109 protein-coding genes, 10 tRNA genes, 1 other RNA gene and 1 riboswitch (2 of these 121 only partly in view) are annotated in these 114,447 nt (G+C 55.4%); of the genes, 53 read left to right on the forward strand and 67 right to left on the reverse strand.

The features are described from left to right. Both C1N59_RS14120 and C1N59_RS14125 read left to right on the forward strand, forming a co-directional pair. A protein-coding gene (locus C1N59_RS14120; RefSeq protein ID WP_394549778.1) for a glycoside hydrolase family 15 protein crosses the window boundary here: on the forward strand, window positions 1-1,579 show its 3' portion. Its footprint begins 236 nt before the window's first position; 1,579 of the gene's 1,815 nt are visible here — the last part of the coding sequence; its start codon lies off the left edge, out of view; its stop codon occupies window positions 1,577-1,579. Window positions 1,580-1,774: 195 nt separating this feature from the next. Continuing rightward, window positions 1,775-2,914, forward strand: coding sequence for a L,D-transpeptidase family protein (locus C1N59_RS14125; RefSeq protein ID WP_033737717.1), 1,140 nt, complete (start codon window positions 1,775-1,777; stop codon window positions 2,912-2,914). Between the two features lie 115 nt (window positions 2,915-3,029). Here C1N59_RS14125 and C1N59_RS14130 read toward each other — a convergent pair whose 3' ends face one another. Continuing rightward, window positions 3,030-4,052 carry a transporter gene (locus tag C1N59_RS14130; RefSeq protein ID WP_033737718.1) on the reverse strand — a complete coding sequence of 341 codons (1,023 nt, stop codon included), beginning with the start codon at window positions 4,050-4,052 and terminating at the stop codon, window positions 3,030-3,032. Window positions 4,053-4,214: 162 nt separating this feature from the next. On the opposite strand from C1N59_RS14130, the gene C1N59_RS14135 reads away from it, so the two are divergent. Both C1N59_RS14135 and ppk2 read left to right on the forward strand, forming a co-directional pair. Next, window positions 4,215-5,819 (forward strand): inorganic phosphate transporter, encoded by a 1,605-nt coding sequence (locus C1N59_RS14135; protein ID WP_006118524.1) that lies wholly within the window; start codon window positions 4,215-4,217, stop codon window positions 5,817-5,819. 14 nt (window positions 5,820-5,833) lie between these two features. Further along, window positions 5,834-6,751 carry a polyphosphate kinase 2 gene (ppk2, locus tag C1N59_RS14140; RefSeq protein WP_039341492.1) on the forward strand — a complete coding sequence of 306 codons (918 nt, stop codon included), beginning with the start codon at window positions 5,834-5,836 and terminating at the stop codon, window positions 6,749-6,751. 27 nt (window positions 6,752-6,778) lie between these two features. Here ppk2 and dusC read toward each other — a convergent pair whose 3' ends face one another. The 3 genes from dusC to C1N59_RS14155 all read right to left on the reverse strand — a co-directional run bounded on the left by dusC (window position 6,779) and on the right by C1N59_RS14155 (window position 9,737). Next, complete coding sequence (gene dusC / locus C1N59_RS14145; RefSeq protein ID WP_394549780.1) at window positions 6,779-7,768, reverse strand: tRNA dihydrouridine(16) synthase DusC; 990 nt, start codon at window positions 7,766-7,768, stop codon at window positions 6,779-6,781. Window positions 7,769-7,770: 2 nt separating this feature from the next. Beyond that, entirely contained in the window at window positions 7,771-9,120 is a 1,350-nt protein-coding gene (rhlE, locus tag C1N59_RS14150; RefSeq protein WP_006118521.1) for an ATP-dependent RNA helicase RhlE, read from the reverse strand. 224 nt (window positions 9,121-9,344) lie between these two features. Continuing rightward, window positions 9,345-9,737 carry a YbhQ family protein gene (locus tag C1N59_RS14155; RefSeq protein WP_033737724.1) on the reverse strand — a complete coding sequence of 131 codons (393 nt, stop codon included), beginning with the start codon at window positions 9,735-9,737 and terminating at the stop codon, window positions 9,345-9,347. Window positions 9,738-9,914: 177 nt separating this feature from the next. Between C1N59_RS14155 and C1N59_RS14160 the strand changes: the two genes are divergently transcribed. Genes C1N59_RS14160 through C1N59_RS14170 form a run of 3 tightly spaced genes read left to right on the forward strand, consistent with a single transcriptional unit; the run spans window position 9,915 to window position 12,882 of the window. After that, a complete protein-coding gene (locus C1N59_RS14160) occupies window positions 9,915-10,676 on the forward strand; it encodes an endonuclease/exonuclease/phosphatase family protein (protein ID WP_006118519.1) in 762 nt (253 codons plus the stop codon). Further along, a complete protein-coding gene (clsB, locus tag C1N59_RS14165; RefSeq protein ID WP_054687972.1) occupies window positions 10,673-11,917 on the forward strand; it encodes a cardiolipin synthase ClsB in 1,245 nt (414 codons plus the stop codon). The genes C1N59_RS14160 and clsB overlap by 4 nt, the downstream gene beginning before the upstream one ends. Continuing rightward, complete coding sequence (locus tag C1N59_RS14170) at window positions 11,917-12,882, forward strand: lysylphosphatidylglycerol synthase domain-containing protein (RefSeq protein WP_185199721.1); 966 nt, start codon at window positions 11,917-11,919, stop codon at window positions 12,880-12,882. The genes clsB and C1N59_RS14170 overlap by 1 nt, the downstream gene beginning before the upstream one ends. Window positions 12,883-12,919: 37 nt before the next feature. Here C1N59_RS14170 and C1N59_RS14175 read toward each other — a convergent pair whose 3' ends face one another. Both C1N59_RS14175 and C1N59_RS14180 read right to left on the reverse strand, forming a co-directional pair. Then, the gene (locus C1N59_RS14175) at window positions 12,920-13,627 is read right to left on the reverse strand and encodes a Bax inhibitor-1/YccA family protein (protein WP_033737729.1); all 708 of its coding nucleotides are present in this window, start codon (window positions 13,625-13,627) and stop codon (window positions 12,920-12,922) included. Window positions 13,628-13,722: 95 nt separating this feature from the next. After that, complete coding sequence (locus C1N59_RS14180) at window positions 13,723-14,817, reverse strand: DUF1615 domain-containing protein (protein WP_394549783.1); 1,095 nt, start codon at window positions 14,815-14,817, stop codon at window positions 13,723-13,725. A gap of 106 nt (window positions 14,818-14,923) precedes the next feature. On the opposite strand from C1N59_RS14180, the gene C1N59_RS14185 reads away from it, so the two are divergent. Next, complete coding sequence (locus C1N59_RS14185) at window positions 14,924-15,709, forward strand: OBAP family protein (RefSeq protein ID WP_006118514.1); 786 nt, start codon at window positions 14,924-14,926, stop codon at window positions 15,707-15,709. On the opposite strand, the gene moaE is transcribed toward C1N59_RS14185, so the two are convergent. The 5 genes from moaE to moaA form a co-directional block, all read right to left on the reverse strand. Next, window positions 15,706-16,158, reverse strand: a complete 453-nt coding sequence (gene moaE, locus C1N59_RS14190; RefSeq protein WP_205955017.1) for a molybdopterin synthase catalytic subunit MoaE — start codon at window positions 16,156-16,158, stop codon at window positions 15,706-15,708. The two genes, C1N59_RS14185 and moaE, sit on opposite strands and share 4 nt — an antisense overlap. Then, on the reverse strand, window positions 16,159-16,404 hold the full coding sequence (gene moaD, locus C1N59_RS14195; RefSeq protein WP_006118512.1) for a molybdopterin synthase sulfur carrier subunit: 246 nt from the start codon (window positions 16,402-16,404) through the stop codon (window positions 16,159-16,161). After that, window positions 16,397-16,882: a cyclic pyranopterin monophosphate synthase MoaC gene (gene moaC, locus C1N59_RS14200; protein ID WP_033737733.1), complete on the reverse strand. Its 486-nt coding sequence runs from the start codon at window positions 16,880-16,882 to the stop codon at window positions 16,397-16,399. The genes moaD and moaC overlap by 8 nt, the downstream gene beginning before the upstream one ends. Window positions 16,883-16,884: 2 nt before the next feature. Next, on the reverse strand, window positions 16,885-17,400 hold the full coding sequence (gene moaB / locus C1N59_RS14205) for a molybdenum cofactor biosynthesis protein B (RefSeq protein ID WP_006118510.1): 516 nt from the start codon (window positions 17,398-17,400) through the stop codon (window positions 16,885-16,887). Between the two features lie 14 nt (window positions 17,401-17,414). Continuing rightward, window positions 17,415-18,404, reverse strand: a complete 990-nt coding sequence (moaA, locus tag C1N59_RS14210) for a GTP 3',8-cyclase MoaA (RefSeq protein ID WP_172912616.1) — start codon at window positions 18,402-18,404, stop codon at window positions 17,415-17,417. Next, window positions 18,393-18,526: riboswitch (molybdenum cofactor riboswitch) on the reverse strand. It overlaps the preceding gene by 12 nt. 201 nt (window positions 18,527-18,727) lie before the next feature. On the opposite strand from moaA, the gene yvcK reads away from it, so the two are divergent. Beyond that, a complete protein-coding gene (gene yvcK / locus C1N59_RS14215; protein ID WP_006118508.1) occupies window positions 18,728-19,633 on the forward strand; it encodes a gluconeogenesis factor YvcK family protein in 906 nt (301 codons plus the stop codon). A gap of 1 nt (window position 19,634) precedes the next feature. Here yvcK and uvrB read toward each other — a convergent pair whose 3' ends face one another. After that, on the reverse strand, window positions 19,635-21,656 hold the full coding sequence (gene uvrB, locus C1N59_RS14220; RefSeq protein WP_033737734.1) for an excinuclease ABC subunit UvrB: 2,022 nt from the start codon (window positions 21,654-21,656) through the stop codon (window positions 19,635-19,637). An 882-nt stretch (window positions 21,657-22,538) separates the two neighbouring features. On the opposite strand from uvrB, the gene C1N59_RS14225 reads away from it, so the two are divergent. Then, the gene (locus C1N59_RS14225; RefSeq protein ID WP_054634368.1) at window positions 22,539-23,261 is read left to right on the forward strand and encodes an ABC transporter ATP-binding protein; all 723 of its coding nucleotides are present in this window, start codon (window positions 22,539-22,541) and stop codon (window positions 23,259-23,261) included. Here C1N59_RS14225 and bioD read toward each other — a convergent pair whose 3' ends face one another. From bioD to bioB, 4 genes are read right to left on the reverse strand one after another with little or no spacing between them, the layout of a single operon-like run. Then, window positions 23,262-23,933 (reverse strand): dethiobiotin synthase, encoded by a 672-nt coding sequence (bioD, locus tag C1N59_RS14230; RefSeq protein ID WP_394549786.1) that lies wholly within the window; start codon window positions 23,931-23,933, stop codon window positions 23,262-23,264. Next, on the reverse strand, window positions 23,930-24,685 hold the full coding sequence (gene bioC / locus C1N59_RS14235) for a malonyl-ACP O-methyltransferase BioC (RefSeq protein WP_033737736.1): 756 nt from the start codon (window positions 24,683-24,685) through the stop codon (window positions 23,930-23,932). Before bioC ends, bioD begins: the two co-directional genes overlap by 4 nt. Beyond that, entirely contained in the window at window positions 24,669-25,820 is a 1,152-nt protein-coding gene (gene bioF / locus C1N59_RS14240) for an 8-amino-7-oxononanoate synthase (RefSeq protein ID WP_033737737.1), read from the reverse strand. The genes bioC and bioF overlap by 17 nt, the downstream gene beginning before the upstream one ends. Further along, the gene (gene bioB, locus C1N59_RS14245) at window positions 25,820-26,851 is read right to left on the reverse strand and encodes a biotin synthase BioB (protein ID WP_006118502.1); all 1,032 of its coding nucleotides are present in this window, start codon (window positions 26,849-26,851) and stop codon (window positions 25,820-25,822) included. Before bioB ends, bioF begins: the two co-directional genes overlap by 1 nt. A gap of 85 nt (window positions 26,852-26,936) precedes the next feature. On the opposite strand from bioB, the gene bioA reads away from it, so the two are divergent. Together bioA and C1N59_RS14255 are read left to right on the forward strand one after the other, a co-directional pair. Next, complete coding sequence (gene bioA, locus C1N59_RS14250) at window positions 26,937-28,229, forward strand: adenosylmethionine--8-amino-7-oxononanoate transaminase (RefSeq protein ID WP_394549787.1); 1,293 nt, start codon at window positions 26,937-26,939, stop codon at window positions 28,227-28,229. Window positions 28,230-28,302: 73 nt separating this feature from the next. Next, window positions 28,303-28,779, forward strand: coding sequence for a kinase inhibitor (locus tag C1N59_RS14255; RefSeq protein ID WP_205952815.1), 477 nt, complete (start codon window positions 28,303-28,305; stop codon window positions 28,777-28,779). 49 nt (window positions 28,780-28,828) lie between these two features. On the opposite strand, the gene pgl is transcribed toward C1N59_RS14255, so the two are convergent. Next, window positions 28,829-29,827 carry a 6-phosphogluconolactonase gene (gene pgl / locus C1N59_RS14260; protein ID WP_006118499.1) on the reverse strand — a complete coding sequence of 333 codons (999 nt, stop codon included), beginning with the start codon at window positions 29,825-29,827 and terminating at the stop codon, window positions 28,829-28,831. Window positions 29,828-29,982: 155 nt separating this feature from the next. Between pgl and C1N59_RS14265 the strand changes: the two genes are divergently transcribed. Beyond that, entirely contained in the window at window positions 29,983-30,801 is an 819-nt protein-coding gene (locus tag C1N59_RS14265; protein WP_058701081.1) for a pyridoxal phosphatase, read from the forward strand. A gap of 34 nt (window positions 30,802-30,835) precedes the next feature. Here C1N59_RS14265 and modC read toward each other — a convergent pair whose 3' ends face one another. From modC to C1N59_RS14285, 4 genes are all read right to left on the reverse strand, one after another. Continuing rightward, window positions 30,836-31,897: a molybdenum ABC transporter ATP-binding protein ModC gene (gene modC / locus C1N59_RS14270; protein ID WP_006118497.1), complete on the reverse strand. Its 1,062-nt coding sequence runs from the start codon at window positions 31,895-31,897 to the stop codon at window positions 30,836-30,838. After that, the gene (gene modB / locus C1N59_RS14275; protein ID WP_006118496.1) at window positions 31,891-32,586 is read right to left on the reverse strand and encodes a molybdate ABC transporter permease subunit; all 696 of its coding nucleotides are present in this window, start codon (window positions 32,584-32,586) and stop codon (window positions 31,891-31,893) included. The genes modC and modB overlap by 7 nt, the downstream gene beginning before the upstream one ends. Next, window positions 32,583-33,356, reverse strand: coding sequence for a molybdate ABC transporter substrate-binding protein (gene modA / locus C1N59_RS14280; protein ID WP_394549789.1), 774 nt, complete (start codon window positions 33,354-33,356; stop codon window positions 32,583-32,585). Before modA ends, modB begins: the two co-directional genes overlap by 4 nt. A gap of 135 nt (window positions 33,357-33,491) precedes the next feature. Next, window positions 33,492-33,647 carry an AcrZ family multidrug efflux pump-associated protein gene (locus C1N59_RS14285; RefSeq protein ID WP_006118494.1) on the reverse strand — a complete coding sequence of 52 codons (156 nt, stop codon included), beginning with the start codon at window positions 33,645-33,647 and terminating at the stop codon, window positions 33,492-33,494. A gap of 141 nt (window positions 33,648-33,788) precedes the next feature. Between C1N59_RS14285 and modE the strand changes: the two genes are divergently transcribed. The 6 genes from modE to gpmA all read left to right on the forward strand — a co-directional run bounded on the left by modE (window position 33,789) and on the right by gpmA (window position 40,460). Further along, window positions 33,789-34,571, forward strand: a complete 783-nt coding sequence (gene modE, locus C1N59_RS14290; RefSeq protein ID WP_394549790.1) for a molybdenum-dependent transcriptional regulator — start codon at window positions 33,789-33,791, stop codon at window positions 34,569-34,571. A gap of 76 nt (window positions 34,572-34,647) precedes the next feature. Further along, window positions 34,648-36,120 carry a molybdate ABC transporter ATP-binding protein ModF gene (gene modF / locus C1N59_RS14295; RefSeq protein ID WP_394549791.1) on the forward strand — a complete coding sequence of 491 codons (1,473 nt, stop codon included), beginning with the start codon at window positions 34,648-34,650 and terminating at the stop codon, window positions 36,118-36,120. Between the two features lie 219 nt (window positions 36,121-36,339). After that, entirely contained in the window at window positions 36,340-37,386 is a 1,047-nt protein-coding gene (galT, locus tag C1N59_RS14300; protein WP_394549792.1) for a galactose-1-phosphate uridylyltransferase, read from the forward strand. After that, on the forward strand, window positions 37,383-38,531 hold the full coding sequence (gene galK, locus C1N59_RS14305) for a galactokinase (protein WP_054687985.1): 1,149 nt from the start codon (window positions 37,383-37,385) through the stop codon (window positions 38,529-38,531). The genes galT and galK overlap by 4 nt, the downstream gene beginning before the upstream one ends. Continuing rightward, complete coding sequence (gene galM, locus C1N59_RS14310) at window positions 38,525-39,559, forward strand: galactose-1-epimerase (protein ID WP_394549793.1); 1,035 nt, start codon at window positions 38,525-38,527, stop codon at window positions 39,557-39,559. Before galK ends, galM begins: the two co-directional genes overlap by 7 nt. Window positions 39,560-39,707: 148 nt before the next feature. Beyond that, on the forward strand, window positions 39,708-40,460 hold the full coding sequence (gpmA, locus tag C1N59_RS14315) for a 2,3-diphosphoglycerate-dependent phosphoglycerate mutase (protein WP_006118488.1): 753 nt from the start codon (window positions 39,708-39,710) through the stop codon (window positions 40,458-40,460). A gap of 60 nt (window positions 40,461-40,520) precedes the next feature. On the opposite strand, the gene aroG is transcribed toward gpmA, so the two are convergent. Next, complete coding sequence (gene aroG, locus C1N59_RS14320; protein ID WP_006118487.1) at window positions 40,521-41,573, reverse strand: 3-deoxy-7-phosphoheptulonate synthase AroG; 1,053 nt, start codon at window positions 41,571-41,573, stop codon at window positions 40,521-40,523. A 290-nt stretch (window positions 41,574-41,863) separates the two neighbouring features. On the opposite strand from aroG, the gene C1N59_RS14325 reads away from it, so the two are divergent. From C1N59_RS14325 to zitB, 4 genes are all read left to right on the forward strand, one after another. Then, window positions 41,864-42,217: a YbgS-like family protein gene (locus C1N59_RS14325; protein WP_006118479.1), complete on the forward strand. Its 354-nt coding sequence runs from the start codon at window positions 41,864-41,866 to the stop codon at window positions 42,215-42,217. Between the two features lie 101 nt (window positions 42,218-42,318). Then, the gene (locus C1N59_RS14330; RefSeq protein WP_006118477.1) at window positions 42,319-42,903 is read left to right on the forward strand and encodes a LuxR C-terminal-related transcriptional regulator; all 585 of its coding nucleotides are present in this window, start codon (window positions 42,319-42,321) and stop codon (window positions 42,901-42,903) included. Beyond that, window positions 42,885-45,956 (forward strand): hybrid sensor histidine kinase/response regulator, encoded by a 3,072-nt coding sequence (locus C1N59_RS14335; RefSeq protein WP_394549794.1) that lies wholly within the window; start codon window positions 42,885-42,887, stop codon window positions 45,954-45,956. The genes C1N59_RS14330 and C1N59_RS14335 overlap by 19 nt, the downstream gene beginning before the upstream one ends. Continuing rightward, the gene (zitB, locus tag C1N59_RS14340) at window positions 45,934-46,956 is read left to right on the forward strand and encodes a CDF family zinc transporter ZitB (RefSeq protein ID WP_033737748.1); all 1,023 of its coding nucleotides are present in this window, start codon (window positions 45,934-45,936) and stop codon (window positions 46,954-46,956) included. The genes C1N59_RS14335 and zitB overlap by 23 nt, the downstream gene beginning before the upstream one ends. Here the strand turns inward: zitB and pnuC are convergent. From pnuC to C1N59_RS14355, 3 genes are all read right to left on the reverse strand, one after another. Next, on the reverse strand, window positions 46,950-47,672 hold the full coding sequence (gene pnuC, locus C1N59_RS14345) for a nicotinamide riboside transporter PnuC (RefSeq protein WP_205957371.1): 723 nt from the start codon (window positions 47,670-47,672) through the stop codon (window positions 46,950-46,952). The genes zitB and pnuC overlap by 7 nt on opposite strands. A 25-nt stretch (window positions 47,673-47,697) precedes the next feature. Continuing rightward, complete coding sequence (gene nadA, locus C1N59_RS14350) at window positions 47,698-48,759, reverse strand: quinolinate synthase NadA (protein ID WP_006118473.1); 1,062 nt, start codon at window positions 48,757-48,759, stop codon at window positions 47,698-47,700. 130 nt (window positions 48,760-48,889) lie between these two features. Then, complete coding sequence (locus C1N59_RS14355) at window positions 48,890-49,399, reverse strand: methylated-DNA--[protein]-cysteine S-methyltransferase (protein WP_006118472.1); 510 nt, start codon at window positions 49,397-49,399, stop codon at window positions 48,890-48,892. Window positions 49,400-49,557: 158 nt separating this feature from the next. On the opposite strand from C1N59_RS14355, the gene C1N59_RS14360 reads away from it, so the two are divergent. Both C1N59_RS14360 and C1N59_RS14365 read left to right on the forward strand, forming a co-directional pair. Next, window positions 49,558-51,018: an AlkA N-terminal domain-containing protein gene (locus C1N59_RS14360; protein ID WP_394549795.1), complete on the forward strand. Its 1,461-nt coding sequence runs from the start codon at window positions 49,558-49,560 to the stop codon at window positions 51,016-51,018. Between the two features lie 111 nt (window positions 51,019-51,129). Then, window positions 51,130-52,965: a methyl-accepting chemotaxis protein gene (locus C1N59_RS14365; protein ID WP_277281667.1), complete on the forward strand. Its 1,836-nt coding sequence runs from the start codon at window positions 51,130-51,132 to the stop codon at window positions 52,963-52,965. Between the two features lie 310 nt (window positions 52,966-53,275). Here C1N59_RS14365 and C1N59_RS14370 read toward each other — a convergent pair. The 23 genes from C1N59_RS14370 to sdhC all read right to left on the reverse strand — a co-directional run bounded on the left by C1N59_RS14370 (window position 53,276) and on the right by sdhC (window position 73,259). Continuing rightward, window positions 53,276-53,408, reverse strand: a non-coding RNA gene (locus C1N59_RS14370) — RtT sRNA. A gap of 44 nt (window positions 53,409-53,452) precedes the next feature. Then, window positions 53,453-53,528, reverse strand: a tRNA-Lys gene (locus C1N59_RS14375). 54 nt (window positions 53,529-53,582) lie between these two features. After that, window positions 53,583-53,658 (reverse strand) — tRNA-Lys (locus tag C1N59_RS14380). Window positions 53,659-53,718: 60 nt separating this feature from the next. After that, window positions 53,719-53,794, reverse strand: a tRNA-Lys gene (locus C1N59_RS14385). A gap of 166 nt (window positions 53,795-53,960) precedes the next feature. Then, entirely contained in the window at window positions 53,961-54,767 is an 807-nt protein-coding gene (cpoB, locus tag C1N59_RS14390; RefSeq protein ID WP_033739354.1) for a cell division protein CpoB, read from the reverse strand. 9 nt (window positions 54,768-54,776) lie between these two features. Then, window positions 54,777-55,298: a peptidoglycan-associated lipoprotein Pal gene (gene pal, locus C1N59_RS14395; RefSeq protein ID WP_006118469.1), complete on the reverse strand. Its 522-nt coding sequence runs from the start codon at window positions 55,296-55,298 to the stop codon at window positions 54,777-54,779. Window positions 55,299-55,350: 52 nt separating this feature from the next. Next, window positions 55,351-56,646 (reverse strand): Tol-Pal system beta propeller repeat protein TolB, encoded by a 1,296-nt coding sequence (gene tolB, locus C1N59_RS14400; protein WP_033739351.1) that lies wholly within the window; start codon window positions 56,644-56,646, stop codon window positions 55,351-55,353. Between the two features lie 115 nt (window positions 56,647-56,761). After that, the gene (gene tolA / locus C1N59_RS14405) at window positions 56,762-58,051 is read right to left on the reverse strand and encodes a cell envelope integrity protein TolA (protein WP_394549796.1); all 1,290 of its coding nucleotides are present in this window, start codon (window positions 58,049-58,051) and stop codon (window positions 56,762-56,764) included. Between the two features lie 26 nt (window positions 58,052-58,077). Beyond that, window positions 58,078-58,506 carry a colicin uptake protein TolR gene (gene tolR / locus C1N59_RS14410; RefSeq protein WP_006118466.1) on the reverse strand — a complete coding sequence of 143 codons (429 nt, stop codon included), beginning with the start codon at window positions 58,504-58,506 and terminating at the stop codon, window positions 58,078-58,080. 13 nt (window positions 58,507-58,519) lie between these two features. Further along, window positions 58,520-59,206, reverse strand: coding sequence for a Tol-Pal system protein TolQ (tolQ, locus tag C1N59_RS14415; protein WP_033739349.1), 687 nt, complete (start codon window positions 59,204-59,206; stop codon window positions 58,520-58,522). After that, window positions 59,203-59,607 (reverse strand): tol-pal system-associated acyl-CoA thioesterase, encoded by a 405-nt coding sequence (gene ybgC / locus C1N59_RS14420; RefSeq protein WP_006118464.1) that lies wholly within the window; start codon window positions 59,605-59,607, stop codon window positions 59,203-59,205. The genes tolQ and ybgC overlap by 4 nt, the downstream gene beginning before the upstream one ends. 181 nt (window positions 59,608-59,788) lie before the next feature. Next, on the reverse strand, window positions 59,789-60,079 hold the full coding sequence (gene ybgE / locus C1N59_RS14425) for a cyd operon protein YbgE (protein ID WP_394549797.1): 291 nt from the start codon (window positions 60,077-60,079) through the stop codon (window positions 59,789-59,791). Continuing rightward, a complete protein-coding gene (cydX, locus tag C1N59_RS14430) occupies window positions 60,079-60,192 on the reverse strand; it encodes a cytochrome bd-I oxidase subunit CydX (RefSeq protein ID WP_006118462.1) in 114 nt (37 codons plus the stop codon). The genes ybgE and cydX overlap by 1 nt, the downstream gene beginning before the upstream one ends. Window positions 60,193-60,207: 15 nt before the next feature. Further along, entirely contained in the window at window positions 60,208-61,347 is a 1,140-nt protein-coding gene (gene cydB, locus C1N59_RS14435) for a cytochrome d ubiquinol oxidase subunit II (protein WP_394549798.1), read from the reverse strand. An 11-nt stretch (window positions 61,348-61,358) separates the two neighbouring features. Next, complete coding sequence (gene cydA, locus C1N59_RS14440; protein WP_006118460.1) at window positions 61,359-62,930, reverse strand: cytochrome ubiquinol oxidase subunit I; 1,572 nt, start codon at window positions 62,928-62,930, stop codon at window positions 61,359-61,361. A gap of 743 nt (window positions 62,931-63,673) precedes the next feature. Further along, on the reverse strand, window positions 63,674-64,549 hold the full coding sequence (gene sucD, locus C1N59_RS14445; RefSeq protein WP_006118459.1) for a succinate--CoA ligase subunit alpha: 876 nt from the start codon (window positions 64,547-64,549) through the stop codon (window positions 63,674-63,676). Then, window positions 64,549-65,715, reverse strand: coding sequence for an ADP-forming succinate--CoA ligase subunit beta (gene sucC / locus C1N59_RS14450; RefSeq protein WP_006118458.1), 1,167 nt, complete (start codon window positions 65,713-65,715; stop codon window positions 64,549-64,551). Before sucC ends, sucD begins: the two co-directional genes overlap by 1 nt. A 68-nt stretch (window positions 65,716-65,783) precedes the next feature. Beyond that, the gene (gene odhB / locus C1N59_RS14455; RefSeq protein ID WP_006118457.1) at window positions 65,784-67,007 is read right to left on the reverse strand and encodes a 2-oxoglutarate dehydrogenase complex dihydrolipoyllysine-residue succinyltransferase; all 1,224 of its coding nucleotides are present in this window, start codon (window positions 67,005-67,007) and stop codon (window positions 65,784-65,786) included. 15 nt (window positions 67,008-67,022) lie between these two features. Then, window positions 67,023-69,830 (reverse strand): 2-oxoglutarate dehydrogenase E1 component, encoded by a 2,808-nt coding sequence (gene sucA / locus C1N59_RS14460; protein WP_006118456.1) that lies wholly within the window; start codon window positions 69,828-69,830, stop codon window positions 67,023-67,025. A 200-nt stretch (window positions 69,831-70,030) separates the two neighbouring features. Continuing rightward, the gene (locus C1N59_RS14465) at window positions 70,031-70,747 is read right to left on the reverse strand and encodes a succinate dehydrogenase iron-sulfur subunit (RefSeq protein ID WP_006118455.1); all 717 of its coding nucleotides are present in this window, start codon (window positions 70,745-70,747) and stop codon (window positions 70,031-70,033) included. 14 nt (window positions 70,748-70,761) lie between these two features. Next, window positions 70,762-72,528, reverse strand: coding sequence for a succinate dehydrogenase flavoprotein subunit (gene sdhA, locus C1N59_RS14470; protein WP_006118454.1), 1,767 nt, complete (start codon window positions 72,526-72,528; stop codon window positions 70,762-70,764). Beyond that, window positions 72,529-72,876, reverse strand: a complete 348-nt coding sequence (sdhD, locus tag C1N59_RS14475) for a succinate dehydrogenase membrane anchor subunit (protein WP_006118453.1) — start codon at window positions 72,874-72,876, stop codon at window positions 72,529-72,531. It lies immediately after the preceding gene. Then, window positions 72,870-73,259, reverse strand: coding sequence for a succinate dehydrogenase cytochrome b556 subunit (gene sdhC, locus C1N59_RS14480; protein WP_033739345.1), 390 nt, complete (start codon window positions 73,257-73,259; stop codon window positions 72,870-72,872). The genes sdhD and sdhC overlap by 7 nt, the downstream gene beginning before the upstream one ends. 624 nt (window positions 73,260-73,883) lie before the next feature. Between sdhC and C1N59_RS14485 the strand changes: the two genes are divergently transcribed. Further along, window positions 73,884-75,167, forward strand: a complete 1,284-nt coding sequence (locus C1N59_RS14485; protein ID WP_006118451.1) for a citrate synthase — start codon at window positions 73,884-73,886, stop codon at window positions 75,165-75,167. Between the two features lie 79 nt (window positions 75,168-75,246). Here C1N59_RS14485 and C1N59_RS14490 read toward each other — a convergent pair whose 3' ends face one another. From C1N59_RS14490 to C1N59_RS14545, 12 genes are all read right to left on the reverse strand, one after another. Further along, window positions 75,247-75,834 carry a GNAT family N-acetyltransferase gene (locus C1N59_RS14490; RefSeq protein WP_033739342.1) on the reverse strand — a complete coding sequence of 196 codons (588 nt, stop codon included), beginning with the start codon at window positions 75,832-75,834 and terminating at the stop codon, window positions 75,247-75,249. Window positions 75,835-75,928: 94 nt separating this feature from the next. Further along, window positions 75,929-76,717, reverse strand: coding sequence for an endonuclease VIII (gene nei / locus C1N59_RS14495; RefSeq protein ID WP_039337980.1), 789 nt, complete (start codon window positions 76,715-76,717; stop codon window positions 75,929-75,931). Between the two features lie 11 nt (window positions 76,718-76,728). Next, a complete protein-coding gene (gene pcp, locus C1N59_RS14500; protein ID WP_394549799.1) occupies window positions 76,729-77,376 on the reverse strand; it encodes a pyroglutamyl-peptidase I in 648 nt (215 codons plus the stop codon). 6 nt (window positions 77,377-77,382) lie between these two features. Beyond that, a complete protein-coding gene (locus tag C1N59_RS14505; RefSeq protein ID WP_394549800.1) occupies window positions 77,383-78,399 on the reverse strand; it encodes a DUF979 domain-containing protein in 1,017 nt (338 codons plus the stop codon). After that, window positions 78,396-79,127: a DUF969 domain-containing protein gene (locus tag C1N59_RS14510; RefSeq protein WP_394549801.1), complete on the reverse strand. Its 732-nt coding sequence runs from the start codon at window positions 79,125-79,127 to the stop codon at window positions 78,396-78,398. The genes C1N59_RS14505 and C1N59_RS14510 overlap by 4 nt, the downstream gene beginning before the upstream one ends. A 57-nt stretch (window positions 79,128-79,184) precedes the next feature. Next, complete coding sequence (gene pxpA, locus C1N59_RS14515; RefSeq protein ID WP_054634312.1) at window positions 79,185-79,922, reverse strand: 5-oxoprolinase subunit PxpA; 738 nt, start codon at window positions 79,920-79,922, stop codon at window positions 79,185-79,187. Further along, a complete protein-coding gene (gene pxpC, locus C1N59_RS14520; RefSeq protein WP_394549802.1) occupies window positions 79,912-80,844 on the reverse strand; it encodes a 5-oxoprolinase subunit PxpC in 933 nt (310 codons plus the stop codon). Before pxpC ends, pxpA begins: the two co-directional genes overlap by 11 nt. After that, on the reverse strand, window positions 80,838-81,494 hold the full coding sequence (gene pxpB, locus C1N59_RS14525; protein ID WP_394550866.1) for a 5-oxoprolinase subunit PxpB: 657 nt from the start codon (window positions 81,492-81,494) through the stop codon (window positions 80,838-80,840). Before pxpB ends, pxpC begins: the two co-directional genes overlap by 7 nt. 155 nt (window positions 81,495-81,649) lie before the next feature. After that, window positions 81,650-82,393 (reverse strand): type 2 GTP cyclohydrolase I, encoded by a 744-nt coding sequence (locus C1N59_RS14530; protein ID WP_033739329.1) that lies wholly within the window; start codon window positions 82,391-82,393, stop codon window positions 81,650-81,652. A gap of 17 nt (window positions 82,394-82,410) precedes the next feature. Then, on the reverse strand, window positions 82,411-83,838 hold the full coding sequence (phrB, locus tag C1N59_RS14535; protein WP_394550868.1) for a deoxyribodipyrimidine photo-lyase: 1,428 nt from the start codon (window positions 83,836-83,838) through the stop codon (window positions 82,411-82,413). 12 nt (window positions 83,839-83,850) lie between these two features. Then, window positions 83,851-84,810, reverse strand: coding sequence for a YbgA family protein (locus C1N59_RS14540; protein WP_006118440.1), 960 nt, complete (start codon window positions 84,808-84,810; stop codon window positions 83,851-83,853). A gap of 133 nt (window positions 84,811-84,943) precedes the next feature. Beyond that, window positions 84,944-85,414 carry a MarR family winged helix-turn-helix transcriptional regulator gene (locus C1N59_RS14545; RefSeq protein WP_394549803.1) on the reverse strand — a complete coding sequence of 157 codons (471 nt, stop codon included), beginning with the start codon at window positions 85,412-85,414 and terminating at the stop codon, window positions 84,944-84,946. Between the two features lie 57 nt (window positions 85,415-85,471). Here C1N59_RS14545 and C1N59_RS14550 point away from each other — a divergent pair, with 57 nt between their 5' ends. After that, window positions 85,472-85,942, forward strand: coding sequence for a carboxymuconolactone decarboxylase family protein (locus tag C1N59_RS14550; RefSeq protein ID WP_394549804.1), 471 nt, complete (start codon window positions 85,472-85,474; stop codon window positions 85,940-85,942). Between the two features lie 331 nt (window positions 85,943-86,273). On the opposite strand, the gene C1N59_RS14555 is transcribed toward C1N59_RS14550, so the two are convergent. Next, entirely contained in the window at window positions 86,274-86,474 is a 201-nt protein-coding gene (locus C1N59_RS14555; RefSeq protein ID WP_054634317.1) for a YbfA family protein, read from the reverse strand. A 256-nt stretch (window positions 86,475-86,730) separates the two neighbouring features. On the opposite strand from C1N59_RS14555, the gene kdpE reads away from it, so the two are divergent. Beyond that, complete coding sequence (gene kdpE / locus C1N59_RS14560; RefSeq protein ID WP_006118436.1) at window positions 86,731-87,405, forward strand: two-component system response regulator KdpE; 675 nt, start codon at window positions 86,731-86,733, stop codon at window positions 87,403-87,405. Window positions 87,406-87,444: 39 nt separating this feature from the next. On the opposite strand, the gene pgm is transcribed toward kdpE, so the two are convergent. Together pgm and seqA are read right to left on the reverse strand one after the other, a co-directional pair. Then, window positions 87,445-89,085 carry a phosphoglucomutase (alpha-D-glucose-1,6-bisphosphate-dependent) gene (gene pgm / locus C1N59_RS14565; protein ID WP_033739321.1) on the reverse strand — a complete coding sequence of 547 codons (1,641 nt, stop codon included), beginning with the start codon at window positions 89,083-89,085 and terminating at the stop codon, window positions 87,445-87,447. A gap of 25 nt (window positions 89,086-89,110) precedes the next feature. Beyond that, entirely contained in the window at window positions 89,111-89,662 is a 552-nt protein-coding gene (gene seqA / locus C1N59_RS14570; RefSeq protein ID WP_006118434.1) for a replication initiation negative regulator SeqA, read from the reverse strand. A gap of 250 nt (window positions 89,663-89,912) precedes the next feature. Here seqA and ybfF point away from each other — a divergent pair, with 250 nt between their 5' ends. From ybfF to fur, 4 genes are all read left to right on the forward strand, one after another. Continuing rightward, complete coding sequence (ybfF, locus tag C1N59_RS14575; protein WP_054634318.1) at window positions 89,913-90,677, forward strand: esterase; 765 nt, start codon at window positions 89,913-89,915, stop codon at window positions 90,675-90,677. 163 nt (window positions 90,678-90,840) lie between these two features. Then, complete coding sequence (gene ybfE, locus C1N59_RS14580) at window positions 90,841-91,116, forward strand: LexA regulated protein (protein WP_006118432.1); 276 nt, start codon at window positions 90,841-90,843, stop codon at window positions 91,114-91,116. 131 nt (window positions 91,117-91,247) lie between these two features. Next, entirely contained in the window at window positions 91,248-91,778 is a 531-nt protein-coding gene (fldA, locus tag C1N59_RS14585; protein ID WP_006118431.1) for a flavodoxin FldA, read from the forward strand. Window positions 91,779-92,115: 337 nt separating this feature from the next. After that, complete coding sequence (gene fur / locus C1N59_RS14590) at window positions 92,116-92,559, forward strand: ferric iron uptake transcriptional regulator (protein ID WP_033739317.1); 444 nt, start codon at window positions 92,116-92,118, stop codon at window positions 92,557-92,559. A gap of 59 nt (window positions 92,560-92,618) precedes the next feature. On the opposite strand, the gene C1N59_RS14595 is transcribed toward fur, so the two are convergent. The 3 genes from C1N59_RS14595 to nagE form a co-directional block, all read right to left on the reverse strand. Continuing rightward, on the reverse strand, window positions 92,619-93,014 hold the full coding sequence (locus tag C1N59_RS14595) for a hypothetical protein (protein WP_033739315.1): 396 nt from the start codon (window positions 93,012-93,014) through the stop codon (window positions 92,619-92,621). Window positions 93,015-93,246: 232 nt separating this feature from the next. Further along, window positions 93,247-94,914 (reverse strand): glutamine--tRNA ligase, encoded by a 1,668-nt coding sequence (glnS, locus tag C1N59_RS14600; RefSeq protein ID WP_006118428.1) that lies wholly within the window; start codon window positions 94,912-94,914, stop codon window positions 93,247-93,249. A gap of 151 nt (window positions 94,915-95,065) precedes the next feature. Next, window positions 95,066-97,099 carry an N-acetylglucosamine-specific PTS transporter subunit IIBC gene (gene nagE, locus C1N59_RS14605; RefSeq protein WP_039337948.1) on the reverse strand — a complete coding sequence of 678 codons (2,034 nt, stop codon included), beginning with the start codon at window positions 97,097-97,099 and terminating at the stop codon, window positions 95,066-95,068. A gap of 318 nt (window positions 97,100-97,417) precedes the next feature. Here nagE and nagB point away from each other — a divergent pair, with 318 nt between their 5' ends. The 12 genes from nagB to C1N59_RS14665 all read left to right on the forward strand — a co-directional run bounded on the left by nagB (window position 97,418) and on the right by C1N59_RS14665 (window position 104,296). Continuing rightward, a complete protein-coding gene (gene nagB, locus C1N59_RS14610; protein ID WP_394549805.1) occupies window positions 97,418-98,218 on the forward strand; it encodes a glucosamine-6-phosphate deaminase in 801 nt (266 codons plus the stop codon). A gap of 60 nt (window positions 98,219-98,278) precedes the next feature. After that, on the forward strand, window positions 98,279-99,427 hold the full coding sequence (gene nagA / locus C1N59_RS14615) for an N-acetylglucosamine-6-phosphate deacetylase (RefSeq protein WP_033739310.1): 1,149 nt from the start codon (window positions 98,279-98,281) through the stop codon (window positions 99,425-99,427). Window positions 99,428-99,434: 7 nt separating this feature from the next. Next, the gene (locus tag C1N59_RS14620; RefSeq protein WP_283787539.1) at window positions 99,435-100,655 is read left to right on the forward strand and encodes a DNA-binding transcriptional regulator NagC; all 1,221 of its coding nucleotides are present in this window, start codon (window positions 99,435-99,437) and stop codon (window positions 100,653-100,655) included. A 40-nt stretch (window positions 100,656-100,695) separates the two neighbouring features. Then, the gene (locus C1N59_RS14625; protein ID WP_033739305.1) at window positions 100,696-101,448 is read left to right on the forward strand and encodes an HAD-IIA family hydrolase; all 753 of its coding nucleotides are present in this window, start codon (window positions 100,696-100,698) and stop codon (window positions 101,446-101,448) included. A 304-nt stretch (window positions 101,449-101,752) separates the two neighbouring features. Then, window positions 101,753-103,420 (forward strand): asparagine synthase B, encoded by a 1,668-nt coding sequence (gene asnB / locus C1N59_RS14630; RefSeq protein ID WP_006118422.1) that lies wholly within the window; start codon window positions 101,753-101,755, stop codon window positions 103,418-103,420. Between the two features lie 217 nt (window positions 103,421-103,637). Continuing rightward, window positions 103,638-103,714: transfer RNA gene (locus C1N59_RS14635), tRNA-Met, on the forward strand. A gap of 10 nt (window positions 103,715-103,724) precedes the next feature. Further along, window positions 103,725-103,809: transfer RNA gene (locus C1N59_RS14640), tRNA-Leu, on the forward strand. Between the two features lie 22 nt (window positions 103,810-103,831). Beyond that, window positions 103,832-103,906, forward strand: a tRNA-Gln gene (locus C1N59_RS14645). Between the two features lie 34 nt (window positions 103,907-103,940). Then, window positions 103,941-104,015, forward strand: a tRNA-Gln gene (locus C1N59_RS14650). Window positions 104,016-104,037: 22 nt separating this feature from the next. After that, window positions 104,038-104,114: transfer RNA gene (locus tag C1N59_RS14655), tRNA-Met, on the forward strand. Window positions 104,115-104,120: 6 nt separating this feature from the next. Further along, a tRNA-Gln gene (locus tag C1N59_RS14660) sits at window positions 104,121-104,195 on the forward strand. 26 nt (window positions 104,196-104,221) lie between these two features. Next, a tRNA-Gln gene (locus C1N59_RS14665) sits at window positions 104,222-104,296 on the forward strand. A 93-nt stretch (window positions 104,297-104,389) separates the two neighbouring features. On the opposite strand, the gene ubiF is transcribed toward C1N59_RS14665, so the two are convergent. Next, window positions 104,390-105,562, reverse strand: coding sequence for a 3-demethoxyubiquinol 3-hydroxylase (gene ubiF, locus C1N59_RS14670; RefSeq protein ID WP_058701106.1), 1,173 nt, complete (start codon window positions 105,560-105,562; stop codon window positions 104,390-104,392). Between the two features lie 168 nt (window positions 105,563-105,730). On the opposite strand from ubiF, the gene miaB reads away from it, so the two are divergent. The 9 genes from miaB to C1N59_RS14715 all read left to right on the forward strand — a co-directional run. Then, window positions 105,731-107,155 (forward strand): tRNA (N6-isopentenyl adenosine(37)-C2)-methylthiotransferase MiaB, encoded by a 1,425-nt coding sequence (gene miaB, locus C1N59_RS14675; protein ID WP_033739300.1) that lies wholly within the window; start codon window positions 105,731-105,733, stop codon window positions 107,153-107,155. A gap of 207 nt (window positions 107,156-107,362) precedes the next feature. After that, entirely contained in the window at window positions 107,363-108,424 is a 1,062-nt protein-coding gene (locus C1N59_RS14680) for a PhoH family protein (protein WP_394549806.1), read from the forward strand. Beyond that, on the forward strand, window positions 108,421-108,894 hold the full coding sequence (ybeY, locus tag C1N59_RS14685) for an rRNA maturation RNase YbeY (protein WP_033739295.1): 474 nt from the start codon (window positions 108,421-108,423) through the stop codon (window positions 108,892-108,894). Before C1N59_RS14680 ends, ybeY begins: the two co-directional genes overlap by 4 nt. 81 nt (window positions 108,895-108,975) lie before the next feature. Then, window positions 108,976-109,857 carry a CNNM family magnesium/cobalt transport protein CorC gene (gene corC, locus C1N59_RS14690; protein ID WP_033739293.1) on the forward strand — a complete coding sequence of 294 codons (882 nt, stop codon included), beginning with the start codon at window positions 108,976-108,978 and terminating at the stop codon, window positions 109,855-109,857. A gap of 4 nt (window positions 109,858-109,861) precedes the next feature. Further along, window positions 109,862-111,385, forward strand: a complete 1,524-nt coding sequence (gene lnt, locus C1N59_RS14695; protein ID WP_205952790.1) for an apolipoprotein N-acyltransferase — start codon at window positions 109,862-109,864, stop codon at window positions 111,383-111,385. A gap of 468 nt (window positions 111,386-111,853) precedes the next feature. Beyond that, window positions 111,854-112,750, forward strand: coding sequence for an amino acid ABC transporter substrate-binding protein (locus tag C1N59_RS14700; protein WP_033739290.1), 897 nt, complete (start codon window positions 111,854-111,856; stop codon window positions 112,748-112,750). A 153-nt stretch (window positions 112,751-112,903) separates the two neighbouring features. Next, window positions 112,904-113,644, forward strand: coding sequence for an amino acid ABC transporter permease (locus C1N59_RS14705; protein WP_006118418.1), 741 nt, complete (start codon window positions 112,904-112,906; stop codon window positions 113,642-113,644). Continuing rightward, window positions 113,644-114,321, forward strand: coding sequence for a glutamate/aspartate ABC transporter permease GltK (gene gltK / locus C1N59_RS14710; protein ID WP_006118417.1), 678 nt, complete (start codon window positions 113,644-113,646; stop codon window positions 114,319-114,321). Before C1N59_RS14705 ends, gltK begins: the two co-directional genes overlap by 1 nt. Next, on the forward strand, window positions 114,322-114,447 hold the start of the coding sequence (locus tag C1N59_RS14715) for an amino acid ABC transporter ATP-binding protein (protein ID WP_039342886.1). Its footprint extends 600 nt past the window's final position; the window shows 126 of its 726 coding nt (coding positions 1-126); its start codon is at window positions 114,322-114,324; the stop codon falls past the right edge of the window.

Below are 114,447 nucleotides of genomic sequence, written 5' to 3' on the forward strand. Positions count from 1 at the left end.
GCGCTGGCTGGCCGAAGAAGGCGTGGCCGAAATTACTGACTACATGCCCATCTGCGACCGTCAGGACAAACTGCCACGCATTATCCGCCGGGTGAAAATGGTGCGGGGTCAGGCCCGGTTTAACATGGTCTGTTCGCCTCGCCATGATTACGCCCGAGCGGAAACCCGCGCCGAGATTCAGCGCGGTTGTATCGATTTTCATGCGACGGATCAGCCCTCGCTTCGGCTGGCCGCCACGGTCGTGATGACCCTGGAAGGTAATAGCGCCACCGCCAGTTTCGAGTTAAAAGCGGGCGAACACGCCGCATTTGAATTCGGCAGCGTAAATGACGCACACGTTGAAAAACTGGCGACCGCGAACTGTTTCGAAGAGACGCTGAGCTACTGGCGTGAGTGGAGTTGCCACAGCACCTATCGTGGCCGCTGGCAGGAAATGGTTCAGCGCTCAGCGTTGGTGCTGAAGCTGCTGACCTCCTGGCAGCACGGCTCCATTGCCGCCGCCGCAACCTTTGGCCTGCCGGAGGAGCTGGGGGGCGAACGTAACTGGGATTACCGTGCCTCCTGGATACGCGATGCGTCCTTCAGCATGTACGCGCTGATGCGCCTGGGCTACGTGGATGAGGCCAAGCACTTCACCGAATGGGTCGGTCGCTGTGTGGAGAACAGCCATCATGACGAGATGCGTTTACAGGTGATGTATCGCCTGGACAGCAGCACGGAACTGCAGGAAATGTCGCTGCTCAACCTGTCCGGCTATGCCGATTCCTGCCCGGTCAGGATAGGCAACGATGCCTGGCAACAGAAACAACTGGATATCTATGGCGAACTGATGGACGCCATTTACCTTGCCAATAAATATGGTGAAGCCATCTCTCAACGGGGCTGGAACCATGTCTCAGAGATGCTGGACTGGCTCTGTGATAACTGGCATCAGCCGGATGCGGGCATCTGGGAAATGCGCGGTGAACCGGAACACTTCCTGCACTCCCGTTTGATGTGCTGGGTGGCCATGGATCGCGGGCTGCGTCTTGGCATGAAACGTTCCCTGCCGATGCCTTATGAGCGGTGGGACCGTACCCGCCGCGAGATTCGCGACGATATCTGGAAAAACTTCTGGAACAGCGAACGCGGCCATTTTGTTTCGACCCGCCATGGTGACTACCTGGATGCCTCCATGCTGCTGATGCCGCTGGTGCGTTTTGTCGGCGCAACCGATCCTGACTGGATTGCCACGCTGGATGCCATCAAGGCGAATCTGGTCAGCGATGGGATGGTGCGACGCTATAACATCCATGAAACCCCGGCGGACGGGCTCACCGGCGGAGAAGGTTCATTTGGTGCCTGCTCGTTCTGGTACGTCGAATGTCTGGCGCGTGCCGGGCGCGTACGCGAAGCCCATTTTGAGTTCGAGAAATTACTGAGCTACGCTAATCCGTTGGGGTTATATGCCGAAGAGTTCGACAGCCACGGCCAGGCACTAGGCAATATGCCGCAGGCGCTGACGCATCTCGCCCTGATTAGCGCCGCTTTTTTCCTGAACCGCAAGCTAAACGGAGATGTCACGTTATGGCAGCCGTAGAGGGCGGTTTTCGCCCAAAATGTTAATGAACAAAGGCGGATAACGCAGGTAAGTCAGGTAAAGTATTTCGATGCGGTAAAAATCCTGATTCACAACATCAGTTTAATGAACATATAATGCGCAGCAGGTCATAGTGACCAGCATGGGTTCGATACATTGACAAGCCTGAAACATGGCGATAAAGACTTGTAAAATATGAAAAAAAGCATTCGCGCGTTCGCTTCACTTGCATTGGCTTTGGCAGCATTCAGTCAGTCAGCCCTTGCGGTTGTTTATCCCTTACCGCCGGCGAACAGCCGTCTGACCGGGCAAAACATTGAGATTACGATTCCTCAGGACAGTAAACTGCCTCTGGAAGCTTTTGCAGCACAGTTCCAGATGGGCCTCAGCAATATGCTGGAAGCCAATCCGGGTGTTGACGTTTATCTGCCTAAGCCTGGCAGCAAACTGATTATCCCTCAGCAGTTACTCCTGCCTGACGCCCCGCGTGAAGGCATCGTGATTAACAGTGCTGAAATGCGTCTTTATTACTACCCGAAAGGCACGAAAACCGTAGTCGTTCTGCCTATCGGTATTGGTGAGCTGGGTAAAGATACGCCGCTGAACTGGACCACAACCGTCCAACGTAAAAAAGATGGCCCGACCTGGACGCCCACCAAAGCGATGCACGCTGAATATGCATCACGTGGCGAAAATCTGCCGGCTGTGTTCCCGGCAGGCCCGGATAACCCAATGGGGCTGTATGCGCTCTACATTGGGCGTCTGTACGCCATTCACGGCACCAACGCCAACTTTGGTATCGGCCTGCGCGTCAGCCACGGCTGTGTCCGCCTGCGTGCCGATGATATCAAATGGCTGTTCGATCACGTGCCCGTTGGCACGCGCGTGCAGTTTATCAACCAGCCGGTGAAAGCCTCTGTTGAGCCAGACGGTTCACGCTGGATGGAAGTGCATAATCCGCTGTCAACCACGGAAGAGCAGTTTAACTCTCGTGAACTGGTGCCGATTACGCTGACTCAGGCGGTTGGCAAAGTACTGGTAGACGGTAGCGTGAATCAGTCTCAGGTTGATAAGGCCATCCAGAACCGCTCTGGTATGCCTGTACAGGTTAATGCGCCAGAAAACAGCGTGGCCCCTGCGCCTGTTCCCTTCAATGAAGGTGAAGATGCTGAGCCGAAAGAAGAGCCCATGACGCCAGTGATGTCGCAGCCTGCTAACCCGGTCGCGGTCCAGTCAGAGCCCGCGCCGCAACAGGCTCAACCTGTGCAGCCTTCGCAGCCGCAGCCAGAGCAACCACAGCAGTCGCAACCTGCCCAGCCACAGCCGGCGCAGTAACATTCGCCTGTTACGGGCCAGCCATTCAGGCCCGGTCGTCAGGTCAGTGAAAAGCCAGCGTTGGCGATAGCCACGCTGGCTTTTTTATTGGTCACGGGCTCCACTGTCAACACCACTATCTGGATGGACGGCGAAAACTCAGCCAGCCGGCCAGCAGCGTGAAGGCCAGGACGATCAGAACCAGCAGTAAAAACCCGTGCGGGTTCGACGCCAGCGGAATGCCGCCCACGTTCATACCAAAAAATCCCGCCACAATGTTAATCGGTAGTGCAAGCACCGTAATCACGGTCAGCAGATAAAGTGTCCGGTTACTCTGCTCCATCAACCGTGCTGCAATTTCCTCCTGCAGCAGACGGATGCGCTCCATCAGGCTGGCCAGGTCGTTCAGCACCACGCTAAATTCTTCCGTGAACGCCCGCAGCTCGCGGAGCGTGTCGCGGTTGAGCCAGGCGGGTGGGCGGTTAAGCAACCGGAACAGCGCCGCCGGTTCGGGTGCCAGCAGGCGCTGAATGCGCAGCAGCATGCGCCGGTAATGCCCCAGCTCACTGCGGTTGGCCTTGATTGCCGGACTTAATAAACGCTCTTCAATGTTATCGACTACCTGGCTGATGCGACGCACCACCAGTTCCAGCTGCAACTCCTGTTCACCGAGCAGGTAAAGTAACAGGGCCTCCGCACTGGGAAAATTATGCTTCGCCAGCCCCTGCTGCATCTTTTCGATCATCACTGACGAGCGATAACGTGCGCTCACGACCAGATTATGACGGCACCAGATCCACAGGGTCGCATTTTGCGTACTGCGATTTTCCTGGCTCAGCGTGACGTCGTTCAGTACCGCCAGCAGGGCATTGCTTTGTTCCGCTAACCGGGTGCGCGGCGAGGCGGAATGGATCTCGTCAAAAAAATCATCATCAACCTGAAAGTGGCCCTGCACCCAGTGCTGTGCCCGCGCGTGATTCAGATTGATATGTAACCAGAGAAAGCCTTCTTCAGGAGGGTGTTCACCGAGTTTTACCGCTTCACGGGCATTCAGGCGTTGAGGGAGGGCATCAGGAGAAAAGCGATAACCATGGATGAGTCCGGCCACATCATCATCAAAATCACGTTTTTGTGGGGTGAGAACAACGTCTGTCGCCATGGCAATCCTGTCAGCATCATCAATTAAGATCCACAGCCTGCTGAAGTTTTGTTACAGCAAAATGACCTGTGCCGCCTGGATCATTTTTTTGTCATAAAAAGCGGGTATCACACAGCGTTAACCAGATGTAACTCCGCATCTGCATCCGCTAAGAGGTACGGCATGAGCGAAAACAGTTTATCCTCTTCAGGCACGACGCAGGGACGTCCCGATTTCAACGGCAAAGGCAGCCGCGCAACCAAAACGGCTTTTTATGTCCTGTTAATAGCCGGTCTGGCCTTTGCCGGATTTAATCTGTTTCACGATGTGGAAAAAACTAACACGCCCGTCACCAGTTATGTGCCTTTCTTTCTGCTCGGCCTGGCGCTGCTGATTGCGCTGGGCTTTGAATTCGTTAACGGGTTTCACGATACCGCCAACGCGGTCGCTACGGTGATCTACACGCATTCGCTGACGCCCGGTGCGGCCGTCGTCTGGTCAGGGCTGTGCAACTTTCTTGGCGTGATGCTTTCCAGCGGCGTGGTCGCGTTTGGCATTATTTCGCTTCTGCCCGTCGAACTCATCCTGCAGGCCAGCAGCGGCAACGGCTTTGCCATGATTTACGCCCTGCTGTTCTCGGCGATTATCTGGAATCTGGGCACCTGGTACTTTGGCCTGCCCTCGTCGTCGTCACATACTTTAATTGGCTCGATTATTGGCGTGGGTGTGGCGAATGCGATGTTGCATGGTCGCAGTGGTCTGAGTGGCGTTGACTGGGATCAGGCGCTGAAGGTCGGCTATGCCTTACTGCTCTCGCCCGTCGTGGGCTTCGTCTGCGCCGCCCTGCTGCTGTGGGCCATGAAGCTGTTGATTCGTAACCGCCAGTTGTACGAAGCCCCGCACAGCAACGAGCCGCCGCCGGTCTGGATTCGTGGCCTGCTGATTCTGACCTGCACCGGCGTCTCCTTTGCTCACGGGTCGAATGACGGGCAGAAAGGGATGGGACTCATCATGCTGATCCTGGTTGGCACCATGCCCATCGCCTATGCACTGAACCGTTCACTTCCGCCCGAGCAAATCCCGCGCGTTGCCGCACTGAGTGACGTGACGGCGCGCCAGTTACTGCATATTCAACCGGCCGCCACGCCCGCCCCGGATTCACGCAATGTGTTGACGGCCTTTGTCAGCACTGACACGGTCAATCCGAACGTCTTGCCCGCGCTTGGCATGACGTTACGGGATATCAGCGACCAGATTCGCCGCTACGGCTCGATGGACAATATTCCGGCCCAGTCCGTGACCAATACCCGCAATCAAATGTACCTGGCCGCAGAATCGATCAAGCACCTGCAAACCGCCCATGTCTCGCTCCCCGATGAGACGGCACGTAACCTGAAGGCGGTGAAAACAGAGCTGGACAGCGCCACACGCTTTATTCCGATGTGGGTGAAGGTGGTGGTGGCAATCGCGTTGGGGCTGGGCACCATGGTGGGCTGGCGACGTATTGTGGTCACCGTGGGTGAGCGCATCGGCAAAACCCATCTGACCTATGCGCAAGGGGCCAGCGCCGAACTGGTGGCAATGGCGACCATCGGCGCGGCCGATGCCTTTGGTCTGCCGGTCTCCACGACGCATGTGCTCTCATCCGGCGTGGCGGGCACCATGGCGGCGAACCGCTCTGGCCTGCAGATGTCCACCCTGCGCAATCTTGCCGTCGCCTGGATATTGACGCTGCCGGTCTCGATTTTACTTTCTGCCCTGCTCTACGGGCTGTTCATTCATATCTGACCAGGTGAACTGTCATGGCAACACACGACAACAGTTTCAATCGCGACGCTTTTAATCAGCGTTTAATGCAGGAGTTCTATGACAGCTACGACGAAGAGCTGGAGCTGGAGCTCGACGATCTGCGCTTTAGCGAGGCCGCGCCCACGGGCAGCGATGAAAAAGCCTGGCGCCGTCGTTATTTTCGCGAGCTGCTGCAGTTGCAGGGCGAGCTGGTGAAGCTACAGGACTGGGTAATGCGCACCGGCCATCGGCTGGTCATTCTGTTTGAGGGCCGCGATGCGGCCGGTAAAGGAGGCGTGATTAAGCGCATTACGCAACGCCTTAATCCGCGCACCTGCCGGGTGGCTGCGCTGCCCGCGCCCAACGATCGTGAAAAAACCCAGTGGTACTTTCAGCGTTATATCGCGCATTTGCCCGCCGCGGGCGAGATGGTGCTGTTCGACCGCAGCTGGTACAACCGGGCAGGCGTGGAGCGCGTCATGGGATTTTGCAGTGATGCCGACGTGGCGGAGTTTTATCGCAGCGTGCCCGAGTTTGAAAAAATGCTGACCCGCAGCGGGATTCAAATCATTAAGTACTGGTTTTCAATCACGGACGAGGAGCAGGAACTGCGCTTCATGAGCCGTATCCACGATCCCCTCAAGCAGTGGAAGCTCAGCCCAATGGATCTGGAAAGCCGCCGCCGTTGGGAAGATTACACGGAAGCAAAAGAAGAGATGCTGAGCCGCACCCATATTCAGGAAGCCCCCTGGTGGGTTGTTCAGGGCGTAGACAAGAAACGGGCGCGCCTTAACTGCATCAGCCACCTTTTGCAGCAGGTGCCTTATGAAGCCGCCCCACACGACGAAATCATTCTGCCGCCGCGTGAACGCTCACAGGACTACCACCGCAACGAGGTGCCGGAAAATATGATCGTGCCAGAAAAGTATTGATCGCGTGCGCGGCTAAGCGCCGCGCTGTCACGCTCTCACTTCCGGTGAGGCTGAAGAGAACTGACAGGTCTGCCGCTGTAATGCCGCATAGCGGTCAATCGCCGTAGCAATATCGGCTGAGGTTTTTAAGGCGCGAATCTCAGCGAACAGCTCACCCGCTTCGACGTAGGCTTTACGCAAATAGCCCAGCCACTGTTTGATACGTGCGACATGGTACATGCCCGTATCACCCTGTTTTTCAAGCCGGGTATATTTTTGCAGGAGCACCACCACCTCCGGCCAGGCCATGGGCGCATCATTGTATTTGACGACCCGGCTCAGGTTAGGCACGTTAAGCGCACCACGCCCAATCATCACCGCATCACAGCCTGTGATTCGCAGACAATCCTGGGCGCTTTGCCAGTCCCAGATTTCGCCATTCGCGATAACCGGAATAGACAGTCGCCGACGAATCTCGCCAATCGCCTGCCAGTTAATAGCCTCAGCACGGTAGCCGTCTTCTTTGGTACGGCCGTGCACGACCAGTTCGCTGGCACCGGCCTGCGCTACCGCATCCGCAATTTCCATGCTGCGGGCGCTGGAATCCCAGCCCAGGCGCACCTTAACCGTAACGGGCAAGGAGGCAGGTACGGCTGCCCGCATGGCTTTGGCCGCGCGGTAGATTAAGTCGGGATCTTTTAACAGCGTCGCCCCACCGCCGCTGCCGTTGACCAGCTTCGACGGGCAACCGCAGTTCAGATCCACGCCCCACGAGCCCAGCTCAACCGCGCGGGCCGCGTTTTCCGCCAGCCACTCGGGATGCTGCCCCAGCAGTTGCAGACGAACCAGCGTACCCGACGGCGTCCGGCTGGCATGATGCAGTTCGGGACAAAGGCGATAAAAGGATTTTACCGGCAGCAGTTGGTCGACGACGCGCAAAAATTCCGTGATGCACAAATCGTAGTCGTTGACGTCCGTCAACAGCTGGCGCACCAGAGAATCCAGTACGCCCTCCATGGGTGCCAGTAAAACCCGCATGATCAGACGTTTCCGCTGCGTTTAGGCGCGGGCCGACGTGGACGAGACGCAGGCTTGTCAGACTGGCCCGCTGCGGGTCCCTGACGACGCGGCTGCGCACGCTTGTCCCCTTGAGGACGCGCCGCGCCGGCACCTTGTCCGCCCTGCCCCCGACCACGGCCGCGTGAAGACGGTGACTGGCGGCCGTTCACAATCGGTTCCGCTTTGATGCTGGGATCCGGCTCATAGCCCGGCACAGCCAGTCGTGGAATTTCACGCTTCAGCAAGCGCTCAATATCACGCAACAGTTTGTGTTCGTCGACGCAAACCAGCGACAGCGCCGCACCCGTTGCGGCGGCACGACCGGTACGCCCAATGCGGTGTACGTAGTCTTCAGGCACGTTTGGCAATTCATAGTTCACGACGTGCGGCAGTTCTTCAATATCCAGACCGCGGGCCGCGATATCCGTCGCAACCAGCACACGAATCGCGCCGGATTTGAAGTCGGCCAGTGCACGGGTACGTGCGCCCTGACTCTTGTTACCGTGGATGGCGGCGGCCGTAATGCCGTCTTTGCCCAGTTGTTCGGCAAGGTGATTGGCACCGTGCTTGGTGCGGGTAAAGACCAGCACCTGCTGCCAGTTACCTTCGCCAATCAGCTGAGACAGCAGTTCCCGCTTGCGCTTTTTGTCAACAAAATGCACCTGCTGAGAAACCTGCTCAGACGCGGTATTGCGGCGCGCGACTTCAACCTGCTCCGGGTTGTGCAGCAGTTTTTCTGCCAGGGTTTTGATCTCATCTGAGAACGTCGCCGAGAACAGCAGGTTCTGACGTTTAGCTGGCAGTTTGGCCAGTACGCGGCGGATATCGTGGATAAAGCCCATATCAAGCATGCGATCCGCTTCATCCAGTACCAGCACTTCAACCTGAGACAGGTCAACGGCGTTTTGATGAGCCAGATCCAGTAGACGGCCCGGCGTGGCCACCAGAATATCGACGCCGCCGCGCAGCTTCATCATCTGTGGGTTGATGCTGACGCCGCCAAACACCACCAGCGAACGCAGCGGAAGATATTTGCTGTAGTCGCTGACGTTTTCACCGACCTGAGCGGCCAGTTCACGGGTCGGTGTCAGAATCAGCGCGCGCACCGGACGACGGCCGCGCACTGTTCCGGTATTCGCGGACAGTTTCTGTAATAAAGGTAAGGTAAACCCGGCGGTTTTGCCGGTGCCGGTCTGGGCGCTTGCCAGCAGATCGCGGCCGGACAGCACAACAGGAATCGCCTGGCGCTGAACAGGCGTCGGTTCGCTGTAGCCCTGCTCAGCTACCGCACGCAGAATATCGGCACTCAGGCCGAGAGAGTCAAAAGACATGACGAGTATTACTCCGGTCCACTCTGACCGCGTTTGGCGGTGTAGTTTTCAGAGGGATAGTGACGCCAGCTGAGGCTGACGCGTGAAAAGGGTGCAAACTACGATGCATAAGCGGCGGAGTGTAACAGTTTTACTGCCCCTGTGCGAGATAGCTCACAATTGATTACATATCTCCCAACGACAAAAGCCACCTTGCGGTGGCTTTTTTAGCGCGACAGCCTGATTCAGCTGCGTTTTTTCTCAATGCGTCCTGCCGGCTCTTTCGCCAGCAACGACACCAGCGCGGGCCCCAACAACATCACCACGCCAAGGCTGGCTAACAGTAAGTTGTTGTGGAAAATGCGCGACACCAGGAACAGCGTCATCATCGCGGCACCGAAATAGTACGTGGTGGTCGCTTCTTCCAGGTAATCACCCAGGGTACGTAAACGGGCACTACGCTGCGTGATCAGCATGGCGATAAACACCGCTGCATAGGCCACCACCAGGGTACTGCACACTTCGACCAGTGCTTTATGTTTCCAGCCCCAGACCAGTGCGGCAATCACCAGCAGGTGCATCGCGATGTGGGCCCAGGTTTGACCGGTAATAATTTGAAAGCGATTCGACAATTTCATTTCTCTCTCCTGCAGACCTGGCACGTTGCACATATGCAACCGTAACCGGCCAGGGACGGTTTCTCAATGTAAAGCAAATTTCAGATAACGCCCTAATTATTCCTCTTCTTCACCCTCCATTTGTGACAAAGACTACACTTTGTTGTTGATGAAGATGAAAAGGAGCGCGTCGCGAGTATGCCACAAATCAAGCAAGGATTTTCATTTAAAGTCCTGACGATTAATACCCATAAAGGTTTTGCCCCGTTTAACCGACGCTTCATCTTGCCCGAATTGCGTGAAGCGGTGCGCGCAACGTCAGCAGATATCGTTTTTTTGCAGGAGGTGATGGGAACCCATGACATTCACCCTCTGCAACATGAAAACTGGCCTGATACCTCCCACTACGAGTTTCTGGCCGACACGATGTGGAACGATTTTGCCTATGGGCGCAATGCGGTTTACCCGGAAGGACATCATGGCAACGCCGTGCTGTCGCGTTTTCCCATTGCTGAGTACGACAATCGCGATGTTTCAATTGCCGGGAGCGAAAATCGCGGCATGTTGCATTGCCAGCTTACCCTGCCCGATGGCCGGGGCACGCTGCATGTCATCTGTGTGCACCTGGGGCTGAAAGAGGCGCACCGTCGTGCCCAGTTGGCGATGTTAAACGACATGGTGATGGCGTTACCCGCTGACGCACCTGTCGTCGTCGCCGGTGACTTTAACGACTGGCAGGGGCGAGCCAACAACATACTGCAAAAAGGGGCGGGACTAAAAGAGGTCTTTAGCCTGAAAAGCGGACGACCTGCGCGGACGTTTCCGGCACGCTTTCCCCTTCTGCGACTGGATCGTATTTACGTGCGCAATGCGACGATCAGTCAACCCTGGGCATTGCCGCGTAAACCCTGGTCACACCTTTCCGATCACGCGCCGCTGGCGGTGGAGATCCATCTATGAATTTTGAGTGGCAAGACGGCAACAAACTGCGCCTGCTGGAAAACGGGGACGCATTTTTCCCCCGGGTATTTGGCGCGATTGCACGTGCCGAACACAGCGTACTGCTGGAAACCTTTATCCTGTTCGAAGACGATGTGGGCAACGCCCTGCACAAGGTGTTGCTGGCGGCGGCGCAGCGCGGCGTCAAGGTCGAAATGATGGTCGATGGCTACGGCTCCTCCGAGCTGTCCCAGAGTTATGTCAACAGTCTGACGCAGGCGGGCGTGCGCTTTATCTATTACGATCCGCGTCCGCTGATCATGGGCATGCGGACTAACGTCTTTCGCCGTCTGCACCGTAAAACTGTGGTCGTGGACGGCGTTATCGCCTTTGTCGGCGGCATCAACTTTTCCGCCGAGCACTACACGGATTTTGGCCCGGAAGCCAAACAGGATTATACCGTGGAGGTCAAAGGTCCGGTGGTCGCCGACATTACCCGCTTCCTGCAAGAGGCGATTGGCAGTCAGGCCACCACTCGCCGCTGGTGGGGACAGCGTTCACATCGTCCGGCCAAAAACACCCTGCCCGGCGATGCGCAGGTCCTGTTTGTCTATCGCGACAACGATCAGCACCGGGATGATATTGAGCAGCATTATCTGGACATGCTGCGCACCGCCAAACAGGACGTCATTATCGCCAACGCCTACTTTTTCCCTGGCTACCGTTTGCTTAAGGAGATGCGCAATGCGGCACAGCGCGGCGTGCGCGTGCGACTGATTGTGCAGGGTGAACCGGATATGCCGATTGTGAAAGTGGGCGCTGAGCTGCTTTATAACTATCTGGTGGATGCGGGCGTGGAAGTCTACGAATATTGCCGCCGACCGCTGCATGGCAAAGTGGCGGTGAAAGATCAGCAGTGGGCTACCGTTGGCTCAAGCAACCTCGATCCCTTGAGTTTGTCCCTCAATCTCGAAGCCAACCTGATCATTCACGATCGCAACTTTAACCAGACATTACGCGATAATCTTGAGCATTTACTGGCTGAAGACTGTCAGCGCGTGGAAGAGGATAAGTTGCCACCACGCACCTGGTGGCAGCTGACGAAAGGCGTTGTCGTGTTCCACTTTCTGCGTCACTTCCCGGCTATCGCCGGCTGGTTACCGGCGCATACGCCAAAGCTGGCTCAGGTGGATCCGCCGGTTCAGCCCGAAATGGAGACGCAAGATCGCGTCGAAGCCAACAATGAAGGAGCCAATTCCTGATGGCAAACACGCACCCACGCTGGAAACTGGCAAAAAAAATCCTGACCGGGCTCTTCTTCGTCGCCGTCATTGTGCTGCTGGTGATTTATGCACGCAAAGTGAACTGGGATGACGTCTATAAGGTCATTGTTAACTACAACCGCTTTGTGGTGCTGACCGCGGCGGCACTGGTCATCGTCAGTTATCTGGTTTACGGCTGCTACGACCTGATTGGTCGGGCCTACTGTGGTCATAAGCTGGCCAAACGTCAGGTGATGCTGGTGTCATTTATCTGCTACGCCTTTAATCTGACGCTCAGTACCTGGGTTGGCGGTGTCGCTATGCGCTACCGGCTCTATTCGCGGCTCGGCCTGGACAGTGCGACGATTACGCGCATTTTCTCCCTCAGCATCGCCACTAACTGGCTGGGCTACATCCTGCTGGCGGGCGTGATCTTCAGTGCAGGCCTGGTTCCCATTCCCGGCGGCTGGTTTATCGGCGAAACCACACTACGGCTTATTGGTGCCGCGCTGCTGGTGCTCGTCGCGTTTTATCTCTGGGCGTGCGCGTTTTCTAAACGTCGTCGCTGGAAAGTGAAAGGGCAAACCCTGCAGTTGCCTTCCCTGCGCATGGCGCTGTTTCAGTTTGCCGTCTCCTGCGCCAACTGGCTGGTTATGGGCACGATTATCTGGCTGCTGCTGGGCCGGGATGCCGGTTATCCCATGGTGCTGGGCGTACTGTTAATCAGTAGTATCGCAGGCGTAATTATTCATATTCCGGCGGGGATTGGGGTGCTAGAAGCGGTATTCGTGGCGCTGCTGAGCGGCGAGAACCTTTCACACGGGACCATCATCGCCGCGCTGCTGGCTTACCGCGTGCTGTACTTCATTTTGCCGTTGCTCCTGGCACTGGTGCTGTATCTGGGGCTGGAGAGCCGCGCGAAACATATGCGCCATAAGAACGAGCAGAAGCTACAAAAATCGTAGTAAACGGCTGCTCTGGTTCACCAGAGCAGCCTGTTTTTTAACGGCGGTTGCCAAAAATACGCAGCAGCATCAGGAACAGGTTGATGAAATCAAGATAGAGCGTCAGCGCGCCCATGATTGAGTAGCGGCGCAGGTTTTCCGTGTCACGCGCATCAATCTGCTCACCGATATTTTTCAGTTTCTGCGTGTCATACGCGGTCAGACCGACAAACACCACCACACCGATGTAGGTAATGGCCCACATCAATGCCGGGCTTTTCAGCCAGAAGTTCACCAGCGAGGCCAGCAGAATACCAATCAGCGCCATAAACAGCAGACTGCCCAGGCGGCTTAAATCACGTTTTGTGGTGTAGCCGTAGAACGTCATGGCACCAAACATCCCGGCCGTGACGAAGAACGTGCTGGCAATGGACGAATAAGTGTACACCAGAAAGATACTGGCCATGGTCAGCCCGGTCAGGGCCGAATAGAGCATGAATAACCCCGTCGCCACGGCCCCGCTCAGGCGATGCACCATACCTGAGAGGAAGAACACCAGCGCCAGTTGCACAATGATCAGGCCGAAGAAGGTGATGCGATTTGCAAACACCAGCTCCATCACCGCCGGTGTGCGCGCGGCAAACCAGGAGACGAAGGCAGTGAGTAACAAACCACAGGTCATCCAGCCATAAACCTGTGCCATATAAGCCTGCAACCCACGAGATGCAGGCTGAACTATTGAATCATTCTGTGGATATCGGTCCATGATGCACCTCTTGTTAAACAAATATGTTGTGCCCCAAAACGGGCTGTCTGAGTAAGTGTGGCACAGCTCTGTTCAACTGTGCCACAACGCCGTACTTATCGACGTGACAGGCACTGCTGATAACGACTGTCGACGCGTTGAGCAAACCACGCCGTGGTTAAATTGCGGGTAATTTTAGGACTTTCAAGTCTGATGCCCGGCAACATTTCCCGTGGCAAAGGCTTTCCGGCCATCTTGTCTGCCAGCGTAAAAACCTGCTTCCACAGATCGCTGTCGCTGAAGTCCGCCTTTTCGCCCTGCTCCAGATCGTGGCGGATTTCGCGGTTGCTCATATCAATGCGTTTCGCCAGCGTCCGCACCGCCAGCTCCGTCGATCCTGGCGTGTCCGAACCATACTGAATCAGATCGCCATCCAGCGCCAGCTTCATCCCTGTCGCGCGGGCTACCGCCGCCTGGAACGCCGCATTGCGGCTGGCGTACCAGCCCGCATTGTAGTCCGCGAACCGGTAAAGCGGCTTGCTGTAGTCAGCCGGATAGCCCAGCAGGTGCATTGTGCCGAAATAGACGCCGCCATGACGCGTGAAAACTTCACGGCGAATGGAACCGTCAACCGGCCATGGATAGCCTTTGGCATGGGCTTCTGCAAACGCAATACTCACCTGCATCGGTCCGCCGGTATGAACAGGATTGAGGTTGCCAAACAGCTTCTGCCCCATGGGCACCATCTCAATAAAGTCGTCGAAAATGGCGCTCAGATCTTTTTCACTTCTCGCCTTATCCAGCCGCGCAGCGTAGCTTTCGCCATTACTGGACTTGATTAACAGCGCGGTGCGCACTAAAAACGCCGGAACATGCACCTTCGCCGCCCGGCGGTCGATCTCCTCCCAGGCGATTTTTGCCATACCGGGTACGGTGCCGTTGGCGTCAAATCCTGACTCCTGGCCCGCCACCGCAATAACTGCGCACAAATTACTGTCGCTGGCGGTCAGGCCCTGGGTACGGAACGACGTATAGATATCGTCAGCCCAGCCTGATTTATCGCTGACACCGGCGGGCAGCAGGCGCTGAATCTGCGCTTTGACATCCTCAGGTTGCCTGGCGGGCGCTTCTGGTGTTTTTTTGCTGCTACAGCCCGCCAGTATCAGGATAGCGAGCAACGTCAGGCGTTTGGGGAATGAAATGAATGACATACCTGTCCTCTGAGGCAAAAAGAGTAGCTTAACACTGCGCCGCTTCGCAGGGCAGATGCGATTATATGAACTAAGGTTATCTCTTTTCACGAAAAAGGGATGTTTTATGTCAAAACGCTGGACACTTATCGCACTGAGCCTGCTGCTGGCCGGCTGCGGCGGCAATAACACACCGGCTCAGGTCAGTTCGCCGGGCGCTCCCACTTCACCGACGCTAAAAGCGCTGGACAGCGGCGCGGCCGTGCTGCAGTCCCGCCCGCCCATTGATGCGATCAATGCCTATCTGGATGGTTTTCATTTCTATAACGGCGACAAGAATGGCCAGATGGAAGCCCATCACTATGTGACGGTCCTGAATGATGATGTGATGCAGGCGGTGATTTATGATGGTAATACGCGCGATGCGCGCCTGATGGGCGTGGAATATATTATCAGTGAGCGCCTGTACCGCACCCTGCCCGCCGAAGAGAAAAAACTGTGGCACAGTCATCAGTACGAGGTGAAATCCGGTTCACTGGTCGCGCCCGGCCTGCCGGCCGTCGCAGAAAAAGCGCTGATGACGCGCATCGTCAACACGTACGGGAAAACCTGGCATACCTGGCACACCGACCGCGACAAGCAACTGCCCATTGGCATTCCGGCGCTGATGATGGGCTTTACCGCCGACGGGCAAATGGATGCGCGCTTGCTGGCCGATCGCGACCGCCGTTTTGACATCGACAGTCAAAAAATTCGTGCTGAACGGGCGGATATCGTCGCACATCCCGTGGTGCCCGGCGCCAATGCCTGGCAGGACGGTGACGTTATTCAGCTTCGGCGAGGACAAGGCGGCGGTGAACACGCGCACGGCAACACGCAGTTTGCTCCCGCCGAACAGCGTGGTACGCCTTAATCCCAGCGCTGCGCAGCCTCGTGATCGCTGCTGCGTGCATCGACCCAGCGATCGCCCTGCCCGGTGGTTTCCCGTTTCCAGAACGGGGCGCGGGTTTTCAGGTAATCCATGATGAATTCCGCAGCGGCAAAGGCGCTGCTGCGGTGCGCACTGGTGACGCCGACAAAGACAATCTCATCGCCGGGAAACAGTTCACCAATGCGGTGGATGACAGAGACGCGCTGAAGCGGCCAGCGCTGGCGCGCCTCGTCAGTAATTTCCTGCAGCGCCTTCTCGGTCATACCGGGATAATGTTCCAGCGTCAGGGCCGCAACATCATCGCCCAGGTTGTGATTGCGCACTTTGCCCGTGAACGTGACAACCGCGCCGTCTTCGTTGCACCCTGCCAGCCACTGGTATTCCTGCGCCATCGCAAAGGGCGCGGGACCGACCCGAATTTGCGTGTCCATTTATCCTCCGGTAACGGGTGGGAAAAAGGCGACTTCATCGCCGTCCTGTAAAGGGTGCGTCATGGGGCGTAGTGTCTGGTTAACCGCCGCCAGTAATCGTTCGCTGTCGAGCGCCAGCGCCCAGCGTTCGCCCTGCTGAGACAACGCTGTCCGCAGCGCCGCGACGTCGGGATAGTCGGCGGCCAGCGTCAGCGAGTCCGTGCCCACCAGCTCCCGCACCTGCGCAAAAAACAGTACCTTAATCATGGGCTGCCGCCTGAAAATCGCCGCTTTTGCCGCCGCTTTTATGCAGCAGGCGCAGCCGATCAATCACGATATCTTTCTGGACGGCTTTGCACATGTCATAGATGGTCAGCGCCGCCACGGAAGCCGCCGTCAGGGCTTCCATTTCTACCCCGGTTTTCCCCGTCAGCCGACACAGTGAGGTGATGCGAACCCGGTTCAATTCGGGTTCCGCAACCAGGTTGATCTCCACTTTGCTCAGCATAAGCGGATGACAGAGTGGGATCAGTTCCCAGGTGCGTTTTGCCGCCTGAATACCGGCAATGCGCGCTGTGGCGAACACATCACCCTTATGGTGACGGCCTTCCATGATCATCTGTAACGTTTCTGGCTTCATCAGTACCAGCACGTCGGCCTGCGCTTCGCGTACCGTGTCGTCTTTGGTGGAAACATCCACCATGTGGGCTTCGCCCGCGGCGTTGATGTGGGTAAGTTGTGACATGCTTAAAGCTTCTTTAAATGAGTGACAAAATTGCAGGGACGCGTACGCGCATCCAGTTGGTCAGCGATGATGCGTTCCCACGCGGTGGTACAGGCTGACGTTGAGCCCGGGACCGCAAAGATCAACGTCTGGTTAGCGAGACCGGCCACCGCACGGGACTGCAATGTCGAGCCGCCAATGTCTTCGTAAGACACCATGCGGAACAGCTCGCCAAAGCCGTCAATCTCCCGATCGAACAACGGCAGCAGCGCCTCAGGCGTGCTGTTTTTCGCATTGAAGCCGGTGCCGCCATTAATAATGACCACCTGGACATCTTCACTGGCGATCCAGCGCGACACAATCGCGCGAATACGGTAAACATTGTCGGGAACAATGGCGTGATCGATCACGCTGTGGCCCGCCTCGGCTGCCGCTTCACGCAGATAATCGCCGGAGGTATCGCTGCTGGCATCACGGCTGTCAGAGACCGTCAGCATAGCGAGCTGTAACGGTTGAAACGTGCTGGCTGATTTGCCCATGTCTGCTCCTGCAGTTAACCGCCAATATAAGAAAGATTTTGTGTAATACCGGTATTTCCCTGTAACAGGAAATGCGTCTGCTTCTTCTGGCCCAGGCTGCTGGCAATGCGTGCCTGAAGTTCATCTTGCTGGTCGTCAGAGGCCAGCAGATCGCGTAAAGGAATCCCGCCATCGCCAAACAGGCAGAGATGCAAATTTCCCTGTGCGGAAACCCGCAGACGGTTGCAGCTGGCGCAGAAATCTTTGGAATACGGCATGATCAGCCCGATTTCACCGACGTAATCCGGATGATAAAACACCTGGGCCGGGCCATCACTGCGGCCGCTGATACGACGCTGCCAGCCCTGAGCAATCAGCTGATCGCGGATAACTTCGCCCGAGACATGCTGCTGGCGAAACAGCGCACCGCCCTCGCCGGTTTCCATCAGTTCGATAAAACGCAGCTGGATGGGACGCGTACGGATCCAGTCAAGAAAGGTCGCCAGATGGTGGCTGTTGACATCGCGCATCAGCACGCTGTTGACTTTGACCTGGCTAAAACCCGCCTCAAAAGCCGCGTCAATCCCGGCCATCACCTGGTGGAACTTGTCCTGACCGGTAATCGCATGAAACTGACGTGCATCAAGGCTGTCCACGCTGACGTTCAGCGCGGTCAGTCCCGCGTCGCGCCACTGCTTAACATCGCGCGCCAGTCGGTAGCCGTTGGTGGTGACCGCAATCTGGCGAATCGCAGCATTTTCGTTAACCGCGGCGATAATGTCGGTGAAATCACGACGTAAAGAGGGCTCACCGCCGGTCAGACGCACTTTTTCAGTGCCCGCCGCCGCAAAGGCGCGCGTGACACGGCGAATTTCATCCAGTGAGAGAAAGCTTTTATTGCGGATACCGTTTGGCTGATAACCCTCCGGCAGGCAATAGGTACAACGGAAATTACAGACATCCGTGACCGAGAGGCGCAAGTAATAAAACTTACGCGCAAATGCATCAGTAAATTGTGACACCAGAGAACACCTTTCCAGTTCGGGAGATGCAGTCATTTCTTCCTGCACCCTGGCAGCGCGGAGGCTACGGCCTGAATCCCCTATCCGCAGACGTAGGCATTCAGGCTTGAGTGTACGTTAACCGGCTGATTAACGCGGTATACAGATGGTAGCGCGATTAGGGTAAATGCGCCATCCACGGCTTTTACTCTGTGTGCGCAGTAACGTTAACTTTCACCGTATTTCGCGCCCGGGATACGGTAAACTGCCGGTCATAAACTGACACACATCATCCTCGTCTGCACCCTGCGCGTTTCACGCCTCTGCAGACGCGAAAAAGGAGAAATATGAATCGAACACTGGCGGACCTGGATCGCGTCGTGGCACTGGGCGGCGGACATGGATTAGGTCGCGTGATGTCGGCCTTGTCACCACTGGGTTCGCGCCTGACCGGCATCGTCACCACCACTGATAACGGTGGCTCCACCGGTCGCATCCGTCGGGCTGAAGGCGGTATCGCCTGGGGCGATCTGCGCAACTGCATTAACCAGTTGATTACCGAGCCCAGCGTCGCGTCCGCGATGTTCGAATACCGCTTTACCGGCAATGGCGAACTGGCCGGGCACAATCTGGGCAATTTAATACTGAAAGCGCTGGATCATCTGAGCGTGCGTCCGCTGGAAGTGGTCAATATCATCCGAAATCTGCTAAAAGTTGACGCGTTTTTAATCCCGATGTCTGAACATCCGGTGGATTTGATGGCAACGGATGACGAAGGCAATGCCGTTTATGGTGAAACCGCCATTGATGAGATGCGCGCACCACCACAGGCGTTAATGCTGCATCCTGTGGTGCAACCGACGCGCGAAGCGCTCGATGCCGTTGCAGAAGCCGATTTGATTCTGATTGGGCCAGGCAGCTTCTACACCAGCCTGATGCCCATTCTGTTAATGAAAGAGATGGCGCAGGCGCTGCGCCGCACGCCCGCGAACATGGTGTTTATCGGCAACCTGGGCCGTGAACTCAGTCCGGCGGCGGCGGCGCTGACCGTGGCGGATAAGCTGAGAATAATGGAAGAGGCGATTGGTAAACGGGTCATCGACGCCGTGGTTGTCGGACCGGCCACGGACGTCAGTCTGATCGACAACCGCCTGATCATCCAGGAGCCGCTGGAGGCCGCAGATATTAAATATCGTCACGACCGCCAGCTGCTGCGCGGCGCGCTGGAGCACGCCATTCAGCGGTTTAACTGACTCAGGACACCGCGATAAACAGCGTGCGCAGTTCCTGGAGCTGATCGCGCAGGCCAGCAGCCTGTTCGAACTCCAGGTTTTGCGCATGCTGCTGCATCTGCCCTTCCAGTTCGTGGATCTTTTTCTGCAACGCCTGCGGTGACAACGCCAGGTAATCCGTCTCTGTCTCGGCGGCGTTGCGCTTGCCGGGTTTGGCTTTACCCCGCGTTTTCACCACGTTATTGCCCAGTTCCAGAATATCGGTGATTTTCTTATTCAGGCCCTGCGGTACGATGCCATTCTCTTCGTTGTAGCGCTGCTGCTTCTCACGACGGCGCTCAGTTTCTTCAATGGCGCGCGCCATGGAAGGCGTGATCTTATCGCCGTAGAGGATCGCTTTACCATTGATGTTACGTGCAGCGCGCCCGATGGTCTGGATCAGGGAGCGCTCGGAACGCAGGAACCCCTCTTTATCGGCATCCAGAATGGCCACCAGCGAGACTTCCGGCATATCCAGCCCTTCTCGCAGCAGGTTGATGCCCACCAGCACATCAAATTTGCCCAGGCGCAGGTCGCGAATAATTTCCATGCGCTCGACGGTATCGATGTCAGAGTGCAGATAGCGCACCTTTTCACCGTGTTCTTCCAGGTACTCCGTCAGGTCTTCGGCCATGCGTTTGGTGAGCACCGTGACCAGTACGCGTTCATTGACGTTAACGCGCTGGCGGATCTCTGACAGCAAATCGTCCACCTGAGTCGCCACGGGCCGCACCTCAAGGATCGGATCCAGCAGCCCCGTCGGACGCACCACCTGATCGATCACCTCATCGCCCGATTTTTCCAGCTCGTATTTGCCTGGCGTGGCGGAGACATAAATGGTCTGAGGGGCCAACGCCTCGAACTCTTCAAATTTCATGGGGCGGTTGTCCAGCGCCGAAGGCAGGCGGAAGCCATATTCGACTAACGTCTCTTTACGCGCCCTGTCCCCGCGGTACATGCCGCCAATCTGCGGAATGGTTACGTGCGACTCATCGACAACCAGCAGGCCATCCGCCGGCAGATAGTCAAATAAGGTCGGCGGCGCTTCCCCCGGTCCGCGGCCAGACAGATAGCGGGAGTAGTTTTCGATACCTGAGCAGTATCCCAGCTCCCCCATCATTTCAAGGTCAAACTGCGTCCGTTGGGTAATACGCTGCTCTTCCAGCAGTTTGTTGTTTTCCAGCAGGATCTTGCGCCGTTCGGCCAGTTCAACCTTGATGTCTTCCATGGCCTGCAGGATACGCTCACGCGGCGTAACGTAGTGCGTTTTAGGGTAAATGGTAAAGCGCGGCACCACCGATTCGACCTGACCGGTAAGCGGGTCAAACAGGGACAGCCGCTCCACCTCTTCATCGAATAATTCAACCCGCAGGGCCATATCGTCAGATTCGGCCGGGAAGATATCAATGACTTCGCCCCGGACCCGGAACGTCCCGCGCTGAAACGCCTGATCGTTACGCGTGTACTGTAACTCCGACAGGCGACGCAGGATGCTGCGCTGATCGATTATCATGCCGCGCGTTAAGTGCAGCATCATTTTCAGATACAGATCGGGATCGCCCAGGCCGTAGATGGCAGACACAGAGGCCACGACAATCACGTCGCGCCTTTCCAGCAACGCTTTCGTCGCGGAGAGGCGCATTTGCTCGATATGTTCGTTAACCGACGCATCCTTTTCGATAAAGGTATCCGAACTGGGCACGTAAGCTTCGGGCTGGTAGTAGTCATAGTACGAGACAAAAAACTCTACGGCGTTTTCGGGAAAGAACTCCTTCATCTCGCCATACAGTTGCGCCGCCAGCGTCTTATTAGGAGCCAGCACCATGGTAGGACGATTCAGGTCGGCAATAACGTTAGCAACGGTAAAGGTTTTACCCGATCCGGTTACGCCTAACAGCGTCTGATGCGCCAGGCCGTCTTCCAGTCCGGCTTCCAGACGGCGGATCGCTTCCGGCTGATCGCCAGAAGGCTTGAAAGCGGAGTTCAGTTTAAAATCTTTACTCATGAATGCGGTTCCTGCAGAAGAAAGACGGCGGGCAGCCCATTATTTTACTCTGCTATGGCAATTTTGCCAGAAAAAAATACTGGATATAATACCAGTGATGATGCACAGTATTGTCGTCAGGTTTTACTTGACTCTGGCACTTTTGCCCAGGCAAACACCCGTTTTTGTTGCGCAAGGTTATCCCCAAGCCACGTATTGATTTAACATTTGTCAAGCCTGTGTCATAAAATTGCAGTTTGATGAATCGCGTCCAATCCGGCAGGCTTGTTTTTTACTAACACACTGATTTTTAATAGTAAGTAAAAAAAGCCCAGATTGTCATCATTACGTGACCAGGCCGCGTATTTCCTCGCTTCTAACCTGTTTTCATTATCTAATGCACAAGGTTATCCACAGGAATAGTGGATAACTGATGAGAGGCCTTGGAATATCGGCTGTGCATAATTTTTTCTGCCGCCGCGTTTTGATGAAAAAAAATTTTTTTTAGCGAAATTTTTAACGCCAATAGCGTTGTTTTAGCGCAATGCATGGCGCGCATTCAACGTTGATCGTCTGGCTTTTCAGGTTGCTGTTTTTTACAGCAGACTGCCTGCGCCATTTATGGGCAACTGCACCTGACGCTCATTTTTCCTGCACCCTCATCGCGCTACGCAGTCGTCCCGCCCGTCAATTGTTCACTTTTGCTTATATTTAAACCGTCAAAATTCCGCATGTTAAGCGCGCAAACTTCGTTCACTCCGACTCTGGCCCGGTAATTGCATGCTCTGTGATCAGGATGTCATGCGCCACAGCAGCAGTCATAGCCCTGCTATTCTGGTAGTGCGATTTACCCGTTATGAGCAGCAAAACATTCAGGTTAATTATCTGGAAGGAGCGCGTCAGATGCTAAGTTTACGGTCGGTGAATCAGTTTTACGGAAAAAATCATATTCTCTGGAATGTGGACCTTGACCTGCCCCCCGGCACCTGTACCGGCATACTGGGACGTCCCGGCATGGGAAAAACCACGCTGGTGAACTGCATCATGGGTAAGCTTCCCATCAACAGCGGCACGATTAGCTGGCAGCAGGATGGCTCGCCGCCAGAGGATTTGCTGTCGCAGCCTGCCGATCAACGTGCACGCCAGGGCATTGGTTACGTGCCACAGGGACGACATATTTTCACGCAGATGAGCGTAGAAGATAACTTACTGATTGCCCTGCTGGCAGGCGCTGAATCGCGCGAAAATCACCGGCCTATTCCGGAAATGATTTTTGATCTTCTGCCGGCTCTCTATTCGCTGCGTCAACAGCGCAGCGGGGATTTGCCGGTTTACCAGCAGCAGCAACTGGCCCTTGCCCGCGCGCTGGTATTACAGCCACGCCTGCTGATTCTGGATGAGCCCGCCGATGGCATGGCGCCCTGGCTGGAAGAAGAGATGGGTAACCTGATTCGGCGTCTTAACCGGGAGTACGGCCTGACGATTCTGCTGCTGGAGCAGCGGGTTTCCCTGATTCGGCGCGTCGCTGACAGCTTTTTGCTGTTGCATCGCGGGCGTAATGTGGCGCAGGGTAACGTCACCCTGCTGGATGACGGTACGCTCGATAAATGGCTGACGATGGCGTGATTAATCCGGTAGCGTCAGATAGTGACCACAGTCCGCCTGCTGGCTGTCATCCGCTAACCAGGGAATGACACCTAGACAAGGCGCGGGCAGGCGCTCCTTCAGGGCCGTAAGGTATGCCTGATAACGCTGGCCGGGCGGCTGAACCGTGTTGGCAATCCAGCCAGCCAGTCGCAGTCCACGCGCCCTTACCGCCTCGGCGGTCAGCATGGCATGATTAAGACAGCCCAGTTTTACACCCACCACCAAAATCACCGGTAGCCGTTCAGTCTCAACCCAGTCGGCATAGGTTTGCGTTTCAGACAGCGGCGTATACCAGCCGCCCGCGCCTTCAATCAGAATCCAGTCAGCCAGCGGCTCCAGCTCGCGAAGCCCTGCCGATAGCGTTGAAAAGGTAATTGGCCTGCCTTCCTCTGCGCTGACGATATGCGGCGATGTCGGCTCCATAAAGGCCAGCGGATTCACCTGCTCATAGCAGAGCGGCACACTGCTGTAACGTTGCAGCGCCAGCGCATCGCTGTTACGGATGCCTTCTGCGGTTAACGTACAGCCCGAGGCCACCGGTTTGTAGCCCGCACAGCGGTAGCCTGCTGCGCTCGCCGCCTGCAGCAGGGCGCTACTGGCAACGGTTTTACCGACTTCAGTATCGGTACCGGTGATAAACCAGCGTGTCATGATTCACTTACTCCATACATCAAATGATAACTGAGGCGGAAACCCTGTTCGTCCCGTGGCCAGTGGGCTTCAAGCTGTGCCAGACGGCGACGCGTCAGCACATAATCGGCCCGTCCGGCATGCAGATGCGTTGCGCCAATGCCCTTCAGAGAGCGCATGGCGCTGAGCGCATCGGGAAAATGCAGGGTGACGGTTTGCGCGTGACAGCGCAGCCGTTGTGTAGCACAGGCCGCGGCGATCGCCTGCGCCGGCAGAAAGCGGTTGGCGTGCACATGCGCGTCAAGATGCGACCAGGCCTCGTGAACCTCATGCAGCGATCCCGCGCTCAGCGTTGAAAACAGCATACAGCCGCCGGGTTTCAGCACCCGCGTAAACTGCCTGAGCGCGGCCGGTAAATCATCGCTCCATTGCACCACCAGATTGCTCCATAACAGGTCAATGCTCTGATCGGCCAACGGCAGTGCGTCGATGTCGCCCGCCAGATAATGATGCGCCACCGCGTTTTGCCGGGCCTGATGCAACATCTGCGGCGACAGATCCAGCGCCATGACCTGTTTCCCACGGTCGCGCCATAGCCGGCTGTACCAGCCGGTGCCACAGCCCGCATCCAGCACCTGTGGACCGGTTTGGGCTGGCACCCATGCCAGCAGCGCATCCCCGCTCATCCGTTGCAGTTCGGCATGCCTGTCGTAACACGACGCCGCGCGCCCAAAGGCTCTGGCTACGGCACGTTTATCAATGTGCAGCGTCATGAAGTGCCTCCAGCAGGACATCAATATCGTCTGGCTGATGCGCGGCGGTCAGCGTGATGCGCAAACGTGCCGTGCCCGGCGGTACGGTAGGCGGACGAATCGCGCTGACCCAGCAACCGGCTTCGGCTAAACGGGCCGACAAGGCCATCGCCTGGGCGTTATCGCCAACAAGTAACGGTTGGATGGCGCTGGATGACGGCATAAGCGACCAGGGCAAGGAGGAGGCGCCCCGGCGGAAATGGGCAATGTTGCGGCTCAGGCGCTGGCGCAGTCCATCGCCTGCCTGCACCTGTTTCAGGGCGGCCAGTAACGCGCTGGCCTGTGCTGGCGGCATGGCGGTTGAGTAGATGAGGTGGCGCGAAAACTGCACAAAATAGTCGGCCGTCGCGTCATCACACAGCAATGCCGCGCCGCTGACGCCAAAGGCTTTACCGAAGGTGACCACCAGCAGTTCGGGCTTAATGCCCTGTTGCCAACAGCTGCCGCGCCCCTGCTCACCTGTGACGCCAATGCCGTGCGCATCGTCAACCAGTAACCAGGCCCCTGCCTCACGCGACTGCGCCGCCAGCGTCTGTAACGGCGCGCTGTCACCATCCATGCTGAAGATCCCTTCCGTGACCACCAGCGTTTGCCCTTCACAGGGCGCACTCAGCCGCACAGCCAGACTGTCCGGATCGTTATGGGCGAAACGACGCAGTTGCGCAGGGCTGTGACTTGCAGCATCCAGCAACGAGGCATGGCTCAGCTTGTCAGCAAGAATGCGATCGTTTTTCCCGGCGAGCAGGTGAATGACCGCCTGGTTGGCGGCAAAGCCGGAAATAAACAGTAATGCCCGGGGATAACCCAGCCACCCGGCCAGTTGCGCTTCCAGGGTGGCATGAAGAGCCTGGAAACCGGTGACATGGCTGGATGCGCCTGCCCCCGCCCCGGCCAGTGCCGCGCCCTGTTGCCATCCGGCAATCACCGCCGGATGCTGGCTTAACCCAAGATAATCATTACTGGAAAAGTGACGATAATCCCGGCCTGCATAGCGGATCAGGCGCGTCTGACTGGCGTCAACCACGCGCCGTTCGCGCCAGCCCTCTTCAGCACGGCGTTGCGCGAGCGCCTGCTGTATGCGTTGCGGCCAGCCCATTACAGCGCCGCGTTATAGAATTTTTCTGTGTCGGCATTGAGCAGTTGCTCACTGAGCTGCTGCTGTTGCGCATTATCGCCATGGGCGGTCTGAGTATGTTCCGGATTCAGTCCGAGCTTGCGGAACAGCAGCATATCTTTGTCTTCTTCCGGGTTTGGCGTGGTCAGCAGCTTGCAACCGTAAAAAATCGAGTTAGCCCCGGCCATAAAGCACATCGCCTGGGTTTGTTCATTCATCTGTTCGCGGCCCGCCGACAGACGTACGTGGGAGGCAGGCATCATGATGCGGGCGACGGCGATCGTGCGGATAAAATCGAAAGGTTCGACATCGTCATTGTCTGCCAGCGGGGTGCCTTTCACCTTGACCAGCATGTTGATCGGCACGCTTTCCGGCGGCGTCGGTAAGTTGGCCAGCTGCACCAGCAACCCGGCGCGATCATTAACCGTTTCGCCCAGGCCAACAATCCCGCCCGAGCAGACCTTGATACCAGCCTCGCGCACCTTGCCCAGCGTATCCAGTCGTTCCTGATAGCTGCGCGTGGTAATGATGTTGCCGTAAAACTCGGGCGAGGTATCCAGATTGTGGTTATAAAAGTCCAGCCCGGCGCGACCTAAACGCTGGGCCTGGCTGTCGCTCAGCGTTCCCAGCGTCATGCAGGTTTCCATGCCCATTGCTTTCACGCCTTCGACCATTTTTTCCAGATAAGGCATATCGCGATCGCTGGGGTTTTTCCACGCCGCGCCCATGCAGAAGCGGCTGGATCCGGCCGCTTTCGCTTTTTGCGCCGAACGCAGGACCTCATCCACCTCCATCAGGCGCTCTGATTCCAGCCCGGTCTTGTAGCGGGCACTTTGCGGACAGTATTTGCAGTCTTCCGGGCAGGCACCCGTTTTAATCGACAGCAGTGTGCTGACCTGAACCTGGCGCGGATCGAAGTGCTGGCGATGTACCTGCTGTGCTTCAAACATCAGTTCAAGAAACGGGCGTTCAAACAGGGCCTGTGCCTGGGCTAGCGTCCAACGTTGTGACATTACGTACTCCAAAAAAGGTGTCATCCCGACAGTTAACGTGGTTATACTTGTAAACTAAATCTTTTTATTTTGGTTTACAACTACGATGTTTACGCTTCAGGACGCCGAATTCGATCGCCAGCATATCTGGCATCCTTACACCTCCATGCAGCAACCGTTGCCCTGTTACCCGGTCGTGGCGGCACAGGGTTACACGCTGCAGCTGGCGGATGGGCGCACACTGGTAGACGGGATGTCCTCCTGGTGGGCGGCGATTCATGGTTACAACCATCCACGCCTGAACCAGGCCCTGCAGCAGCAGATGGCCCAGATGTCCCACGTGATGTTCGGCGGGATTACGCATCCCGCCGCGGTGGCGCTGTGTCGTCAGTTAGTGGCGATGACACCTGACGCGCTGGCGTGCGTATTCCTTGCAGACTCCGGCTCCGTTGCCGTCGAAGTGGCAATGAAGATGGCGTTGCAGTACTGGCTGGGTCGGGGAGAAACGCGTCAGCAGTTCTTAACCCTCAAGCGTGGCTATCACGGTGATACATTTGCGGCGATGTCGGTGTGCGATCCGGATAATTCCATGCACAGCCTGTGGCGCGGCTACCTGCCCAAGCACCACTTTGCCGAGGCGCCGCAATGTGGTTTTGACGCGGCCTGGAATGAAGAAGATTTTCAGGATTTCGCCCGGCTGATCGAACAGCATCAGCATCAGTTGGCCGCGGTGATTCTGGAGCCCATCGTACAGGGCGCGGGCGGCATGCGTTTTTACCATCCCCGCTACCTGCAGAAGGTGCGCGAGTGGTGTGATCGTTACGGCATCCTGCTGATCGCTGATGAAATCGCCACGGGCTTTGGCCGCACCGGCACGCTGTTTGCCTGCGAACATGCGGCGATCACACCGGACATCCTGTGCGTCGGCAAAGCCCTGACCGGCGGCACGATGAGCCTGGCCGCCACGCTGACCACACGTGATGTCGCCGATACCATCAGCCGCAGTCCGGCGGGCTGCTTTATGCATGGCCCAACCTTTATGGGCAATCCGCTGGCGTGCGCCGTGGCGGCGGAGAGCCTGAAAATGGTACAGGAAGGCCACTGGCGCGGGCAGGTCAGCGCTATCAAGCGTCAGCTTCAGGCGGGACTGACGCCACTGCGCCAGTCGCCAGCGGTAGCCGATGTTCGTGTGCTGGGCGCGATTGGCGTGGTAGAAACTCACCGTCCAGTGAATATGGCCGCCCTGCAGCAGTTTTTCGTCAGTCAGGGCGTCTGGATTCGGCCCTTTGGTCGTCTGATCTACCTGATGCCGCCCTATATCATCGCGCCTGAAGCACTGGATACGCTGATCCAGGCCATGGCCGCAGCCCTGGCGCACCCCGGTCATTTTCTGCGTTGACCCCTGAAGGCTGGACGTCCAGGCGGTTTTGGTTAAGATGAAGACGCAGTCACCATAAACCCAAGGAGATGTGATGCGAGTTTATAGTCAGGATTTACACGACGGCGACAAAATGCCGGAAAAGCATGTTTTCAACGGGATGGGCTATCAGGGCGAAAATGTGTCACCGCATCTTGCCTGGGAAGACGTGCCGGAAGGCACAAAAAGTTTTGTCGTGACCTGTTTCGATCCTGATGCCCCGACCGGCTCAGGCTGGTGGCACTGGGTGGTCGCCAATCTTCCGGCCGATACCACATCGCTGCCGCAGGGTGCGGGTTCCGGTAAAGCCGCCTTACCTGCAGGTGCCGTGCAAACCCGCACAGATTTCGGCCAGGCCGGGTACGGCGGGGCCGCGCCACCGGCGGGTGAAACGCACCGCTACATTTTTAGCGTCCATGCGCTGGATGTGGAGAGCATTGAGGTCGATGCAGGCGCCAGCGGCGCGATGGTGGGCTTCAACGTGCATTTTCACGTGTTAGCCAGCGCGTCATTGACCGTTCATTACGTCTGATTGCGCGTGCTCTTCTGCCGCTCCCGCCCGGGAGCGGCAACGCTGAACGTTAAGCCAGCTGATGTACCACAACCCACATTGGGCCCTGTCCAACGGCATAACGGCCGACAGGTTCAAGTTGCCCCTGCGGTTGAGTAATGCGGTATACCTCAATGTGATGCGACTTCTGTCCTGCCGCCACCAGATACTGGCCCGTGTGGTCGATATTGAAGCCCCGCGGCTGCGTTTCGGTCGGCTGGAAGCCCTCCACCGTCAGTAGCGCGCCATCTTCACTCACGCTGAACACCGTAATGGTGCTGCTGGTGCGATCGCAGGCGTACAGGAAACGTCCGTCCGGCGTCAGGTGAATATCGGCGGCCCAGCGCGTGCCGGTAAAATCAGGCGGCATCATATCGAGCGTTTGCACCGATTCCATTTTGCCGTGTGCATTCTTCAGTGACCAGACTTCGACCGTGCTGTTAAGTTCATTAACGCTGTAGGCGTACTGGCCGTTGGCATGAAACGCCATATGACGCGGGCCCGCGCCCTCTGCCGTAGTGACCTGTTGCTGGGAATGCGGCGTTAACTGACCGTCCGCCCCGAGGTTAAACAGGCAGATGCGATCCTGTTTGAGCGCGGGCACATATAACGTGCTGTCGGCATTATCGATGTTCGCAGAGTGGCAACCTGCCAGACCGTCGATCACCTGGCTCGGAGCCTGGGGCACACCGTCAGCGCCGATGGGGCTGATGCTGACGCAGGCATCATTGTAGGAGCCACAAAACAGGAAACGGCCAGCGTGATCGGTGGAGATGTGGGTGGGGCTGCCCGGCAACGGCGCCTGACCCGCTTCCGTTAAGGTGCCATCCTGCGCAATACGAAAGGCCAGCACGCGGAAATCCGGACGCACGCCCACATACAAGAAATCTTTTTTCGGACTGACCACCATAGGCTGAACCTGACCGGCGATATCCGTTACCTGCAGTAGCGTCAAGGTGCCCTCATCGTTCAACTGCCAGACATGGATTTGTTGACTCTCGGGACTGGCGGTGTAGACAACCTGCTTCATGTATTCTCCTTTTTCGCTGACTCATGTTGTTCTGCAGGTCACTGTAGCGCGTTTTTTTCTGTCTCGCTGGAATGATTTGTGCCCTGATTTTTGTTTCCGGGCCACAGTCAGGTGTAGACTTGCTGTTTCGCTAACCTATCCAGATGAGAGGATTAATGAGCTATCGTGTAATCGCCCTCGACCTTGACGGCACGCTGTTGACCCCGACGAAAACCATTCTGCCCCAATCCACAGAAGCGATTACCCAGGCGCGCAAAGCGGGCATCAAGGTGATTATCGTGACCGGACGCCATCACTGTGCCATTCATCCTTTCTACCAGACGCTCAATCTGGATACGCCCGCCATCTGTTGTAACGGGACCTACCTGTACGATTATCCGGCGAAAAAAGTCCTGGCTGCCGATCCGCTGGATACCGACGTTGCGGTACGTGTGATCGAGATGCTGGATGAACATCATATTCACGGTCTGCTGTATGTGGACGATGCGATGCTCTATCAAACGCCGACCGGCCATGTGATTCGTACGCTGAAATGGAGTGAGTCATTACCTCCACATCAGCGTCCGGTGTTCAGACAGGTGGACAGCCTGGCGCAGGCCGCCAGAGAGGCGCAGTCGATCTGGAAGTTTGCCCTGTCTCACGACAACACAGCAGCGTTGCAGCAGTTTGCGCAGCGTGCGCAAGACGAGCTGGGTCTGGCCTGCGAATGGTCCTGGCACGATCAGGTCGACGTTGCCCGCGGCGGTAACAGCAAAGGCAAGCGCCTGGCGCAGTGGGTAGAATCTATCGGGCTGACAATGCAGGACGTCATTGCCTTCGGCGACAACTACAACGATCTGAGCATGCTGGAAACGGTGGGGCTGGGCGTGGCCATGGGCAATGCGGATGACGCCATTAAAGCCCGCGCGAAGAGGGTCATCGGTACGAATCTGGAAACCGGCATTGCCGAGACGCTTTATCAGCTCGTTCTGTAAGTTTCACTGACCCGGTGAGCACGGTTTCAGCGGGTCATTCCGGTGTGACAGAGACGCTTTTAATCTGTGCGTACAGCCACTGCTCCGGGCGAATATTAAGTTCGTCCCGGGCCCAGGGAGAAATGCGCGCCCAGAGTTCGCTGATACCGATGCGCAGCTTAACCTCCACCTGATCGCCCACCTCAATTAACTCCACCACCTGTGCCGGCAGCACATTGCGAACAGAGCTGTGTTTTGCCGGTTGCAGCGTCAGCGAAACATCGGCCGACGCTATCCTTATCCGTAACGGCGTTTTGACCGGCTGATTTACCCGGCTGACCCAGATATGCTGATCGCCCAACGATAACGCCGTCATCGGGTAATCTGGATGATGCTCTAGCACCTGAACGCGCAGTACGCTGGTCAGGTCGCTGACCGGCAGCCAGGGGCGCATCGCACTGCTGCTCCAGACCCGCTCCAGCGGGCCAAAGGCCTTCACCTTACCGTGATCCAGAACCAGCACCGTCTCGGCCAGTTGCAGAATTTCGTCGAGGCTGTGAGAAACGTACAGCACCGGGATATCCACCTGCTTTGCCAGTTTTTGCAGATAAGGCATCAGCTCACGCTTGCGCGGCAAATCCAGCGAGGCCAGGGGTTCATCCATTAACAGGATATCAGGGGCGCTGAGCAACGCCCGCCCGATGGCCACCCGCTGCTTTTCGCCGCCCGAGAGTGAAAGCGGAAAGCGGTCCAGTAAGGGTTCGAGTCCCAGTAAGTCCACCAGCGTGTCAAACTGCCCTTTCATACTGGCTGCCAGGCCATAGCGTAAGTTACCCCGGACACGATAGTGCGGAAACAGTCGCGCCTCCTGGAAAACGTAACCCACGTTGCGCTTTTCAGGCGGCAAGGCAATCTGCTGTTCGGCGTCAAACAACACACGGTCATGCAGCTGAATGCGCCCGCGCTGCGGCCGGGTCAGCCCGCCAATCGCGTTGATTAACGAGGTTTTACCCGCACCCGACACGCCAAATATTGCCGTGATGCCGTTGGCGGGAACCGTCACGTTGATTTCCAGCTCGTGTTCGCCCAGCCGTTGTGTGAAATCGAGCGTCAGCATCCGGCCCCCATCCGTTTCCGGCCCCATTGCGCCAGCCATTCAGACACCAGCAAGGAGGCCAGTGCCAGCACCACCGCGATAACGCACAGACGCGCAGCGGCCCCTTCTGCCCCGGGCGTTTCAATCAGCGTATACATCGCCAGCGGCAGCGTGCGCGTTTCGCCAGGAATATTGGAAACAAATGTAATAGTGGCACCGAATTCCCCCAGCGAGCGGGCAAAGGCCAGCACCGTACCGACGATAATACCGGGCAGCGTTAACGGCAGCGTAATGGTAAAAAAGACCCGCCAGCGGCCCGCGCCCAGCGTCCGGGCCGCCTGTTCCAGCCGGATATCCACGGCGTCCAGCGCCAGGCGAATAGCCCGCACCATGAGCGGAAAGGCAATCACCGCCGATGCCAGTGCCGCACCGCGCCAGCTAAACGCGAAGCTAAAGCCGAACCATTCATACAGCTTTTCACCAATAAAGCCGCGTCGGCCCAAGCCAATCAGTAACAGATAACCGACCACCACCGGCGGCAGCACCAGCGGCAGGTGAATCACACCGTCCAGAAGCGCTTTACCCGGAAACTGGCAGCGGACCAGAACCCATGCCATAAGGATGCCGAAGGGCAGACTGCACAGGACGGCAATGCCGGAGACCTGCAGGCTGAGCATCACGGCCTGCCATTCAACATCACTGAGTATCATTTTTTAGGCGTGAATCCGTATTGGGTAAACACTGCGGCCGCTTCCGGCCCTTTCAGGTAGTTATAAAAAGCCTTAACGGCCGCGTTGTCGTGATCTTTAACAATCGCGACAGGATATTCGACCGGTTTATGGCTGTCTTCCGGAAAGGTGCCGACCACCTGGACTTTTTGGCTGGCGACCGCATCAGAGCCGTACACAATGCCGTAAGGCGTTTCATTACGTTCCACCAGCGCCAGGGCGGCACGCACATTGTTGGCGCGCGCCAGCACAGGTGACAGTGAAGACCAGGCACCCAGCTTCTCAAGTGCCTCTTTGGCATAGATGCCCGCCGGCACATGATCGGGATCGCCGACCGCCAGACGTTCGCCTTTCAACAGACGTTTCCAGTCGGTTTTATCGTTAATCGTTACCGGCCTGGCGTTCTCACTGCGTGGCGCTATCAGAACCAGATCGTTGCCCAACAAGGTATAGCGGGTTGTGTCGATCATGCTTTTTTTTGCGACCGCATCATCCATCCACTGCTGATCGGCTGAGATGAACAGATCGGCGGGCGCGCCCTGCTCAATCTGACGGGCCAGGACTGACGACGAGGCAAATGACGACACCACCTCTGTCCCATGTGTTTTCTTATAGTGTGCCGCAATATCGTTAAGCGCATTGGTCAGTGAGGCCGCCGCAAAGACGGTGATTTTATCGGCTGCCAGCGCCGGAACGGCCAGTGACAGGGCAATTACGACGGCAGTTGCGGAACGTAGTAAGGTTAAACGCATGATTTTTCTCCAGTGATCGTTATATATAAAATAATACAGCGAACGGCCTGACAGCCAGACAAAATGATTAAAAGAGGAAGAAAAGCGTGGACGTAAAACAGCAACGTCCGTGCTGAGACGGACGTTGCAGGCGGATTAATGCTGAGAGCGGGCGTTAGTGTTGTCGCGGCGACCCGTTTTAGAGATGAGGTTAAACACTTCACCCAGACCGTAAATCAGGCCTAACATAATCGCCATAACCACAGGTACCATAATCACTGCCACGGCGAGGCTTTTAATGAGTTCCAGCATGGAAAGTCCCACTTTGCGGATAAAAAAGAGATTGTAACGGCTCAGTAAAAATTTGCGCAGACCTTTTCGTGCTTTTACTTTGAGGCGCAAAGCTCGTTATCATCAGCCCGATCACGCGACTTACCTTTTGCAGGAGCCACCATGCAAGCCGACCTCACCCTTCATATTCGCCTGCAGCAGAAACTGTTTGCCGATCCCCGCCGCATTGCCTTGCTGCAACGCGTGCAGCAAACCGGCTCCATCAGTCAGGGCGCTAAACTGGCGGGCATCAGTTACAAAAGCGCCTGGGATGCCATCAGCGACATGAACCACCTGGCCGCGCAGGAAGTCGTGGCACGCGCGACCGGGGGCAAAGGCGGTGGCGGCGCGCAGTTAACCCGCTACGGTGAACGACTGGTACAGCTGTTTGGCCTGATGGAAAAGATTCAGCAACATGCCTTCGATGCGCTGCAACAGGATACCCTGCCGCTCGACAGCTTACTCGCGGCTATCGCCCGTTCCTCCCTGCAAACCAGTGCACGTAATCAACTGTTTGGTACCGTCGTGCACAATGATGCTCAGCAGGTGATACAGCATCTGACGATTCTGCTTGCCGATGGCGTGACGCGGCTCAACATTGCCCTGACCGAGCGCAGCGCAGAACGGTTGAATTTGCACGCCGGAAAAGAGGTACTGGTATTAATCAAGGCCCCGTGGGTCAGTGTGCATACCGCGCCCACTGATGCCGAGAATCAGCTTGCCGCAACGCTGACCGCTATCGAAAAAGGCCAGCAGGTGAGTGAAGTGCTGATGACCTTACCCAGTGGCGAAACGTTGTGTGCCACGCTGGATAACCGTGAAACGGAACAGCGTCAGCTTCACATCGGCATGAATGTTATCGCCAGCTTCAGCGCCAGTCATGCGATTGTTGCCTCACTGCGGTGATTTTCACCGGCCGGTTTGACATCCCTGTTTGTAGTCGCTAAAACGTCAGTTAACGCTGCATAAAATGGAACAAATCATGGCTTCATTGCAAATTTCGCAAGGCATATTTCACCTTAATGATACCCGGGTGCTGTCCCTGGCCGATGTGCATCTTCGCCGGGGTGAGCGCTGGGCGTTTGTTGGCGCAAACGGCAGCGGCAAGTCCTCGCTGGCACGCGCGCTTTCAGGCGAGCTTCACCCGTTATCGGGTAAGGTGACGCACGATTTTCAGCGCCCGTGGCGCCTGTCGCTGGAGCAGCTACAGAAGCTGGTCGCCGAGGAATGGCAACGTAACAATACCGATTTACTCAGCGAAGGTGAGGACGACAGCGGCCGCACAACGGCGGAAATTATTCAGGATGCGGTGAAAGATGCCGCACGCTGTGAACGTCTGGCGGCGCAGTTTGGCATCAGTAGTCTGCTCAGTCGCCGCTTTAAATACCTGTCCACAGGCGAGACGCGAAAAACGCTGCTGTGCCAGGCGCTGATGGCACAGCCTGATCTGCTGATTCTGGATGAACCTTTTGACGGCCTGGATGTGGATTCCCGCGCGAATCTGACGGCCACCTTAGCAACGCTGCATGAGGCTGACGTCACGCTGGTGCTGGTGCTGAACCGCTTTGACGATATTCCGGATTATGTCGATCAGGTGGGCGTTCTGGCCGAATGCAGCCTGACGCAGGTCGGGCCACGCGAGACCATTCTGGCCCAGACGCTGGTCGCGCAGTTGGCTCGCAGTGAACAGCTGGACGGTATGGCGTTGCCGGAGGCCGATGTGCCCGATCAGTTGCCCGCGTTGGCGGATGATGCGCCGCGCGTGATCCTGCGCAACGCGGTGGTGTCCTATAACGATCAGCCCGTGATCAACGGCCTGAACTGGCAGGTGAATCCCGGTGAGCACTGGCACATCATTGGCCCCAATGGCGCGGGTAAATCCACCTTACTGAGCCTGGTGACGGGCGATCATCCGCAGGGTTACAGCAATGATTTAACCCTGTTCGGCATTCGCCGCGGCAGCGGCGAGACCATCTGGGACATCAAGCAGCATATCGGCTATGTCAGCAGCAGCCTGCATCTGGACTACCGGGTCAGCGTGAATGTGCGCACCGTGATTTTATCGGGCTTTTTCGATTCGATTGGTCTCTATCAGGCTGTATCTGACCGCCAGATGGCGCTGGCGCAACAGTGGCTGGCGCTGACAGGGATGGATAATGCGATGGCGAATGCGCCGTTCCACAGTTTGTCCTGGGGGCAACAACGGCTGGTCTTAATCGCCCGCGCGCTGGTTAAGCATCCCACGTTATTGATCCTTGACGAGCCCTTGCAGGGGCTGGATCCGCTTAACCGGCAACTGGTGCGCCGCTTTGTGGATATTCTGATTGGGGAAGGCCGGACCCAGCTGCTGTTCGTTTCGCATCATGCCGAAGATGCCCCGCACTGTATTACGCATCGCCTGCATTTTCTCCCTGATGGCACAGGCGGCTACCGTTATCAGCAAGATGTGATCTGACACAACCCTGCCGTGCAAACGGCGGGGATATTATCCGCAATGTAAACGTTACCATTTAAAACCCCATTCCATGACCATAACGTGCCTTTTCGCCTTTAAATAAGAATAGTCATCTTGTGTAAACGATACCATTTATTCAGACTTGATCACGCTTTCATGCCGTTTGATGTGCTATTTTTTAGCGATGATTTTTTATTTTGACGCTGACCAGGATGCGACATGCAAAAATTTAACCCGGCCGATCATCCCCATCGCCGTTACAATCCCCTGACCGACCAATGGATTCTGGTTTCACCTCACCGGGCCAAACGTCCCTGGCAGGGTGCGCAGGAAACGCCCGCGGTAAATGCCCTGCCGTCACACGATCCAGACTGTTTTCTGTGTGCAGGAAATACGCGCATTACCGGCGATGTGAACCCGGATTACAAAGGTACGTACGTTTTCACCAATGACTTTGCTGCGCTGATGACGGATACGCCGGATGCGTCCGAAAGCGATGATCTCCTGATGCGTTGCGAAAGCGCGCGCGGCACCAGCCGCGTGATTTGCTTTTCGCCCGATCACAGTAAAACGTTGCCTGAAATGTCCCTGAGCGCGCTGGAAGAGGTCGTGCGCACCTGGCAGGAACAGACCGCAGAGCTGGGTCAGCATTATCCGTGGGTGCAGGTGTTTGAGAACAAAGGCGCTGCCATGGGCTGTTCGAATCCGCATCCGCATGGCCAGGTCTGGGCCAACAGCTTCCTGCCTAACGAGGCCCAGCGCGAAGATGACCATCAACGTCAGTACTTTGCAAAAACCGGCTCGCCGCTGCTGGTGGATTACTGTGCGCGTGAACAACAAGACGGCAGCCGCACCGTAGTGGAAACCGAGCACTGGATCGCCGTGGTGCCGTGGTGGGCCGCCTGGCCCTTTGAAACCCTGCTACTGCCCAAAGCGCACGTGAAACGCATGACCGATTTGAGCGAGGCGCAACGCAACGATCTGGCGAAAGCCCTTAAGCTGCTGACCAGCCGCTATGACAACCTGTTCCAGTGCGCCTTCCCTTACTCCATGGGCTGGCACGGTGCGCCGTTTAACGGCGAGGAAAACGCCCACTGGCAACTTCATGCCCATTTTTATCCGCCGCTGCTGCGTTCAGCCACGGTGCGCAAATTTATGGTCGGCTACGAGATGCTGGCTGAAACCCAACGCGATTTAACCGCGGAGCAGGCAGCAGAACGTCTGCGCGCCGTGAGTGACATTCATTTCCGTGAGGCACAACAATGAGCTTAAAAACCATCACGCAGCAGGTCTTTACCGACACCTTTGGCTATGCGCCCACTCACACGATTCAGGCACCCGGCCGCGTCAACCTGATTGGCGAGCATACGGATTATAACGATGGTTTCGTTTTGCCTTGTGCCATTGACTACCAAACCGTTATCGCCTGTGCCAGACGCGACGATCGTCAGGTACGCGTTGTGGCCGTGGATTACGATCAGGCTCAGGACAGCTTCTCACTGGACGATCCCATTACCAGCGTGAGCGAGCCGATGTGGGCAAACTATGTGCGCGGCGTGGTGAAGCATTTACAGAAGCGCGCGCCTGATTTTAACGGCGTGGATATGGTGATTAGCGGTAACGTGCCTCAGGGCGCGGGCCTCAGCTCCTCTGCCTCGCTCGAAGTGGCCGTCGGGACCGTTTTTCAGCAGTTGTTCAACCTGCCGTTGGATGGCGCCGCCATTGCGGTAAACGGTCAGGAGGCGGAGAACCAGTTCGTGGGCTGTAACTGCGGCATTATGGATCAGCTGATTTCCGCGCTGGGGCAAAAAGATCATGCCATGCTGTTGGATTGCCGCTCACTCGGCACCAAACCGGTTTCCCTGCCGGAAGACGTGGCCGTGGTGATCATTAACTCTAACTTCCGCCGAAGCCTGGTGGGCAGCGAATACAATACCCGCCGCCAGCAGTGTGAAACCGGTGCGCGCTTCTTTAATAAGAAAGCACTACGCGATGTCGGCCTGGCGGAATTTGAGGCGGCGGTCGCGCAGTTAGATCCTGACGTCGCGAAGCGCGTGCGCCATGTCATTACCGAAAATGCCCGTACGCTGGAAGCCGCAGAGGCGCTTTCGCGTGGCGATTTAACGCGCATGGGGGAACTGATGGCGGAATCGCATGCCTCAATGCGTGATGACTTTGAAATCACCGTGCCGCCTGTCGACACGCTGGTTGAAATTGTTAAAGCCGAGATCGGCAATCGTGGTGGTGTCCGTATGACCGGTGGCGGCTTCGGGGGCTGTATCGTTGCGCTGATGCCGCTTGAGCTGGTTGAGCAGGTGCAGGCCGCCGTCGCCAGCCAGTACGAAGCTAAAACGGGCATCAAGGAGACCTTCTACGTGTGTAAAGCTTCAGAAGGAGCAGGTCAATGTTAAGCGATGTCAATTCCCATGCGCCGGATGGTCAACCATGGCGCATCACCGTGCTGCGTAATGCGCACGGAATGGTAGCCACCTTTATGGACTGGGGAGCAACCTGGCTGTCGGCGCGCGTGCCACTTCAGGACGGCAGCGTGCGCGAGGCCCTCTTAGGCTGTGCCACGCCGTCCGATTATCTGCATCAGAATGCCTATCTGGGGGCGACCGTTGGCCGTTACGCTAACCGTATCGCCGGGGCAAAACTCAATACCCTCAACCGACAACTGCTCGCCAACCAGGGTGAGCATCAGTTACACGGTGGTCCGGACGGGTTCGATAAACGCCGCTGGCAGATTATCAGCCAGTCAGAAAGCGAAGTGCATTATCGTCTGGATTCGCCTGACGGCGATCAGGGCTATCCGGGAAATCTGATCGCGGATTTGCGCTATGTGCTGGATGACGATAACTGCCTGTCCATCCACTATGAAGTCCGGTGCGATCAACCCTGTCCGGTGAATCTCACTAACCATGCTTACTTTAATCTTGATGCGCATCATGGCGATGCGCGCCAGCATCGCTTACAACTGCACGCCGATCGTTATCTGCCCGTCGATAGCGAGGGTATTCCCAACGGCCCGCTGAAAGCCGTGGACGGCACCAGCTTTGACTTCCGTCAGGCCAAAAGCCTGGCGCAGGATTTCCTTGCCGATGCCGATCAACAGGCGGTTAAAGGCTACGATCATGCCTTTCTACTTAACAGCGCGGGCGATGCAAGCCAGCCCGCAGCAGCGTTATGGTCGCAGGACGGCAAGCTACAGTTAAGTGTAACGACGTCGGCCCCTGCCCTGCAGCTGTACAGCGGCAACTATCTGGCTGGCACGCGCGCCCGGGAGCAGGAAAGCTATACTGCTTACCAGGGGATTGCGCTGGAGAGTGAGTTTTTACCGGATTCGCCCAATCATCCCGAGTGGCCACAGGATGATTGCTGGCTGCAGCCGGGGGATCGTTGGGAATCCGTTACGCGCTATCGTTTTACCTCACACTGAGCCGCCGGGTGAAAAACGCGCAGTGCGTCACAGACAGACTTACGCAGTGCGCTGTTTTCCGCTATGGTAGAGCGCAATGGTCGGCCAGCGGGCTGGCGACAACAGGTTTCCATTATCTCAGAAACATCAAGTATTAAGGAGTTAAGCTATGGCTGTAACTAAGCTGGTTCTGGTGCGACACGGCGAAAGCCAGTGGAACAACGAAAACCGCTTCACCGGATGGTATGATGTAGACCTTTCTGACAAAGGCCGTACCGAAGCTAAAGCAGCCGGACAGCTGCTGAAGAAAGAAGGTTTCGTGTTCGATTTCGCCTACACCTCCGTGCTGAAACGCGCCATCCATACCCTGTGGAATATTCTGGATGAGCTGGATCAGGCCTGGCTGCCCGTTGAAAAATCCTGGCGTCTGAACGAGCGTCACTATGGTGCGTTACAGGGGCTGGATAAAGCCGAAACCGCCGCTAAATATGGTGACGAGCAGGTCAAACAGTGGCGTCGTGGCTTCGCCGTGACCCCGCCGGAGCTGGATCGCAGTGATGAGCGTTTCCCGGGACACGATCCGCGCTATGCGTCATTGTCCCCTGAGCAACTGCCCACCACGGAAAGTCTGGCACTGACCATCGATCGCGTTATTCCTTACTGGAACGAAAGCATCCTGCCACGCATTAAAAGTGGTGAGAAAGTGATTATCGCCGCACACGGCAACTCACTGCGCGCGCTGGTGAAATACCTGGATAACATGAGCGAAGACGAAATTCTTGAGCTGAATATCCCAACCGGCGTTCCGCTGGTTTACGAATTCGATGAGAACTTCAAGCCCGTCAAACACTACTACCTGGGTGATGCCGATGAGATCGCAGCGAAAGCGGCGGCCGTGGCAAATCAGGGTAAAGCGAAGTAATGTACTGACCTGTAAAAAGGGCCAGACTGCGATGTCTGGCCCTTTTTTATGGCCTCACGGTTAACCGCGACGCTGTTTGACCGCATCGGCCAGCTGACGTAATACCTTTTCGGTATCTTCCCAGCCGATACAGGCATCGGTCACGCTCTTACCGTAAACCAGCGGTTCACCGCTTTCCAGGCTCTGATTGCCTTCCACCAGATGGCTTTCAATCATCACGCCAATGATGCCGCGCTCGCCATTGATCATCTGCTGTGCCACATCATCAGCCACCTGCATCTGCTTCTGGAACTGCTTGCTGCTGTTTGCGTGACTGAAATCGATCATCACCTGCTGCGGTAAGCCAGCCTTCTCCAGTCCGGCCTTCACGGCACTGACGTGGCTGGCGCTGTAGTTAGGTTCTTTTCCGCCGCGCAGGATGATGTGACAGTCGCTGTTGCCGCGCGTTTCCACAATTGCAGAGTGACCATATTTGGTCACGGACAAGAAACAGTGCGGTGAACCGGCTGCGTTGATCGCATCAATCGCTACTTTAATGGTGCCATCGGTCCCGTTTTTAAAACCCACCGGGCAGGAAAGACCGGAAGCCAGTTCACGGTGCACCTGCGACTCTGTCGTCCTGGCACCAATGGCGCCCCAGCTCATCAGGTCAGCGACATACTGCGGCGTAATCATGTCCAGAAACTCACCCGCCGCAGGCAGGCCAGAATCGTTAATCTCCAGCAGCAGCTTACGCGCCAGGCGCAGGCCATCATTTAGCTGGAAGGTGCCATCCATATAGGGATCGTTGATCAGCCCTTTCCAGCCAACGGTGGTACGCGGTTTTTCAAAGTAAACGCGCATTACCACTTCCAGCTCGCCCTTCAGCTGCTCACGCAGGTTTAACAGACGTGCGGCATACTCTTTTGCGGCCTCGGTATCGTGGATAGAGCAGGGTCCAATGACCACCAGCAGCCGATCATCGGCCCCGTTCAGGATCTGGTGAATGGCCTGACGCGCCTGAGAAACGGTTTGCGCGGCACGTTCGGTTGCAGGAAATTTTTCCAGCAGGGCAACGGGGGGCAACAGCTCTTTTATCTCTTTAATGCGTAAATCATCATTCTGGTAATTCATACTGATTCCATATAATTTCTGGCCCGGCGCGCGCCGGGCTCAACCCAGCCAATGTAGCCGGAAGCGCACAGGGTGTAAATTCTGAATCCATGTAAAATGCATGTGTAAAATTTGCATAAATGGGTTATGCGTCTAGACTTTTAAGGGTAACTACTGAGGATCGGTGGCTTACGTTTATTAATACCTGTCTTTAAGCTAACCAGCGAAATTTTATTTCGCTCAGGTCGCTTTTTGTCTGAAACCTGACAGCGGGTTAGAGACAGCAAATATCATTGATTAACGGGAGCATAATGATGAATAAGTTTGCACTAATTTTTCTGACGGCAGCGATGACTCTGGGCAGCGGCGCAGCAATGGCTGCCAACGGAAACTCTAACCAGGCTGCAGCAGCAGGTGCCGTTGCGGGCGGGGCGAATGAGAACCTGCCACCGAATAAAGTCGATAACAGCAAAATTAACAATACCGGTACTGAGATGTCGTCTCCAACCCGAGACAGCACCTCCAGCAGCAAGCATATGACCGCGAACGAAATTGATCAGAACAGCCAGTGTAAAGATGGCAAATGTCCTGATATCAACAAAAAAGTGCACACCAAAAAAGGTGGCGGCCACGTCAATACCAAAACTGACGGCACGACGCAGTAAAGTATACTGTGTGCATTATGAGGAGAGCCGCGGCTCTCCTTTATTTTATCCCGCTGCGACTTCCGCTATGCTGAGCCTGTGAAATTTACAGGGAAATGTTCATGGCCTCACTGCTTCTGATTGACGATCATCCACTGGTTGAAGTGGCGCTGGACGCGGCACTCTCGCAATCGCCTGTCCCCATTCAGCTTATTTCGGCCAGCAGCGAGCACGCCGCTCGCCCTTATCTCCAGCTTCCTCCGGATATCATTGTGCTGGATATCGGCCTGCCCGATGGCGACGGACTGGAGATTCTGCGCCGCCTGAAAGTGCACTTACCCGATTGTCCTGTACTGATCTATTCTGCCCAGCAAAGCAGCCACTACATCCGGCGTGCGCAGGCGCTGGGGGCGGCGGGTTATGTGGTGAAAAGCCAGCGGATGGCGCATTTACTCAGTGCCATTCTTGCCGTACTGGGCGGCCAGTCAGCCTTTCCTGAAGGCCACAGCAGCGAACCCGAATTACCGTTAACCAGTAAAGAGCGCCAGGTGCTGGCGTTGCTGGCCAGCGGCCTGTCCAACCTGCAAATTGCCGAACAGTTGCATATCAGTAATAAAACCGTCAGTACGCATAAAAAGAATATTCTGGAGAAAACCGGCGCGCGTTCTGTTGTCGAGCTGGCCGATCTGTGGAAAGCACAGCAGTGATACGCTGGTTACTTCTCCTGCTCCTGCTGGCGCCGCTGGCCCAGGCCGACGTGCGTCCGGTCAGCAGTATCAATCTGCCTATGATGATGCCGGTAAAAGGCGCAGAGCTGATGCAGGGCAAAGTGGTGCGTGTGGGCCTGCTGGATGAGAATACGGCGCCCTGGGCCATGCATGTGGGCAACGATCTGTACGGGATTGACGCCGATTATCTGGCGGCGCTGCACCAGTTAACCGGGGCGCAGTTCTCCCTTCACCTCTATGCCACCCAGCCGGCTCTGCTGAGCGCCCTGCAGGTGGGGCAGATTGATTTTGCGTTAGGCATGCTGGCCCCGCCCTTTCCTGCGGGCGCCGTTGCCAGCGACAGCTGGTTTAGCAGCCCGTTACGTATTTACCGTAATCAGCAGAACCAGCGTGCCGTCATGTTTAACAGTGATAATGCACAACTGGCGATCAGCGAGCAAACCCTGGCACAGCTTCCGCCTGCGCTGGCTGCCCGCCATCACTGGCGCACCTACGGCAGCGATCTTCAGGCGCTCTATACGCTGCTCAATCAGCAAAACGACTATGTGGTCGCCGATGAAACCAGCGCGGGATTTTTGCTGAGTCAGCTACAGCAGGGACAAATTTACCAAATCGCGTCGGGGATTGATGCCGGGCAACTGACTCTGCGCGCGGTTTCCCGCGATCCCGCGCTGATTGCGTGGCTGAATCAGAGCCTGCGCCAGTTACCCGCAGAGTTGATGAGCACGTTACAGGCGCGCTGGAGCAGCAGCCTGCCGCGGTATCAGGACACACAAACGCTGATGCTGAGCGCCAGCGAGCGGCAATGGATAGCAGCCCATCCCCAGGTTACCTACGCCGCTGAAGCCGATAACTATCCCTGGAGCTATCGCGACAGCAACGGCACGCCCCGCGGTTACGGTATCGATCTGCTCAATGCGGTCGCACAGAGCACCGGTTTACGTTTTACGCCGCACTGGGTCAGTAATCCGCAACAGGCGGCCACGCTGCTGGCACAGCATCAGGTGATGTTACAGCTGATGCAACCGCTCAACGGTGAAACTCAAAGCACCAGCCTGCCCGTCTGGCGGGCACTCTGGGGTATTTACAGCCGCCAGCCCGCAGCCGGCTCTCACTGGAGCGATCTGGCAGGCAAACGTATTGGTATCCTGCAGGATGATCTGGCCCAGCGCCTCGTCCCTGACACCATCCCGGTTCAGCGCTTTGCGGATCGCAACAGCCTGTACGACGCGCTGGCTACCGGTCAGATTGACGCGCTGGTCGATAACGTCCTGTCTGCGCGCTGGCGCATTGCCAGCCGTAACGATCCTCTCATTCATCTGGCTTTCGCGGCCAGCGATATCGCCTGGCCTGTGGCCATCGGAGTGGCACCTGATGAGCCTGTTCTGCGTGGGCTGCTGGATCGCGCGTTACAGCAGATTCCCGTCGATACGCAAAACCAGATGCGCGATCGCTGGTCAATGCCGCCCCAGCCCGGCAGCGTGGGCGCGATGCGCGTGCTGCCCGTCGCGGTGTTGGCGGCGGCAGGTGTTGCCATTGTCGTGTTACTGCTGTTACTGGCCCGGCGTTACTGGCAGCAACGGCGGGATCGCCAACAGCGCGAACAGGCGGAACACGCGAATGCCATGAAGAGCCAGTTTTTAGCGACGGTCAGCCATGAGCTGCGAACGCCGATGCAGGCGATCCTGGGGCTACTGGAGCTGGAAAAACAGCAAAGCAGCCGTGAAAACCTGCAGCTTCTGTACCAGAGCGCGCAGTCCCTGATGACGTTGCTGAATGATTTGCAGGATCACGCGCGCATTGAAAACAACAGTTTCACCCTGTCGCCCCGCCCGCTGGCACTGGCACCCTGGCTGGCGCAGCAGCGCCATTTCTATCATCCGCTGATGCGGCCGGATGGCCCGCATTTACAGGTAGAGGCCCTGACGCCGCTGCCTGACGCGGTGATGCTGGATGCGGACCGCCTGCAGCAGATCGTCAACAACTTAGTGACCAATGCCTTTAAATTCACCCGGCACGGCCTGATCCGCCTGACGCTGTCGGCTACAGACAAATTGCAGTTAACCGTCAGCGACAACGGCAGCGGGATTCCCCCTGAAGAACAGCTCAGACTGTTCGATCCCTGGTACCAGGCCCCGTCGGGCAAAGCGCTTTCCGTTCAGGGCAGTGGCCTGGGGCTGTTTATTTGTCGGGAAATGGTGCAGCGCATGGGCGGTGAGATTCACCTGCATTCTCAGCCCGGCAAAGGTACCGAGGTCACACTTATCCTGCCGCTGATTCCCTGCGATAGCGTCCCTGAGGGCGATCCGGCCACGCTGCCAGGTTTTCCGCAACTGCGCGTGGCCGTAGTGGATGATCATCCGACAAACCTGATCGTGATGCAGCAGCAGCTGGCGCGCTTTGCGATTCAGGCGGACTGTTTTGAGCAGGGCCGCGACCTGTTGCTGGCCGATGCCCGGCGCCCTTACGACCTGCTGTTTATCGATCAGATGATGCCGCGCCCGGACGGTATGCTCCTGCTGCGCGTGTTGCGTCGTCGCCAGCGTCAGCGAGGCGGAAGGCCGTTGCGGGTGCTGTGCTCTGCTGATGCGCAGTTACTGAATGTACAGACTGAGCCGCATGAACGGGTGCTGATTAAACCGGTACAGCTACAGGATATCAGCGACCTGCTGACCGCCTTCCATGACGATCCGCTGGCCGCGCTGGATAACAACCTGTGGACACTGGCGCAGCAAAACGAGAACTATCTTAGCCGACTGGGCAAAACCTTACGTGATACCGTGGAGAAAGACATGGCACAACTGCGCGCGGCCATTGCCAGCGGTGACGAAAGACAGTTAGCCGAGTCCGCGCATCGCCTGAAAGGAAGCTGGCTGCTGATTGGCATTGATGAGGGCGTAGCGCTTTGTCAGAAGTTGACCGATCGCGCCAGACAGCATCACAACATCTCAGCAGAGTGGCAATTGCTGATATCATTGACCGAAAGATTACTACATAAACTGGACACGTATGGCACACACCCACTCTCATAGCGGTCAGGACACTAACCGTACGCGGCTGATGGCCGCGTTTGCCGTGACGGCACTCTTTATGGTGGCAGAAGTGATTGGCGGCTGGCTGTCGGGCTCGCTGGCGCTGCTGGCCGATGCCGGTCACATGCTGACCGATACCGCCGCCCTGTTAATGGCCTTACTGGCGGTTCAGTTTGCCAAACGCAAACCCAATGAACGTCATACCTTTGGCCTGCTACGTCTGACCACGCTGGCCGCGTTTGTAAACGCCCTCGCCTTAATCGGCATCACCATTTTGATTGTCTGGGAAGCGGTGGAACGGTTTACCCATCCGCAACCCGTCACAGGCGGCCTGATGCTCGGCATTGCGATTGCCGGCTTGCTGGCGAATATTCTGTCTTTCTGGTTGCTGCATCACGGCAGTGAAGAAAAGAACCTGAATGTGCGGGCGGCTGCGCTGCACGTCATGGGGGATTTGCTTGGTTCGGTGGGCGCGATTGTCGCCGCGGTGATTATTCTGTTTACCAACTGGACGCCCATTGACCCCATCTTATCCATCGTCGTGTCGATGCTGGTGCTGCGTAGCGCCTGGTCGCTGCTGCGGGAAAGTTTACATGAGTTGCTGGAAGGCGCGCCTGCGTCGCTGGATGTGAAGAAACTGCGGCGCGATCTGAAGCGGAACATTCCCGAGGTGCGCGATGTCCATCATGTACATGTCTGGCAGGTGGGCGAGCAACCGATCTTAACGCTGCACGTCCAGGTCATTCCACCGCGCGATCATGATGGCCTGCTGCGCCGCATCCACACGTACCTGCATGACCATTATCAGATTGAGCATGCTACGGTACAGATGGAGTTTCAGCCCTGCGTGGGCCCTGACTGTGAGCTGAACGGACAGGTCATTGAAGAGGGCCATCATCATGGCGGGCATTCGGATCATGCTGCTGAAACGTCCCATCAGCACAGTGATCATTCACCTCACCACAGTGACCACGTTCATCATCACAGCCATCATCACTGAGCTGAGAGCGCACGCGAACCCTGTTTGCGTGCGCTGATGATCCACATGCGTGAGCCGTTCAGCGCAATTAACGTCAGAATGGCGTACTCCAGCGACATCGCATACACCCCCTGACGGGCAAACACCATCACACTGATCACGTTGATGACCACCCACAAAAGCCAGTTTTCAACATACTTCCGCGTCATCAGCACCATTGCCACAATCGACAGCACCATCAGGCAGGCATCCCAGAAAGGGAAGGCGTCCGGCTGCAACGTCGGCATCGCCACCGTAAAACCCAGTGCATTCATCAGGGCCACCGCGGTACGGGTGAGAAAGGCAAACACCGGATCGATGTAGATCGTCATCAGCCCCACCGCTATAACGCAAACCGCCGCCCAGCCAATGGCCTTGGGCAGCGGAAGCCAGCGAATCGTTAACGCCGCCTGGTTATCAATGGTTTGTCGGCTCCAGGCGTACCAGCCATAAACGTTGGCCGCAAAAAAGAACAGCTGTAACAGCAGGCTGGCATAGAGCTGAATCTGAAAAAATATCACCGCAAACAGCGTCACGTTTATCAGGCCGAACGCGTAGTTAGCGATTTTCTCCAGGCTGGCCAGCCAGATACATAACAGGCCCGCCAGGGTGCCAACGGCTTCAATCCAGGACAGATCGTACCCGGTCGCGCCCAACGGGATGTGAACTAAAATGTTTTGCGTGCTAAAAAAATCCATATCAGGCACCTGTCAACGACGCGGATTACGCGTTTCCTTTCACGTTATGTTTGAGGTCTGCTGCAAAGGATAGCATACGGTTTAGCGGCACCAGCGCGGCCTCGCGCAGCGCCGCGTCTACGTGGATCTCATGAGCCCGCCCACCCGACGTCAGCGCCTCGGCAATGGCCTGCAGTCCGTTCATCGCCATCCAGGGACAGTGCGCACAGCTTCGGCAGGTTGCGCCCTCACCGGCGGTGGGCGCTTCCAGCAATATTTTGTCAGGAACCGCCTGCTGCATCTTGTAAAAGATGCCGCGATCGGTGGCGACGATCATCTGCGGATGTGGCAAGGTTTTTGCCGCCTGAATCAGCTGGCTGGTTGAGCCTACCGCATCGGCCAGATCCACAATCGCCTGCGGCGATTCGGGATGAACCAGCACTGCCGCATCCGGATACAGCGCTTTCATCCGCTGCAGCGCCTGAGTTTTGAATTCGTCGTGGACGATGCAGGCGCCCTGCCAGCATAACACGTCGGCCCCGCTTTTTTGCGTAACATACCGCCCGAGATGCCGATCCGGTGCCCAGATGATTTTTTCCCCCAGGCTGTCCAGATGTTCAATCAGTTCGACGGCAATGCTGGAGGTGACAACCCAGTCGGCGCGCGCTTTTACCGCCGCAGAAGTATTGGCGTATACCACCACCGTCCGGTCAGGATGCGCATCACAGAAGGCCGTAAACGCCTCAATCGGGCAGCCCAGATCCAGCGAGCATTCGGCCTCCAGCGTCGGCATCAACACGGTTTTCTCCGGGCTGAGAATTTTGGCGGTTTCGCCCATAAAGCGCACGCCGGCCACCAGCAGCGTAGTGGCGGGATGCTGGCTGCCAAAACGCGCCATTTCGAGCGAGTCAGAGACGCAACCGCCGGTTTCTTCGGCTAAGGCCTGGATGTCCGGATCCGTGTAATAGTGCGCCACCATCACGGCGTTACGGGCTTTCAGCAGGGCTTTAATTTTTTCCCGGTAAAGCGTTTTTTGCTCGTCACTCAGCCGGGCGGGTTTAGGAGGAAAAGGATACACCGCATGTTCAGGATCAAAGATTGCGCTCATGACACCGCTCTCGTTCTGTAAAATTAACGAAAATAGCCGTTTCTGGCTTAACAGGACGTAAATACCGCCATCGTGTTTTATATGCTAAACACGATAGCGAAAAAGCAGCAGCCTGTCGCGTTTTATTTGGTCATGACGATGCAGAAAGCCCCACCAGACCGGGCTGAGGGGCTTCCAGTTGAAGCAAAAAGGCTTTGACCGTCAGGCCACCGGCAAATCCCGTCAGTTTTCCATTGGCCCCAATGACCCGATGACACGGTGCCACAATGGACAACGGATTTCTGCCGTTAGCAGCACCGACGGCACGTACCGCTGCCGGATGCCCAATCTGCTCGGCGATCTGGCGGTAACTGCGGGTTTCGCCAAACGGAATAGAAAGTAGCGCCTGCCAGACTTTTTTCTGAAATGCTGTGCCGTCCATATCCAGCGGTAAGTCAAAAACGCGCCGAGTGCCGGCAAAGTACTCACGTAACTGCGTTTCGGTTTCGCGTAAAACAGGATGATTATCGTCGCGCTCACGCGGCGACAACCGGGGATGTCTGCGCACTTCGTCCTGCCATAAAATGGCCGCCAGACCGCGATCGCTGGCGATCAGCGTTAGTTCGCCCACCGGCGTTATCACAGGTTTGCAGTAATACATGCTGTTCCCTCCATCACATTGCTGTCTGGCATTATCGCATTTTCGCCACGCGAAACTGGCTGTTTTCGGTCATTACAATAAACTGTTGTGCTGTCCGAAAACAGCCAGTCAATATCCAATGCCCGCGCTACGCTGTCGCTCTTTGCCGGAGAAAAACCATGTTTGATTCAGATACCGCTTACCAGGCACTGACCTCGCGTGATACGCGCTTCGATGGCGTGTTTTTTGTCGGCGTGACCTCAACAGGCATTTACTGTCGCCCGATTTGCCCGGTGAAAGCGCCAATGCAGAAAAACTGTCTGTTCTTCAACAGCGCTGAGGCGGCAGAGAAAGCGCATTTTCGCCCTTGTCTGCGCTGTCGTCCGGAGCTGGCACCCGGCAACGCCCCCGTGGACAACGCCCACCGCGTGGCCGACCGACTGGTGCAGCGCATTGAAGAGGGCTTGCTGGAAACCCACAGCGGCCTGGATGCGATTGCTGCAGAGTTTGGCATCAGCGCCCGTCAGCTGCGGCGCATTGTGCAGCAGGAGCTGGGCGTCACGCCACTGGAGCTTAAACAGACACGTCGTATGCTGCTGGCTAAGCAGCTTCTGACCGAAACCACGCTGCCGGTAACCGAGATCGCTTACGCCAGTGGATTTGGCAGCTTACGGCGCTTCAATGACGTGTTTCAGGCGCGCTATCGCATGACACCGGGCGCACTGCGCAAAAGCGGCAACCTGTCGCCGCAACCTGCAACGGACACAATGCGGTTACGCCTCAGCTATCGTCCGCCTTACGACTGGCAGGCGATGCTGGACTTTTTACGCCTGCGGTTAATGAACGACATTGAAGCCGTTGATGGTGAAACCTACCGCCGGACGGTGGCGCTGGGCGAATACCGGGGTTGGGTCAGCATTTCGCATCTCCCGGCAAAGCAGGCGCTTCAGGTTGAATTCACCCGCTCTCTCACGCCTGTGCTGCCTGCCCTGCTGCGTCGGCTGCGCGACCTGTTTGACCTGAATGCACAGCCGCAGCGCATTGCCGAACACCTGCAACAGGATCCCCTGCTGGCGCAAAGTATTCAGGATTACCCCGGCCTGCGTGTCCCCGGAGCATTTGACAGTGTCGAAATGGGCGTACGCGCCATCCTGGGCCAGCAGGTCACCGTTAAAGCCGCCACGACGCTCAGCAGCCGCTTTGCTCAGGCATTTGGTGAACCCTGCACCACGCCGTTCCCTGATCTGTCGCGCTATTCTGCGCAACCCCAGCGCATTGCTCGGGCCACAGTCGATGAGATTGCCCGCCTGGGCATTGTCAGTGCGCGCGCCAGAGCGATTCTGGCCTTTGCGGCCGCCTGCAACGAGGGCAGCCTGCGTTTCAATGCGACGCTTTCGCCTGACGACATCATGGCGCGCCTGGTGGCCTTACCGGGCATTGGCCCCTGGACCGCCCACTACATTGCCATGCGGGCGCTGCGCTGGCCGGACGCCTTCCCGAAAGAGGATATTGCCGTGCGCAATAATCTGGGGGGATTAACACCCAAAGCGGCAGACGCGCGCTCACAGGTATGGCGTCCCTGGCGCAGCTACGCCGTGATGCATATCTGGAAAAGCCTGTCACCGGCCAGTGCGAAGTAAGCAGCCCGTTGTCCTGAAAAGAAATATCACGCCTCGCCTCTAAACTCCTGGCCTGCTCAACCGATAACCAATTTGGCTTAACATCGTTGACATGGGCAGGAGGCAGAGGTCATGGGGTTGCGGTTAGAAAATACAAAAATTTCGCACAAACTCAGTTTAGGATTTGGACTCGTTTTGCTGTTGGTGGTGGGATCGGGCGCGGTAAGCATCGCGCGTTTTAAAACTATCCATGACGTTTATGAACAGAGCAACCTGATTTATGACATTAATATTGACGTGTTTCAGGCTAAGGTTAACCGGCTGAAACTGCTGTATGGCGATGAGAAAGCGGGGAAAGTGATGGCGGATTATATCGCCCATGCCGCTCAGCTGACGCATGATGCCCAACAGTACCGATGGCTGCCCGAGGAGGAAACACAGCTCCAGGATATCGCCAGCCAGCTCAGCCACTTTCAGGCCAGCATCAGCGCAATGACCCAGGCCATGCAGTCTCTGGCAGAAACGGGTAAGCAGCTCGATCAGCGCAACATGCAGAGCCAGTCAACGCTGTACGAAGCGTTGATTAAAACCCAGATGACCGATGCCAGTGCACTGTTTCAGCAACTGCTTGCAATCAGCCAGTTGCGCGATCAGCTTCAGTTACTCCGTTATGATCCCGCTCATGCCAGCGCGATTCAGTCGCAGCTCACACCGCAGGTCAACGCCATCCAGACCGCCCTCACCACCCTGCTACCGCAATTACCTCCCGATGCTCAGGCGCAGCTCAACGCGCTGTGGAATGCAACCCTTGAGGTTAAGCAACTCAGTGAACGTTACGCAGCAGGCTTTCTGGCCCTCAGTCAGGCGGAGAACGCGGTGAAGGTCGATGGCGATAAGAGCAGTGCTATCCTCAAAACGCTTCTGCAGCAGATGAAGGTAGAAAACAGCGACCTGACCAGGAGTTCTGTTAACCTGACGCTGTTGACGGTTGGCCTTGCTGTGCTGCTGGGCATGTTGATTGCCTGGCTGATTGGCCGACAGATTACTCATCCCGTCAGAAAGAATTTATGGCTGGCGGAGCGCATTGCTAAGGGCGATTTAAGCGCCGATATCAAACCGGCGGGCCGTGATGAGCTGGGCAAACTGGCTGGCGCGATGGGCGCGATGAATCAGCGTCTGCGGACAATGATTCTGGAGGTCCGCGACAGCGTGCTCACGCTGTCGCAGGCGGCGAGCAGTATTAACAGCGACAACCACACGCTCTCGTCCCGCACAGAACAGCAGTCCGCCGCCGTGGTGCAGACGGCTGCCAGCATGGAACAGTTAACCGTTACGGTGAAGCACAACGCAGATAACGCGCGCCACGCCAGCCAGATTGCTGCTGAAGCGTCTAAAACGGCGGAGCAAGGCGGTGCCGCCGTCACGGAAGTCGTGCAAACCATGGGCGATATTTCTGCCAGCTCGAAGAAAATCGCCGAGATCACGGCCGTTATCGACAGTATTGCTTTCCAGACCAATATCCTGGCTCTGAATGCCGCCGTGGAAGCGGCACGCGCTGGCGAGCATGGCCGGGGGTTTGCGGTCGTCGCCAGCGAAGTACGTAACCTTTCGCAGCGCAGTGCGCAGGCAGCGAAGGATATCGATCAGCTGATCAGCGCATCGGTCAGTCAAATCGCGGAAGGCAATAACCGCGTTGCGCGCGCGGGCGAGAGAATGGGACAGGTAGTTCAGGCGATTTCCCGTGTGAATGACATCGTGGGTGAGATCTCTTCCGCCTCGGATGAGCAAAGCCGTGGCATTGAGCAGATTGCGCGTGCGGTCTCAGAACTGGACAGCACCACCCAGCAAAACGCCTCGCTGGTCTCTGCCTCTGCCCTTTCAGCCACCGCGCTGGAAGATCAGGCGCGCCGACTTGAAACGCTGGTCAAACAGTTTAGTTTGGAACCCGGTCAGACAGCCGCACGCTAATCCGGCTGACGTATTACGCCCTATAAGCGCCTGTCGGGCGCTTTTTTTATGGCAGATGATTAGATCCGCCTGCGTGACGCCCGTTCAACGGCACGCTGCCGGACAGGAACAGTGCGGACGCAGGGTGTTGGGCCCTGACGGGAGTACGACAGATTTTGCGGGCCCGTAGGCCTCGCCCTGCGGGTGGTGCTGACGCATCAGCCTGAATCACAACGCGATTCAGTCGAACCTGCTGCAGGTTCTCATCATGCACGCCTGACTGTAATGCCCCATAAACGAAAAGCGCGCCCGTGGGCGCGCTTTTCTGTATTGGTGGGTCGTGCAGGATGGCCTTCGGCCCCGTGGGCCTCGCCCTGCGGGTGATGCTGACGCATCAGCCTGAATCGCACCGCGATTCAGTCGAACCTGCTGCAGGTTCTCATCATGCACGCTTGACTGTACTGCTCCATAAACGAAAAGCGCGCCCGTTGGGCGCGCTTTTCTGTATTGGTGGGTCGTGCAGGATTCGAACCTGCGACCAATTGATTAAAAGTCAACTGCTCTACCAACTGAGCTAACGACCCGCTCGGGGCTTACAACCGCTCAAACACATGCCTGCATGCTGCCTGAGAATAAGATGGTGGGTCGTGCAGGATTCGAACCTGCGACCAATTGATTAAAAGTCAACTGCTCTACCAACTGAGCTAACGACCCATCTTAATGGTTGTGAAGCAATACTGAAGGTTCTCTTGGGGAACAGCGTCCTGCGGGAGATGGTGGGTCGTGCAGGATTCGAACCTGCGACCAATTGATTAAAAGTCAACTGCTCTACCAACTGAGCTAACGACCCATCTTCAGGCTTGCCAGACACATTTGCAATGTGTCCCGGCAACGGCGGCATATATTACTGATTTACCGAGGTAGCGCAACCCTTATTTTCTGTTAAGGGGTTCAATTGCCTACCTTTCATGCGGCAAGACCAGAAATCCATCGATATCCGGTCAAACCTGCACAAATTACATACCAGACAAGCGTTTTTGTGCCTGCTTAGCTGATTCGGTGTTCGGGTAAAGTTTGATCACCTGCTGATAAACGGCTTTGGCTTTTGCCGTGTCGTTTTTCTCTTGCATGATCACGCCAACCTTAAACAACGCTTCAGCCGCCTTGGGGGATTTTGGATACTGCTTCACCACCGTGGCGTAATAATACGCTGCGTCGTCTTTTTTACCTTTGTTATAAAACAGCTGCCCCAGCCAGTAATTGGCATTCGGCTGATACGTCGAGTCCGGGTAACGCTTCACCCACGCCTGCAGCGCAGTGATGGCCTGATCGTACTGTTTTTTCTCCAGAATGAGCGCAACAGCAGCATTGTAATCGCTGTTAGCATCGCCACTCTGAACAGGCGCACTGCTGCCGGCCGCGGCCGCACCTGCATCGTTGCCCGCTGTCGCAGCGCCCGCAGCCGCATTGTCACCGGCACCCGCGGCAGGCTGACTGGCATTGCTGCTGTTATTGCTGCTCAGACTGTCGATCTGTTGATAGATCTGCTTCTGGCGCTCAATAACCTGATTCAGCTGATAGGTATTTTGCTGGATTTCCCCACGCAATGAGTCGATATCCCGCTGGTTATCACTCATCTGCTGCTGCAGTTGCTGCATCAGCTGTGCCTGGGCATTGGAGATTCTTTCGAGACTGGTGACACGGTCTTCGACCGAGCCGGAGCCAACGCTACTGATTGACGCTTGGGCATGAGCGGCCCAGGGGGCCGCTACGCCAATCAGTAACGACAGACTCAACAGGTGATGTCTGAAGTTACTAACCATGTGATTCTCTTAGTAGACCAGTACGGCACGACGGTTTTTAGCGTAAGCCGCTTCGTCGTGGCCCAGAACAGCTGGTTTCTCTTTACCGTAAGATACGATAGACATCTGATCCGCAGACACGCCTTTACCTTGCAGGTACATCTTAACGGCGTTAGCACGACGCTCGCCCAGGGCGATGTTGTACTCTGGCGTACCGCGCTCATCCGCATGACCTTCAATGGTCACTTTGTAAGACGGGTTGCTACGCAGGAAGTTAGCGTGCTGATCCAGCATCTGAGCGTAGTCAGGCTGAACATCGTATTTGTCCAGACCGAAGTAAACGATGTTGTTCTGTTGCAGCTGTTGCATCTGCAGACGCGCCTGCTCATCAGAAGACATGTTGCCGTTGTTCATACCAGAGTTAGCACCGTAAGCGCCGTCAGCACCTGCGCCAGACTGGTCGTTGTTGTTATTTTTGTGTGAGCTACACGCCGCAACTGCCATGATTGGCAGAGCCAGCATTAAACCCTTCAGTACTTTGTTCAGTTGCATTTGAAAATTCCCATTATTGTTTATTTTTTTGTAATGTCAGAAAGCTCAGACATTACAGGTACGGCGACCAGGCAGGAAATTTGACCTGTCCATCAGTTGCCGGAAGACGCGCTTTGAAACGACCGTCGGTTGAAACCAACTGCAACACAGAACCCATGCCCTGAGTCGAGCTGTAGATTACCATGGTGCCGTTTGGAGCCAGGCTCGGCGTTTCATCCAGGAACGTGTCCGTTAACGTTTGAACGGCTCCCGTTACCAGATCCTGTTTGGCGACGTGTTGAGCACCGCCACTGGTGCTAATCATCACCATTGATTTTCCATCACTGGCTACATCCGCATCCTGGTTCTGAGCGCCTTCCCAGGTAATGCGCTGTGATGCACCACCATTGATGCTGATTTTGTAGATCTGCGGCGCACCGGCCTGGTCAGAGGTATACGCCAGCGTCTGGCTGTCCGGGAACCAGGTTGGTTCAGTGCTGTTATAGCGACCATCTGTAATCTGACGAATCTGCCCGGAGGCCAGGTCCATAACATAGAGATTCAGACTACCGGTTTTAGACAGGGCGAAGGCCAGCTTGGTGCCGTCCGGTGAGAAGGCTGGCGCACCATTGTGACGCGGGAATGAAGCGACCTGACGGACAGAGCCGTTAGACAAGGTCTGAATCACCAGCGCTGACTTGCCGCTTTCAAAGGTTACATATGCCAGTTTGCTGCCATCGGGCGACCAGGCAGGCGACATCAGCGGTTGCGGTGAACGGTGCACGACAAACTGGTTGTAACCGTCGTAATCGGCAACGCGCAGTTCATACGGGAACTGACCGCCGTTGGTTTGTACCACATAGGCGATACGGGTGCGGAACGCCCCTTTAATGCCGGTCAGTTTCTGGAACGCCTCATCACTGACGGTGTGCGCCGCATAGCGCAGCCACTGTTTCGTAATTTTATAGGAGTTTTGCGCCAGCACGGTACCTGGCGCACCTGCGGTATCCACCAGCTGGTAGGACACCTGATAGCTGCCATCAGCATTCGGCTGAATCTGTCCAACAACCACGGCATCAATACCCAGTGCGCTCCATGCAGCAGGCTGCACTTCCTGAGCACTGGTCGGCTGCTGCGGCAGACGTGAACGATCAAGCGGGTTAAATTTACCGCTGTTACGCAGGTCAGCTGCGACGATACCACCGATATCTTCCGGTGCCGCGCCTGGGCCAGACCATTTAAACGGAACCACACCGATAGGGCGCGCGCTGTTGACGCCCTGGGTGATTTCAATGCGAACCTCTGCATGCAGCACCGCTGCCCACAGCAGGATAAAAAAGCCTAACGTTACGCGAAGAGCTTGCTTCATTTTATCTCCCTTATCTGAACCTGAGTCCGCGATAATTGGCACTGTTCCTGAAAACCACGAGTACAACTAGAGTACGGCAAGCTAACCATAGATCAACCTGCCGCAGGTTACTGCATTATTGCGGTCTGAAACGCATCGGGGCGTTTTTAAACACTTCGTACACCGCTTGTGAAGGCGGTTTCGGAATATGTGCCTGCTTCGCCGCCGCAATGGCGGCCTGGCACAGCGCTGGATCGCCGCCTTCTGATTTAACATCAATCAGCATGCCATCAGGAGCAAGTTTAATACGTAAGTCACAGCTTTTGCCGCTATACAGGTCCGCATCGTAGAAACGGCTCTGAATTGCGCTGGTGATCTGCCCAAGATACGCATTCACATCTGCGCCAGAAGCACCCGCCTTCTTCTGATTACCCTGCCCTGCTGCTCCACCCGACGCGCCGCTTTTCGGTGCATTCTTACCGGACGCTAAGCCGCCCAGCAGGTCATCGACGTCGCTGTCATTGGTGGCATCAGCGGCCGCTTTCGCCTCGGCTTTTGCCTTCGCATCCGCTTTTGCTTTGGCAGCAGCCTCCGCTTTCGCTTTGGCGGCGGCATCCGCTTTTTCTTTGGCGGCCTTTTCTTTCGCTGCGGCGGCCGCTTTCTCTTTCGCTTCCTGGGCGGCTGCGGCTTTCGCTTCCGCTGCGGCTTTGGCTTCAGCCGCTTTCGCTTCTTTCGCGGCTTCCGCTTTAGCCTGTTTCGCCGCTTCGGCCTTAGCTTGTTTTGCGGCTTCGGCAGCCTCAGCTTTCGCCTGCTGCTCGGCCTGCTTCTTCGCTTCTGCGGCTGCGGCTTTCGCCTCTTGCTCAGCCTGCTTCTTCGCCTCTGCTGCGGCCTTCTTTGCCTCTTCCTGCGCCTTCATCTTTGCGTCTGCCGCGGCTTTCGCCTGTGCATCCGCTTCCGCTTTCGCATCGGCTTTGGCTTTCGCCGCGGCCGCTTCGGCGGCTTTCTGTTGCGCCTCGGCCTGTTTCGCTGCGGCTTCGGCGGCCTTCTGCTGTTCAGCCTGCGCTTTCGCCTGCTGTTTCGCGTCTTCCTGTGCCTGCAGTCGCTCTTTTTCCAGCTCTTTCAGCCGCTGCTGTTCAGCCGCTTGTTTCTGCTGAAGCTCTTCGGCCTGCTGCTGGGCCTGTTTCTGGCGCTGCTGCTCCGCACGCTGACTGTCGCTTTGCTGATTCTGCTGACGGTTATACTGTTCAACCACCGCACCGGGATCGACCATGACCGCTTCTATATCGCTACCGCCACCGCCGCCGCTGGCCTCAATGTGCTCATTAAACGAGCTCCATATCAGCAGGGCGATCAGCACGATATGCAGAATCACCGAAATGATTATCGCGCGCTTTAACTTTTCGTTTTGCTCGGTTGCCTTCGACACACTCGGTTCCCAAAAACGGTTCGACTTTAAATCGGCTGCGTCATCAAACCGACAGATTTAACCCCTGCCTGATGCAGCAGGTTCAGCGCCTTGATGATTTCATCATAAGGTACCTCTTTGGCACCACCGATCAAAAAGACGGTTTTCGGATTGGCTTCCAGACGACGTTGCGCTTCGCTAATCACCTGTTCTGGCGGCAACTGCGGCAAACGATCGTGATCGACGACCATGCTGTATTGTCCCACGCCGGACACTTCAACAATCACGGGTGGGTTATCATCACTGGAAACCGTCTTAGAATCTGTTGCATCGGGCAAATCCACTTCCACGCTTTGCGTGATGATGGGGGCCGTTGCCATAAAGATCAGCAGCAGCACCAGCAAAACGTCCAGCAGTGGAACGATGTTAATTTCCGACTTTAGCTCGCGGCGACCGCGACCACGCACTCGGGCCATCATTTACCTCTGTTTACTTAGCGCTGTCGCTGGAGAAAGCCTGACGATGCAGGATAGCCGTAAACTCTTCCATAAAGTTGTCGTAGCCCTGCTCCAGTTTATTGACGCGCTGGTTCAGTCGGTTGTACGCCATTACGGCAGGAATCGCAGCAAACAGACCGATCGCGGTGGCGATCAATGCTTCTGCAATCCCCGGTGCCACCATCTGCAGGGTGGCCTGTTTGACCGCCCCCAGGGCAATAAACGCATGCATAATCCCCCAGACCGTACCAAACAGACCGATATAAGGACTGATTGAGCCCACCGTGCCCAGGAAAGGAATGTGGGTTTCCAGCGCTTCGAGTTCGCGATTCATGGAAATGCGCATGGCCCTGCTCGCGCCTTCAACAGCCGCTTCAGGCGCATGATTATTCGCGCGATGTAAACGGGCAAACTCTTTGAAGCCGGCGTAGAAGATTTGCTCGGCACCCGCCAGCTCTTCACGACGTCCCTGACTTTCCTGATAGAGGCGAGACAGTTCAACGCCGGACCAGAATTTGTCTTCAAAGGCTTCAGCTTCCCTTCCCGCCGCATTCAGAATTCGCGTGCGCTGGATGATGATTGCCCAGGAGGCAATCGAAAAGCCGATCAAAATCAACATGATAAGTTTGACCAGAAGGCTCGCCTTCAGGAACAAATCAAGAACGTTCATGTCAGTCACTGCTTGAACTCCGCGACAATAGACTTGGGAAGCGCAATCGGCTTCATTAGGTGTGGGTTGATGCAGGCAATCAGGACCTCTGCCTCATTGAGCACTTTGCCTTCTGCGTTCACGATACGCTGGGAGAATGTCATCGTCGCCCGCGTCATTGATGTCACTTCGCTCTGGATCTCCAGAAGGTCATCAAGACGTGCCGCCGAAAGATAGTCCACCGTCATGCGCCGTACCACAAAAGCAACCTGCTGTTCTAACAGCGCCTGCTGATTGAAATGGTGCTGACGCAGCATTTCGGTACGTGCTCGTTCATAAAAAGCGATATAGCTGGCGTGATAAACCACACCACCGGCATCGGTATCTTCATAGTAGACCCGAACCGGCCAGCGAAACAGCGTTGTACTCACTCTACATCCCGGCCTCGTTTTAAACGTTGCTACTATACGCAAGACAATTAGGGTTGGGAATGGGCTGTCAGAGCCAGGAGAAAATAATTATCAGTTGGTTACAACCGGACGTCATTAATGGAGGTTTCTTGACCAGACGCTGAAGTAAACTCACGCGCCTGGGGTGAAGGGTGACAGGTCGTCAGCGATAAAAATGACTCAGCGCCCAGAAGAGTACCAGTAAGGCGGGCAATGGCGCAAAGAACGCACGCCAGCGTAAACGGCGCGGACGGAATCCGCTGCCGTGAATAACCCCCGTGCAGACCGCCCAAATCAGTACGATGCCCTGCCATAGCAGGATGCCTTCCGGGCGGGTTGCATAGCGCGCGGGGTCCCATAACAGGCAGCCGGCCAGCCATAAGGCGAGTATCAGAGAAAGGGCCCGCGGGCCCTTATCCATCAGGCGATAACCTGTCTGAATGCCTGTGCGCATTACGACTGGCGTTCCGCGTCGGCGCTGTCTTCGATATGTTCTATCGCCAGCGCGGTGATGATGCCAAAGGCACAGGCCAGCAGGGTGCCGAGAATCCAGGCAAAATACCACATATGTCGTCTCCTTTATTAATAGAGTGCGTTACTGTTGCGCTCAACATGTTCTTTAGTGATACGACCAAACATCTTCCAGTAACACCAACTGGTATAGAGCAGAATAACCGGCACAAAAATTATCGCCGCGAAGGTCATAATTTCCAGCGTCAGCAAACTGGAGGTGGCATCCCACATGGTCAGGCTGGTGCCGGGAACGGTACTGGACGGCATAATGAACGGAAACATCGCGATGCCGGCGGTCATGATGACGCAGGCCAGCGTCAGCGATGAGCAGAGAAACGCCCAGCCGCCCTTCTCTCCGCGCGAACACATTACGGTCAGTAAGGGTAACACCACGCCCAGAAGCGGGAATAACCACAACACAGGATGCTGCTGGAAATTCACCATCCAGGCCCCCGCTTCGCGCATCACGGTTTTCCCCAGGGGATTAGAAGCAGCGAAGTGATCAAGCGTGCTGGTCACCACATAGCCGTCAATACCGTACCTTACCCAGACGCCAGCCAGCGCGAAACACGCCATCATCACCAGCGCGGCAATCTGCGCCGTGATGCGTGAACGCAGGTGCAGTTCGCCCGTGGTGCGCATTTGCAGATAGGTCGCACCCTGCGTCAGTATCATGGCAACGCTCACCACACCGGCCAGCAGTGCAAAGGGGTTCAGCAGCTGGAAAAAGTTTCCGGTGTAATACAGCCGCATGTACTCGTCGGCATGAAAAGGCACGCCCTGCAGCAGATTGCCAAAGGCGACGCCGATCACCAGCGGCGGGACAAAGCTGCCGATAAAAATGCCCCAGTCCCAGGCACCGCGCCAGCGTGCATCTTCGATTTTTGAGCGATAGTCAAAGCCTACCGGACGGAAGTACAACGAGGCCAGCACCAGAATCATCGCCACGTAGAAGCCGGAAAACGCGGCGGCGTACACCATCGGCCAGGCGGCAAACAGTGCGCCACCGGCGGTGATCAACCAGACCTGATTGCCGTCCCAGTGCGGCGCGATAGAATTGATCATCACACGACGCTCGGTATCGGTCCGGCCTAATACGCGCGTCAGCATCCCGACGCCCATATCGAAACCATCGGTGACGGCAAAGCCCACCAGCAGAATGCCGATTAGCAGCCACCAGACAAAGCGCAGAACTTCATAATCAAACATGGGGCTTCTCCTTATCCACGCACCGGCTGAGCGTTTTTAACGATCTGTTCATGGTGATAGCGCCCTGTTTTCAGGCTGCTGGGCCCCAGACGCGCGAACTTAAACATCAGGTACATCTCGGCCACCAGAAACAGGGTATACAGTCCGCAAATCAGTATCATTGAGAACAGGACATCGCCCACGGTCAGCGTGGAGTTCGCAATCGCGGTGGGCAGGACTTCCCCAATCGCCCAGGGCTGACGACCGTACTCCGCCACAAACCAGCCCGCTTCTACCGCAATCCACGGCAGCGGAATGCCGTACAGTGCGGCTTTGAGTAACCAGCGCTGTTGACCAATGCGATTTCGAATCACACTCCAGAATGACAGTGCAATGACGCCGAGCAGCAGCACGCCGCAAAGCACCATGATACGGAACGCAAAGTAGAGCGGTGCGACGCGAGGAATCGAATCCTGCGTGGCCTGTTTAATCTGCGCTTCACTGGCATCCGACACGTTCGCGGTATAGCGTTTTAACAGCAGGCCATAACCCAGGTCTTTTTTGCTGTGGTTAAAGGCATCGCGGACGGCCGGATCGGTATTGCCCTGTCGCAGTTCATCCAGCAGCGCGTAAGCCTTCATACCGTTACGAATTCGCACTTCGTGTTGCGCCAGCAGTTCTTTTAGTCCGGTCACCGGCGTATCGGTCGACCGCGTGGCAATGAGCCCTAGGAGATAAGGGATCTGGATCGCATACTTGTTGTGCTGTGCTGACTGATCGGGCACGCCAAAGAGCGTAAAGGCGGCCGGTGCCGGTTGGGTTTCCCATTCCGCTTCAATAGCGGCCAGCTTGGTTTTCTGTACGTCGCCCATCTCGTAACCGGATTCGTCACCCAGCACAATCACCGACAGCACCGCCGCCATGCCGAAACTGGCCGCGATGGCAAAAGAGCGTTTTGCAAACGCCATGTCACGGCCTTTCAGTAAATACCAGGCGCTGATGCCTAAAATAAACATGGCTCCTGTGGTATAGCCTGCCGCCACGGTATGCACGAATTTCACCTGCGCAACCGGGTTTAATACCAGCTCAGAGAAGCTCACCATCTCCATGCGCATGGTTTCAAAGTTAAACTCAGAGGCGATGGGGTTTTGCATCCAGCCATTCGCTACCAGAATCCACAGTGCCGACATATTCGAACCGATTGCGACCAGCCAGGTCACCGCCAGATGCTGCACTTTACCCAGGCGATCCCAGCCGAAAAAGAACAGGCCCACAAAGGTGGATTCCAGGAAGAAAGCCATTAAGCCTTCAATCGCGAGCGGCGCACCAAAAATATCGCCAACATAATGAGAATAATAAGACCAGTTGGTGCCGAACTGAAATTCCATTGTCAGTCCGGTGGCCACGCCCAGGGCAAAGTTAATACCAAACAACTTGCCCCAGAACTTGGTCATATCTTTATAGATTTGTTTACCACTCAGGACGTATACCGTTTCCATGATGGCCAGTAAAAACGCCATACCGAGCGTTAATGGCACAAACAGAAAATGGTACATCGCCGTCAAGGCAAACTGTAAACGCGACAGTTCGACGATATCTAGCATAAAAACTCCTTGCTCCTCGCATGAACGCCTGAGCCGTGTGGGCCGAATAAGCGTCAGGAACGACTGATTATTGATTCCAGTTTTATCATCGGCAGGTCATAACGCTGTGCGGCCTGAGATGAGGGAGTAGCGGTTAATCTAACCTGGTTAAACATCAACGCAGCGGCGTGGTTCAAACGCTTAACGGGGGATAAATAAAAATTGATGCTTTCCCGTATTTGAACAAACGTTTGTTTATTTTTTTAAAAGGCTGGATTGATGCAGCGCAATTTAAGCGCTTAACGGTAGGCTTTGCTAGCGGTAAAGTTTGTTATATATAAGGGGAAGTTGATCTGGAATAATGAAGCAAAGATAGAAATATGTTCTTAAGCGTTCTTTGTTAAAAAATTGTCTCTTATTAATTTTTAATTATAAAGAAATTTAACTTTGTTCCCTTTTTAATAACTTAACGATCCGCGACGACGATGCGGTGGGCTGAATTCAGCATAGCAAATAAACGGGGCAATACTTAAATTAATTTAATGGTTATTTCACGTTCTTATTCAATATCTAAAAAACGGGCCTGAGGGCAGCGTATTTTTTAAGTGAGTGACAGGCAATCATCCTGCCTGCAATCCGCCCTGCCCGTCCGGCCAGCGCCCTTTTTTCACTACCCACGTTCGTGACCGGCCTTGTGGCTGTGCGGCAATGTTTTGCCAGCCATAAAAAAAGCCACCCGAAGGTGGCTTTTTCAGTGGATGCGATTACTTCGCTGGCAGAACGGCTTTAACAGCATCACCGATGTCAGCCAGGCTGCGTACGGTTTTCACGCCCGCCGCTTCCAGTGCAGCAAACTTCTCGTCTGCCGTACCTTTACCGCCGGCGATGATGGCGCCTGCATGGCCCATACGTTTGCCTTTCGGCGCGGTCACGCCTGCGATGTAGCCCACAACCGGCTTGGTCACGTGATCTTTGATAAAGGCAGCCGCTTCTTCTTCCGCGCTGCCCCCGATTTCACCGATCATGACGATCGCTTCAGTCTGTGGATCGTCCTGGAACATTTTCAGGATGTCGATGAAGTTAGAACCCGGGATCGGGTCACCACCAATACCAACACAGGTAGACTGGCCGTAACCGATATCGGTAGTCTGCTTAACGGCTTCATACGTCAGCGTACCTGAACGCGATACGATACCGACGCGGCCTGGCTGATGAATGTGGCCCGGCATGATACCGATCTTACATTCGCCTGGGGTGATCACACCCGGGCAGTTTGGCCCGATCATGCGAACGCCCGCTTCATCCAGCTTCATTTTCACGGTCAGCATATCCAGCGTCGGGATGCCTTCGGTGATGGTGATGATCAGCTTGATGCCGGCATCGATCGCTTCCAGGATACCGTCTTTACAGAACGGAGCCGGAACGTAGATGACGGTAGCCGTTGCGCCAGTGGCTTCAACCGCTTCACGCACGGTGTTAAACACCGGCAGGCCCAGATGAGTGGTGCCGCCTTTGCCTGGCGTCACACCGCCGACCAGCTGCGTGCCGTAAGCCAGCGCCTGCTCAGAGTGGAACGTCCCTTGTCCGCCGGTGAAACCCTGGCAAATGACTTTGGTGTTTTTGTCGATCAAAATGGACATTATTTACCCTCCGCAGCAGCAACAACACGCTGTGCCGCGTCTGTCAGACTGGTTGCTGCAATGATGTTCAGACCACTGTCCGCCAGTTTCTTAGCGCCCAGCTCAGCGTTGTTACCTTCCAGACGTACCACAACCGGTACGTTCACACCCACTTCTGCCACTGCACCGATGATGCCGTCTGCGATCAGGTCGCAACGCACGATGCCGCCGAAGATGTTAACGAAAACCGCTTTCACGGCGTCGTCAGACAGGATGATTTTGAAGGCTTCCGTTACGCGCTCTTTGGTCGCGCCGCCGCCGACATCCAGGAAGTTTGCTGGCTGACCGCCGTGGTGCTTAACGATGTCCATGGTGCCCATCGCCAGGCCTGCGCCGTTAACCATACAACCGATGTTGCCTTCCAGCGCAACATAGTTGAGTTCCCACTGCGTTGCGTGTGCTTCACGTGGGTCTTCCTGGCTTGGATCGCGCATTTCACGCAGCTCTGGCTGACGGAACAGGGCATTGCCATCGGCACCCAGTTTGCCATCCAGACAGATCAGATCGCCCTGTTTGGTGATGACCAGCGGGTTGATCTCAACCATCGCCAGGTCACGTTCCAGGAACATGGTCGCCAGACCCATGAAAATTTTGGTGAACTGGCTGACTTGCTTGCCGGTCAGGCCCAGTTTGAACGCCAACTCACGGCCCTGATAAGGCTGAGGACCGGTCAGCGGATCAAGCGCCATTTTGTGGATCAGGTGCGGGGTTTCTTCCGCCACTTTCTCGATTTCCACGCCACCTTCGGTTGACGCCATGAAGATCACGCGACGCGTTGCACGGTCGACCACGGCACCCAGATACAGCTCCTGATCGATGTCGGTCGCCGCTTCAACCAGAATCTGGTTTACCGGCTGGCCATTGGCGTCAGTTTGGTAGGTCACCAGACGTTTACCCAGCCAGTTTTCAGCGAAAGCACGGATATCTTCTTTACTGTTAACTACCTTCACACCGCCCGCTTTACCGCGGCCACCGGCATGAACCTGACATTTAACTACCCACGGGCCTGCGCCGATTTTCGATGCCGCTTCTTCTGCTTCACGTGGTGTAGTACAGGCGTAGCCGGTCGGTGCTGGCATGCCATACCGTGCAAACAGCTGTTTAGCCTGGTATTCGTGTAAGTTCATGATGTTCTATCCATTCAGATCTGAAAAGAGTATTGAGGTTGGGCACGCAACGCGTGCCCAGTGATGAATCAGACATCCAGCAGCAGACGCGCCGGATCTTCCAGCATCTCTTTCACTGCGACCAGATAGCCGACAGATTCACGACCATCGATCAAACGGTGATCATAAGAGAGCGCCAGGTACATCATTGGCAGGATCACAACCTGACCATTCACCGCCATAGGACGATCTTTAATGGCGTGCATGCCTAGGATTGCGCTCTGTGGCGGGTTGATGATTGGCGTTGACATCAGTGAACCAAACACACCACCGTTGGTGATGGTGAAGTTACCGCCCGTCAGATCGTCAACCGTCAGCTTGCCGTCACGGCCTTTTACTGCCAGTTCTTTAATTTTCTTCTCGATGTCAGCCATGCTCAGCGCATCCACATCACGCAGAACAGGGGTCACCAGGCCTCGTGGGGTAGAAACGGCGATGCTGACATCAAAGTAGTTGTGGTAAACCACGTCTTCGCCATCAATTGAGGCGTTGACTTCAGGGTAACGCTTCAGCGCTTCCACCACGGCTTTAATGTAGAACGACATAAAGCCCAGACGCACACCGTGACGCTTCTCGAACGCTTCGCCGTACTGCTTACGCAGATCCATAATCGGCTTCATGTTGATTTCGTTGAAGGTTGTCAACATGGCGGTGCTGTTCTTGGCTTCCAGCAGACGTTCCGCCACGCGCTTACGCAGGCGCGTCATTGGCACACGTTTTTCGCTGCGGTTAGCCACAGGCTGCTGGGCAGGCTGCGCGTCAGATGCCGGTGCCGCGGCTTTGTCTGCCTGCGGTTTGTTCGCCAGATGTTTTTCAACATCTTCGCGCGTTAAACGTCCACCCACGCCGGTGCCTTTGATCTGTGAGGCATCAAGGTTGTGTTCGGCAATCAGACGACGAATCGCCGGGCTCAGCGCATCGTTGCTCTCTTCTTCCAGAGAAGCGGTCTGACGCTGGGCTGGTGTGGATTCGTTGCTGTCGACTTTCGCACTGCTTTCTTTGCCAGCGCTGTTACCTTCTTTCAGGCGGCCGAGAATCTGACGAGAGGTAACGGTTGCCCCTTCCTCTTCCAGTACGGCTTCCAGCACGCCGTCCGCAGACGCCGGCACTTCCAGAACCACTTTGTCGGTTTCAATTTCGACGATGACTTCATCGCGACTGACTGCATCGCCTGGTTTCTTGTGCCAGGTTGCTACTGTGGCATCTGCAACCGATTCAGGCAGGTCGGGAACGAGAATATCTACGCTACTCATTATCTTTCCTTTTAATTAATTGACGTTCAGTGCGTCATTAACCAGGTCTTGCTGCTGTTGTTGATGTACGGACATATAACCCACGGCCGGTGAAGCCGATGCCGGGCGACCTGCATAACGCAGCGTTGCACCAAACGGTACCACATCACGGAAATGGTGCTGGCTACAGTACCAGGCACCCTGGTTCAGTGGCTCTTCCTGACACCAGACAAAATCCTGTACGTGGGAATACGCTTTTAACGCTTCCTGTACCGCCTGATGCGGGAACGGGTAAAGTTGTTCGATACGCACGATAGCGACATCGGTTTTTTCGTCTTTACGGCGCTGTTCCAGCAGATCGTAGTAGACCTTACCGGAGCACAGCACGACGCGCTTGATGCCTTGCGGATCCAGATCGTCAATTTCGCCAATCGCTGGCTGGAAGCTGCCGTTTGCCAGTTCATCCAGCGAGGAAATCGCCAGAGGATGACGCAACAGCGACTTCGGTGACATCACCACCAGCGGACGGCGCATACCGCGCAGCGCCTGACGACGCAGCATGTGGTAAACCTGAGCCGGTGTTGAGGGTACGCAGACCTGCATGTTCTGCTCAGCGCAGAGCTGCAGATAACGTTCCAGACGGGCGGAGGAGTGCTCAGGGCCCTGACCTTCATAGCCGTGTGGCAGCAGCATCACCAGGCCACACATACGGCCCCATTTTTGCTCGCCGGAGCTGATGAACTGGTCAATCACCACCTGCGCACCGTTAGCAAAATCGCCGAACTGCGCTTCCCAAATGGTCAGCACGCGCGGCTCTGCGGTGGCATAACCGTATTCAAAGGCCAGCACGGCTTCTTCAGACAGGACGGAGTCCCAGACTTTGAATTCACCCTGACTGTTATGAATATGGTGTAGTGGCGTGTAGGTTGAACCGTTGGTCTGATTGTGGATCACGGCATGACGGTGGAAGAAGGTGCCACGGCCGGAGTCTTCACCCGACAAACGTACCGGAATGCCTTCATCGACCAGCGTGGCGTACGCCAGGTTTTCAGCCCCGCCCCAGTCAAACGCTTTCTCGCCTTCGGCCATCAGCTTACGATCGTTATAGATCTTGGCGACGCGAGACTGGACTTCAATCTCTTCAGGGATCTGGCTGATACGCAGCGCCAGCTCCTTCAGACGCTTCATGTCCACCTGAGCCGGATAGGGTTCATCCCACTCGTGATTCAGATACGGTGACCACGTGAAGGAGTGCAGGCTCATCGGACGCCATTCTGGCACCACGCATTCGCCGGCATCCAGCGCATCACGGTACAGATTGACCATTTCGGTGGCATCTTCCTGCGACGCGACACCTTCGCTTTCCAGACGATCGGCGTAGATTTTACGCGGTGTGGGATGCTTTTTGATTTTCTGGTACATCAACGGCTGCGTGGCGCTTGGCTCATCCGCTTCGTTGTGACCATGGCGGCGATAGCACACCAAATCGATAAACACATCGCGTTTAAAGGTATTGCGATAGTCCAGCGCCAGTCGGGTCACAAAGGCCACCGCTTCCGGATCGTCCGCATTGACGTGGAAAATCGGTGCCAGCACCATTTTACCAATGTCAGTACAGTACGGTGTAGAACGCGCGTCTTTCGGATTCGAGGTGGTGAAACCCACCTGGTTGTTGATCACGATACGCACGGTGCCACCGACTTCATAGCCGCGGGCCTGAGACATGTTCAGGGTTTCCTGCACCACGCCCTGACCAATGACCGCCGCATCACCGTGAATAGTGATGGGCAGCACTTTATTGCTGACCGGCTCAGCCAGACGATCCAGACGGGCACGCACCGACCCCATGACCACCGGGCTGACAATTTCCAGGTGAGACGGGTTAAAGGCCAGCGCCAGGTGTACCAGACCGCCTTCGGTTTCGATATCCGATGAGAAGCCCATGTGATACTTCACATCACCGGTGCCCAGGTGTTCTTTATGTTTGCCTGAGAACTCGTCGAACAGATCCTGTGGCTTTTTACCCAGCACGTTAATCAGGACGTTGAGACGGCCACGGTGCGCCATCCCCAGCACCACTTCGCGGGTGCCGCTTTTACCTGCATGACGAATCATCTCACGCAGCATAGGCACCAGTGCATCACCGCCTTCCAGCGAGAAGCGTTTGGCACCCGGGAATTTTGCGCCCAGATATTTTTCAAGGCCTTCTGCCGCAGTCAGCTCTTTCAGGAAACCTTTTTTCTCTTCACCGCTGAACGAACAGTGGCCAGCACCGGATTCGAGACGCTGCTGAATCCAGCGTTTCTCTTCGGTGTTGTTGATGTGCATGTACTCTGCACCAATCGAACCACAGTAAGTCTGCTTCAGCGCCTCGAACAGATCGGCCAGCTTCATGGTTTCTTTGCCAATAGCAAAAGAACCTACGTTAAAGCTTTCCTGAAAATCGGCGTCGGTCAGATCGTGAAAAGCAGGGTCGAGATCGGCAACACGGTCCTGTTTCCACAGGCCAAGCGGATCCAGGTTTGCTTCCTGATGGCCGCGAAAACGAAACGCGTTGATCAGTTGCAGCACTTTCACTTGCTTGGAGTTGGTTGCCGGATCGGTGACTGAGGAGGTGTAACGAGATGCGTCTTTCGCCAGGCGACGGAAATATTCGCGGGTCGCGGAGTGGAACTGCTCGGGTTTCACTCCCGTGCCTGGTAACTGTTGGAACATCGAGCGCCACACTGCATCCACAGAGTCAGGATCGGTCAGGAAATCCTCATAGAGTTGCTCTATGTAAGACTGATTCGCGCCGGCCAGCCAGGAGGAGTCCAGCCAGGGCTTCATCGCGCTGTTCTGCATTGTGATCCCTTAAGCAATGTTATGCTTTATTGAGGTTTCATTTGTTGCCGCTTTCGCGGTTTGCCGTAGTGAGTTCAGCGATACGAGCACTGTGCGCAGCGCGCGCCCGGCCCGTAAGGGAACCTTTGTAAACGTGGTCGGGACCGCGTTTAAAGAGGCTTCCGTAAAACACCGGGAACCTGAGGTTCCCGGCTGTATCACTATGCCCCGCGTTGCAGCAGCATCGACTTGATATGGCCGATGGCGCGCGTGGGGTTAAGACCTTTAGGACACACGCTGACACAGTTCATGATGCTGTGGCAGCGGAACACGCTGAATGCATCGCTCAGATTATCCAGACGCGCATCGGTTTCGGTGTCGCGACTGTCAATAATGAAGCGGTATGCCGCCAGCAGACCCGCAGGCCCGATGAACTTATCGGGATTCCACCAGAACGACGGGCATGAGGTTGAGCAACAGGCGCAGAGAATACACTCATACAGGCCGTCCAGATGCTCACGCTCGCCCGGCGTCTGCAGATGCTCACGCGCAGGTGGGTTTTCACCGTTGTTTAACAAGAAAGGCTTAATTTTCTCATACTGAGTATAAAACTGGCTCATGTCTACCACGAGGTCGCGCACCACAGGCAGGCCAGGCAGAGGACGAATCACAATCTTCTGCTTACCGTTGCCTAAAGCGGAAACCGGCGTAATGCAGGCCAGGCCGTTTTTACCGTTCATGTTCAGGCCATCTGATCCGCACACGCCTTCACGGCACGAGCGACGGAAAGCCAGCGTAGGATCCTTTTCTTTTAAACGGATCAGCGCGTCCAGCAGCATCATGTCACGGCCATCTTCCGCTTCCAGGCTGTAATCCTGCATGCGCGGTTTATCATCGACGTCCGGGTTATAACGATAGATCGAAAATTCTAGTCTCATGATGATCTCCGCAATTAATAGGTACGCGCTTTTGGCGGGAAGGCCGCACGCAGTTTCGGTTGCATGTTCACCTCACGGCGCGTCATGCTTTCCGTTTGCGGAACATAGAGGCTATGGCACAGCCAGTTCGCATCATCACGTTCCGGATAGTCGAAGCGGCTGTGTGCACCACGGCTTTCTGTACGGAAGTTAGCCGCAACCGCTGTGGCATAGGCGGTTTCCATCAGGTTATCCAGCTCAAGGCACTCGATACGCTGTGTATTGAAGTCGGGTGAACGGTCATCCAGACGCGCAGACTTCAGGCGCTCACGAATCACTTTCAGCTCTTCAAGACCTTCACGCATGGCATCACCTTCGCGGAAGACCGAGAAGTTGTTCTGCATGCAGCGTTGCAACGCTTTACGGATTTCAACCGGATCTTCACCCGTGGTGTTGTTCTCCCAGCGATTGAAGCGCGCCATGGCAGCATCGATGTTTTCCTGACTGGCTTCGCGCAGTTCGCCCTGCTCTTCCAGACATTCAAGCAGATGAACACCCGCCGCGCGACCAAAGACCACCAGGTCCAGCAGTGAGTTTCCGCCCAGACGGTTCGCGCCGTGAACAGATACGCAGGCGATTTCACCCACAGCGAACAGGCCCGGAATCACTTCATCTTCGCCCTGCGCATTGACGCGCAGCGCCTGGCCGGTCACTTTGGTCGGTACGCCGCCCATCATGTAGTGACAGGTTGGGATAACAGGAATCGGCTCTTTAATCGGGTCAACGTGCGCAAAGGTACGGGACAGTTCCAGGATTCCCGGCAGACGTGACTCCAGCACTTCGGCACCCAGATGGTCAAGTTTCAACTTGATGTGCGGGCCCCATGGACCATCACAGCCCCGGCCTTCACGAATTTCCACCATCATAGAACGGGCCACCACGTCACGACCTGCCAGGTCTTTGGCGTTTGGCGCATAGCGCTCCATGAAGCGCTCACCGTGTTTGTTCAGCAGATAGCCGCCTTCACCGCGGCAGCCCTCGGTGACCAGCACACCCGCACCTGCGATACCGGTTGGGTGGAACTGCCACATTTCCATGTCCTGCACCGGTACACCTGCGCGCAGCGCCATGCCAACACCGTCGCCAGTGTTAATGTGGGCATTGGTCGTCGACTGATAGATACGTCCTGCACCACCGGTCGCCAGAATGGTCGCCTTGGCTTTGAAGTAGACGGTTTCACCGGTTTCCATGCAGATAGCGGTACAACCCACAATCGCATCGTCGTCATTCTTGACCAGATCCAGTGCATACCATTCGGAGAAGATGGTGGTTTTGTTTTTCAGGTTCTGCTGATACAGCGTATGCAGCAGGGCATGGCCAGTACGGTCAGCTGCCGCGGCAGTACGCGCCGCCTGCTCACCACCGAAGTTTTTTGACTGACCACCAAACGGACGCTGATAAACGCGGCCGTCATCAAGACGGGAGAAAGGTAAGCCCATGTGTTCCAGTTCCAGAATCGCTTCCGGACCGACGTGGCACATGTATTCAATCGCGTCCTGGTCGCCGATATAGTCGGAGCCTTTGACGGTGTCATACATATGCCATTCCCAGTTATCGTCATGGGTATTGCCCAGCGCAACGGTAATACCGCCCTGCGCGGATACCGTATGAGAACGGGTTGGGAACACTTTGGACAGCAGGGCGCACGTCTGGCCCGACTGGGAGATTTGCAGTGCCGCGCGCATACCCGCGCCACCTGCGCCGATCACCACGGCATCAAATTCTCTGACTGGTAACTTCATTTACACACCCCACACCACAACAAACCCATAAATTGCATATGACAACAGTGCCACCACGATAACCAGCTGTAACAGCAAACGCGCCGCCAGCGATTTCACGTAGTCCGTTAAGACCTGCCACATACCAATCCAGCCGTGGATCAGGATGGAAAACAGCGTCAGGAGCGTGAACACTTTTGTAAATGCTGAGGCAAAGAAGCCACGCCAGATGTCATACGTCAGCGTGTCTGTCATCACCACGAAACCGAGCATGTAGATGATGTAAAGCGTAATAAGGATTGCCGACGCGCGCAGCAACAGCCAGTCCTGAATGCCATTGCGACCCAACGCGGATGCATTGCTTACCATACGAGGACTCCTGCTAAGATTGAAAGCACGACAGTAATACCAAATGTCACCTGCGCAGAACGCTTACCTGCTTCGAGCGTTTCCGCCAGATAACCAAAATCCATTAACATATGACGTATCCCGCCCACCGTATGATAGGCCAACGCGGTCAGAATGCCCCACATGATAAACTTCACAAAGAAGCCGCTCATGATAGATGCCGCGTGCTGAAAACCTTCAGGAGAGGAGAGAGAAAGACCGAGAAGCCACAACAGGATGCCGAGAGCAACCAGAGTGATGACGCCGGAGACACGGTGGAGAATGGACGATATTGCAGTAACGGGAAACCGGATCGTCGAGAGATCCAAGTTGACAGGTCTTTGTTTTTTCACGGTTTTGCCCACACAGCTCTTTTTATTTTGCTTCCTCCGGAAGACAGGCCCAAACCCGAAAAAAAGGTTCAGTCTTAATCCGTCACCAAAATAGCAACATCCAGTGTTAAATGACGTGGTACAAACGCTGGGTGGCTCCTGGTGTCAGGGTGTTCCGGAGACCTGGCCGGAAGTATAGGACGATCACATTCTGATTACAATTCCCCTACAAACTCTTTGGAGAATTTTCGATGGAACAGTGATCCCACTCACGTTTTTCACAATTCATACAAATTTAATTATCTGATTTGACAATAGTTCAACAATTCAGTTACAAACTAGTCCGATAAAATCCTATGATGCACAAAAGTTATGGGGATACACTTTCTCCTAAGCTGAAGTTATGTAACATTGTCGGTAACCGCTTTAAATACCATCAGGTTATTGGTTACAAAGAAGTTATGTCCTGACCGGATCTTTAACAACCGCGATATGCACATGTCACGGCTTTACATTTCCAGTGGAACGCGCCTCTCACTCTGTACCCTTCACTGCTTATAATGCAGAGTGACACCGTGAAGTACTGCCAAATTGCAACATGCACGCGTTTCAGGTGTCGAAAGATCCTTACCTGCCTAAGGCGCTATGGAGACGAAAATGACAGATAAAAAAGTGACGCTAACCCTATCAGATGAAACGTCCATTGAACTGGGTGTACTGCAAGGCACGCTGGGCCAGGATGTCGTCGATGTCCGTCAGCTGGGTTCCAACGGCCTGTTTACCTTCGATCCTGGTTTCACGTCTACAGCGTCCTGCGAATCAAAAATCACCTTTATCGATGGTGATGAAGGCATTCTGCTTCACCGCGGCTTCCCTATTGACCAACTGGCTACCCACTCTAACTACCTGGAAGTGTGCTACATCCTGTTAAATGGTGAAGCCCCCACGAAAGCCCAGTTTGAAGAGTTTAAACAAACGGTTACGCGCCACACGATGATTCATGAGCAGATTACCCGTCTGTTCCACGGTTTCCGTCGTGATTCACACCCGATGGCGGTGATGTGCGGCGTGACCGGCGCACTGGCTGCGTTTTATCACGATTCGCTGGATGTAAACATCGAGCGCCACCGTGAAATCGCCGCTTTCCGTCTGCTGTCGAAAATGCCTACCATGGCAGCGATGTGTTACAAGTATTCAATCGGTCAGCCGTTCGTCTATCCCCGTAACGACCTCTCCTATGCCGGTAACTTCCTGCACATGATGTTTGCAACACCGTGTGAAGAATACAAGGTTAACCCTGTGCTTGAACGCGCCATGGATCGCATTCTGATTCTGCACGCCGATCATGAACAGAACGCCTCGACCTCTACCGTACGTACCGCTGGCTCGTCAGGCGCTAACCCGTTTGCCTGTATCGCGGCCGGTATTGCCTCCCTGTGGGGACCCGCACACGGCGGCGCGAACGAAGCCTGTCTGCGTATGCTGGAAGAGATCAGCACCGTCGAGCACATTCCTGAGTTTGTGCGCCGTGCTAAAGACAAAAATGACTCTTTCCGCCTGATGGGCTTTGGACACCGTGTTTATAAAAACTATGACCCGCGCGCGACCGTTATGCGTGAAACCTGCCATGAAGTACTGAACGAACTGGGCATGAAAGACGATCTGCTGGAAGTGGCGCTGGAACTGGAACACATTGCGCTGAACGACCCGTACTTCATCGAACGCAAACTCTATCCAAACGTGGATTTCTACTCCGGTATCATCCTGAAAGCCATGGGCATCCCTTCGTCCATGTTTACCGTGATTTTCGCCATGGCGCGTACCGTTGGCTGGATCGCGCACTGGAAAGAAATGCACGACGAAGGCATGAAAATTGCCCGTCCGCGTCAGCTGTATACTGGTTACACCGAACGCGAGTTCAGCTCGAAGCTGGATAAATAAGCTGTCCGGCAACGGGCGGTAAGGCGAAAAGCGGTGGTGTCCTTACGGCACCGCCGCTTTTTTTTACTGACGCCGCCGGTCAGCGTGAGCGAATCTTAGTGAGAGGATGAACGGCGGACGTTTGAGATGCCCGAAAGGCCTGCCATTCTTCTCGCGTCACTTCCCATAATTGCGAGTCATGTGTGCCTGAAACGTACTGTTTTTTCTCTGTGCGGATACAGCGCATACCACTGTTGACCGAAATGTTCACAGATCGCTGATTCAGTGCCGCTTTTGGCGTTCTCAGCAGCGGTTTTTTCAGATCGGTAAACCAGTAGTCCGTCACGGCCAGGCAGGCTTCTGTCATATAGCCCTGCCCCTGCCACTCCGGTACCAACCAGAAGCCCCGGTTATTATCCGGCGTCTCCATCAGGCAAATAACGCCAATCAGTTGCTGTTCCGCCGCTTTAGGCCGCAATGTCCAGTACCAGCCCGTCCCGGCCGCGACCGCCGGTAAGGCGACATTGGCAATATAGTCTCGTGCCCCGCCCTCGGGATAAGGCCAGGGCACCGAATCGATCAGGTAGCGTACAATTTCCCAGCGCGGAAACGCGATCTGCATGGCATCGGCATCCTCCAGCGACAGGGGTTTTAAGCGCAACCTTTCCGTCACAATCTCAGGTGTCATGATGATTCCTTATGCTGTGAAGAAAACCGGGTGACGATATCCTTCGCTGACGAGTGACATTGCCCGCGTGCAACGGCGGGACAGGCCAGCGTTTTTATCTCTGACAGCCAGGGCACCAGTAAAACGGTCGGGCGGACAGGACGCCCTTTTCGATCACTTCACCGCAGCGGCGACATGTCTTGCCCTGACGGTGGAACACTTCAAACCGAAATGCCGCTTCGCTGTGGTATTTTTTCATGGTGCCGCGCATGCGATAGGCATGACGCGGCACAGACAACAGCGCTTCGCAGAAAGCCGTCAGTTGCGCCTCACTCAGCGACTGTGCGTTATGCCGGGGAAGCAACTGGGCCAGCCAGAGGATCTCAGCACGTAAATAGTTGCCCAGTCCGGCCAGAAAAGCCTGATCCAGTAACAGTCCGCTGAACCGGCGGCGACAGAAACGCGGCGAGCACAGCCGTTCCCTGACCGCCTCTACGGTCAACTCCGCATTCAGTACATCCGGCCCAATGCGGTTGAGAAACGGATGACGGGCAAGCGTTTCCGCATTCAGGAGTTCAATATCCGACGCGCTGTAAAGCAATATCGCCTGATTGGCCGTCGCGAGACGCACACGTAACTGCCGTTTTGTCTCGGGCTGCATGTCTGGCGGGACGATGCGCCAGACGCCGTACAGCTGATTGTGCGAATACAGCGTCAGGCCGTTACTGAAATGGGTCAGCAACGCTTTACCGCGCGTCTCTATCGACGCCACCTGTTCTCCCAGCAATGCGGGCTCATAGGTTTTTAATTCGGGAAACGCAAACCAGACGTCGGTCAGGGGCTGGCCGACGATGGCCACTTCAAGCTGATCCGCCACGCGGCGAATCTCCGGTCCTTCAGGCATCACTCGTCCTCTTAATGCGTTGCGCCACCCACTTCCTTCACATCCTGAGCGGTGGTCAGGGTCGTTTGTACGGCAATTTTCAGCGCCTCAATAACGGTTGCGGCGGGCATACTGGGTGCACCCGGGTGATGCACCGCCTGTTCAGGCAGGTAGGGAATATGAATGAAACCGCCCCGTGCCGGGCTGCCGTTGCTTTCAAGCCAGTGCAACAGGCCATACATTGCCCGGTTACAGGTAAAAGTTCCTGCGGTTTGCGACACCGATGCCGGAATGCCCGCTTCCCGCACCGCGGCCACAATGGCTTTGATCGGCAGGCGTGAAAAATATCCGGCCGGGCCATCCTGAACGATGGGTTCGTCCACGGGTTGCCTGCCCGCATTATCCGGAATGCGCGCATCATCCACATTAATACCAATTCGCTCTACCGTGATATCGCTGCGACCGCCTGCCTGCCCGACAGCGATAACGGCATCGGGCCTGATCGTTTCCAGCGCCTGATACAGCACGTCCAGCACCTCGCTGAATACGACGGGCAACTGGCGCGTCACGATGCGTGCGCCGGCAATAGTCTGGCCTTCAAGGGCACTGACCGCCTGCCAGGAGGGATTAATGGATTCGCCGCCAAAGGGCTCAAATGCCGTCATTAATACCGTTTTCATGCTGCCTCACAAAAACATCAGGAAGTAGAGTAAGAAAATGTTAACAATTAACAGTAGCACACCGGTTGGCACCTGAGCTTTGATGACCGCGTTGCGATCCGGTAACTCCAGCAAGGCAGCAGGCACAATGTTGAAGTTTGCTGCCATCGGCGTCATTAACGTACCGCAGTAGCCGGAAAACATCCCGATTGCCGCCATGACCGCCGGGTTACCGCCATGCTGTAACACCAGAATGGGAATGCCGATGCCCGCGGTAATAATCGGGAACGCCGCGAATGCATTCCCCATCACCATGGTGAGCAGTGCCATCCCTGCCGCGTAAACCGTGACCGCAATGAAGCGGTTATCCACGGCAAGATAATGTTCGGTGAGATGGGAGATCGCGCCACCGACGCCCGCGGCCGTAAACAGTAGCCCCAGGGTTGCCAGGATTTGCGGCAGGAGAAACGCCCAGCCGATGCAGTCCAGCAAACGTCGGGTTTCCTGCATCGACTGCACTGGGGTTTCACGCGTCATTTTCATGGCGATCAGCCAGCCCAGCAGACAGCCTGTGGCCATGGAGAACAGCGTAATCAGGGTGGAATGGTTGCCCGCGCCGAACACCCACGTTTGCAGACCGGGAAGGTTATTAAACGCTAACACACCGATCACTGTCACGACGGGGATCGCCAGGGCTGGCAGGAAAAGTTTGTTGCCCAGACGCTGGGCACTGGCCTGTTTTTCCGCCTCACTGCGCTGGTGATAGCGGCCCATTCTTACCCCACCACAACCGGCAAGGATCCCCATGATAACCACCGCTACGCCCACGCTAATTTGCAACATACGTGTGCCGCTTTCGGCAGAGCCCATCAGTTGGGTCATCAGGGCGGTTGTCCAGTCACCCACCAGAAAAATCAGGCCATACAGTCCCCAAAATAAGCCAGTGGTGAAACGGCGCGGATTTGCGCTGTCGCGCCAGGATAAAACCGCGACAACCAGCAGAATCAGGCCAGCCAGCCACATCAGATACTGTTGCTGAATCATGACGGCTCTCCTTTGGCTTTCATGGCCTTGCTGTTGATAACGCGCAGTTCTCGTGCCAGCTGGCGGTCCAGCCTGATCAGGCGGGCGGAATGAATCAGAAAGGCTGAGAGCGCCGTGGGAATGCCCCACAGGGCAATATGCAATGGCTCAGTCTGGATACCGGCGGACTCCTGCATAAAGTTATGCATAAAAATAATGGCGCCAAAGGCGACAAAGATATCCTCACCAAAGAACAGCCCGACGTTGTCGGTGGCAGCGGACATGGCACGCAGGCGATGACGGACCTCGGGCGGTAGTGCCCCGTAGCGGTTTTCGCTGGCCCCCTCGGCCATCGGCGCAAGTAGCGGGCGCACCATTTGCGGATGGCCGCCGAGACTGGTCAGCCCGAGGGCCGCAGTCACCTCACGCACAAACAGATAGACAATGAGCAACCGTCCCGCCGTCGCCGTTTTGATCCGGGCAATCCACGCCTGCGCACGCTGTTTCAGACCATGGCGTTCCAGTAAGCCAATAACCGCCAGCGGCAGCAGCAGGATCAACGGCAGGTTGCGGGTATTCAGAAATCCCTCACCCAGCTTTTGTAAAATATCGCCCAGCGGCATCAGGGCAGCGATCCCGGTGACGAAGCCTGAAACAATGACCACCAGCACCGGATTAAAACGCAAAACGAAGCCAACGACGATGGCAGCAATGCCCAGCAGCGGCCAGAGATTTACTACGCTGTCCATACTTTTCCCCTCGTGAAGTAGTAAGCCTGAGACGTTCAGGCTGGTTATGCCGTTTTTTTATTGACTGGTGACGGTGATAGCATGGCTGGCAAAGCTGGCACGCAGACGTTGCGCAAACGTCAGTGCATGCGCCCCGTCACCATGCAGGCAGACGGTTTCTGCGTTCACCTGAACCGCCTCACCGGTCACACTGATGACCTGCCCCTGTCGCACCATCATCAGGGTTTGCTGAATCGCCTGGTCTTCCTCTTCAATCAATGCGCCGGGCTGGCCACGGGGCACCAGCGCGCCGCTGCTGAGATAGCCGCGATCGGCAAACACCTCCTCCCGGGTTTTCAGGCCGTGATGGGCCGCCGCGCGAATCAACTCACTGTTAGCCAGCCCCACCATGATCAGCCGGGCATCGACGGCTTTGACGGCTCGCGCAATCGCCTCGGCCAGCGTGGCATCCGCCGCCGCCTGGTTATACAACATACCGTGAGGTTTAACGTGAACAAGCGACTGCCCTTCGCTCTCAGCCAGACTTTTGAGCGCACCAACCTGATAGATGATTTGCGCATAGACAGTTTCCGGCGGCAGTTGCATCGCACTGCGGCCAAAGTTTTCACGATCGGGAAAGCTGGGATGCGCGCCAATCGCCACGCCAAATTCGCTGGCCCAGCGAATGGCCTGCAACATCATCTGCGCGTCGCCTGCGTGAAAGCCGCAGGCGATGTTGGCGGAACTCACCAGCTGCAACAGCGCACGATCGCTGCTGCTCCCCTCGCCCAGATCGGCGTTTAAATCAATTTTCATTTGCCAGTCCCCAGGCCATTTGCCCCAATACATGCTGCTGCTGTCGCGTTGCCGCCAGCGCCTCTTCGGGCGTACAGGGCATAAAATGAATCGGCTCGCCCAGACGAATCTGCGCCAGATGATAAAGATCGCATTCAATGACGCAGGCGATACGTGGATAGCCGCCGGTGGTCTGTGCATCCGCCAGCAGAACGATAGGCTGACCGTTTCCAGGCACCTGAATGACGCCGGGCACCAGACCATGCGATAACAACTCGCGCGGCACGTCGCGTTGCAAAGCAGGCCCCTGCAAACGGTAGCCCATGCGATTACTTTGAGGGTTCAGTTTCCAGGCTGCTCGCCAGAACGCCTGTTGTGACGCTTTGCTGAATTCGTGGTATTCCGGTCCGGGTAACGCACGAATACGGTTACCCCAGAGCAACTGGCGCACGCCTTTTTTGCTCGTGAAGTGCTGTTGCGGTTTGCCCAGCGGAATGACGTCGCCGTCCTGCAGCGTTCGCCCCTCAAAGCCGCCAAAACCGGCCTTGATGTCGGTGCTGCATGAGCCCAGCACCGGCGGAATCGCGAAACCACCGTGCACAGCCAGGTAGCTGCGCATGCCGTGAATCGGTTTCTTCAACACCAGGACCTGCCCTTTTTTTACCGGTAAACGCCAGCCTGTCCAGACAGGCTTGCCATCCAGTTCGGCCTGACAACCCGCTCCCGTTAGTGCAAACCATCCATCCCGACGGAATTCCGCTTTGAACTGTCCGAGGACAATTTCCAGCACGGCGCTGCCCGGCGGATTGCCTGCCAGCAGATTGGCTGTGATCATGGCGGGCTGATCCAGGACACCACTGACGCCTATGCCATACTGTCGCCAGTGATAGCGTCCGAAATCCTGAATGCTGGTTGCCAGACCCGCGCGAAGAATGTTTAACATATCCCTTCCTTTTGCGGCACAAACCGGACATTGTCACCCGGACGTAGTAAGGTTGGCGGCTGCTGGCTGGGTGTGAAAAGCGCGACCTGCGTCCTGCCAATCAACTGCCAGCCGCCTGGTGAGACCAGCGGATAAACACCGGTCTGGCTGCCGCCGATGCCGACCGATCCAGCCGGAACCGCAACGCGCGGTTCGGCGCGGCGCGGCATATGCAGGCGCGCATCCAGGCCGGCCAGGTAAGGAAAGCCGGGCTGAAAACCAATAAAGAAAACCGCGTAATCCGTGCTGCTGTGTAACGCGACGAGCTGCTTTTCCGTCATGCCGGCGTGGTCGGCCACCTGACGCAAATCCGGCCCCGCCTCGCCCCCATAGATGACCGGTATGGTCACAAGGCGCGACTCTGTGTCCTGCACCTCACTTTCCTGCCACCACTGTTCAAGTTGCGCCGTCGCCTGTCGGGCATCTCTGGGCGGCTCCCGTAACAGCAGCGTCAGGTTGTTCATGCCGGGAATCACTTCCCGGGTCGCGTCGTGTGACTGCAAACGCTGGCACAGATGCCAGATTCGCTGCTGACTGGCCAGCGAAACGGGCGGAGACAACTCCAGTACCACCGCGCGCTCGCCCAGCATATAGCATCGTGTTTTTTGCAACACGTACCTCCTGGTAAACAGCTTTGCGGCGCTCAGACAGGATTCTGGCGCGCAAAAGCCAAATGTGTTTTACAACCCAGGAAGGTAGTTATGCGAAAGTGACGGTAATGTGTCAACAGGTTTGGGTTCTGCGCAGATGGCAGAACCCAGGGGGATCAGGCGGGATTGGGAATATCAATAAACGTGACATCCAGGCCATGATGCTCCGCCAGCCATTCACCCAACGCCCGAATACCCGCGCGTTCGGTGGCATGGTGGCCTGCGGCGAAAAAGTGCAGGCCTTGTTCACGGGCGCTGTGAATGGTTTGCTCAGAGACCTCGCCCGTAATAAAGGCATCTACGCCAAAGGCGGCCGCATTATCAATAAATCCCTGACCGCCGCCACTGCACCAGGCAACACGACGGATCGCTGCTGGCGCATTATCACCACAATGAAGCGGCTCCCGTCCCAGCACCTCAGTAATACGCTGTGCCAACGCATGGCCGCTCACAGGCTGAGTCAGTTCGCCCCAGGGCACCAGCGGCATAATCTCGCCCATCACGTTAATACCCAGCAGCTTAGCCAACTGCGCGTTATTACCCAGCTCAGGGTGCGCATCCAGCGGCAGGTGCCAGCCGTAGAGGTTAATATCGTTTGCCAGTAGCGTGCGCAGACGCTGGCGTTTCATGCCTTTAATCACCGCCGGTTCACTTTTCCAGAAATAACCGTGATGTACCAGCACCGCATCGGCTTTGCGCGCCACCGCTTCATCCAGCAGCGCCTGGCAGGCGGTCACGCCGGTAACGATCGTTTTCACTTCAGGTCGGCCTTCGACCTGTAGCCCGTTTGGCGCATAATCGCTGAAGGTATGGGTTGCCAGCTGATCGTTAACGATTTTTTCTAACGCATAGTGATTCATTTCTGCTCCTTGCCACCTCAGGCCACATTTTTTGCGCGCTCGAAGGCGTCGAGTGTCTTTTTACGTGCGTCCTTATGTTCCACGATCGGTGTTGGATAATCGAGTGTCTTGTTGTTTTTCCGCGCCCATTCGTGCGGCTGATGAATCGCACTGTCCGGCACGTCTTTCAGTTCGGGAAGGTAGTGACGAATAAAATCACCCTGTTCATCGAAACGCTCACTTTGCGTAGTAGGGTTAAAAATGCGGAAATACGGCGCGGCATCGGTCCCCGTGGACGCCGCCCACTGCCAGCCGCCGTTATTGGCGGCCAGGTCGCCATCGATAAGCTGCTGCATGAAATAGCGCTCGCCTTGGCGCCAGTCGATTAACAGATCCTTTACCAGAAAACTGGCCGTGATCATGCGAAGCCGGTTATGCATCCAGCCGGTCTGCAACATCTGTCGCATGGCCGCATCGACGATGGGATAACCGGTTTTCCCGGCTTTCCAGGCGTCAAAATGCGCCTCGTTTCGTTGCCACGCGACATGACGCGTCCAGTGGACAAAAGGCTGATGCTTACACAGTCGGGGAAACGCAACGATGAGATGGCGATAGAACTCACGCCAGATGAGTTCATTGATCCAGACAGCCGCCGGGCTGCCTTCCAGCGCCCCGGGATGTTCATGCAACACCCGATGCAGACACTGGCGCGGTGAAAGCACGCCGATGGTCAGGTAAGCCGATAACCGGCTGGTGCTGTCGCGCGCAGGCAGGTCACGCTGCTTTGGATAATCCAGCACGGCATGTTGCGCAAACGCACGTAGCCGCTTAATCGCCGCCTGTTCACCGGCCGGAAACAGCGCATCATCAACCTCAGCATGGTCGTAATCAAACGGCGAAATCGCTTTTGGTGTGTTCAGGGGCGCGCCAGCCCGGGCTTTAGGCGCCGGGACACACTCAGGCAACCCCTGCTGCAGGCGACGAATAAAGGCTTTGCTGAACGGGGTAAACACTTTGTACATCTCACCATCGCCGGTCTGGATACTGCCGGGCGACAAAAGTACGCTGTCATCAAACCCCTGACAGATCACGTCCGCTTCATCTAACCGCTTTTCCGCCTGCGCATCGCGCTGACGTTCGTTAAATTCGTACTGGTAGTTATAAAACAGTTGATCAACGTTTTGCTGTTCACAAAACGTGACGAGAAAATCCACGCTGGCAGCGAAATCATCACACTGATGAACATGCAGCGGGATGCCTTTTTCGGCCAGTGATGCCTGCAGGCTGCAGAGATTCTGGTGAATAAACGCGGCCTGGCGGGGGGCCATATCGTGTTGCTGCCACTGTCCCGGCGTGGCAATAAACAGTGCTATGACACGGGCATCTGACTTGCTGCAGGCGGCATGCAGCGCAAGGTTATCATTGATGCGCAGGTCATTACGGAACCAGACAAGATGGGTCGTCATCATGCTCCCGACTCATTGTCCGTAGCGCAGGCGCAGCGCTTCCGGGTAAGGATCGAAGTAGCGCTGCTGCGTCAGCCACGGATGAGGATATTCAGCCATGTAGTGCTTAAGAATCGTAATCGGCGCCAGTAACGGTTGCGTGCCCTGACGGTAACAATCAATCAGTGACGTCAGTTCTCTGCGTTGCGGCGAACTCAGTTGACTGCGGAAATAACCCTGAACATGCATCAACACATTGGTGTGGTTAGTGCGCGAGGCCGGTTGTGACATCAGATCCATAAGGCGGTTGCGGTACTCGAAGGCAAACGCCTCCAGCGACTCCCACTGGTTCATCGAGGCAACAAAGGGGCCCAGTTCACGGTATTTTTTTTGCGAATGCGCCAGCAGTAACAATTTATACTGGCTGTGGAAGGCAATCAGGCCATGACGGGTCAGCCCCTTTTTCCACATTTCATGAAACTCGTGCAGCGCGCAAATCCGGCCGATAAAGTTTTCACGTAATGTCGGATCGTTCAGACGCCCGTCTTCTTCGAGCGGTAACCAGGGCATTTCACGTTGCAGAAAACGGGTAAATATACCGGTTCCCGCTTTACGGTTATTATTGGTGGCGGGCTCGTAGATACGCACGCGCTCCATCCCGCAACTGGGTGATTTTGCACACAGTATGTAGCCGCACAGGTGATGCAGCGATTTCACGCGTTTTTCGGACCAGTCGCGCATCTTATCGGTGATGTCATCGCCGCCCTCTTTGCTGAAGCAAAGGTGCAGTTCATCGTCGTCGCTCTGCTTAACTAAGCGCAGCGCCGGGCGCGGCGTGGGCAGCCCAATCGCCATTTCAGGGCAAACGGGTTCGAAACGAACAAAAGGCGTCAGTTGCTCAGTGGCGAACGCGAGCCGCTTGTGGCCGCCATCAAATCTGACGCTCTCACCAAGCAGGCAAGCGCTGATCCCAACGGGAATTTTTTCGCTCATACTTGTACAACCTCCGAAAACTTGTAGAGGTTTAAGTGTAGCGTAAAACGACCGGGATGGTACAGATTCTGTGTAGCAAAAGTGAACGCCGCGAAGCCTTTCAGATGACCAGCCCGTGGTCTTTTTTAACGGTTTATTCTCCCACTGCCACGCTGACCAGCCAGCGCCGAATCACCTTTTCATCCTCAGGCGTGACACCCGAAAGCAGGCTGGCCTCAACCAACTGAACCGCTACTTTGCACTGCGCGAGAACGTCACGCCCGGCGTCAGCAATCTCAATCACCTGAATTCTGCCGTGCACCGCATGCGGACGACGACAAATCATTCCGGCCCGCTCCAGATTCGCCACAATGACGCTCATCGTCTGTGGCGTCAGCAGCGACAGACGCGCAAGGTCGGCACCCGATGCGCCGGGATAGGCCGCAAGCATGGTCAGCACCGAAAATTGCGGCAACGTGACGCCTTTATCCTTCAGCGCATTTTCCATTCTGATTTTATGAGCCGCATGGGCCTGCCGCAGCAGATAACCAATATGGCCTGACTCACCGCGTTTTCCTTCACCGGGTTCGGGGATGGCGGTGCTCTGCAGATCTGACTTGCGCATAATATAAGAGTTCGTATATTGTTATTCGAACTCTTATATTAGCAGATGAGGTATATCGTGACATCGCTTAATCACCGTCGCAGCGACTGGTCTTCGTTCGAACATACCGCACCCGATGTGGTGGCAGCCTTAGCGATGCTGGGCAAAGCCGTTGACGATTCCGGGCTGGAAAAATCGCTCACTGAGCTGATCAAACTGCGCGCTTCACAGCTGAATGCGTGCGCTTTTTGCCTCCAGTACCATCTCAATCTGGCGCGTAAGACCGATTTGAGCCCGGTAAAAATGGATCTGGTCGCCCTATGGCGCGAAGCCGGTATCTATTCGGAGCGGGAATGTGCGGCGCTGGCCTGGACAGAGGCCCTGACCTTAATGGTGCAGCAGCCGGTTTCTGATGCGGTTTATGCTGAGGTCAGCCGCGTCTTCGATAAACAGGAGATCGCGTTTCTTACCTCGGCTGTTGCCGCGATCAATGCCTGGAACCGTATCGCAGGCGCGCTGCAGTTTGCCCCGCCGGTGCCTAAACGCTAAGAAGCGCGTAAAGTGCGGTGCCCGTCGGGCCGCCATGTCGGGGCTACGGGCCAGATAACAAGGAAGGGCTGCCCGTGAACGGGTACTGGCGAACGGGGCGGCTTGCCCGGACACTGGGAAGGTTTCCTGCGTCACTGGCGCAAAGCTAAGGCGCAACTAAGCTGCGTGACGGAATGAACAGGGAAAAAAGAGGCGCTGTGTCGACCTTAACACCGGGCCACAGCACACTGCAGGTGAAAACAGATAAGCACGTCTGAAAACGCTGGCAATCCCCTCTGTAGGGATGTGTCCCTAGGCCTGTGCGGCGTAAAATCAAGCGCACAGCAGGGACTTACCAGAAAATACCCGCCGCTGCTTCAGACTGCGCCAGCCAGACCGGTTTGGCGCTGGTTTTGCACCACATCCGATGCAGGTAGCTGTAGAAGCGCGCCCGATCCTGGCGAAACAGCATAACTGGCAGAGCGAGCAGACCTGACAGGATGACCAGCGTTCGGCGCAAAATAATTTTGTGAAGTGGATAGGTGCGGTACATAGCAGCCTCCTGAGTAAAAAAACGTCATAAATGTGATCTGTGTCTAATATTACGCCGGGTTGGATGATTTTACTACTCATCTGACCACTAAATTTGCGTCTTTTTTGTTCTGCACGGGTAAGTTTACCTGGCCGTTATACCCAGGTTAATTATGAGTTACAGAGGTGATCCTTCAACGGATTTCATGGCAACACGGACGAACGCCAGAAAAGTTGATACAGTGTGTTTTCCCTTTTCAGGCAATGGCAGGATTGGTGTGACCACGGTTTTAATCATTGAAGATGAGAAAGAAATTCGCCGCTTCGTGCGCCTCGCGCTGGAAAGTGAAGGCCTGAAGGTTTTCGATGCTGAGACGCTGCAACGTGGGCTGATCGAAGCCGCCACGCGAAAGCCCGATTTAGTCATCCTTGATCTGGGTTTACCTGATGGCGACGGCAAGACGTTTATTGGTGAACTCCGCCAGTGGAGCACGCTGCCAGTTATTGTTCTCTCTGCCCGTACTGACGAGCAGGACAAAATTGACGCACTGGATGCTGGTGCCGATGATTACCTGACTAAACCTTTTGGGATTGGTGAACTGCTGGCGCGTGTTCGGGTCGCCCTGCGGCGTCATGCCGGGAAGCACCCGGATCCGAAGGTCAGCTTCGCCGACGTGGTCGTCGATATTGCCGCACGCCGCGTGCTGCGCGCGGGCGAAGAGGTTCACCTTACGCCCATCGAGTTTCGTTTGCTGACCACATTACTGAATAACGCGGGGAAAGTTCTGACGCAGCGTCAGCTGCTGAATCAGGTCTGGGGACCCAATGCTGTCGAACACAGCCATTATCTGCGCATTTATATGGGCCATCTGCGTCAAAAGCTTGAAGCCAATCCGACACAACCCGTTCACCTGCTGACGGAAACCGGTATCGGCTACCGGTTCATGCCATAAAAAAAGCGCCAGCGGCGCTTTTTTTATTTAACAGATTTATCAGGCGTTTTTCAGCACTTCACTGACAATCTCGACGGCTTCTTTCTCGATCTGCGCACGGTGCTCTGCGCCCAGGAAGCTTTCACAGTAGATCTTATACGCGTCTTCGGTGCCCGATGGACGCGCAGCGAACCAGCCGTTTTCCGTCATGACTTTCAGTCCACCGATAGACGCGCCGTTACCGGGAGCGGCCGTTAAGCGCGCGGTAATCGGATCGCCCGCCAGCGTATCTGCACTGACCATTTCAGGTGACAGCTTCGACAATGCGGCTTTCTGCGCTGATGTTGCTGGTGCCTGCAGACGGTTGTAGCTTGGCGCACCGAAGCGTGCAGCCAGTTCATCATAGTGTTGCTGCGGGTTCTTGCCCGTTACGGCCGTAATTTCTGCCGCCAGCAGACACAGGATGATCCCGTCTTTGTCGGTTGACCAGGGTGTGCCGTCGAAGCGCAGGAATGACGCGCCCGCACTTTCTTCGCCGCCAAAACCAAAGCTGCCATCAAACAGGCCATCCACGAACCATTTAAAGCCCACCGGAACTTCTACCAGCTTGCGGCCAATATCGTCCACGACCCGGTCAATCATCGCACTGGACACGAGGGTTTTACCCACGGCAACATCCTGACCCCACTGCGGACGGTGCTGGAACAAATAGTTGATCGCAACGGCCAGATAATGGTTTGGATTCATGAGCCCGGCAGGGGTAACAATGCCGTGACGGTCATAATCTGGATCGTTTCCGAAGGCCAGATCGAATTTGTCTTTGTAGGCCAGCAGCCCCGCCATGGCGCATTCGGACGAACAGTCCATGCGCACCACACCATCTTTATCCAGGTGCATAAAGCGGAAAGTCTGGTCGACAGCGTCATTCACCAGCGTCAGATCCAGCTTGTAGTGCTCAGCGATACGCTGCCAGTAAGCGATCCCGGAACCGCCAAGCGGATCGACACCAATCTTCAGGCCCGCTTTCTGAATCGCAGGAATGTCGATGATCTGTGACAGACCTTCCACGTAAGGCTGAATCAGATCTTTTTCATGGATGTGGCCGCTGGCCCAGGCCTGATCCAGTGACAGACGTTTAACGTCTTTAAGGCCGTCTTTCAACAGCTGATTCGCGCGGTCTTCCACCACTTTGGTAACGTTGGTATCTGCCGGCCCACCGTTTGGCGGATTGTATTTAATGCCGCCATCTTCCGGGGGATTGTGCGACGGCGTAATCACAATGCCATCCGCCAGTGGGCCGCCGGATTTGTTGTGTTCAAGGATAGCGTTCGAAATCGCAGGCGTTGGCGTATAACCGTTATCCTGCTGAACGATCACATCAACCCCGTTTGCGGTCAGCACGGACAGCACGGACAGCAGCGCGGGCTCAGACAGCGCGTGCGTATCTTTACCCACATAGCACGGGCCGGTAATACCGTTCTTTTTACGCTCTTCCGCAATCGCCTGCGCAATCGCCAGAATGTGCTTTTCGTTAAAGCTGTGACGTCCTGCGCTACCGCGATGGCCTGATGTGCCAAATTTCACCGCATGTTCTGGATTCGCCACATCGGGCTGCAGGACATAATATTGTGAAGTTAATTGTGCAACGTTAATCAAATCGCTCTGCTGGGCAGGCTGCCCGGCACGGGGGTGATTGGCCATTGGCGCTTCTCCCTGACGCTTCAGTTTAAATGGTGCCGCAAACTTTCTCAGCCAGTTCCGATGGGAACTGCATCGACAGCATAATGTGTTCGATCATGCTGCGTTTACGACCGGTATTGGTATTCGTAATGACCCAGTACGGCGTGCCGGGCACATGCTTCGGCTTGGTATGGGTGCCGCTTTGCAGCAGCGTGTGCTCATCGCCTGCAAAATAGATGCGCGTACGGCCCTGCATGGAGGTGGTCGCCTCAGCAAACGCGGCCGTATCCAGACGATAGAGCGTTGACAAGATTAGCATAAAGCGATTTACCGCCCGCTTCTGCTCTGCATATTCATCAGAAAGCAGCAACTCGCGCACCGCACGAACACGATCCTGAGGGCGTGACTCATTCCCTGCCGACTGTGCCGTTTTAGACGGCTGCGAGGCGGCAACAGGCTGTGTTTCGGTCGCGGTGGCTGTCTGACCCGCAGTAAACTTCAGCATACGGCGCAGAATATCGGATGCGCTTTCGCCAATATGTTGCGTGTGGCTGGCAATATAACGGTAGAGCTCTTCGTCAACTTCGATCGTTTTCATCTTATTCCGTACGGTTTTGACTCACGACAGAACCCGCGATTTTCTGAAAATCCAGAGGTGAACACCGGGGTTTCAGGCCGTGTGCAGGTTCTAACATGAAGATTATAAAGTTAAATTCAGACAGGCTGATAGCATTCAAACGGTTTAGGGGCAAAAGTCAGAATATGTCCTAATGCCACCGGAAGCAGCGCACCTGAAAAGGTGAAACCATGATAACCTAAGCGCAGGTCTCACACTTAAGAACTTTGCTATGATTTTGAATGCCCGTCTGCAAACTGAACAATCTTCTGCTGATTCCACACCCGTTCTGCTCATTCACGGTTTGTTTGGCAGTCTTGATAACCTCGGCGTTCTGGCGCGCGGTCTGAAAGATGACCATCCGCTTATCCAGGTTGATGTGCGTAATCATGGCTTATCTCCGCGCGCTGACGAGATGACCTATCAGGTTATGGCCCAGGATATGCTGGACACGCTTGATGCGCAGGGCATTGAGCGCCTTTCCGTCATTGGTCACTCCATGGGCGGTAAAATTGCCATGACGATGAGCGCCCTGGCCCCTGAGCGGATAGAACAGATGGTGATGATCGACATTGCGCCCGTCGACTATCAGACGCGCCGCCACGACGAAATTTTTGCCGCGATCCGAGCCGTCACCGACGCGGGCGTGACGCTGCGCAGTGAGGCGGCCGGGATTATGCGTCAGCATCTTAACGAAGAAGGTGTGATTCAGTTCATCCTGAAATCGTTCAGTAGCGGTGAATGGCGCTTTAACGTTCCAGCGCTCTGGGACAACTATGCGTATATCACGGGTTGGGAAACGGTGCCCGCGTGGCCGCACCCGGCGTTGTTCATTCGCGGTGGTGACTCCCCTTATCTGGACAATCAGTACCGTGACGCGATACTGCAACAGTTTCCCGCCGCGCAGGCGCACGTGATTGGCGGTGCAGGTCACTGGGTCCACGCCGAAAAACCTGATGCTGTTTTACGCAGCATTCGCCGCTTTTTTGCACGATAAATCCGCTTAACTGGCTGTAAAAGTTTAGGATTGGCGTCCATGGTTAGCCTGGAGTATGATGGCGCGCTAAATTTTTGCCGTGGGCGCGTATCCACGGTAAAAGCCAGTAATTTAATCTGCGCAGCGGCACGATCCGTTTGCGCCCATTCAGTTGTACTAAGCCATGGCAAAAGAAAACACTGACCGCACGACGCTCGATCTGTTCGCTAACGAGCGTCGCCCTGGTCGCCCTAAAACCAGTCCGCTTACGCGTGATGAACAACTGCGTATCAATAAACGCAATCAACTGAAACGTGACAAAGGGCGCGGGCTTCGCCGTGTCGAACTCAAAATGAACAGCCAGGCGGTAGAAGCGCTTAATACGCTGGCTGAACAGCGTAATCTCAGCCGCAGTGAATTAATTGAACAAATGCTGCTGGCGCAACTCAAACTGGACTAACGCACGCAAACCGCACACAGAAACAAATGTCGCGGCTTTACAAGTTCCGCCCTTTTGCGTGGTCTGCTATCATTTGCTGAATATGCTCAGGCATTCATTCTATCATCAGGATTTAAGAGGTTATTTTACCCATGGCAATCGTAGGCATCTTCTTTGGCAGCGATACCGGTAACACCGAAAACATTGCAAAAATGATCCAGAAACAACTGGGCAAAGACGTTGCAGAGGTTCACGACATCGCGAAAAGCACTAAAGAAGATCTGGAAGCCTTTGACATCCTGCTGCTGGGTATTCCGACCTGGTACTATGGTGAAGCACAGTGCGACTGGGATGACTTTTTCCCGACGCTGGAAGAGATCGACTTCAACGGTAAGCTGGTGGCGCTGTTCGGTTGTGGCGATCAGGAAGACTACGCCGAGTACTTCTGTGACGCGATGGGCACCATTCGTGACATCATCGAACCTAACGGTGCCATTATCGTGGGCCACTGGCCAACCGAGGGTTACCACTTCGAGGCCTCAAAAGGTCTGGCAGACGATAACCACTTCCTGGGCCTGGCGATTGATGAAGATCGCCAGCCAGAACTGACGAACGAACGCGTCGACAAGTGGGTTAAGCAGATCTTCGATGAACTGCAACTCAAAGAAATTATCGAAGCCTGATAGCCGTGAGCGCAGTGTGGGCGCTGGTCCACACTGCATCAATGGCTTTTCCTATAAAAATAATAGCTACATTTTTGTAACTTTCCGCATTTAGTCTGTAGAATACCCGCATCGATCATCTGCTTATTTCCCTGGAATTGAGATGACACAACGCGAAATGGTAGCCAGCCCGCCCTCCATGCTTTGTACCGCGAACATCGCCACGGTTTCATCGCAGGCAGCATCGGTTTTCATTTCAGCGCATCAGTTCTATAATGAGACGCAAATGAGAATGGCGGTCGATCGACATACAGGCTACATGCCACAAGAGTGACCAAAGTAACAGGACAATATCCGCATGACTGACAACAACACCGCATTAAAGAAGGCTGGCCTGAAAGTCACCCTGCCCAGACTCAAAATTCTGGAAGTGCTTCAGGAACCTGCATGCCATCACGTCAGCGCGGAAGATCTGTATAAACGCCTGATTGATATGGGCGAAGAGATTGGACTGGCCACGGTTTACCGTGTACTGAACCAGTTCGACGATGCCGGCATTGTGACCCGCCACAACTTTGAAGGCGGTAAATCGGTGTTTGAGCTGACGCAGCAGCACCATCACGATCACCTGATCTGTCTGGATTGCGGTAAAGTCATTGAATTTAGTGATGAGTCTATTGAAACGCGTCAGCGTGATATCGCGACCCGTCACGGTATTAAGCTCACCAACCACAGCCTGTACCTGTATGGTCACTGTGCCCTGGGCGATTGCCGCGAAGACGAAACACTGCACGACAAGTAACGTTTGTCAGACGGTAAAGAAAAAGCCGATGCCTGCATCGGCTTTTTTGTGCCTGTCAGTCACGCCACCAGCGTTTCCTGCAGGTAGCGCCAGCGGGGCACCGAGGTGGAGCAGTCCAGAATCGCAACGGAAATGCGGCTTTTATTTTCCCCATTCATCATCTGCACTTCCCGATACTGAATGGTGACCTCGTTAGCGTGCTCTGACAGGATCACATGTTCGCTGGTCGCGATGCGCATCCCTTCCCGTGCGCCCTGTAAGCGGCGAAAGAGTTCTTCAACCTCATTGAGGTTCAGCATCTTGCCCTGTGGCGTGACCATCTGGAAGTCAGGATGAAAATGAGAAAGCAGCAGATGAAAGCTGTCACCACTGTCACGGCTGTGGTTAAAAATATGTTCAATGAGTTGATGTAAGACGACAACGCTGTGTTTGGCTTCCTGTGCGAAAACTGTCATTTTTTTCCTTTTTAACCCGCAAACAAAGACTACAGAGGGTTAGCGTACCTGAAAAAAAATAATTCACACCGGGAAAGTTATTAAAAAAATTAAACTGAGAGCGATTCCACAGAAGTAAAATTAATCGAATTAAACGGGTTCAGGACAAATGTCGGCGCTAAAAAAAATCCACCCAATAAAAAAGGGCGATTGCTCGCCCTTTACCGATCATCTGATGACCATGCGGCGTAAATTATTCGCCGTTTTTCGCCCAGGTATCGCGCAGACCAACAGTACGGTTAAACACTAACTGCGACGGTGTTGAATACACACTGTCAGCGCAGAAATAGCCTTCACGTTCGAACTGATAAGGCGCACTGGCTTCTGCGTCACGCAGACCGGGTTCAACGAAGCCGTGTTTAATCGCCAGCGAATCCGGATTGATTGTCGTCAGAAAATCATCCGCCGCACCCGGATTCGGGACGCTGAACAGACGGTCATACAGACGGAATTCTGCCGGTAGTGCATGTTCAGCTGAGACCCAGTGGATAACCCCTTTGACTTTACGGCCATCAGCAGGATCTTTGCTCAGCGTATCGACGTCACAGGTGCAGTAGATGCAGGTGATATTGCCTTCTTCATCTTTCGCGGTCCGTTCCGCACGGATGACATAGGCATTACGCAGACGCACTTCTTTACCCAGCACCAGGCGCTTATATTGCTTATTCGCCTCTTCGCGGAAGTCGGCACGATCGATCCAGATCTCGCGGCTAAAGGGAACATCGCGTGTGCCCATTTCCGGTTTGTTAGGATGATTTGGCATGCTGAGCACTTCATTGTGCCCGGCAGGCAGGTTTTCCAGCACAATTTTCACCGGATCCAGCACCGCCATCGCCCGCGGCGCATTTTCGTTGAGATCGTCGCGGATACAGGATTCCAGCGAAGCCATTTCAACGATGTTGTCCTGCTTCGTGATACCAATGCGGCGGCAGAACTCACGAATGGAGGCCGCGGTGTAACCACGACGACGCAAACCCGACACGGTTAACATGCGCGGATCGTCCCAGCCTTCAACATGCTTCTCGCTGACCAACTGCGTCAGTTTGCGTTTTGACATCACCGCATACTCCAGATTCAGGCGCGAAAACTCATACTGACGCGGATGAACAGGAATAGTAATGTTATCCAGCACCCAGTCATACAGGCGGCGGTTGTCCTGGAATTCCAGCGTGCAAAGGGAGTGCGTAATGCCTTCCAGCGCATCCGAAATGCAGTGGGTGAAATCGTACATCGGGTAGATGCACCACTTATTGCCGGTTTGATGATGCTCGGCAAACTTGATGCGGTACAGCACCGGATCGCGCATGACGATAAAGCTGGAAGCCATGTCGATTTTCGCGCGCAGACAGGCTTTGCCCTCTGCGAACTCGCCATTGCGCATTTTTTCAAACAGCGCGAGGTTCTCTTCCACACTGCGGTCGCGGTAAGGGCTGTTTTTACCCGGTGCCGTTAAGGTACCGCGGTATTCACGAATTTCGTCTGGCGTCAGTTCATCAACGTAGGCCAGGCCTTTGTTGATCAGTTCAACGGCATAGTGATAAAGCTGGTCGAAATAGTCAGATGAATAACGAACCTCGCCGCTCCAGGTAAAACCCAGCCACTGCACGTCACGCTTAATGGATTCGACGAACTCCATATCTTCTTTGACCGGATTGGTATCGTCAAAACGCAGATTGCACTCGCCCTGATAATCTTGTGCAATACCGAAATTCAGGCAGATTGATTTAGCATGGCCGATATGCAGATAACCATTTGGCTCTGGCGGAAAACGGGTATGCACACTGCTGTGCTTACCGCTCGCCAAATCCTCGTCAATAATCTGACGAATAAAGTTCGTTGGGCGGGCTTCAGCCTCACTCATCTCAAAATCCTCAACGCATAGAATGGGTGGTTTATACCACGTAATATCCGGGTATGATCCACAAAGCGTTGCAGAGAAACAACCGTTTGTTGGGCGATTAAAATAAAAAAGGCAGGAATCGCTTCCTGCCTTTTGTTGAGGATACAGGGAATTAGCCTTTTACTTCATACAGCGGGGTTTCACCGGCGATGACCTGGCCCTGCGTCAGCAGCGTTAAACCGGCGAAGTCTTCAATATTGCTCACCACCACCGGACTGATCATTGAGCGGGCATGGGCGTTAAGATAGTCCAGATCCATCTCCAGCACCGGCTGGCCTGCTGTGACCTGTGCACCCTCTTCCACTAAACGGGTAAAGCCCTGACCGTCCAGCGCCACGGTATCCAGCCCCATGTGCACGACGATCTCTACCCCGTTTTCACTTTCCAGACAGAAAGCATGGTTCGTGTTGAAAATTTTCACCACCGTACCGGCTACAGGCGCAACGACGCGCTTGTCGCTCGGCTTAATCGCCACGCCATCACCCACGGCTTTACTGGCGAAAGCCTCATCCGGCACCGCATCCAGTGCGATAACCTCACCGCTCACCGGGGCCACCAGCGTTGCGATAACGCGTTTTTCACTGTTCAGGACGGCCTGGGGTTTGGCCTCGTTAGCGGGGGCTGGCGCACTGCCACTGCTGGCTGCGCCAGCAACCGGGCCTTTCACCAGCACTTTTTTCATGGCCGTGGCGATACTTTCCGCCTGGGTACCCACGATAATCTGGACACTTTGCTTGTTGAGGCGAATCACACCCGACGCACCCAGCCGTTTTGCCACACCTTCGTTAACCTGGCCCGCATCTTTCACGTTCAGACGTAAACGGGTAATACAGGCATCAATGGCGGTAAGGTTGTCTGAACCGCCCACCGCGCCGATGTAGCGGCGTGCCAGTGATTCCGTGGCGCTTTCACCATTATCAGTGGTATCAACGTTCACGTCATAACCGTCCGCTTCATCCCCCGCTACCGCCAGTTCACGACCTGGGGTCATCAGGTTGAATTTTTTGATGGTAAAGCGGAAGACCAGATAATAAATCACGAAGAACACCAGGCCCTGCGGAATCAGCATGTACCAGTGCGTCGCCAGGGGATTACGGGTAGAGAGCACCATATCCACTAATCCCGCACTGAAGCCAAAGCCGGCAATCCAGTGCATGCTGGCAGCGATAAAGACCGAGATGCCGGTCAGTACAGCATGGATGACATACAGTACCGGTGCCACGAACATAAAGGAGAATTCCAGCGGTTCGGTGATACCGGTAAAGAATGCTGCGAAAGCGGCCGCCAGCATGATACCGCCCACTTTTGCCCGGTTTTCAGGGCGAGCGCAATGGTAAATTGCCAGCGCCGCGCCCGGCAAACCGAACATCATAATTGGGAAGAAACCCGCCTGATAGCGGCCAGTGATGCCCGGGATAGCAGTGCCATTTGCCAGTGACTGCGCACCGCCGAGGAATTTAGGGATATCGTTAATGCCTGCTACGTCGAACCAGAAAACGGAGTTCAGCGCATGATGTAAGCCAACCGGAATAAGCAAACGGTTAAAGAAGGCGTAAACACCCGCACCAACCGATCCCAGTTTTTGTATATGCTCACCGAAGCTCACCAGACCATTAAAGATGACAGGCCAGATGTACATCAGGATAAATGCCACCAGAATCATCAGGAAGGACACCAGAATAGGCACCAGCCGACGCCCGCTAAAGAATGAGAACGCTTTGGGCAGTTCTACATGGCTAAAACGGTTATAGACTTCTGCGGACAGCACGCCTACCAGAATACCGACAAACTGGTTGCTGATTTTTCCAAACGCCGCCGGCACGTCCGCCACCGGGATTTTCTGGATCATGGCTACAGCAGCCGGTGAACACAGCGTAGTGACGACCAGGAAGCCCACAAAGCCGGTCAGTGCAGCCGCACCGTCTTTATCTTTTGACATGCCGTATGCAACGCCAATGGCGAACAGCACCGACATATTTTCGATGATCGCGCCACCGGATTTAATTAACAACGCGGCAAAGGCATTGCCTGCACCCCAGCTGTCAGGATCGATCCAGTACCCTATTCCCATTAAAATTGCTGCTGCGGGCAGCGTAGCGACCGGCACCATCAGGGCCCGCCCCACACGTTGTAAGTAACTTAACATTGACCTTTTCCCCCATTGAAACTGACTTATTGCATGGCTGCCGCTTAATGTTGTTATGTCAGCAGCCCGCTTCTGACGGCATTACACTCAGTGCAGAGGAGTGTAATAACAAATTAATTCGCTCTACAAATTAATAGCAGCCATTTGTGACAAAAATCACCAAAGATTGATTTTTAACGTCGACATGACTGGCTATGAACGCCCACTTATTTTATGATGCGAAATATCGAGACGCGCGTTTCCTTCCCGTTCACCTGTCCTCACCGGCAACATGGCTTTGCTGCGCGTCGAATCCTTCACTCACATTTGAGGTGCAACATGAGACTGATTCCTTTATCTACTCCCACTCAGGTCGGCAAATGGGCAGCGCGCCATATAGTGAACCGTATTAATGCGTTTAATCCCAGCGCTGACAAGCCCTTTATTCTGGGACTGCCTACGGGCGGTACGCCTCTGGAAGCGTACAAGCACCTGATCGTTATGCATAAAGCGGGCCAGGTTAGCTTCAGACATGTCATTACCTTCAACATGGATGAATATGTCGGGCTGCCGAAAGAGCATCCGGAAAGCTACTACAGCTTTATGCATCGTAATTTCTTTGACCACGTTGATATTCAACCCGAAAACATCAATTTGCTGAATGGTAATGCGCCCGATATTGACGCAGAATGTCGCCGTTATGAAGATAAAATTCGGTCTCTGGGCAAAATCCACCTGTTCATGGGCGGCGTCGGTAATGATGGCCATATCGCCTTTAACGAACCCGCGTCGTCATTATCTTCACGCACTCGTATCAAAACGCTGACTCACGACACACGTGTGGCAAATTCACGCTTTTTTAACGGTGATGTTGATCAGGTGCCGAAATATGCCCTGACCGTTGGCGTGGGCACGCTGCTGGACGCTGAAGAAGTGATGATTCTGGTTACTGGTCACGTTAAAGCACAGGCGTTGCAGGCTGCTGTGGAAGGAAACGTGAACCACATGTGGACAATCAGTTGCCTGCAACTCCATCCTAAATCCGTGGTGGTCTGCGACGAGCCCGCGACCATGGAGTTGAAAGTTAAAACGGTGAAGTACTTCCGTGAAATGGAAGCGGAAAATATGCAGGGCGTTTAATACCGTTATTACGTCACCTGCTGTCAGATGCACGAGCGGCAGGTAAGCCGGGAGAAGAAGATGTACGCATTAGTCAATGGCCGAATCTACAGCGGCTACGAAATTCTGGATCACCATGCCGTGGTGATCGCTGACGGACGCATTGAACGGGTTTGCCCTGTTACTGCCTTGCCGTCAGGCATTGAACAGCAGGACGTAAGCGGCGCCATTATCGCGCCCGGGTTTATCGACCTGCAGCTTAACGGCTGTGGCGGCGTCCAGTTTAATGACGATATAGACGCCATCAGCGTGGAAACGCTGGAAACCATGCATCGCGCCAATGTGAAATCGGGCTGCACCAGCTTTCTGCCTACGCTGATTACCAGCAGTGACGCGCTGATGGTGCGCGCGGTGGAAACAATGCGCGCCTTTTTGCAGAAGTATCCTCACGTTATGCTGGGCTTACATCTGGAAGGCCCGTGGCTGAGTGTGGCGAAAAAGGGCACACATAATCCTGCCCTGATCCGTGAGCCCGATGCGCAGATGGTGCAATTCCTTTGCGACAACGCAGACGTGATCAGCAAAGTTACGCTGGCACCCGAAGTGGTGGGCAGCGCGGTGATTCGCCAACTGAGCGAAGCGGGTATCGTGGTCTCAGCCGGGCATTCCAGTGCCACTTATGAAGAGGCAAAAGCGGGGTTTGCGGCGGGCATTACGTTCGCCACGCACCTCTATAATGCGATGCCTGCCTTTGCCGGACGTGAGCCCGGCCTCATCGGTGCGCTGTTTGATGCGCCTGATGTATACTGCGGCATTATTGCAGATGGTTTACATGTCCATTACGCTAACGTCCGCAATGCTAAACGCATCAAAGGTGACAAACTGGTGTTGGTCACCGACGCGACAGCACCGGCAGGCGCTGCTATCGATAAGTTTATTTTTGCTGGTAAAACAATCTATTATCGTAACGGGCTGTGCGTGGATGAGCAGGGCACGCTAAGCGGTTCAGCACTGACAATGATTGAAGCCGTACAAAACTGCGTTGAGCATGCGGGCATTGCGTTGGATGAAGCCCTGCGCATGGCATCACTTTATCCCGCACAGGCAATGGGCGTTGAAAAACAGTCAGGTACGATTCAGGCAGGGAAACTCGCCAACCTGACGGTTTTTACACGCGACTTTAAAATTATTAAGACGTTAGTCAATGGAGATAACGTCCTGAGCGAGTAAGCACTGAATGACCACTGGCGGCCAGACTCAAATTGGAAATGTCGATCTTGTCAAACAACTGAATAGCGCGGCCGTCTACCGGTTAATCGACCAGCAAGGGCCGATTTCACGTATTCAGATTGCGGATTTAAGCCAACTTGCCCCCGCCAGTGTCACCAAAATTACACGTCAGCTTATTGAGCGCGGTTTGATTAAAGAAGTGGACCAGCAGGCGTCCACCGGCGGTCGCCGCGCCATTTCTATCGTGACGGAAACCCGCCACTTTCACACCATCGGTGTGCGTCTTGGCCGCAATGATGCCACGCTAACCCTGTTCGATTTAAGCGGTAAATCCCTGGCTCAGCAGGATTATCCCCTGCCCCAGCGCACGCAGGAAGCACTCGAACAGGCGTTATTCGATGCCATTGCGCATTTTATCCAGCAGAGTGAAGCGAATATTCGCGAGCTAATCGCGATTTCCGTGATTTTGCCCGGCCTCGTTGATCCGCTTAATGGCGTTATCCGCTACATGCCGCATATTCATGTGAATCAGTGGCCGCTGGTTGCTAATCTAAAGCACCGGTTTAACGTCACCAGTTTTGTGGGCCATGATATTCGCAGCCTGGCGCTGGCTGAGCACTATTTTGGCGCAACGCGCGATTGTGCCGACTCGATATTAGTGCGCCTGCATCGGGGAACCGGCGCAGGCATTATCGCCAACGGGCAGATTTTTTTGGGCAGTAATGGCAATGTCGGTGAAATCGGTCATATTCAGGTCGATCCCCTGGGGGAACGCTGCCACTGTGGCAACTTTGGCTGTCTTGAAACCATTGCGGCAAACAGCGCCATTGAACATCGTGTAAGCGAGCTACTGAATAAAGGCTACCCGAGCATCCTGACTCAGGCGGCGTGCCAGATGCAGCATATCTGCCAGGCCGCCAATCAGGGCGATGCGTTAGCCTGCGAAGTTGTCGAGCATGTGGGGCGTTATCTGGGTAAGGCGATTGCGATTGCGATCAACCTGTTTAACCCGCAAAAAATCGTGCTGGCAGGCGAGATCACCGAAGCAGAACGTGTCTTGCTACCCGCGATTGAAAGTTGCATTAATACGCAGACACTGGCGGCCTTTCGTAAAAATCTGCCTGTGGTGCGTTCACAACTCGATCATCGCTCGGCGATCGGCGCCTTTGCGCTGGCGAAACGAGCGATGTTAAACGGCATCCTGCTGCAACATCTTTTGGAAGACTAAGCGCAGCCTGTTTTCTGACAGCGCGCATCGGAACACATTTATGACGATTAAAAATGTAATTTGTGACATTGATGGCGTGCTGATGCACGACAATACCGCGGTGCCCGGTGCAAAAGAGTTTTTGCAGCGCATTCTGGCTAAAGATATGCCATTAGTGGTGCTGACCAACTACCCTTCCCAGACGGCGCGGGACTTAGCCAATCGCTTCTCCTCCGCGGGCATCGACATACCGGATTCGGTGTTTTACACCTCAGCCATGGCGACCGCTGACTTTCTGCGTCGTCAGGAAGGCAAAAAAGCCTATGTCATTGGTGAGGGTGCGCTGGTGCACGAACTCTACAAAGCGGGCTTTACCATCACTGACGTTAACCCGGACTTTGTCATCGTGGGCGAAACCCGGTCGTTTAACTGGGACATGATGCATAAGGCGGCTTTCTTTGTGGCAAACGGGGCGCGTTTCATTGCCACCAACCCCGACACGCACGCCAGGGGATTCGTGCCCGCCTGCGGTGCCTTGTGTGCCGGTATTGAAAAGATCTCCGGTCGCAGGCCGTTTTATGTCGGCAAACCCAGCCCGTATATCATGCGTGCCGCGCTGAATAAAATGCAGGCGCACTCAGAGGACACGGTGATCGTGGGTGACAACCTTCGCACCGATATTCTGGCCGGTTTTCAGGCCGGACTGGAAACCATTCTTGTCCTGTCTGGGGTGTCAACCCTGAGCGATATTGACGCGATGCCTTTCCGTCCTGACTGGATTTTCCCTTCCGTGGCCGATATCGATCTCTTCTAAACGTTCAGCTTATGACGCACTGCCGCCTCAGGCAGTGCATTCCCCTTCCTTGCCCCTCTCTGCTGGCTTGAGATCGTTCAAAAAACACCCCAAAATCACTTTTTATTGCCGATTCATCAATAAAAAGACAATTTCATTAGATAAAATTCAATATCCAGGGTTATTCAACAACCTTTTTATCAGTGAAACACGATTCCTCTTGCATTGTGTACCTGAAATAACGCATTTTCTTATACATCACGCAGCGAACGGCTGCCGGACAAACGTAAAATTACATCGCCGCAGGTGAGTTCAGGAGTCAGATATGTGTTCTATTTTTGGTGTGCTGGATCTGAAAAGCGATCCCGTTGAGTTACGTAAAAAAGCATTGGAAAGCTCACGCTTAATGCGTCACCGTGGGCCGGACTGGTCAGGTGTGTATGCTGACGACCACGCGATCCTTGCTCACGAACGTCTCTCAATTGTCGACGTCAACAACGGTGCACAGCCACTGTATAACGCCGATCACACTCACGTTCTGGCCGTCAACGGTGAAATCTACAACCATCAGGCCCTGCGCGCAGAGTTAAGCGATCGTTATAGTTTCCAGACCGGTTCGGACTGCGAAGTCATTCTGGCGCTGTATCAGGAAAAAGGCGTCGATTTCCTGGACGAGTTGCAGGGCATGTTTGCCTTTATCCTGTACGACACCGTGAAGCAAACGTATCTGATTGGTCGCGACCATATCGGTATCATTCCGCTGTATATGGGCAACGATGAGCACGGCAACCTGTTTGTGGCGTCTGAAATGAAGGCGCTGGTGCCGGTTTGCCGCACCATTAAAGAATTCCCACCGGGAAGCTACCTTTCCAGTACTGACGGTGAAATTCGTCGTTACTGGCAGCGTGACTGGATGGAATACAAAAACGTTGAAAACAACGTGACTGACGCGGCTGGCCTGAAACATGCGCTGGAAGAGTCGGTAAAAAGTCATCTGATGTCAGACGTTCCTTATGGCGTGCTGCTGTCTGGCGGTCTGGATTCTTCTATTATCTCAGCCGTGACCAAGCGTTTTGCCGCTAAGCGCGTTGAAGATCAGGACAAAAGCGATGCCTGGTGGCCACAGCTGCACTCTTTTGCCGTCGGTCTGGAAGGCTCACCGGATCTGAAAGCAGCCAAACTGGTTGCCGAGCACCTGGGTACGGTTCACCATGAAATCCACTTCACGGTGCAGGAAGGTCTGGATGCTATTCGTGACGTGATCTACCACATTGAGACCTACGATGTGACCACCATTCGTGCCTCCACGCCGATGTACCTGATGTCGCGTAAGATCAAAGCGATGGGCATTAAAATGGTGCTGTCAGGCGAAGGCGCAGATGAAGTCTTCGGTGGCTACCTCTATTTCCATAAAGCGCCTGATGCCAAAGAATTCCATGAAGAGAACGTGCGTAAGCTGCTGGCTCTGCACATGTTTGACTGTGCTCGCGCCAACAAAGCGATGTCCGCCTGGGGCGTAGAAGCGCGCGTGCCGTTCCTGGATAAGAAATTCCTGGATGTCGCCATGCGTATCAACCCACAGGACAAGATGTGCGGCAGCAACGGTAAAATGGAAAAACACATTCTGCGCGAATGTTTCTCTTCCTATCTGCCTGAAAGCGTTGCCTGGCGTCAGAAAGAGCAGTTCTCTGACGGCGTAGGTTACAGCTGGATTGACACGCTGAAAGAAGTGGCGGCTAAGCAGATTAGCGATCAGCAACTGGCGACGGCGCATTTCCGCTTCCCGTATAACACGCCGGGTTCGAAAGAAGCGTATCTCTATCGCGAAATTTTCGAAGAACTGTTCCCACTGCCAAGTGCTGCCGAGTGCGTGCCAGGTGGGCCGTCTGTTGCCTGTTCGTCGGCAAAAGCGATTGAGTGGGATGAAGCCTTCAAAAACATGGACGATCCTTCAGGACGTGCCGTGGGCGTGCACCAGTCCGCTTACAAATAAGTGCTATACTGAGTGAACAGATGGGCCAGTAATGGCCCATTTTTTGTGGAGTTGCCGTTGTATTCACTGAAAAATTGCCGAATAAAGCACCACCCTGGTTATAAGCCAGACAAACAGGCGTTTGAAGGCAAAAAACGGCAAAAAACTTGTTGACGCTGTGTAGTCAACTCCGCATAATGCGCCCCGCAACGCCGATGAAGGTTGCGCGAAAAAAGATGGCTACGTAGCTCAGCTGGTTAGAGCACAGCACTCATAATGCTGGGGTCACAGGTTCGATTCCCGTCGTAGCCACCATCTTTTTTTTGCGGGAGTGGCGAAATTGGTAGACGCACCAGATTTAGGTTCTGGCGCCGCAAGGTGTGCGAGTTCAAGTCTCGCCTCCCGCACCATTTCACGAGTCGGCAGCATGGATGGGGTATCGCCAAGCGGTAAGGCACCGGTTTTTGATACCGGCATTCCCTGGTTCGAATCCAGGTACCCCAGCCAATTTCGATGTATCTCGCGGCTGCGAGTGGACGAATGGGATATCGCCAAGCGGTAAGGCACCGGTTTTTGATACCGGCATTCCCTGGTTCGAATCCAGGTATCCCAGCCATCATCGAAAGGTAATACAATTTGGCTACGTAGCTCAGCTGGTTAGAGCACAGCACTCATAATGCTGGGGTCACAGGTTCGATTCCCGTCGTAGCCACCATTTTCTTGGGGTGTCGCCAAGCGGTAAGGCACTGGTTTCTGATACCAGCATTCCGGGGTTCGAATCCCTGCACCCCAGCCATTTTAGACAATTTGATTTGACACCATTGGGGTGTCGCCAAGCGGTAAGGCACTGGTTTCTGATACCAGCATTCCGGGGTTCGAATCCCTGCACCCCAGCCAAATTAAGCAAAAAAGCCCGCAGTAGCGGGCTTTTTTGTTTCTGGCTTCCGGCTCATGACCACGCGTCACATCCGTGCGACGCGTGGCTGAGGCTTACAAGCCTAACGCATAGCGCAAGACCTGACGTTTCAGCACGCCGGAATGCTCAGCGGCGATCAATCCCAGATTGCGTACCAGCTTTAACGGGCCGACGCGGTTGCTAAACGTAAAATAGAACAGATCCATCCCGCTCTGCATCAGCAGATTATCGTGGCGGCGCTGGCGCTGATAACGTAACAGCACCCGTTCCGACGACCAGGTTTCAGCATTGTCACGTGCAGCAATTACTACATCCATTAACGCATCGATGTCACGATATCCCAGATTCACGCCCTGCCCTGCCAGAGGATTAATGGTGTGCGCCGCATCACCGACCAGCGCCAGCCCCGGCAGGACATAACGCGCGGCATGACGACGCACCAGGGGAAAGCCACCGGCTGCATGCACATGAAAACGGCCCAGTCGGGCCGGAAAGTGATGGGCGATCTCTTTCTCCAGCTGCGCGACAGGCATGGCCTGTAACTGTCGGATACGGGCGGCGGCGTCATACCATACCAGCGAGGCATGATGACCGAACAGCGGCAGGAAAGCACGTGGACCGTCGGGCGTAAAGTGCTGCCAGGTCGCATCGCCAGCCGGATGCTCGCAGGTGACGCTGATCAGTAAGCAGGACTGTGCGTAACTCCAGCCGTGAATCCCAATACCCGCCATCTGTCGCACCTGTGAGCTTGCGCCGTCTGCCCCCACCACTAATTTTGCGGTTACGGTCGTGCCATTGCTTAATGACAGCGTCCAGCCCGCATTACAGGGCTGAAGATCCTCCATCGTCGCCGGACACAGCAAGGTGATCCCTCGCTGCGTCATCTCTTCCCACAGCGCACGTTGCAGCACCGAGTTCTCCACCATATAACCCAGTTCAGGCAAACCCAGCGACTCCGCATCGAAACTGACCTGCGCCGTCTGCCACTCCCAGGTTTCCAGTTTGCGGTAAGGCGCACAGCGCATCGCCTCCACGCGTTGCCAGACGTTCAGTTGTTTCAGGAGCGCCACCGACGAGGAGCCGACAGCGGAAATGCGCACGTCCGGCAGGCTGTCGGGATCGAAAGGTGGCGGGGTTGCCCGCTCAATCACCGCCACCCGAAAGCGGTGCTGCGCTAAACCACAGGCCAGCGCCGCTCCGACCATGCCGCCGCCGACAATCACCACATCAAACTGGTTATCCTGCATCACTTGTATCCCTCTCTTAGGCCGCCACTTTTCAGCACGGTGGTATTCCTGCAAAGTGTACCGGAAAAATGAGGCACGATCAGAAAAGCCCTCAGGCTGGTCACATCCGCAGCAAAGCATTACAATACGCGCCCAGCACTTCACTGCACTGATTTAATGGCTAGCTCGATGACAAAAAAACTGCATATCAAAACCTGGGGATGTCAGATGAATGAGTACGATTCATCTAAGATGTCTGACCTGCTGAACAGCACGCACGGCTATACCCTGACAGAGGAAGCCGAAGAGGCGGATATTCTGCTGCTCAACACCTGCTCAATCCGCGAGAAAGCGCAGGAGAAGGTTTTCCACCAGTTGGGGCGCTGGAAAAAACTCAAAGAGCGCAACCCGGATTTGATCATCGGTGTTGGCGGCTGCGTCGCGTCGCAGGAAGGGGATCATATTCGCCAGCGTGCGCCTTGCGTGGACATTGTCTTTGGTCCGCAAACCCTGCATCGCCTGCCTGAAATGATTAATACCGTGCGCGGCAGCAAAAGTCCGGTTGTGGACATCAGCTTCCCGGAAATCGAAAAATTCGACCGCCTGCCTGAACCGCGGGCCGAAGGCCCCACCGCGTTTGTCTCCATCATGGAAGGCTGCAACAAATATTGTACGTTCTGCGTGGTGCCTTATACGCGCGGTGAAGAAGTCAGCCGTCCGTCAGACGATATTCTGCTGGAGATCGCGCAGTTGGCTGCGCAGGGCGTACGCGAAGTGAACCTGTTAGGACAGAACGTGAACGCCTATCGCGGCGAAACCTTTGACGGCGACGTGTGCACCTTTGCTGAACTGCTGCGTCTGGTGGCGGCGATTGACGGCATTGACCGTATTCGCTTCACCACCAGCCATCCGATTGAGTTCACCGATGACATCATTGATGTCTATCGCGATACGCCAGAGCTGGTGAGCTTCCTCCACCTGCCTGTGCAGAGCGGCGCCGACCGGATTCTGACGCTGATGAAGCGTGCGCACACTGCGCTGGAGTACAAGGCTATCATTCGCAAACTGCGCGCTGCACGCCCTGACATTGAGATCAGTTCTGACTTTATCGTGGGTTTCCCGGGTGAAACACAGCAGGACTTTGAGCAAACGATGAAGCTGATTGGTGATATCAACTTTGATATGAGCTACAGCTTTATCTACTCAGCGCGTCCGGGCACACCTGCGGCAGACTTGCCTGACGACGTCAGCGACGAAGAGAAAAAACAGCGTCTGTATATTCTGCAGGATCGCATCAACCAGCAGGCCATGGCGATCAGCCGCCGTATGCTGGGCAGCGTGCAGCGGATTCTGGTAGAAGGCATTTCACGTAAAAACGTGATGGAGCTGACCGGCCGGACCGAAAACAACCGAGTGGTAAATTTCGAAGGTCCGGTAGAGATGATTGGTAAGTTTGTCGACGTCGAAATTGTCGATGTGTATACCAACTCCTTGCGCGGCAAGCTGGTGCGGACTGAAGAGGAAATGGGCTTACGTGTGGTTGAAAGCCCGGCCTCCGTTATCGCCCGTACCCGCAAAGAAAATGATATCGGCGTTGGCGTCTTCCAGCCCTGATCTTCCGTTATGTGCGGCAGCTCACCGTCGGCTGCCGCACATTCTGCTGTTTTGCACTTGGTTTCTGCCGGTGCCGCCCAAATATCACCTCGTAAGCTTGCGCCCCGGCGTGACCGCATAAATAATTTCGTTATGATGCATCCGCTTAACACATCTGATGCACCCGCAATCCCTTTCAACTGGCCCTGAGTGACCCAAAGGATTCGTTTGAATATTGAAACCCGTGAAATCGCCCTTGAACCGGCTGATAACCGCCGTCTGATGAGCCTGTGCGGTCCATTTGATGACAATGTAAAACAGCTGGAGCGTCGTCTTGGCATTGAGATAAACCGCCGGGACAATCAGTTTAAACTGGTTGGTCGGGTGCTGTGCGTGAATGCCGCGGTCGAGATCCTGAAAACACTTTATGTCGATACCGCGCCCGTGCGCGGCGAAATTCCGGATATCGAACCCGAGCAGATTCATCTGGCGATCAAAGAAAGCCGGGTGCTGGAACAAACGGCAGAAAGCGTGCCCGACTACGGTAAAGCGGTCAATATCAAGACCAAGCGTGGCGTCATCAAGCCGCGCACCCCAAATCAGGCACAGTATATTGCCAATATCCTCGACCACGACATCACCTTTGGCGTGGGCCCGGCGGGTACCGGTAAAACCTACCTGGCCGTCGCTGCCGCGGTCGATGCGCTCGAACGCCAGGAGATTCGTCGCATCCTGCTCACGCGCCCCGCCGTCGAGGCCGGTGAAAAACTGGGCTTCCTGCCGGGCGATTTGAGCCAGAAAGTGGACCCCTACCTGCGTCCGCTTTACGACGCCCTGTTTGAGATGCTGGGCTTTGAAAAAGTCGAGAAGCTGATGGAACGCAACGTTATCGAAGTCGCGCCGCTGGCCTATATGCGCGGCCGTACGCTGAATGACGCGTTTATCATTCTTGATGAAAGCCAGAACACCACTATCGAGCAGATGAAGATGTTTCTGACCCGTATCGGCTTTAACTCGAAAGCAGTCATCACCGGCGACGTCACGCAGATTGACCTGCCCCGCCACACAAAATCGGGTTTACGTCACGCGATTGAGGTCCTGTCTGAAGTGGAAGAAATCAGCTTTAACTTCTTTCACAGTGAAGACGTTGTGCGTCATCCGGTCGTGGCACGCATCGTGACCGCTTATGAAGCCTGGGAAGAAGCCGATCAGAAACGTCGCGATCAGCAGGCCGAAGAGCGTAAGCGTGAAGCCCTTGCTGCCCAAGATAGCGTTCAGGAGAAACCATGAGCGACGTGATTCTCGACCTGCAACTGGCCTGTGAACAAACAGAAAATCTCCCCACGGAAAGCCAGTTTCAGCGCTGGCTGGAAGCTGCGGTGACGCCGTTTCAGCCGGAGAGCGAAGTGACTATTCGTCTGGTGGATGAACAGGAAAGCCATGAGCTTAACCTGACCTACCGTGGTAAAGATAAACCCACCAATGTGTTGTCATTTCCTTTTGAAGCGCCACCCGGTATTGAATTGCCCCTGCTGGGCGATTTGATCATCTGCCGTCAGGTCGTGGAACAGGAAGCGCAGGAACAAGGGAAAAGCGTCGAAGCCCACTGGGCGCACATGGTGGTTCACGGTACGCTGCATCTGTTGGGTTATGATCACATTGAAGACAGCGAAGCCGAAGAGATGGAAGGTCTGGAGACCGAGATAATGCTTGCTCTTGGTTATCCTGATCCGTACATTTCGGAGAAAGAAAACGCCTGAGTTGTGGACTCAGGCTATCCTGCTGCCGGTAACCCGACCGGCAGCATCACTTACTGACCAGAGAGATCTTTAAAAACCGCCATGAGCGACGACCATTCTCAAAACAGCGATGCACCCAGTAGTAAAAAGGGATTTTTTTCCCTACTGCTCAACCAACTGTTTCACGGTGAACCCAAAAACCGTGACGAGCTCTTGAGCCTTATCCGTGATTCCAATCAAAAGGACCTGATTGATCAGGATACCCGCGACATGCTGGAAGGCGTGCTGGATATTGCAGAACAGCGCGTACGCGACATCATGATTCCGCGCTCTCAGATGATCACCCTGAAACGCAACCAGAACCTCGAAGAGTGCCTGGATGTGATCATTGACTCCGCACACTCCCGCTTTCCGGTGATCAGCGAAGACAAGGACCATGTTGAAGGCATCCTGATGGCGAAAGATCTGCTGCCGTTTATGAGCAGCGAATCAGAAGCCTTCAGCGTCGAAAAAGTGCTGCGTCCTGCGGTGGTTGTGCCTGAGAGCAAGCGCGTTGACCGTATGCTAAAAGAGTTTCGTTCCCAGCGCTATCATATGGCGATTGTGATCGATGAGTTTGGTGGCGTGTCCGGACTGGTTACGATTGAAGATATTCTCGAACTGATTGTTGGCGAAATTGAAGACGAATATGACGATGAGGAAGATCGGGATATCCGCCAGCTCAACCGCCAGACCTACACGGTGCGTGCGTTAACCCCCATTGAGGATTTCAATGAGGTGTTCGGCACCCAGTTCAGCGATGACGAAGTGGATACCATTGGTGGACTGGTAATGCAGGGCTTTGGTCATCTGCCGGCGCGCGGTGAAAGCATCGACATTGATGGTTACCAGTTCAAAGTTGCCATGGCCGACAGCCGCCGTATCATTCAGGTCCACGTAAAAATCCCGGAAAATTCGGCGCTACCTCAACTGGATGACGAATAACGCTATGGCATTAGCCTCCTTTTACCAGCAGCAGCGGGTCCGTCTGCTGCTGGCTTTACTGAGCGGCGCCTGTGGCACGCTCGCCTTTTCCCCTTATGATTTCTGGCCTGCCGCCCTGCTTTCGCTGTTCGGCCTGCAACTTCTGACGTTGAACCGCACCAGTCCTCAGGCCAGCGCCATTGGTTTCAGTTGGGGGTTTGGCCTGTTTGGCAGCGGTATTAACTGGGTTTATGTCAGCATTGCCACTTTTGGCGGCATGCCTGGCCCAGTGAACGTTTTTCTGGTGGTCCTGCTGGCGGCTTACCTCGCGATTTATCCGGCGCTGTTTACCGGCATCCTGAACCGGATTTGGCCACGTCCCACACTGTGGCGACTGGCGCTGGCCGCTCCCGCGTTATGGCAGGTGACGGAGTTTTTGCGCGGCTGGATTTTAACCGGCTTTCCGTGGTTGCAGTTTGGCTACAGTCAGATTGATGGCCCGCTAAAGGGGATTGCGCCGCTGGCTGGCGTGGAAAGTATTACCTTCCTGCTGATGGTCATTGCGGGTTTGCTGGTTTATGCGCAGCAGCGACGTCAGGTGAAAAGCCTGGTGGGCGCGCTCGCGTTACTGGCAATATGCTGGCCGTTGCGTTATCTGCACTGGTATCAGCCTTTACCCCAGCAGGCGGTCGATGTCGCGCTGGTGCAGGGCGATATTCCCCAGTCGATGAAGTGGGACCCGCAGCAGTTGCTGAACACGCTGCGCATTTATAACGATTTAAGCCAGCCGCTGATGGGGAAAGCCCCCATTATTATCTGGCCGGAGTCGGCAATTACCGATCTGGAAAGTAACCAGCAACCGTTCCTGCGTTCGCTGGATGCCGAACTCCGCGCGCGCGGTAGCGCACTGGTGACCGGTATCGTGGATTCGCGCCTGGAGCAGAATCGTTATCATGATTACAACACGGTTATCGTGCTGGGCGGGCCGAAGCCCTACAACTACTTCAGCACTAACCGCTATCAGAAAAACCATCTGGTGCCGTTTGGTGAGTTTGTTCCCATGGCGGATTTGCTGCGCCCGCTTGCCCCCTTCTTCGATTTGCCGATGTCTGCCTTCAGCCGCGGTGCCTATTTGCAGCCTCAGCTCAATGTGGCGAATTATCACCTTACGACGGCGATTTGCTACGAGATCGTGTTGGGTGAGCAGGTGCGGGCGAACTTCCGTCCGGACACCGACTTTCTGCTGACCGTCTCTAATGATGCCTGGTTTGGTCACTCGATTGGTCCCTGGCAACACTTCCAGATGGCGCGTATGCGCGCACTTGAGCTGGGCAGACCGCTGCTGCGCGGCACCAACAATGGCGTAACCGCCGTGGTTAATGCCAATGGCGATGTGGAAAAGGTTCTGCCGCAGTTCACGCGCGGCGTACTCGTGGATAAGGTAACGCCTACCCGCGGCGAAACGCCATACTCGAAAGCCGGGATCTGGCCGGTATGGATAGCGACAGTGCTGGCCGGGTTACTGGCCTTCATCCGACGTCAGCGCTGACACGCTGTGGTGAAGCGCTGCTTCGCCACAGCCTTTCGCGGTGTCTTAATCCGCACGCTGTTTCCCTTTCCCCTTTTACTGCTTCTGCTTCTGCTTCTGCTTCTGCTTCTTCAGTCAAACCGTTCGTTCACCCCACTGTCATTTTATTCTGGCACGATGATTGCTAAATGTTTCTGTATTCCTGCAACGCGGGGCTTGTTACCCACGATGGCATGGGCGTAATGCACCATTAACGCTCAATCTGCGCACCTTCCGCGTGCATGGACGCGCGATTGCCTTTTTTTGGTGCGAATGCCATCGCAAAAAAGAAACTTTTTTGTTTCATTAGGTTAACAATCCGCTATGTTAGTGAATATTCTTAAGCGCAGACGCGCGAGGGAATAATAAGAAAAGCAGTGCAAAATACACACAACATCACACTCAGTACAGGGTTGATCCTGTGCAATTTCCACACGAAGGAGTTGGAACATGCAATTACGCAAAGTGGCATTATCTCTTTTGCTGTTGAGCGCAGCAGCGGGAGCGGCCCAGGCGGAAGATCTCAGCGGTACCCTGAAAAAAATTAATGACAGTGGCGTCATTGTTATCGGGCATCGCGAATCGTCAGTTCCCTTTTCATATTACGACAACCAACAGAAAGTCGTTGGCTATTCACAGGCTTATTCAAACGCGATTGCTGATGCCATTAAAGCGAAGCTGAATAAACCTGATCTGCAGATCAAAATGATCCCGATTACTTCACAGAACCGTATTCCGCTGCTGCAAAACGGCACCTATGACTACGAATGTGGCTCAACGACCAACAACCTTGAGCGCCAGAAACAGGCGGCCTTTTCCGACACCATTTTTGTTATCGGTACCCGCTTGCTGGTTAAAAAAGGCAGCCCAATTAAGGATTTTGACGATCTGAAAGGCAAGACTGTCGTGGTGACCTCAGGTACGACGTCAGAAGTGCTGCTGCATAAACTGAACGACGAGAAAAAGATGGATATGCGCATCATCAGCGCCAAAGACCATGGTGATTCGTTCCGTACGCTGGAAACCGGTCGTGCCGTGGCCTTTATGATGGATGACGCCCTACTGGCTGGCGAACGCGCTAAAGCGAAAAAACCGGATGACTGGGTCATTATCGGTACGCCACAGTCTAAAGAAGCTTATGGCTGTATGCTGCGCAAAGACGATCCGCAGTTCAAAAAGCTGGTTGATGACACCATTGCAAAAGCCCAGACCTCCGGCCAGGCAGAAAAATGGTTCGACACCTGGTTTAAACAGCCTATTCCTCCTAAAAACCTGAACATGAACTTTGAATTGTCTGATGACATGAAAGCCCTGTTCAAAACGCCGAATGATAAGGCGCTGAATTAACAACGATAACAAGGGCGGCGCTGTCGCCCTCTCGATTGCTGAAACCGCGGCGTGGACAGACCGCCTGATCGGGTCGTTCCCCTGACTCAGGCGCATTAAGCCGTTCATCAATCTTCAGGGTAGCTCTGCTACCCTTTTTTACCGGAGTTCGTTATGGGTATCGATTGGAACTGGGGCATTTTTCTCGAACAGGCCCCGTTCGGAAATACCACCTATCTCGGCTGGTTGTGGTCCGGTTTTCAGGTGACAATTGCTGTCTCCTGCTGTGCCTGGATTATCGCTTTCTGCGTAGGTTCATTCTTTGGCATTCTGCGTACCGTGCCTAATCGGCTGCTGGCAACGATTGGCACCTGCTATGTGGAATTGTTTCGTAACATCCCCCTGATCGTGCAGTTCTTCTTCTGGTATCTGGTGGCGCCAGAGCTGGTTGGTCAGAAGCTTGGCATGTGGTTTAAGTCGGAGCTGGATCCCAACCTGCAGTTCTTTATCTCGTCGGTGATCTGTCTGGGCCTGTTTACCGCCGCACGCGTCTGCGAGCAGGTGCGCGCGGCGATTCAGTCTTTGCCGCGGGGACAAAAGAATGCCGGGCTGGCAATGGGCCTGACGCTGCCGCAAACCTATCGCTATGTGTTGCTTCCTAATGCTTACCGCGTGATTGTGCCGCCAATGACGTCAGAAATGCTTAACCTGGTTAAAAACTCGGCGATTGCGTCGACGATCGGCCTGGTGGACATGGCTGCGCAGGCGGGCAAGCTGCTGGACTATTCCGCACACGCCTATGAATCGTTTACGGCCATTACGCTGGCCTACATTGCCATCAACCTGGTGATTATGTTTTTAATGAGCCTGGTTGAGCGCAAAGTGCGTCTGCCCGGCAATATGGGAGGCAAGTGATGTACGCGTTTGACTGGAGTTCCATTCCTCCCAGCCTGCCTTACCTGCTTAATGGTCTGGTCATTACCTTTAAAATCACCCTTACGGCGGTGGTCTTTGGCATCCTGTGGGGCACGCTGCTGGCGGTGATGCGTTTGTCGACCTTCAGGCCCATCAGCTGGTTTGCCAAACTGTACGTTAACCTGTTCCGTTCGGTACCGCTGGTTATGGTCCTGCTGTGGTTTTATCTGGTGGTGCCGAGTTTCCTGCAGCAGGTGCTGGGTATTTCCCCTAAAACCGACATTCGTTTGATTTCGGCAATGGTCGCCTTTTCGCTGTTCGAAGCGGCGTATTATTCGGAAATCATTCGCGCCGGCATCATCAGTATTGCGCGTGGGCAATCCAGCGCGGCGCTGGCGCTGGGCATGACGCAGTGGCAGTCCATGCGCCTGGTGATTCTGCCTCAGGCGTTTCGTGCCATGGTTCCGCTGTTACTGACCCAGGGCATCGTCCTGTTCCAGGATACCTCGTTAGTGTATGTGCTGAGCCTGGCGGACTTCTTCCGCACCGCCTCCACCATCGGTGAGCGTGACGGTACCCAGGTTGAGATGGTGTTGTTTGCCGGTCTGGTCTACTTCGTGATCAGCCTGAGCGCGTCACTGTTGGTCAGCTATCTAAAAAGAAAAAGGACGGTTTAAATGATTAGCCTGAAAAACGTTTCTAAGTGGTATGGTCAATTTCAGGTGCTGACCGACTGCTCTACCGAAGTCAAGACCGGTGAAGTGGTTGTGGTATGCGGGCCGTCAGGCTCGGGCAAATCGACC

Source organism: Pantoea sp. SGAir0183 (assembly GCF_043545505.1).

Excerpts from the sequence above, each read along its gene's own strand:
- C1N59_RS14490 (WP_033739342.1), bottom strand. The coding sequence starts at position 75,834 with ATGACACCTGAGATTGTGACGGAAAGGTTGCGCTTAAAACCCCTGTCG.
- C1N59_RS14160 (WP_006118519.1), top strand. The coding sequence starts at position 9,915 with ATGCCACAAATCAAGCAAGGATTTTCATTTAAAGTCCTGACGATTAAT.
- C1N59_RS14625 (WP_033739305.1), top strand. The coding sequence starts at position 100,696 with ATGACGATTAAAAATGTAATTTGTGACATTGATGGCGTGCTGATGCAC.
- bioB (WP_006118502.1), bottom strand. The coding sequence starts at position 26,851 with ATGTCACAACGTTGGACGCTAGCCCAGGCACAGGCCCTGTTTGAACGC.
- pnuC (WP_205957371.1), bottom strand. The coding sequence starts at position 47,672 with ATGGATTTTTTTAGCACGCAAAACATTTTAGTTCACATCCCGTTGGGC.
- cydA (WP_006118460.1), bottom strand. The coding sequence starts at position 62,930 with ATGCTAGATATCGTCGAACTGTCGCGTTTACAGTTTGCCTTGACGGCG.
- nagE (WP_039337948.1), bottom strand. The coding sequence starts at position 97,099 with ATGTTAAGTTACTTACAACGTGTGGGGCGGGCCCTGATGGTGCCGGTC.
- fur (WP_033739317.1), top strand. The coding sequence starts at position 92,116 with ATGACTGACAACAACACCGCATTAAAGAAGGCTGGCCTGAAAGTCACC.
- bioA (WP_394549787.1), top strand. The coding sequence starts at position 26,937 with ATGTTTACGCTTCAGGACGCCGAATTCGATCGCCAGCATATCTGGCAT.
- pxpC (WP_394549802.1), bottom strand. The coding sequence starts at position 80,844 with ATGTTAAACATTCTTCGCGCGGGTCTGGCAACCAGCATTCAGGATTTC.
- aroG (WP_006118487.1), bottom strand. The coding sequence starts at position 41,573 with ATGAATTACCAGAATGATGATTTACGCATTAAAGAGATAAAAGAGCTG.
- sdhA (WP_006118454.1), bottom strand. The coding sequence starts at position 72,528 with ATGAAGTTACCAGTCAGAGAATTTGATGCCGTGGTGATCGGCGCAGGT.
- nei (WP_039337980.1), bottom strand. The coding sequence starts at position 76,717 with ATGCCTGAAGGACCGGAGATTCGCCGCGTGGCGGATCAGCTTGAAGTG.
- tolR (WP_006118466.1), bottom strand. The coding sequence starts at position 58,506 with ATGGCCCGAGTGCGTGGTCGCGGTCGCCGCGAGCTAAAGTCGGAAATT.
- C1N59_RS14510 (WP_394549801.1), bottom strand. The coding sequence starts at position 79,127 with ATGGACAGCGTAGTAAATCTCTGGCCGCTGCTGGGCATTGCTGCCATC.
- moaC (WP_033737733.1), bottom strand. The coding sequence starts at position 16,882 with ATGTCACAACTTACCCACATCAACGCCGCGGGCGAAGCCCACATGGTG.
- bioC (WP_033737736.1), bottom strand. The coding sequence starts at position 24,685 with ATGACGCTGCACATTGATAAACGTGCCGTAGCCAGAGCCTTTGGGCGC.
- ppk2 (WP_039341492.1), top strand. The coding sequence starts at position 5,834 with ATGGCAACACACGACAACAGTTTCAATCGCGACGCTTTTAATCAGCGT.
- nagA (WP_033739310.1), top strand. The coding sequence starts at position 98,279 with ATGTACGCATTAGTCAATGGCCGAATCTACAGCGGCTACGAAATTCTG.
- sucA (WP_006118456.1), bottom strand. The coding sequence starts at position 69,830 with ATGCAGAACAGCGCGATGAAGCCCTGGCTGGACTCCTCCTGGCTGGCC.
- C1N59_RS14285 (WP_006118494.1), bottom strand. The coding sequence starts at position 33,647 with ATGCTGGAACTCATTAAAAGCCTCGCCGTGGCAGTGATTATGGTACCT.
- gltK (WP_006118417.1), top strand. The coding sequence starts at position 113,644 with ATGTACGCGTTTGACTGGAGTTCCATTCCTCCCAGCCTGCCTTACCTG.
- C1N59_RS14175 (WP_033737729.1), bottom strand. The coding sequence starts at position 13,627 with ATGGACCGATATCCACAGAATGATTCAATAGTTCAGCCTGCATCTCGT.
- ybgE (WP_394549797.1), bottom strand. The coding sequence starts at position 60,079 with ATGCGCACAGGCATTCAGACAGGTTATCGCCTGATGGATAAGGGCCCG.
- seqA (WP_006118434.1), bottom strand. The coding sequence starts at position 89,662 with ATGAAAACGATCGAAGTTGACGAAGAGCTCTACCGTTATATTGCCAGC.
- C1N59_RS14700 (WP_033739290.1), top strand. The coding sequence starts at position 111,854 with ATGCAATTACGCAAAGTGGCATTATCTCTTTTGCTGTTGAGCGCAGCA.
- galM (WP_394549793.1), top strand. The coding sequence starts at position 38,525 with ATGTTAAGCGATGTCAATTCCCATGCGCCGGATGGTCAACCATGGCGC.
- nagB (WP_394549805.1), top strand. The coding sequence starts at position 97,418 with ATGAGACTGATTCCTTTATCTACTCCCACTCAGGTCGGCAAATGGGCA.
- glnS (WP_006118428.1), bottom strand. The coding sequence starts at position 94,914 with ATGAGTGAGGCTGAAGCCCGCCCAACGAACTTTATTCGTCAGATTATT.
- C1N59_RS14505 (WP_394549800.1), bottom strand. The coding sequence starts at position 78,399 with ATGATTCAGCAACAGTATCTGATGTGGCTGGCTGGCCTGATTCTGCTG.
- uvrB (WP_033737734.1), bottom strand. The coding sequence starts at position 21,656 with ATGAGTAAAGATTTTAAACTGAACTCCGCTTTCAAGCCTTCTGGCGAT.
- moaB (WP_006118510.1), bottom strand. The coding sequence starts at position 17,400 with ATGGGCAAATCAGCCAGCACGTTTCAACCGTTACAGCTCGCTATGCTG.
- C1N59_RS14185 (WP_006118514.1), top strand. The coding sequence starts at position 14,924 with ATGTCAAAACGCTGGACACTTATCGCACTGAGCCTGCTGCTGGCCGGC.
- C1N59_RS14705 (WP_006118418.1), top strand. The coding sequence starts at position 112,904 with ATGGGTATCGATTGGAACTGGGGCATTTTTCTCGAACAGGCCCCGTTC.
- clsB (WP_054687972.1), top strand. The coding sequence starts at position 10,673 with ATGAATTTTGAGTGGCAAGACGGCAACAAACTGCGCCTGCTGGAAAAC.
- nadA (WP_006118473.1), bottom strand. The coding sequence starts at position 48,759 with ATGAGCGCAATCTTTGATCCTGAACATGCGGTGTATCCTTTTCCTCCT.
- C1N59_RS14355 (WP_006118472.1), bottom strand. The coding sequence starts at position 49,399 with ATGTATTACTGCAAACCTGTGATAACGCCGGTGGGCGAACTAACGCTG.
- dusC (WP_394549780.1), bottom strand. The coding sequence starts at position 7,768 with ATGCGGGTTTTACTGGCACCCATGGAGGGCGTACTGGATTCTCTGGTG.
- galK (WP_054687985.1), top strand. The coding sequence starts at position 37,383 with ATGAGCTTAAAAACCATCACGCAGCAGGTCTTTACCGACACCTTTGGC.
- C1N59_RS14170 (WP_185199721.1), top strand. The coding sequence starts at position 11,917 with ATGGCAAACACGCACCCACGCTGGAAACTGGCAAAAAAAATCCTGACC.
- odhB (WP_006118457.1), bottom strand. The coding sequence starts at position 67,007 with ATGAGTAGCGTAGATATTCTCGTTCCCGACCTGCCTGAATCGGTTGCA.
- C1N59_RS14540 (WP_006118440.1), bottom strand. The coding sequence starts at position 84,810 with ATGAGCGAAAAAATTCCCGTTGGGATCAGCGCTTGCCTGCTTGGTGAG.
- phrB (WP_394550868.1), bottom strand. The coding sequence starts at position 83,838 with ATGACGACCCATCTTGTCTGGTTCCGTAATGACCTGCGCATCAATGAT.
- pgm (WP_033739321.1), bottom strand. The coding sequence starts at position 89,085 with ATGGCCAATCACCCCCGTGCCGGGCAGCCTGCCCAGCAGAGCGATTTG.
- ybfE (WP_006118432.1), top strand. The coding sequence starts at position 90,841 with ATGGCAAAAGAAAACACTGACCGCACGACGCTCGATCTGTTCGCTAAC.
- C1N59_RS14325 (WP_006118479.1), top strand. The coding sequence starts at position 41,864 with ATGATGAATAAGTTTGCACTAATTTTTCTGACGGCAGCGATGACTCTG.
- asnB (WP_006118422.1), top strand. The coding sequence starts at position 101,753 with ATGTGTTCTATTTTTGGTGTGCTGGATCTGAAAAGCGATCCCGTTGAG.
- sucD (WP_006118459.1), bottom strand. The coding sequence starts at position 64,549 with ATGTCCATTTTGATCGACAAAAACACCAAAGTCATTTGCCAGGGTTTC.
- C1N59_RS14155 (WP_033737724.1), bottom strand. The coding sequence starts at position 9,737 with ATGAAATTGTCGAATCGCTTTCAAATTATTACCGGTCAAACCTGGGCC.
- pcp (WP_394549799.1), bottom strand. The coding sequence starts at position 77,376 with ATGAAAACGGTATTAATGACGGCATTTGAGCCCTTTGGCGGCGAATCC.
- galT (WP_394549792.1), top strand. The coding sequence starts at position 36,340 with ATGCAAAAATTTAACCCGGCCGATCATCCCCATCGCCGTTACAATCCC.
- C1N59_RS14255 (WP_205952815.1), top strand. The coding sequence starts at position 28,303 with ATGCGAGTTTATAGTCAGGATTTACACGACGGCGACAAAATGCCGGAA.
- C1N59_RS14465 (WP_006118455.1), bottom strand. The coding sequence starts at position 70,747 with ATGAGACTAGAATTTTCGATCTATCGTTATAACCCGGACGTCGATGAT.
- C1N59_RS14180 (WP_394549783.1), bottom strand. The coding sequence starts at position 14,817 with ATGTCATTCATTTCATTCCCCAAACGCCTGACGTTGCTCGCTATCCTG.
- ybeY (WP_033739295.1), top strand. The coding sequence starts at position 108,421 with ATGAGCGACGTGATTCTCGACCTGCAACTGGCCTGTGAACAAACAGAA.
- fldA (WP_006118431.1), top strand. The coding sequence starts at position 91,248 with ATGGCAATCGTAGGCATCTTCTTTGGCAGCGATACCGGTAACACCGAA.
- C1N59_RS14130 (WP_033737718.1), bottom strand. The coding sequence starts at position 4,052 with ATGGCGACAGACGTTGTTCTCACCCCACAAAAACGTGATTTTGATGAT.
- bioF (WP_033737737.1), bottom strand. The coding sequence starts at position 25,820 with ATGGGCTGGCCGCAACGCATACAGCAGGCGCTCGCGCAACGCCGTGCT.
- C1N59_RS14365 (WP_277281667.1), top strand. The coding sequence starts at position 51,130 with ATGGGGTTGCGGTTAGAAAATACAAAAATTTCGCACAAACTCAGTTTA.
- miaB (WP_033739300.1), top strand. The coding sequence starts at position 105,731 with ATGACAAAAAAACTGCATATCAAAACCTGGGGATGTCAGATGAATGAG.
- pal (WP_006118469.1), bottom strand. The coding sequence starts at position 55,298 with ATGCAACTGAACAAAGTACTGAAGGGTTTAATGCTGGCTCTGCCAATC.
- cydB (WP_394549798.1), bottom strand. The coding sequence starts at position 61,347 with ATGTTTGATTATGAAGTTCTGCGCTTTGTCTGGTGGCTGCTAATCGGC.
- gpmA (WP_006118488.1), top strand. The coding sequence starts at position 39,708 with ATGGCTGTAACTAAGCTGGTTCTGGTGCGACACGGCGAAAGCCAGTGG.
- C1N59_RS14125 (WP_033737717.1), top strand. The coding sequence starts at position 1,775 with ATGAAAAAAAGCATTCGCGCGTTCGCTTCACTTGCATTGGCTTTGGCA.
- modF (WP_394549791.1), top strand. The coding sequence starts at position 34,648 with ATGGCTTCATTGCAAATTTCGCAAGGCATATTTCACCTTAATGATACC.
- pgl (WP_006118499.1), bottom strand. The coding sequence starts at position 29,827 with ATGAAGCAGGTTGTCTACACCGCCAGTCCCGAGAGTCAACAAATCCAT.
- C1N59_RS14225 (WP_054634368.1), top strand. The coding sequence starts at position 22,539 with ATGCTAAGTTTACGGTCGGTGAATCAGTTTTACGGAAAAAATCATATT.
- modA (WP_394549789.1), bottom strand. The coding sequence starts at position 33,356 with ATGCGTTTAACCTTACTACGTTCCGCAACTGCCGTCGTAATTGCCCTG.
- yvcK (WP_006118508.1), top strand. The coding sequence starts at position 18,728 with ATGAATCGAACACTGGCGGACCTGGATCGCGTCGTGGCACTGGGCGGC.
- C1N59_RS14135 (WP_006118524.1), top strand. The coding sequence starts at position 4,215 with ATGAGCGAAAACAGTTTATCCTCTTCAGGCACGACGCAGGGACGTCCC.
- C1N59_RS14620 (WP_283787539.1), top strand. The coding sequence starts at position 99,435 with ATGACCACTGGCGGCCAGACTCAAATTGGAAATGTCGATCTTGTCAAA.
- C1N59_RS14265 (WP_058701081.1), top strand. The coding sequence starts at position 29,983 with ATGAGCTATCGTGTAATCGCCCTCGACCTTGACGGCACGCTGTTGACC.
- pxpA (WP_054634312.1), bottom strand. The coding sequence starts at position 79,922 with ATGAAAATTGATTTAAACGCCGATCTGGGCGAGGGGAGCAGCAGCGAT.
- modB (WP_006118496.1), bottom strand. The coding sequence starts at position 32,586 with ATGATACTCAGTGATGTTGAATGGCAGGCCGTGATGCTCAGCCTGCAG.
- lnt (WP_205952790.1), top strand. The coding sequence starts at position 109,862 with ATGGCATTAGCCTCCTTTTACCAGCAGCAGCGGGTCCGTCTGCTGCTG.
- ybfF (WP_054634318.1), top strand. The coding sequence starts at position 89,913 with ATGATTTTGAATGCCCGTCTGCAAACTGAACAATCTTCTGCTGATTCC.
- C1N59_RS14595 (WP_033739315.1), bottom strand. The coding sequence starts at position 93,014 with ATGACAGTTTTCGCACAGGAAGCCAAACACAGCGTTGTCGTCTTACAT.
- rhlE (WP_006118521.1), bottom strand. The coding sequence starts at position 9,120 with ATGTCTTTTGACTCTCTCGGCCTGAGTGCCGATATTCTGCGTGCGGTA.
- C1N59_RS14360 (WP_394549795.1), top strand. The coding sequence starts at position 49,558 with ATGTTTGATTCAGATACCGCTTACCAGGCACTGACCTCGCGTGATACG.
- moaE (WP_205955017.1), bottom strand. The coding sequence starts at position 16,158 with ATGGACACGCAAATTCGGGTCGGTCCCGCGCCCTTTGCGATGGCGCAG.
- tolB (WP_033739351.1), bottom strand. The coding sequence starts at position 56,646 with ATGAAGCAAGCTCTTCGCGTAACGTTAGGCTTTTTTATCCTGCTGTGG.
- zitB (WP_033737748.1), top strand. The coding sequence starts at position 45,934 with ATGGCACACACCCACTCTCATAGCGGTCAGGACACTAACCGTACGCGG.
- C1N59_RS14330 (WP_006118477.1), top strand. The coding sequence starts at position 42,319 with ATGGCCTCACTGCTTCTGATTGACGATCATCCACTGGTTGAAGTGGCG.
- bioD (WP_394549786.1), bottom strand. The coding sequence starts at position 23,933 with ATGACACGCTGGTTTATCACCGGTACCGATACTGAAGTCGGTAAAACC.
- modC (WP_006118497.1), bottom strand. The coding sequence starts at position 31,897 with ATGCTGACGCTCGATTTCACACAACGGCTGGGCGAACACGAGCTGGAA.
- C1N59_RS14545 (WP_394549803.1), bottom strand. The coding sequence starts at position 85,414 with ATGCGCAAGTCAGATCTGCAGAGCACCGCCATCCCCGAACCCGGTGAA.
- modE (WP_394549790.1), top strand. The coding sequence starts at position 33,789 with ATGCAAGCCGACCTCACCCTTCATATTCGCCTGCAGCAGAAACTGTTT.
- C1N59_RS14485 (WP_006118451.1), top strand. The coding sequence starts at position 73,884 with ATGACAGATAAAAAAGTGACGCTAACCCTATCAGATGAAACGTCCATT.
- C1N59_RS14555 (WP_054634317.1), bottom strand. The coding sequence starts at position 86,474 with ATGTACCGCACCTATCCACTTCACAAAATTATTTTGCGCCGAACGCTG.
- ubiF (WP_058701106.1), bottom strand. The coding sequence starts at position 105,562 with ATGCAGGATAACCAGTTTGATGTGGTGATTGTCGGCGGCGGCATGGTC.
- C1N59_RS14530 (WP_033739329.1), bottom strand. The coding sequence starts at position 82,393 with ATGAATCACTATGCGTTAGAAAAAATCGTTAACGATCAGCTGGCAACC.
- cydX (WP_006118462.1), bottom strand. The coding sequence starts at position 60,192 with ATGTGGTATTTTGCCTGGATTCTCGGCACCCTGCTGGCCTGTGCCTTT.
- cpoB (WP_033739354.1), bottom strand. The coding sequence starts at position 54,767 with ATGGTTAGTAACTTCAGACATCACCTGTTGAGTCTGTCGTTACTGATT.
- corC (WP_033739293.1), top strand. The coding sequence starts at position 108,976 with ATGAGCGACGACCATTCTCAAAACAGCGATGCACCCAGTAGTAAAAAG.
- moaD (WP_006118512.1), bottom strand. The coding sequence starts at position 16,404 with ATGATTAAGGTACTGTTTTTTGCGCAGGTGCGGGAGCTGGTGGGCACG.
- sdhD (WP_006118453.1), bottom strand. The coding sequence starts at position 72,876 with ATGGTAAGCAATGCATCCGCGTTGGGTCGCAATGGCATTCAGGACTGG.
- sucC (WP_006118458.1), bottom strand. The coding sequence starts at position 65,715 with ATGAACTTACACGAATACCAGGCTAAACAGCTGTTTGCACGGTATGGC.